Origin of the sequence: Actinacidiphila alni (assembly GCF_900112845.1) — a bacterium.
GTDB classification, from domain to species: Bacteria; Actinomycetota; Actinomycetes; order Streptomycetales; family Streptomycetaceae; genus Actinacidiphila; species Actinacidiphila alni.
Window position 1 is genome coordinate 55,615 of the sequence record NZ_FONG01000023.1, and the last position, 82,900, is coordinate 138,514.

65 protein-coding genes, 2 pseudogenes and 1 riboswitch are annotated in these 82,900 nt (G+C 72.9%); of the genes and pseudogenes, 27 read left to right on the forward strand and 40 right to left on the reverse strand.

Annotated features, from left to right (window positions below; translation table 11 throughout):
• Positions 1-15: 15 nt before the first annotated feature.
• The 8 genes from BM076_RS38070 to ku form a co-directional block, all read right to left on the reverse strand.
• The gene (locus BM076_RS38070) at positions 16-138 is read right to left on the reverse strand and encodes a putative leader peptide (protein WP_265737119.1); all 123 of its coding nucleotides are present in this window, start codon (positions 136-138) and stop codon (positions 16-18) included.
• A 46-nt stretch (positions 139-184) separates the two neighbouring features.
• Positions 185-296: riboswitch (SAM riboswitch) on the reverse strand.
• An 82-nt stretch (positions 297-378) separates the two neighbouring features.
• On the reverse strand, positions 379-1,167 hold the full coding sequence (locus tag BM076_RS29500) for a GNAT family N-acetyltransferase (protein WP_093716787.1): 789 nt from the start codon (positions 1,165-1,167) through the stop codon (positions 379-381).
• Positions 1,168-1,368: 201 nt separating this feature from the next.
• Positions 1,369-2,433 (reverse strand): transporter substrate-binding domain-containing protein, encoded by a 1,065-nt coding sequence (locus tag BM076_RS29505; protein ID WP_093716788.1) that lies wholly within the window; start codon positions 2,431-2,433, stop codon positions 1,369-1,371.
• 108 nt (positions 2,434-2,541) lie between these two features.
• On the reverse strand, positions 2,542-3,315 hold the full coding sequence (locus BM076_RS29510; protein ID WP_093716789.1) for an amino acid ABC transporter ATP-binding protein: 774 nt from the start codon (positions 3,313-3,315) through the stop codon (positions 2,542-2,544).
• Positions 3,312-4,358: an amino acid ABC transporter permease gene (locus tag BM076_RS29515; RefSeq protein WP_093716790.1), complete on the reverse strand. Its 1,047-nt coding sequence runs from the start codon at positions 4,356-4,358 to the stop codon at positions 3,312-3,314. The genes BM076_RS29510 and BM076_RS29515 overlap by 4 nt, the downstream gene beginning before the upstream one ends.
• 461 nt (positions 4,359-4,819) lie before the next feature.
• A complete protein-coding gene (locus BM076_RS29520) occupies positions 4,820-5,446 on the reverse strand; it encodes an acyl-CoA-like ligand-binding transcription factor (RefSeq protein ID WP_093716791.1) in 627 nt (208 codons plus the stop codon).
• Positions 5,443-7,116 carry a DHA2 family efflux MFS transporter permease subunit gene (locus BM076_RS29525; protein ID WP_218160128.1) on the reverse strand — a complete coding sequence of 558 codons (1,674 nt, stop codon included), beginning with the start codon at positions 7,114-7,116 and terminating at the stop codon, positions 5,443-5,445. Before BM076_RS29525 ends, BM076_RS29520 begins: the two co-directional genes overlap by 4 nt.
• A gap of 117 nt (positions 7,117-7,233) precedes the next feature.
• Entirely contained in the window at positions 7,234-8,280 is a 1,047-nt protein-coding gene (gene ku, locus BM076_RS29530; RefSeq protein ID WP_093716792.1) for a non-homologous end joining protein Ku, read from the reverse strand.
• Positions 8,281-8,318: 38 nt separating this feature from the next.
• Between ku and ligD the strand changes: the two genes are divergently transcribed.
• Positions 8,319-9,206, forward strand: a complete 888-nt coding sequence (ligD, locus tag BM076_RS29535) for a non-homologous end-joining DNA ligase (protein WP_093716793.1) — start codon at positions 8,319-8,321, stop codon at positions 9,204-9,206.
• Positions 9,207-9,360: 154 nt separating this feature from the next.
• Here the strand turns inward: ligD and BM076_RS29540 are convergent, their stop codons facing one another.
• The 4 genes from BM076_RS29540 to BM076_RS29555 all read right to left on the reverse strand — a co-directional run bounded on the left by BM076_RS29540 (position 9,361) and on the right by BM076_RS29555 (position 12,011).
• Positions 9,361-9,855: a DUF1269 domain-containing protein gene (locus BM076_RS29540; RefSeq protein ID WP_093716794.1), complete on the reverse strand. Its 495-nt coding sequence runs from the start codon at positions 9,853-9,855 to the stop codon at positions 9,361-9,363.
• 110 nt (positions 9,856-9,965) lie between these two features.
• Positions 9,966-10,619: a DinB family protein gene (locus BM076_RS29545; protein WP_093716795.1), complete on the reverse strand. Its 654-nt coding sequence runs from the start codon at positions 10,617-10,619 to the stop codon at positions 9,966-9,968.
• Positions 10,620-10,717: 98 nt separating this feature from the next.
• Positions 10,718-11,470 (reverse strand): LmeA family phospholipid-binding protein, encoded by a 753-nt coding sequence (locus BM076_RS29550; protein WP_093716796.1) that lies wholly within the window; start codon positions 11,468-11,470, stop codon positions 10,718-10,720.
• Positions 11,471-11,534: 64 nt separating this feature from the next.
• On the reverse strand, positions 11,535-12,011 hold the full coding sequence (locus BM076_RS29555; RefSeq protein ID WP_093716797.1) for an RrF2 family transcriptional regulator: 477 nt from the start codon (positions 12,009-12,011) through the stop codon (positions 11,535-11,537).
• 158 nt (positions 12,012-12,169) lie between these two features.
• Here BM076_RS29555 and BM076_RS37725 point away from each other — a divergent pair.
• Positions 12,170-12,391: pseudogene (locus tag BM076_RS37725) on the forward strand (NAD-dependent epimerase/dehydratase family protein); the annotation flags it as partial.
• A gap of 10 nt (positions 12,392-12,401) precedes the next feature.
• Here the strand turns inward: BM076_RS37725 and BM076_RS29565 are convergent.
• Positions 12,402-14,507 carry an elongation factor G gene (locus tag BM076_RS29565; RefSeq protein WP_177246675.1) on the reverse strand — a complete coding sequence of 702 codons (2,106 nt, stop codon included), beginning with the start codon at positions 14,505-14,507 and terminating at the stop codon, positions 12,402-12,404.
• A 373-nt stretch (positions 14,508-14,880) separates the two neighbouring features.
• Between BM076_RS29565 and BM076_RS29570 the strand changes: the two genes are divergently transcribed.
• On the forward strand, positions 14,881-15,117 hold the full coding sequence (locus BM076_RS29570) for a DUF397 domain-containing protein (protein ID WP_093716799.1): 237 nt from the start codon (positions 14,881-14,883) through the stop codon (positions 15,115-15,117).
• A 185-nt stretch (positions 15,118-15,302) separates the two neighbouring features.
• Entirely contained in the window at positions 15,303-16,205 is a 903-nt protein-coding gene (locus BM076_RS29575) for a helix-turn-helix domain-containing protein (protein WP_093716800.1), read from the forward strand.
• A 103-nt stretch (positions 16,206-16,308) separates the two neighbouring features.
• On the opposite strand, the gene BM076_RS29580 is transcribed toward BM076_RS29575, so the two are convergent.
• On the reverse strand, positions 16,309-17,124 hold the full coding sequence (locus BM076_RS29580; protein ID WP_093716801.1) for an SAM-dependent methyltransferase: 816 nt from the start codon (positions 17,122-17,124) through the stop codon (positions 16,309-16,311).
• Between the two features lie 49 nt (positions 17,125-17,173).
• Complete coding sequence (locus BM076_RS29585) at positions 17,174-17,686, reverse strand: winged helix-turn-helix transcriptional regulator (RefSeq protein ID WP_093716802.1); 513 nt, start codon at positions 17,684-17,686, stop codon at positions 17,174-17,176.
• Positions 17,687-17,841: 155 nt separating this feature from the next.
• Here BM076_RS29585 and BM076_RS29590 point away from each other — a divergent pair, with 155 nt between their 5' ends.
• Entirely contained in the window at positions 17,842-18,342 is a 501-nt protein-coding gene (locus tag BM076_RS29590; protein ID WP_093716803.1) for a PaaI family thioesterase, read from the forward strand.
• 105 nt (positions 18,343-18,447) lie between these two features.
• On the opposite strand, the gene BM076_RS29595 is transcribed toward BM076_RS29590, so the two are convergent.
• From BM076_RS29595 to BM076_RS29605, 3 genes are all read right to left on the reverse strand, one after another.
• On the reverse strand, positions 18,448-18,867 hold the full coding sequence (locus BM076_RS29595) for a DUF779 domain-containing protein (protein ID WP_093716804.1): 420 nt from the start codon (positions 18,865-18,867) through the stop codon (positions 18,448-18,450).
• 131 nt (positions 18,868-18,998) lie between these two features.
• Positions 18,999-20,207, reverse strand: coding sequence for a cation diffusion facilitator family transporter (locus BM076_RS29600; protein ID WP_093716847.1), 1,209 nt, complete (start codon positions 20,205-20,207; stop codon positions 18,999-19,001).
• Positions 20,208-20,326: 119 nt separating this feature from the next.
• Positions 20,327-21,577, reverse strand: coding sequence for an MFS transporter (locus BM076_RS29605; protein WP_093716805.1), 1,251 nt, complete (start codon positions 21,575-21,577; stop codon positions 20,327-20,329).
• A gap of 158 nt (positions 21,578-21,735) precedes the next feature.
• Here BM076_RS29605 and BM076_RS29610 point away from each other — a divergent pair, with 158 nt between their 5' ends.
• The 3 genes from BM076_RS29610 to BM076_RS29620 all read left to right on the forward strand — a co-directional run bounded on the left by BM076_RS29610 (position 21,736) and on the right by BM076_RS29620 (position 26,766).
• Complete coding sequence (locus BM076_RS29610) at positions 21,736-22,527, forward strand: site-specific integrase (protein WP_245796502.1); 792 nt, start codon at positions 21,736-21,738, stop codon at positions 22,525-22,527.
• Between the two features lie 206 nt (positions 22,528-22,733).
• Positions 22,734-25,145: a polysaccharide lyase 8 family protein gene (locus tag BM076_RS29615; protein ID WP_093716807.1), complete on the forward strand. Its 2,412-nt coding sequence runs from the start codon at positions 22,734-22,736 to the stop codon at positions 25,143-25,145.
• 46 nt (positions 25,146-25,191) lie between these two features.
• Positions 25,192-26,766, forward strand: coding sequence for a glycoside hydrolase family 88 protein (locus tag BM076_RS29620; RefSeq protein ID WP_093716808.1), 1,575 nt, complete (start codon positions 25,192-25,194; stop codon positions 26,764-26,766).
• Between the two features lie 43 nt (positions 26,767-26,809).
• On the opposite strand, the gene BM076_RS29625 is transcribed toward BM076_RS29620, so the two are convergent.
• The 3 genes from BM076_RS29625 to BM076_RS29635 are packed head-to-tail and all read right to left on the reverse strand — an operon-like array spanning position 26,810 to position 33,165.
• Positions 26,810-29,812 carry a helix-turn-helix transcriptional regulator gene (locus BM076_RS29625; protein ID WP_093716809.1) on the reverse strand — a complete coding sequence of 1,001 codons (3,003 nt, stop codon included), beginning with the start codon at positions 29,810-29,812 and terminating at the stop codon, positions 26,810-26,812.
• Positions 29,813-29,864: 52 nt separating this feature from the next.
• Positions 29,865-30,077, reverse strand: a complete 213-nt coding sequence (locus tag BM076_RS29630; RefSeq protein ID WP_093716810.1) for a hypothetical protein — start codon at positions 30,075-30,077, stop codon at positions 29,865-29,867.
• A gap of 37 nt (positions 30,078-30,114) precedes the next feature.
• Positions 30,115-33,165, reverse strand: coding sequence for a type 2 lanthipeptide synthetase LanM family protein (locus BM076_RS29635; RefSeq protein ID WP_093716811.1), 3,051 nt, complete (start codon positions 33,163-33,165; stop codon positions 30,115-30,117).
• 213 nt (positions 33,166-33,378) lie between these two features.
• On the opposite strand from BM076_RS29635, the gene BM076_RS29640 reads away from it, so the two are divergent.
• Together BM076_RS29640 and BM076_RS29645 are read left to right on the forward strand one after the other, a co-directional pair.
• Positions 33,379-34,671, forward strand: coding sequence for a helix-turn-helix domain-containing protein (locus BM076_RS29640; RefSeq protein WP_177246676.1), 1,293 nt, complete (start codon positions 33,379-33,381; stop codon positions 34,669-34,671).
• A 62-nt stretch (positions 34,672-34,733) separates the two neighbouring features.
• Positions 34,734-37,616, forward strand: coding sequence for a helix-turn-helix transcriptional regulator (locus BM076_RS29645; protein ID WP_143120669.1), 2,883 nt, complete (start codon positions 34,734-34,736; stop codon positions 37,614-37,616).
• 57 nt (positions 37,617-37,673) lie between these two features.
• Here the strand turns inward: BM076_RS29645 and BM076_RS29650 are convergent, their stop codons facing one another.
• The 8 genes from BM076_RS29650 to BM076_RS29670 form a co-directional block, all read right to left on the reverse strand.
• Positions 37,674-39,431, reverse strand: a complete 1,758-nt coding sequence (locus tag BM076_RS29650; RefSeq protein WP_093716814.1) for an ABC transporter ATP-binding protein — start codon at positions 39,429-39,431, stop codon at positions 37,674-37,676.
• Positions 39,409-41,325 (reverse strand): ABC transporter ATP-binding protein, encoded by a 1,917-nt coding sequence (locus BM076_RS29655; protein ID WP_093716815.1) that lies wholly within the window; start codon positions 41,323-41,325, stop codon positions 39,409-39,411. The genes BM076_RS29650 and BM076_RS29655 overlap by 23 nt, the downstream gene beginning before the upstream one ends.
• 115 nt (positions 41,326-41,440) lie before the next feature.
• Positions 41,441-41,584, reverse strand: a complete 144-nt coding sequence (locus BM076_RS36835) for an ALQxL family class IV lanthipeptide (RefSeq protein WP_177246677.1) — start codon at positions 41,582-41,584, stop codon at positions 41,441-41,443.
• Between the two features lie 70 nt (positions 41,585-41,654).
• Positions 41,655-41,774 carry an ALQxL family class IV lanthipeptide gene (locus BM076_RS37105; RefSeq protein WP_218160129.1) on the reverse strand — a complete coding sequence of 40 codons (120 nt, stop codon included), beginning with the start codon at positions 41,772-41,774 and terminating at the stop codon, positions 41,655-41,657.
• Complete coding sequence (locus tag BM076_RS36840; protein WP_177246678.1) at positions 41,774-41,932, reverse strand: hypothetical protein; 159 nt, start codon at positions 41,930-41,932, stop codon at positions 41,774-41,776. Before BM076_RS36840 ends, BM076_RS37105 begins: the two co-directional genes overlap by 1 nt.
• A gap of 51 nt (positions 41,933-41,983) precedes the next feature.
• The gene (lanL, locus tag BM076_RS29660; RefSeq protein WP_093716816.1) at positions 41,984-44,794 is read right to left on the reverse strand and encodes a class IV lanthionine synthetase LanL; all 2,811 of its coding nucleotides are present in this window, start codon (positions 44,792-44,794) and stop codon (positions 41,984-41,986) included.
• A 314-nt stretch (positions 44,795-45,108) separates the two neighbouring features.
• Positions 45,109-45,294, reverse strand: a complete 186-nt coding sequence (locus tag BM076_RS29665) for a hypothetical protein (protein ID WP_093716817.1) — start codon at positions 45,292-45,294, stop codon at positions 45,109-45,111.
• 133 nt (positions 45,295-45,427) lie between these two features.
• Positions 45,428-48,826: a type 2 lanthipeptide synthetase LanM family protein gene (locus BM076_RS29670; protein ID WP_107416997.1), complete on the reverse strand. Its 3,399-nt coding sequence runs from the start codon at positions 48,824-48,826 to the stop codon at positions 45,428-45,430.
• A gap of 287 nt (positions 48,827-49,113) precedes the next feature.
• Between BM076_RS29670 and BM076_RS35820 the strand changes: the two genes are divergently transcribed.
• From BM076_RS35820 to lanKC, 3 genes are all read left to right on the forward strand, one after another.
• The gene (locus tag BM076_RS35820; RefSeq protein ID WP_177246679.1) at positions 49,114-51,351 is read left to right on the forward strand and encodes a peptidase domain-containing ABC transporter; all 2,238 of its coding nucleotides are present in this window, start codon (positions 49,114-49,116) and stop codon (positions 51,349-51,351) included.
• Positions 51,348-53,885 (forward strand): lanthionine synthetase C family protein, encoded by a 2,538-nt coding sequence (locus BM076_RS29685; RefSeq protein WP_093716819.1) that lies wholly within the window; start codon positions 51,348-51,350, stop codon positions 53,883-53,885. Before BM076_RS35820 ends, BM076_RS29685 begins: the two co-directional genes overlap by 4 nt.
• 269 nt (positions 53,886-54,154) lie before the next feature.
• Complete coding sequence (gene lanKC, locus BM076_RS29690; protein ID WP_093716820.1) at positions 54,155-56,740, forward strand: class III lanthionine synthetase LanKC; 2,586 nt, start codon at positions 54,155-54,157, stop codon at positions 56,738-56,740.
• Here lanKC and BM076_RS29695 read toward each other — a convergent pair whose 3' ends face one another.
• Positions 56,741-58,012: an MFS transporter gene (locus tag BM076_RS29695; RefSeq protein ID WP_093716821.1), complete on the reverse strand. Its 1,272-nt coding sequence runs from the start codon at positions 58,010-58,012 to the stop codon at positions 56,741-56,743.
• A gap of 99 nt (positions 58,013-58,111) precedes the next feature.
• On the opposite strand from BM076_RS29695, the gene BM076_RS29700 reads away from it, so the two are divergent.
• Positions 58,112-59,284: a DUF5937 family protein gene (locus tag BM076_RS29700; protein ID WP_093716849.1), complete on the forward strand. Its 1,173-nt coding sequence runs from the start codon at positions 58,112-58,114 to the stop codon at positions 59,282-59,284.
• Here BM076_RS29700 and BM076_RS29705 read toward each other — a convergent pair.
• Complete coding sequence (locus tag BM076_RS29705) at positions 59,209-60,129, reverse strand: helix-turn-helix transcriptional regulator (RefSeq protein WP_245796504.1); 921 nt, start codon at positions 60,127-60,129, stop codon at positions 59,209-59,211. The genes BM076_RS29700 and BM076_RS29705 overlap by 76 nt on opposite strands.
• A 139-nt stretch (positions 60,130-60,268) precedes the next feature.
• On the opposite strand from BM076_RS29705, the gene BM076_RS29710 reads away from it, so the two are divergent.
• Positions 60,269-61,048, forward strand: a complete 780-nt coding sequence (locus BM076_RS29710) for an NAD(P)H-dependent oxidoreductase (RefSeq protein ID WP_093716822.1) — start codon at positions 60,269-60,271, stop codon at positions 61,046-61,048.
• A gap of 67 nt (positions 61,049-61,115) precedes the next feature.
• Here BM076_RS29710 and BM076_RS29715 read toward each other — a convergent pair whose 3' ends face one another.
• Positions 61,116-61,616 carry a MarR family winged helix-turn-helix transcriptional regulator gene (locus BM076_RS29715; protein ID WP_093716823.1) on the reverse strand — a complete coding sequence of 167 codons (501 nt, stop codon included), beginning with the start codon at positions 61,614-61,616 and terminating at the stop codon, positions 61,116-61,118.
• A gap of 181 nt (positions 61,617-61,797) precedes the next feature.
• Here BM076_RS29715 and BM076_RS29720 point away from each other — a divergent pair, with 181 nt between their 5' ends.
• Complete coding sequence (locus BM076_RS29720; RefSeq protein WP_093716824.1) at positions 61,798-62,742, forward strand: NADP-dependent oxidoreductase; 945 nt, start codon at positions 61,798-61,800, stop codon at positions 62,740-62,742.
• An 82-nt stretch (positions 62,743-62,824) separates the two neighbouring features.
• Here the strand turns inward: BM076_RS29720 and BM076_RS29725 are convergent, their stop codons facing one another.
• From BM076_RS29725 to BM076_RS29740, 4 genes are all read right to left on the reverse strand, one after another.
• Positions 62,825-63,862, reverse strand: coding sequence for a LacI family DNA-binding transcriptional regulator (locus BM076_RS29725; RefSeq protein WP_093716825.1), 1,038 nt, complete (start codon positions 63,860-63,862; stop codon positions 62,825-62,827).
• A gap of 69 nt (positions 63,863-63,931) precedes the next feature.
• Entirely contained in the window at positions 63,932-64,777 is an 846-nt protein-coding gene (locus tag BM076_RS29730) for an ATP-binding cassette domain-containing protein (RefSeq protein ID WP_093716826.1), read from the reverse strand.
• Positions 64,774-65,769, reverse strand: coding sequence for an ABC transporter permease (locus BM076_RS29735; RefSeq protein WP_093716827.1), 996 nt, complete (start codon positions 65,767-65,769; stop codon positions 64,774-64,776). The genes BM076_RS29730 and BM076_RS29735 overlap by 4 nt, the downstream gene beginning before the upstream one ends.
• Before the next feature lie 72 nt (positions 65,770-65,841).
• Positions 65,842-66,849: a substrate-binding domain-containing protein gene (locus tag BM076_RS29740; RefSeq protein ID WP_093716828.1), complete on the reverse strand. Its 1,008-nt coding sequence runs from the start codon at positions 66,847-66,849 to the stop codon at positions 65,842-65,844.
• A gap of 195 nt (positions 66,850-67,044) precedes the next feature.
• On the opposite strand from BM076_RS29740, the gene BM076_RS29745 reads away from it, so the two are divergent.
• The 4 genes and pseudogenes from BM076_RS29745 to BM076_RS29755 all read left to right on the forward strand — a co-directional run bounded on the left by BM076_RS29745 (position 67,045) and on the right by BM076_RS29755 (position 71,786).
• On the forward strand, positions 67,045-68,073 hold the full coding sequence (locus BM076_RS29745) for a carbohydrate kinase family protein (RefSeq protein ID WP_093716829.1): 1,029 nt from the start codon (positions 67,045-67,047) through the stop codon (positions 68,071-68,073).
• A gap of 172 nt (positions 68,074-68,245) precedes the next feature.
• Positions 68,246-70,651, forward strand: coding sequence for a glycoside hydrolase family 32 protein (locus tag BM076_RS29750; protein WP_093716830.1), 2,406 nt, complete (start codon positions 68,246-68,248; stop codon positions 70,649-70,651).
• A 355-nt stretch (positions 70,652-71,006) separates the two neighbouring features.
• Positions 71,007-71,150, forward strand: a pseudogene (locus BM076_RS37730) (transcriptional regulator); the annotation flags it as partial.
• Positions 71,151-71,297: 147 nt separating this feature from the next.
• A complete protein-coding gene (locus BM076_RS29755; RefSeq protein WP_093716850.1) occupies positions 71,298-71,786 on the forward strand; it encodes a GNAT family N-acetyltransferase in 489 nt (162 codons plus the stop codon).
• A 234-nt stretch (positions 71,787-72,020) separates the two neighbouring features.
• Here BM076_RS29755 and BM076_RS29760 read toward each other — a convergent pair whose 3' ends face one another.
• Together BM076_RS29760 and BM076_RS29765 are read right to left on the reverse strand one after the other, a co-directional pair.
• Positions 72,021-73,070, reverse strand: a complete 1,050-nt coding sequence (locus BM076_RS29760; protein ID WP_093716831.1) for an amidohydrolase family protein — start codon at positions 73,068-73,070, stop codon at positions 72,021-72,023.
• Between the two features lie 47 nt (positions 73,071-73,117).
• On the reverse strand, positions 73,118-73,750 hold the full coding sequence (locus BM076_RS29765) for a TetR/AcrR family transcriptional regulator (protein WP_093716832.1): 633 nt from the start codon (positions 73,748-73,750) through the stop codon (positions 73,118-73,120).
• Between the two features lie 138 nt (positions 73,751-73,888).
• Between BM076_RS29765 and BM076_RS29770 the strand changes: the two genes are divergently transcribed.
• The 6 genes from BM076_RS29770 to dmpG all read left to right on the forward strand — a co-directional run bounded on the left by BM076_RS29770 (position 73,889) and on the right by dmpG (position 80,360).
• A complete protein-coding gene (locus tag BM076_RS29770) occupies positions 73,889-75,487 on the forward strand; it encodes a bifunctional 3-(3-hydroxy-phenyl)propionate/3-hydroxycinnamic acid hydroxylase (protein WP_093716833.1) in 1,599 nt (532 codons plus the stop codon).
• 28 nt (positions 75,488-75,515) lie between these two features.
• Positions 75,516-76,391: an alpha/beta fold hydrolase gene (locus BM076_RS29775; protein ID WP_093716834.1), complete on the forward strand. Its 876-nt coding sequence runs from the start codon at positions 75,516-75,518 to the stop codon at positions 76,389-76,391.
• On the forward strand, positions 76,388-77,407 hold the full coding sequence (locus BM076_RS29780; protein WP_093716835.1) for a VOC family protein: 1,020 nt from the start codon (positions 76,388-76,390) through the stop codon (positions 77,405-77,407). Before BM076_RS29775 ends, BM076_RS29780 begins: the two co-directional genes overlap by 4 nt.
• A 102-nt stretch (positions 77,408-77,509) precedes the next feature.
• The gene (gene mhpD / locus BM076_RS29785) at positions 77,510-78,331 is read left to right on the forward strand and encodes a 2-keto-4-pentenoate hydratase (protein ID WP_177246680.1); all 822 of its coding nucleotides are present in this window, start codon (positions 77,510-77,512) and stop codon (positions 78,329-78,331) included.
• A complete protein-coding gene (locus tag BM076_RS29790; RefSeq protein WP_093716837.1) occupies positions 78,328-79,278 on the forward strand; it encodes an acetaldehyde dehydrogenase (acetylating) in 951 nt (316 codons plus the stop codon). The genes mhpD and BM076_RS29790 overlap by 4 nt, the downstream gene beginning before the upstream one ends.
• On the forward strand, positions 79,275-80,360 hold the full coding sequence (gene dmpG, locus BM076_RS29795; RefSeq protein ID WP_093716838.1) for a 4-hydroxy-2-oxovalerate aldolase: 1,086 nt from the start codon (positions 79,275-79,277) through the stop codon (positions 80,358-80,360). Before BM076_RS29790 ends, dmpG begins: the two co-directional genes overlap by 4 nt.
• A 220-nt stretch (positions 80,361-80,580) precedes the next feature.
• Here the strand turns inward: dmpG and BM076_RS29800 are convergent, their stop codons facing one another.
• On the reverse strand, positions 80,581-80,928 hold the full coding sequence (locus BM076_RS29800) for a VOC family protein (RefSeq protein WP_093716839.1): 348 nt from the start codon (positions 80,926-80,928) through the stop codon (positions 80,581-80,583).
• Between the two features lie 299 nt (positions 80,929-81,227).
• Positions 81,228-82,121, reverse strand: a complete 894-nt coding sequence (locus BM076_RS29805) for a helix-turn-helix transcriptional regulator (protein ID WP_093716851.1) — start codon at positions 82,119-82,121, stop codon at positions 81,228-81,230.
• 204 nt (positions 82,122-82,325) lie between these two features.
• Between BM076_RS29805 and BM076_RS29810 the strand changes: the two genes are divergently transcribed.
• The coding region (locus BM076_RS29810; RefSeq protein WP_093716852.1) for an SDR family NAD(P)-dependent oxidoreductase at positions 82,326-82,900 on the forward strand (575 nt) is incomplete at its 3' end.

Below are 82,900 nucleotides of genomic sequence, written 5' to 3' on the forward strand. Positions count from 1 at the left end.
GTCGGCGGAGTCGGATCAGGCGGTACAGAGCGCGCCGGCGACGCGCTGGAGATCGATGTGCTGCCGCCCGTACAGATGGACGACGGGCCCGCCGGGAACGAGGACACGCACGTCGGCGTGGTGGAAGTCCGCTCGCATGTCCTCACCCCCCGTCCCGGGCGGCCCGGCCGCGGGGGCCGGACCGGTATCGCGCTTGCGGGTCCGGTCGGGACCCGCCTGGTTGTCACCTGGGGCACCCCGCCGCGAGGGAGGGTTGCCGGTCAGCCTGCCAGGGCTCGTGGCTGACGCTCGTCACCTGAATTCGACGTTAACCCGCGCGCGTTGTGCCGCGCAATGGCGGTCGGGCCACTGTCCGCACGGGCTGCGTCACACGCGGGCTCACGCCTCGCCGTCCTCGCCTTCCTCGCCGCCCGGCACCCGGACCGCCTGGAAGTGCGTGGTGCGGCGCAGCACGAAGCCGATCGACTCGTACAGCCGTACCGCGTTGGTGTTGGCCGCCGCCGCGTGCAGGAACGGGACGTCGCCGCGTTCCCTGATCCCGGCCGCGGTGTGCCGGACCAGGCGGGTCGCCAGGCCCTGGCCGCGGTGCGCCTCGTCGGTGCAGACCGCGCTGATCTCCGTCCAGCCGCCCAGCCGCAGCCGTTCCCCGGCCATGGCGATCAGCTTCCCGTCCCGGCGGATGCCGTAGTACGCGCCCAGCTCGATCGTGCGCGGCTTGAACGGACCCGGCTTGGCGCGCTCCACCAGATCCAGCATCTCCGGCACATCGGCCGGGCCCAGCGGCACGGCCTCCGGATCGGTCCCGGAGCGCAGCGCGTCGGTCGCGACGAGCTGCACGCCCGCCCCCGACCACTCGGTCCGCCAGCCGTCGGGCACCGAGCCGACCCCGGCCAGCGCGAAGGTCGCCCCCGGCCCCATCAGGGCGGCCAGATCGTCCCACGCCGCCGGATCACCGGCGTCGGCCAGCGCGACGAAGGGCGAGACGTCCTCCGGGTAGCGCGCCGCGGCGCCGACCCTCTCGGCCAGCCCGCGGTGCGGTCCGGTCAGCGCGGCCCACGCCGGATTGTCCAGCGGGTGCGGCGAGGCCGGGATCCGCGGCCCGGCCGGGGTCTGCGCGCTCTGCTCGCTCTGCGCGGGCTTCTGGGTGTCGTCAAGGCTGGTCGACATGGTCGCCGTGACTCTCCGTTTCTGCTGTCGTACGGCCTGTCGCCGTCACTGCGGTGCCGCCGGGCGGTCCCACCGACTACTGATGCGAACCTCGATCCGGGCCCGGAAAATCCCGCGAGGAGGGTGAAAGGCCCCACTCGGCCGATCACGAAGCCTCGGGGTGCCGTGCCGCGGACGGGTCGATGACCGGATCAGGAGGGATCAGGAGTTGGTCAGCGGCAGACCGGGCGGATTGACCTGCGAGGAGGGCAGCGCCTCGTTGGACAGATTCCACGCGGCGAGCCACTTGGCGTACTGACCGTTCTTGATCAGGTAATTGATCGCGTCCGCCAGCGGCTTGGCGAGCCCGCTGTCCTTCTTCACCGTCGCGCAGATCAGGCCCTGCAAGGACGCCCCGGCCCCGGAGAAGGTGCCCGCGCTGCGGGTGGCGTTCGGGGTGTTCGCCGTCTGCGTCACGTGGTAGGCGACGCTCGGGTTGGGTGCGAAATAGGCGTCGATCCGGCCCGAATTGAGCGCCAGATACGTGCTGTTGGACTCCTGGAAATACTTGACCGTGAGCTTCTTGCCCTGCGCCTTGAGGTCGCTCTGCCACTTCAGCAGGATCTTCTCCTGATTGGTGCCCGCGCCGACCGCCACCGTCTTGCCCGCCAGGCTCGCGGCCGTGCCGTCGAAGGTCCAGGTGTCGTTCTTCTTCACCTCGAAGCCGAGGTTGTCCTGCCGGTAGCCGGCGAAGTCGTACTTCTCCTTGCGCTGTTCGGTGTCGGTGATGTTGGAGAAGCCGACATTCGTCCTGCCGCTGTCGATGCCGACGAAGAGATTGTCCCAAGTGGCGTTGGACAGCACGGGCTTGAGGCCGAAGACGGCCGCGATCAGCCGGCCGAGGTCGGGCTCGGAACCGGTGATGGTCTTCTGGTCGGCGCCGATGTAGCCGATCGGCGGGGAGCCGGCGGGCAGGAAGCCGAGACCGATGACGAGCTGTCTGCTGTCGACCAGTGATTTCGGGAGTTCGGCCCGGATGGCGGCGACCTCGGGGACGGTGAGGGTGGTCTCCTTGGCGGCGCCGTTGGACTGGGCGCCGATGACGACGGTGTCCTTGGCCTTGGCGGCGGCCGGCGCCGCGTCGGTCGAGGCACTGTCGCTGTCGGAGCCGCAGGCGCCGAGACCGAGGGAGAGCACCGCGGCGGCGACGCCCGCGGCGAGGCCGCGGCGGGTCAGTACGGAGCGGGCGCGTACGGAGGAGACGTGCGGGGAGCGGCTGTCGGGCATGGTGGACCTCGCTGACGGTGTGCCGACGGTGGCGGTCGACGGCCGGTGGCCGGCCGTCGGACAGGACAAGGGAGTGAAGTCGGGGAGAAGAGGGGGAGAAACGGGAGCTCAGAGGACCTTGCTGAGGAATTCGCGGGTCCTGGGATGCTCGGGCCGGTCGAGCACCCGGTCCGGCGGGCCCTGCTCGACGATCCGGCCGCCGTCGAGGAAGACGACGGTGTCGGCGATCTCGCGGGCGAAACCGATCTCGTGGGTGACCACGATCAGCGTGGTGCCGCCGGTGGCCAGGTCCTTGATGACGGAGAGCACCTCGCCGACGAGTTCCGGGTCGAGCGCCGAGGTCGGCTCGTCGAAGAGGATGACGCCGGGCTCCAGGGCCAGCGCGCGGGCGATGGCCACCCGCTGCTGCTGGCCGCCGGACAGCTGCCGCGGATAGGCGTCCACCTTGTCGGCGAGCCCGACCCGGCCGAGCAGCGTACGGGCCAACTCCGCCGCCTCCGCCCTGGATTTGCGCTTCGCCGCCGCGGGCGCGGCCGCGACATTCTCCAGGACGGTGAGGTGCGGGAAGAGGTGGAAGCCCTGGAAGACGAAGCCGATGCCGCGCCGCTGGGCGAGGATCGCCCGCTCGCTGATCTCCTTGAGCCGGCCGCGGTGGTGCCGCACCCCGATCGGCTCGCCGTTGACGGTGACGTGGCCGATGTCCAGCTTCTCCAGGTGGTTGACGGCCCGCAGCAGCGTGGACTTGCCGGAGCCCGAGGGGCCGATGATCACGGTGACCTGTCCCGGCTGCACGGTCAGCTCGATCCCGGCGAGCACCTGATGGGCGCCGTACCACTTGTGCGCGTCGTGGACGGTGACGGCGGCGGGGCGGGCGGCGCTCATGCGGCCGGTCCGATCTCGGCGCGCGCCCGCAGATCGCGTACGGCCGCCCGCAGCCGTTGCAAGGGCGTGGGCGGTACGGTCCGCAGCGCGCCGCGCGAGTAGTACCGCTCGACGTAGAACTGCACGACCGACACGACACTGGTGAGGATCACGTACCAGACCGTGGCGACCAGCAGCAGCGGTACGACGTCGCCCGGATACGTGCTCGCCATGCTCTCCACCTTGCCGAACAGGTCGAGCAGCGAGACGTAGAAGACCAGCGATGTGCTCTTGATCAGCCCGATCAACTGGTTGACGTAGGACGGCACGATCGCGCGCAGTGCCTGCGGGAGGACGATCCGGGTGAACTGGTAGCCGCGCGGCAGGCCGAGCGCCGCGGCGGCCTCGTGCTGGCCCTGGTCGACCGAGAGCACCCCGGCGCGCACCACCTCGGCGGCGTACGCGGCCTCGTTGAGGCTGAGGCCGACCACCGCGACCACCATGTCGGTGGCCAGCCGGGACTCGTCGAAGTGCACGAAGCCGGGACCGAAGGGCACGCCGAGACTCAAAGTGGCGTACAGCGCCGAGAAGTTGAACAGGAAGAGCAGCACGACGATCAGCGGCACCGAGCGGAAGAGCCAGATGTAGATCCAGCTCACCCAGCGCAGCACCGGGCTCCTGGACAGCCGGCACAGGGCGAGCACGATGCCGCCGAGCAGCCCGAACAGCGCGCTCCACGCGGCGACTTCGAGCGTGACCAGCAGCCCGTCGAGGATCACCGGCCGCAGGAACCAGTAGTGGAAACGGTCCCACTGGAAGAACGGGTTGGTGACCAGGCCGTGCGCCAACTGCGCGACGACCACGAGGGCGACGGCGGTCAGCACCCAGCGCCAGGGGTGCCGCAGCGGGATGACGCGCTGCGAGCGCGGCGCGGCGGCCTTGCGGAGACCGTCGCCGTCGGCGGCCGTGACGATGGCGGCAGCGGTTGCGGTCGCGGTGGCTGTCGTCGTGGCGGCGGTGTCGGGTGCGCCCGGGGGCGTGGCTGGGCGGGGTGGCTCGCTCATCGGGGAACTCCAGCGCGGGACGAGGTTCGGTGGTCGCCCACAGCGGGGCGTACGGGGGTGCGCGGGCCTGCCCGGGCCGGCGGGCGGCGTGCGGGAGACATCGGTGCGGAGGCGGCGCCGCCAGGACATGACGGCGCGTCGGGAAAGGGGTCCGGCCGGGACGCCGGGGCCGGCGGCGGGTCAGCGGCGACAGAGGGCGCTGCTGACGCGGAGCAGGTCAATGTGCCGGCTGCGGTACGCGGCGTCCACGAGGTGGCGGCGCCATGCGGCCGTCCTCGGAGCTGCGTGCATTCCGGTCACCCTCGTCCTCGCGCCCGTCCGGGCCTCGCGTCTGCTGTACGGGGCCGGAAGCGGCCCGGCCTGGGCGTAAGTCAGCCAGTCGGCGCGGGCCAAGTCAATGAACGCGTTGTGAATTCCGCCAGGTGGGACGTGGTGCCGTACGGCGACCGTACGGCGTCGGGTCAGATCCGCAGGCCCGCCGAGAGCAGTCCGAGCTGGCGGTCGAACCGTGCGGCGAGGTCGCCCTCGCCGCCGCGCTCGGCCCAGTGCCGTACGACGGCCGCGAAGACCGCGACGATCGCGGCGGCCGCGGCGTGCGCGTCCAGGTCGTCCGGGTCGAGCCCGGCGCGTTCGGCGATGAGCGCCGCGATGGTGTCCTGGCTGCGGAGCTGGTCGTCCATCGAACAGGCCCTGATCACCGGGTCGTTGAGACTGAGCCTGGCCCGGAGCAGCAACTCGTCCTTGTCCGCGGCCAGTTGCAGGGAGAAGGTGTCGGTGAGGGCGTGCCGGATCGAGGCGATGACCGGCTCGTCGGCGGGCCGGGCGCGCAGCGCCTCGACGAGCATCGGGTCGTACTCGTCGTCCAGCACGATCGCTTCCTTGGTGGGGAAGTAGCGGAAGAAGGTGCTGGCCGAGACCTCCGCGGCCTCCGCGATCTGGTCCACGGTGGTGGCCTCGTACCCTTGCTCGGCGAAGAGCCGGTACGCCTCGCGGCGCAGCGTCTGGCGGGTCCGCTGCTTCTTGCGCTCACGCAGGCCGCCGCCCGCCGCGGGGGCGGACGGCGCCTGCGTGCTCTGCTTGCTGCTCATGCCATTGATTGTCCGTGTTCCGGGGCCGGTGCGGCCACCTCTCCGGCCGCGTCGGTGACGGTCGCCGTCTCGCGTGCGGCCCCGGCCTTCAGTGCGGCTTTCGCCCTACCGGCCTCTTCCGTACCCAGCTCCGCCGTACCGGCCCCGGGCAGGAAGAGCACGGCCAGCACCGCCGCGACCAGCGAGATCGCGCCGCAGGCGATGAGCACCAGGCTCATGCCGTGCGTGAAGGCGTCGTGCGCCGAGGACAGCAGCCGCGGGTCGTGCAGCCGGGCGGCCACGGCGTCGGCGCCGGTCACCGAGTCGCGGGCGGCGTCGGCGGCACCGTCCGGCAGGCCGGACACCGACAGCCGGGCCAGATATCCGGCGCTGAGCAGGCTGCCGAGCCCGGCCACCCCCAGGACGCCGCCCACCTGCTGCACCGTTTCCAGCAGACTCGTGCCCTGGCCGGACCGTTCGGCGGGCAGCGATCCCATCACCAGGCTGGTCGCGGGCACCATCGCCGAGCCGAAGCCGAAACCGGTCAACGACAGCCACAGCGCGGCGAATCCGTAGCCGTCCCCGCTGCCGGAGGTGGCGCCAAGCAGCGACCCGGCGGCCAGCAGCGCGAGGCCGGCCGCGATGACCGTACGCGCGCCGAACCTCGGTACCAGCGCCTCGCTGAGCGCCGCGGCAAGCATCAGTCCGCCGATCAGCGGCAGGATCCGCAGCCCGGTGCCGAGCGCGTCACTGCCGAGGACGCCCTGCAGATACTGCGGGACGACGAAGAGGATGCCCATCACCGCGAAGTTCACGAAGACCGCGAGCAGCGTGCCCCACAGGAACCGGCGGTCGGCGAAGAGCCGCAGGTCGACCAGCGGGTGGGCGGTGCCGCGCTGGTGCCGGACGAAGACCGCGAGCAGGACGAGCCCGCCGACGATGGTGGCCGGCACGGTGGGACTGCCCCAGCCGTCCTCCGGTACCAGGATCGTGCCGTAGACCAGCGCGGTGATGCCGAGGGCGCTGAGCACGGTGCCGAGCAGGTCGAACGGCGCGGTCCGGTGCTCGCTCGTCCGGTCCAGGCCGTCCCGGGTGCGGTCCGACGGCAGCAGCCACACGCCGGCGATCAGCGCCACGACGACCACCGGAAGGTTGAACAGGAACACAGAGCCCCACCAGAAGTGGCTGAGCAGCCAGCCGCCGACCACGGGTCCCACGGGCATGCCGAGCGCGGTCGCGGCCGTCCAGGTGGCGATCGCCTTGGGCAGTTCCTCCTTGCCGAAGATCCGCGGCAGGATCGCCATCGACAACGGCATGATCATGGCGGCGGCCAGTCCGAGCACGGCGCGCACCGCGATCACTTGGGCGGTGGTCGAGGCGAGCGCCCCGGCGAGCGAGGCCGCGCCGAACAGTGTGATGCCGCCGACCAGCAGCCGCTTGTGTCCGTAACGGTCGCCGAGCAGACCGATCGGCAGCATCGCGACCGAGAGTGCGAGCAGATAGCCGCCGCTGACCCATTGCAACTGGGCGCTGTCGGCGCCCAGTTCGGTCGCGAGGGTGGGCAGCGCGACGGTGATGATCGTCCCGTCGAGGCCGATGATCAGCACGCTCAGGGTCAGTGCGGCCAGCGCCCACCAGCGCCGGGGCGAGTGGGCGAGTGCGGGCATGGCGATGGGCGGCGACGTGGACATGGCATCCTCCGGAGCGGCGTCGATAACGACAGTAACTCTCAAAAGAATGCAGTCTGTCAATCGACTTCGGACTTTCAGTTCGCCGGAGTCGTGTCCGCCGTGCTCACCCCGCTGTGCTCACCCCGCCTTGCGCCGGCTCGCGGCCGTCTTCTTGGCCGGGGCCTTGGCCGCGGTCTTCTTCGCGGTGCCTGCGGTCTTCCGCGCCCCGGCCCCGCTCTTGGACCCGCTCGCGGAGCCTGACGTCGACGTCGACCCGGCCTTCGACCCGGACGCGGACTTCTTCGCCGCCGTGCCCTTCTTCGCGGCCGCCTTCTTCCCTGCGGCCGTCTTCCTGGCCCCGGAGCCGCGCGGCGCCTTCAGCTCGGTGACGCTCGCGTGCCCGTCGTCCTCGCCGCGCTCGCCCTTGGCCTGCTCCACCGAGGCGCGCAGCGCCGCCATCAGGTCGACGACCTGGCCCGGGCCCTCCCGCTCGGTGGCCGGCAGCTCGCCGCCCTCCAGCTTCGCGGTGACCAGCGCCTCCACGGCCTGCGCGTACTCGTCGTGATAGCTGGACAGATCGGCCTCGCCGAGCGCCGAGATGAGGGTGTCGGCGAGCTTCAGCTCGGAGTCGCTGATCTTCACGCTGCCCTTGGGTGCCGCCTCGGCGGGGGAGTTCAACTCGTCGGGCCAGCGCAGCGTCTGGAGCAGCAGGACGTCGTCGTGCGCCCGGATCAGCGCCAGGTGTTCCGAATTGCGCATCGCGAATTTGCCGACCGCCGCCTTGTCCGCACGTGCCAGCGCCTCCCGCATCAGCACGTACGGCTTGTTGGCGGCGGGCGAGGCGGGGGCCAGGAAGTACGGGGTGTCGAGCTGCATGCCGTCGACCGACGCCATGTCGACGAAACCGCTCACCTCGATGGTCTTGGCGGTCGGCAGCGGCAGTGACCGGAGATCGGCGTCGGAGATCTCGACCAGCTGCTCGTCGGGCGTCTCGTAGGCCCGCCCGATGTCGGACGCGGTGAGCACTTCCTCGTCCAGCTCGCAGGTCTTCTGGTAGCGGACCCTGCCCTGATCGGCGAGGTGGACCTGCCGGAAGCTGATCTTGTGACTGGAGACGGCGGAACCGAGCTTCACGGGTATGGAGACCAGCCCGAAGGCCAGGTTCCCCGACCAGACACTGCGCATAGCGAGTCCTTTTTGTCAGGCTATGGGACCTTTATGATATGCCGATCACCGAAGTCGAGGGCCGTCGGATCAAGGTCAGTCATCTCGAACGGGTGTTCTGGCCGGAGACCGGCACCACCAAGGGCGAGCTGCTGCACTACTACGCGAGCGTCGCCGAGGCGCTGCTGCCGTACGTCAGCGGCCGGCCCGTCAGCTTCGTCCGGACCCCGGACGGCGTGGACGGTCAGCGCTTCTTCCAGAAACGGCCGCCCGCCGGTACGCCCGCCTGGGTGACGGTCGCCGAGCACGCCCGCAGCAGCGGCGAGCTGATGGAACAGGTCCAGGTCGACGACCTGCCGACGCTGATGTGGGCCGCCAATCTGGCCTGCGTCGAACTGCACACCCCGCAGTGGCGGTCGGCCGAGCCCCAAGTCGCCGACCGGCTGGTGCTCGACCTCGACCCGGGTCCCGGCCGTACCGTGGTCGACTGCTGCCGGGTCGCGCTGCTGCTGCGCGAACGGCTCGCCCGGGACGGTATAGAGGTCTGCGCCAAGACCAGCGGGTCCAAGGGCCTGCACCTGCTCGCGGCGCTGCGCGAGGCGACCTCCGCGGGGGCCGCGCGCTACGCCAAACGCGTCGCGCAGGAGCTGGAGGCGGCCCACCCGGATCTCGTGATCTCCCGGATGACCAGGGCGGACCGGGCCGGCCGGGTCTTCATCGACTGGTCGCAGAATTCGGCGAAGAAGACCACGGCCGCGCCGTACACCGTCCGGGCCCGTCCCACGCCCACCGTCTCCGCGCCGCTGTCCTGGGCGGAGATCGCCGCCGCGCACACCCCGGCGGAGCTGGTCTTCACCCTCGACAGCCTGCCGCCGCGGCTGAGCACCGAGGGCGACCTGCTGGCGCCGCTGCTCGACCCGGTCCGCGCCGCCCTGCTGCCGCGCTGAACGCGGGCCGCAGTCGCAGTCGCACCAGCCGCAGTCGCAGCCGCAGCCGTACGGACCGTGTGCCGATCCGCGCCCGCTACGGCCTCCGCGCGCGCCGCGGGCCCGCCGGAAGGTGTTCCCGGCGGGCCCGCGGCGGACGGCGCGGCGGTCGCGGTCACTTCTGCTCGGCGCCCGCGAGGTGCTCGGACAGCTCCTGCTCGTCCTCGTCGGAGAGCGAGGTCTTCAGCAGGGTGCCGCCGTAGGGCCGCATGGCGTCGGCGAACTTGTCCTCGGTGATCTTGGTGGCCATGATCACGACGGCCGTCGTGCCCGGCTTGAGCAGCGCCTGCACCTGACCGCGGAACTGGTCGTCGATCCCGGTCTTGCCCAGCTTGCCGAGGAGTCCGCCCATCGCGGCGCCCATCAGCAGGCCGAGGCCGGGGACGAGGAAGAGGATGCCGAAGACCATGCCCCACAGCGCGCCGGACGCGGCGGACACGCCGACGATCTTGCTGGGGGTGTCGACGTGGGTCTTGCCGTCCTCGTCCACCGAGACGATGGCGAGGCCGGTCAGATTGACCACGTAGTCGTTCTGCAGGGTCTGTACGGCGGAATAGGCGTTCTCGGCGACGGCGTGGTCGTCGTAACCGATCACGATGAGCTCGGACATCGGGGCCTCCTCGGGACACGGAGCATCAGAACGCACCATATGTCCGTTTCCCGGTCCGGGCAGCGGGAGCGGCGGGCGGCCCCACCCAATGGTTGTGGCGACGGCTGCGGCTACGGCCGCGGTTCGCCGTACCACCGCCAGGTCGTGACCCGCGGGTGGTCCGGCAGGTCGATCCGGCCGGTGGCCCACAGCAGCGTCGACCAGGGGTCCGCGGTCAGCGGCACGTGCGGGAAGAGCCGGGCCAGCACCCGGGCGCAGACATCGGCCGGCGGATTCCACCCGAGGCCGAGTCCGGCGGCCAGGTCATGGGTGTGGACCAGCGTCTCGACCACGCCCATCGCGGCGAAGCCCTCCGGATCCGACACCCCGAAGCCGTGATGGGCGCGGACCTCGGGCGCGGCCGTCCGCACCATCGCCACCAGCAGCGCGCCGGTCGCCTCCAGCACCTGGAGCAGTCCCTCGGGGCCGGCCTCCGGGTCGGCGTGAATGGCGTTGGCCGGGCCGCCCGGCCGGCGCGGCCCCCAGGAGAAGGGCACCTCCCGTGTCAACGGCGGCTTGCGCGGGCCCAATTGAGCCGCGTACGCGAACAGGTCGTCGGCCAGGTGCTCGACGGTCTCCCAGCAGTCCCACTCCAGCGACCCGGCCCTGCGGTCCTCCCACGCGGAAGCGGGTGCCTCCCGCAGTACGGCGACGGCGAGCTGTACGCACCGGTCGAGGTCGTCGGCCGTGACCGGCCCGGGCTGATGATCTGCGGCTTCCGGCATGGCAGGCACCGTATCGCGGGTCCCGGCGGGGCGCCCGTGCGTCAGCGGCGGGCGGAGGCGGTTGCCGGAGGAGGTGGGCGGTGGCGGGCGGCTTGGCGTCAGGTGCAGGCCGCGGTCCGGTCCGCGCCCGCCGCCCCCCGCGCGATGTCGAGCGCGAGCACCAGGCCCCGGTCGTCCGCGCGGGCACCGGACAGCCGTACGCCGCCCGGCAGTTCGGGCAGCGGGACGGTACGCGGTCCGAGCCGGCCGGCGAGATCGCCGCCGCCGGGCACGGCGGCCAGCCGGTCGACCGCGATCTCCTGGCCGAGGACGCTGACGGTCGTCGGTGTGACCGTGACGCTGTCCTGGGCGGTCGTGACCCGGGTGTGCACGGTGACGGGCAGCCGCAGCGGACCGGCGGTGCCCGTCAGCACCAGCGCGCCGTGGTCGGCGCCCAGGGTCAGCCCGTCGGGCAGCCCGGCGGTCGGGCCGCCGGCGGCGCCGTCGTCCCGCGCGGCGATCCGCTTGCGCAGCTCGGCGAAGGTGATGGTGGCGGTCGCGGTGCCGCCGCCGGTCGTTCCGTCGGTCGAGACATCCCGCAGGTCGGCCGCCACCTCCACCACGGTGCCGTCCCTGCGGACCCCGGCCGCGGAAATGTGCGCGCCGCCGAGATTCCCGGTGACCGCGCGCAGCCCCGCGAAGGCGCTGGTCAGGTCGGCCGACACCCGCCCCGACGGCTGGAGCCGGCACGCCACGGCGGCGGCGATACGGCTGCGCGCGGCGTGCTCGACGACGAGGTCCACGGTGGTGGCGGCGCCGGCCAGCAGCGCGGCGGCGGCGATGAGGACGTAACGCTTGCGGCGGAGCTTCACGTGAGGGCGGGTCCGATCCGGGGCGGGAGGTCGACGGCGGTGCGGGGGCGGCCGGGCACCCGGGTCATGCCTCCGGTGTGCTCAGCCAGGTGCTGATCCGGGACATCGCGGTCGGGCCCGAGGCGTCGGCGACATCGCGCATCAGATCGGCGATCGTCACGGCACGCAGGGCTTCGCGCCAGGCGCGGTCGGCGGCGCCCATGGCACGGGAGATCGGGCACTGCGTGGCGCACTGCTCCGGCGGGGTGCCCAGCGGTCCGCGCCGGCGGATCTCGGTGCAGACGAACGCCGGGTCGGGTCCGTCGACCGCCTCGACCACGTCGAGCACCGTGATGGAGGCGGGCTCCCGGGTGAGGACGTAGCCACCCGACTTGCCCTGCGCGGACCGCACCAGGCCGGCCCGGGACAGCGCCTGCAACTGCTTGGCCAGATAGCTGGCCGACACATCGTGCAGCTCGGCCAGCCTGGTGGCGGGGACGGGTTCCTCGACCGAGGTCAGCACCACGCAGCAGTGCAGTGCCCACTCGACTCCGCCGGACATTTTCACCCGGCCACTCTAATCGGCCTCCTTGACTCGGACAAATGTTGTCCGTGTAATGTCTCGGACAAGAGATGTCCGAGTTCGGCGGATGCCTGTCCCCGGGCCGCCCGCCCGCCGCGCACCGGACACCGGACACACGTCCCGACGAAAGGCATGTCATGAAGGTCGCAGTCATCGGCGGTACCGGGCTGATCGGTTCGCAGCTCGTCAGCAGGCTGAACGCCGCCGGGCACGAGGCGGTCCCGCACGCGCTGTCCACCGGGGTCGACGTGATCAGTGGCAAAGGCGTGCCGGAGGCGGTCGCGGGCGCCGACGTCGTCGTCAACCTCACCAATTCGCCGACCTTCGACGAGGCGTCCCCGGACTTCTTCCGCACCTCGCCGCGACCCGCTACCGCGACTGGCTCGCCGCGCGCGGCTGACCCGCGGAAGCCGCCTCCGTGCCGACCCGGCGCTGCACCTGGAGCAGATAGTCCTTGCGGCTGAGCGGATTGTGGTCGGTCCGAGGTCGTTCCGGCGCCGGGCCGACGACCGGCTCGTAGTGGTCGAAGGCGCTCTCCAGCACTCCTTCGCCATGGGTCAGGGTCGGCAGCGCCTGCTCCAGTTCGTGCACCCGCGCCGCCGGGACCGTGCCTTCCAGGACGTACGAGTCGCCCTGCGGCCGGGGCGCCCGGGGTACGGCCCGCAGGCCGGTCAGTACGGGCAGCAGCGCACCGAAGGTGTCGGCCGGGACGTCGAGCCGGAACAGGTGCATCGGTTCGTGCACCTGCGTTCCGGCCCGCCGCAGCGCGTCCATCAGCACCAGCGGCGTCAGATTGCGGAAGTCGCCCGATGTGCTGGACATGCTCTTGTCGAACACGGCGTGCGCGTGGCTCTGCCGGGCCCAGTAGCCGGAGTGCGTCATCGTCACCACGCAGTCGATCACCGCCCAGCCGCGCAGCCCTTGCCGCAGCGTCGCGCGCACGGTGTCCTCGACGGCCTTGATGAACGCGTACGGCATGGAGCCGAGTTCGACGCCGAGCCGGAAGTCGACGCCCGCGCCGGGCGGCGCGGGCTCGATCCGCAGCCCGACCGTGGCCAGGAACGGATTGGCGTCCTTCTTGATGACTTCCACGGCCTCGCCCCTGCCGGTCACCCGCTCGATATGGATGGTCGTGGTCTCGCGGAAGGTGACGTCGATCCCGAACTCGTCGGCGAGCGTGGCCTGGACGACCTCCTTCTGCACCTCGCCGTAGAGGGAGACCGAGATCTCCTGCCGCAGTTCGTCCAGCCGCAGGTGGATCAGCGGGTCCTGCTCGGCGAGTTGGCCGAGCGCCACGTGCAACGAGCCCTTGTCGCCCGGGCGGCGGGGCACCACCACCGTCTCCAGCGACGGCGGCGCGAAGTGGCGGCCGTCGGCGGCCCACAGGTCCGGATCACCGACGCGGTCGCCGACACGGATGTCGGCCAGGCCGCGCAGCAGCCCGATCCGTCCGGCCGGCACGGCGGGAGCGGGCGCGGCCGCCCCGTCCTCGAACACGCTGATCCCGGTGACCTTGCCCTCGCGGACCGCGGCGGCGTCGCCCGGCCCGTCGCCCGGGATCCCACTCCGGCCGCCACCGGTCACGCGGCCGAAGCGCAGCCGGTCCCGTACCCGGACCGTCCCGGAGAACATCCGGACATACGCGGTCCTCTCGCCGGCCTGGCCGCGCTCGATCTTGAACACGGTGCCGGAGACAGGCCCTCGGTCGTCGCCCGCCGTCGCGGGCAGCAGTTCGGTCAGCCCGGCCGTCAGGGCTTCGACACCGGCGCCGGTGATCGCGGAGCCGAAGAAGACCGGATGGGCCCGCCCGCGCGCGGTCTGCGCCGCCAACTCGGCGCGCACCCGCTCGTAGGGCACGTCCGAGGCGTGGTCGAGCCGGTCCACCCGGTCGGCGAGGAAGGCGTCGTCGTGCTCGGCGAGCAGATCGGCGAGACCGGCGACGAACTCCGGGTCCGCGGCGGTGTACGGGACGGGGCGGGCGTCGCGGGTGCCGATGCCGTCGACCGCGCCCATCGCCACGGCGGCCGGCGCCAGCCTGGCCCGGACGGCCGCGAGCACCGCGTCGGCGTCGGCGCCACGGCGGTCGATCTTGTTGACGAAGATCAGCACCGGGATGCCCAGCCGGCGCAGCGTCCGCATCAGCACCCGGGTCTGTGCCTGCACGCCCTCCACGGCGGAGACCACGAGCACCGCGCCGTCGAGCACGCTCAGCACCCGTTCCACCTCGGCGATGAAGTCCGGGTGGCCGGGGGTGTCGATGAGATTGACGGTGACGTCGCCGACCGCGAAGGAGACGACGGCCGACTTGATGGTGATACCGCGGCGCCGCTCCAGCGCCAGCGTGTCGGTCCGGGTGCTGCCGTCATCGACACTGCCGACCTCGTCGATGACACCGGCGGCGTACAGCAGCCGCTCGGTCAGGCTGGTCTTACCGGCGTCGATATGCGCCAGGATGCCCAGGTTCAGCGTACGCACGATGCTTCATGTCCTCAAGATCGGTGGGAAGTTCCGTCGAGAAGGGCACGAAAGCTCGGCGCATGATCATCTCCTGGGTCGACAGCGGCCGATGGGTCCATCGGCCGACCCCGGGAGTAGAGCAGGGACGCCCGGAGCGGGACAACCGGTTTTGTCCGCGTACGCGGCTGTCCGTGACGCGCGGATGTCGCGTCCTCGCAGATTCTTCACGGACTGATGGTGCTCAAGCGTCTGGATCGCACGGGCGTTGTCAGTATCATCAAGGAGACGACTTCGGGTGCAATTGCATCTGGAATTGCATCCGCACTTGCGATCGCGGGCATGCTGTGACCGCGAGCGACGAGTACGGCAACTCACAGAGGAGTGGTGCCAGGTGCAGCAGTTCGACAACGGAGTGCGGGCCGACGAGATTTCCGGCGTCGAGTGGGTCAAGAGCCGGCGCAGCAACCAGAGCGGCAACTGCGTCGAGACCGCCAAACTGCCTGATGGCGGCGTTGCGATCCGCAACTCCCGCGACCCGCAGGGCCCGGCGCTGGTCTACACGCGCGACGAGATCGTCGCCTTCATCGGCGGCGCCAAGGACGGCGACTTCGACTTCCTGACCGCCTGACGACCGCCCGGGATCCGTCCCGGAGCGGTGACGCGCCGGAGCGGCGCCGGAAATCGGCGCCGCCCGTGCACCGGCGACGGATGAACTCCGACGGAAAACCGGGGAATTGGCAAGTCCGGTAGGGGAGCGGCAGCGGGCTTCACAGTGCAATACTGACGTGCGTCCAGTTTCTATCGGGAGCCCGCATGTCCGCTCAGCCGCAACTCGTATCACCGCTGCAACTGCTGGAGCGCCGCCCGGACATGGGCGCCAAGGCGTTGGCGCGGGTGCTCGGCAACTATCTGCGTGCCCTGCGCGAGGCCGCCGGCATCACGCCGACGAAGGCCGGCGAGCACATCCGGGGCCACGCCTCGAAGATCAGCCGCATGGAGACGGCGCATGTCTCCCTCAAGCTGCGGGACGTCGACGATCTGCTGTCGCTGTACGGCGTCTCGGACCAGGAACGCGCGGAGATCGCCTTCCTGGTGCAGCGCTCGGCCAAGCCCGAATGGTGGCAGCCGTACGGCGAGGTGGTGCCCGACTGGCTGCAGGGCCTGATCGGTCTTGAGCGCGACGCCCATGTGATCCGTACGTACGAGAACCAGTTCGTGCCCGGACTGCTCCAGACACCTTCGTACGCGCAGGCCGTCGTGCGCAGCGGTCACCGGCTGGCCTCGCCCGAGGAGATCGAGCGCCGCGTCGAGCTGCGGCTGGAACGCCAGCGCAGGATGGCCGAGCCGGGCGCGCCCGTGCTGTGGGCGCTGATCGACGAAGGCGTGCTGCACCGCCCGGTCGGCGGACCCGCGGTGATGCGCGAGCAGCTGGAGTACCTGCTGATAGTGCTGCGCCAGCCCGGCGTCCGGCTGCAGATCGCGTCCTGGGACGCCAGCGCCGCCGCGACTCCCGGCTCCGCCGTCACCTATCTGCGGTTCGCCCAGGGCTTCCTGCCCGACGTGGTCTATCTGGAGCACATGACGAGCGCGATGTACCTGGACCGGCTGGAGGAGCTGGACAAGTACCGCGCCGCCCTCGACGAACTGAGCGCCCTGGCGGCGACACCGATCGAGAGCCGCGTGATGATCGACGAGGCGCTGAAGCGCTACACGTAGGACACGCACTCCCCGCGCCACGCGCGGCCGCGGGTCACAGGCCCGGACATCGAACGTCCCGCTCACCGCGGCCGGTGAGCGGGACGTCGCGTCGTTGTGGGCGTTACTTTATGCGGGCCACGCCGCCGAACTCGATCCATTCCTTGCTGGGCTGCTTGGGGTCGAGGTCGTTGTCCGGCTGCCAGGTGGAGACCTCCACCAGGCCCGGCTCGATGATCTCGTAGCCGTCGAGGAAGCCCGCCAGGTCGCTGGGGCGACGCACCTCGCCCCAGTTGCCGCCGGTGGACTGGTCCATGAACTCGGTGACGAAGCGGCGGGTCTCGGCGTCGTCGCTGACGAGCTGACAGACCACCAGGAAGCTTCCCGGGGGCAGCTTTTCGGCCACGCGGCGCACGACACCGGCCGGGTCGTCCTTGTCACGGATGCAGTGCAGCACCGACACGAACAGCGCGGCGACCGGTTCGTCGAGGTTGATCAGTCGCGCCACCTCGCGGTGGCCCCAGATGCTCTCGGTGTCGCGGAAGTCCGCCTGGATCACGGCGGTGTTCTCGTTCTGCTCCAGCAGCGCGCGGCCGTGGGCCAGCACGATCGGGTCGTTGTCGACGTACACCACACGGGCGTCGGGGTCGATCCGCTGCACGATCTCGTGCACATTGTCCTGCGTCGGCAGACCGGACCCGTGGTCGACGAACTGCCGGATGCCGTAGTCCTCCGCGAGCCTGCGCACCACCCGGCGCAGGAACTGACGGTTGTTCAGGGCGAGGACCTTCATGCTGGGGACCTGGAGCAGTAATTGCTCGGTGGCCTCGCGGTCGGCCGGGTAGTTGTCCTTCCCGTCCAGCAAGTAGTCGTACATACGGGCCACGGCGGGCACCGTCACATCTATCTTGTCGGAAAGCGGTGCGTCCCGGTGCTCCATCGGGCCCCTCACGGTGGTTCGTTGATCCGAAAATGCGCTGTTGACATCCCTATCCTAGGGAGGCGTGATCGTCCGGTCGAGAGTGCGGGGCGTTCCTCCGCACCGGATGCGCCGACGGTCCCGGACGGACCGTCACCTCCCGTGGCGTGAGGGGCGCGTGATCGGCCGGGCACTCGACCACCGCGCGTACCTCGGCGTCGCAGCCGGTGTGCCGGACCTCGAGCACCGGACCCTCCGGGTCGGCGGTGTACTTGTCGCCCCACTGCATCAGCGCGATCATCGCGGGCCACAGATCCCAGCCCTTGGCGGTCAGCCGGTACTCGGACCGGGTGCGCGCGCCGGGCTCGCGGTACGGCCGGGTCTCCAGTACGCCGGCGGCCACCAGTTTGCGCAGCCGGTCGGCGAGCACGGCCTCCGACAGGCCCATGTGCCGGCGGAAGGCGTCGAAGCGCCGCACGCCGTTCATCGCGTCGCGCAGCACCAGCAGTGACCAGCGGTCGCCGATCAGATCGAGCGTCCGCCGGACGGAACAGTTCTCGGTGTCGACATCGAGCCACTTCACGGAGGCAGTCTCGGGATCAGTCGCGGGATCAGTCGCGGGATCAGTCACGGAGCCAGCCTAACCAGCTGGCTTCGTTGTTGACAGCCAGCCGCACGGACCTCTAGCTTCGGCTGGAGAAGTCAGAGCATGCGGGACGGGACCGAGAGGTGCGGGACATGGGCAGGTCGCGGACGTTCACCTGGGAGGATCCGGCGGCCCTGGCCGCGGCCGGGCGGACGATGGCGGGGCTCGACTTCCTGCGCGCCTGCCTCGACGGGACGTACCCCGCCCCGCCGATCATGAAGCTGGTCGACGGCACGCTGGAAGAGGTCGGGCCCGGCCGCGCGGTCTTCGCGCTCGAACCCGGCGAGGACCACTACAACCCGATCGGCACCGTGCACGGGGGAGTGATCTCCACGCTGCTGGACTCGGCGGCGGGCTGCGCCGTGCACTCCACGCTGGAAGCGGGCACCGGATACACCTCGCTCGACCTGGCGATCAAATTCCTCCGCCCGGTGACGGTGGAGACGGGGAAGATCCGCGCGGTGGGCGCGGTCCTCAACCGCGGCCGGCGCACGGCACTGGCCGAGGCGCGGCTGTACGACGCGGAGGACCGGCTGCTGGCGCACGCGACGAGTTCCTGCCTGATCTTCCAGGCGCCAGCGGCGTCGGCCTGAGGCCATCGGGGTTGCCCGGCCGCCATGCAGCCTTCACGGAGCCGTCATGGAGAACGGGCCCGCGCCGTAAGCCCGTTGGCCTGGGCGTCCCGTTGGCCGGTCCCGTCAGCCGTCGACGGTGTTCCCGGTGGGCAGCGGCGGCTCGGCCTCCATCCGCTCCACCTCCTCGTCCGTCATCAGCCGTGAGCGCAGCAGGAAGCGGACACCCTCCGGGGCCTCCAGCGAGAAACCGCTGCCGCGGCCGGGCACCACATCGACCGTGAGATGGGTGTGGCTCCAGTACGCGTACTGGCTCGCGCTCATCCAGAACGGGGTGTCACCGGCCACCCGGCCGAGCAGCACATCGGCGCCGCCGACCCGGAATTCGCCGCGCGGATAGCACATCGGTGAGCTGCCGTCGCAGCAGCCGCCCGACTGATGGAACATCAGGGGACCGTGCCGCCGGGCCAGTTGGTCGACCATCGCCTCCGCCGCGGGGGTCAGCTCGACACGTCCGACGGGCACTTCGGTCGATGCGGTGTCCATCGCAGGCTCCCATCCCGCCGGCGGCCGGTCGCGTCGGCGCGGTTACCAGCGTCTCTCGTACGCGGGCTTTCGTCCAGGGACGGCCCGGGGCGGGGGAGTGCCGGGAGCGCCGTGGGTGCGTGGCCGGCCGGTCAGGCGGCCCGGTGGTGGGCGAGCGGCGCGTGCGGGTCGGGCGCGCCGGCCTCCGGTGCGGCATGGTCGATGTGCACGGTCGCGGCCCGCAGCCGCGGCACCGCGTGCATCAGGGCGTGTTCCGCGCGCACCGCGACGGCGTGCGCCGCGACCACGGTCAGCTCGGGCGCCACCACGACGGCGGCCTCGGCCCGCAGCGCGTGCCCGATCCAGCGCATCCGCACCGGCCCGACCCCCGCCACACCCGGCACGGCGCCCAGCGCCCGCTCCGCCGCGTCGACCAGATCGGGATCGACGGCGTCCATCAGCCGCCGGAACACCCCGCGCGCGGCGTCCCGCAGCACCACCAGGATGGCCGCCGTGATCAGCAGCCCGACGACGGGGTCCGCGTACCGCCACCCCAGGCCCGCACCGGCGGCGCCGAGCAGGACCGCGAGCGAGGCCAGACCGTCGGTACGGGCGTGCAGTCCGTCGGCGACGAGCGCCGCGGACCCGATGTCGCGGCCGACGCGGATGCGGTAACGGGCCACCCATTCGTTGCCCGCGCAGCCGGCGAGCGCCGCGCAGGCGACCGCCCACAGATGGCCGACGGGACGCGGGTCGAACAGCCGGTCCACCGCCGTCCAGGCCGCGAAGACGCTCGACGCGCTGATGGCCAGCAGCACGGCGACCCCGGCGAGGTCCTCGGCGCGGCCGTATCCGTAGGTGTAGCGGCGGTTGGCGGCCCGCCGGCCGAGGACGAAGGCGACGCCAAGCGGCACCGCCGTCAGGGCGTCCGCCGCATTGTGCACGGTGTCGCCGAGCAGGGCCACGGAACCGGACACAGCCACGATCAGCGCCTGCGCGACCGCCGTCGCGCCCAGCACCGCCAGCGACACCCACAGCGCCCGCATCCCGCGCGCCGACGACTCCAGCGCCGCGTCCACGCTGTCGGCGGCCTCGTGGGAGTGCGGCCGCAGCAGATGACCGAGACGGTGCCGCAGCCGGGACCGTACGCCGGGGTCGTGGGCGTGCGGCTCGTGGTTGTGACCGTGGCCATGGTCATGGCTGTGTCCATGACCATGGACGTGGTCGCGAGCGGCGCCGGGACGGTCGCCGTGGTGCCCGTGCCCGTGCTCATGCCCGTGGCCGGGCCGCTGTTCGTGGGTGTGCGGCGGCGTACGGTCGTGCCCGTGGCCGCCGCTGTGCGTGTGCTCGGTCCCCGCCATGCCGGACACGGTGACACATCGAGTCGATTGCGGCCACTGTCGAGATACCGGCGCTGACCAGGTGCGACATGCTCGCAACTGCCCTTGTGCCGCCGGTGATCGGGCGGACGCGTCGCCGGTCACGGAGCGGCGCGCTCGGTGACGTCGGCGGCAAGCCCGCCGGGAGCGGGCGCCCCGGCCGGCTGCCGTACGTTCCGGATGGCGGGCACGGCGAGGACCACCGCGACCGACGCCGCCTGCCAGAGCGCGCCGAACCCCAGGACCGTCCTGGTCCCGACGGCCGAGGCGAGCGGCCCCGCGGCGGCAAGACCGAGCGGCCCGAAGGCGAAGGCGCCGAGCGTGCTGTACGCCGACACCCGGGCGAGCGCCTCGGGCGGCACCGCGCGCTGCGTCGCGGTCGTCCACAGCACCATGCTCACGGTCGACCCCGCGCCCGCCACCAGGGCCGCCGCACAGATCCACGGCACGGACCGGTCGGCGGCCAGCGCCGCGGAGGGCAGGGCCCAGCCCGCGGTGGCCGCGGTCGCGACCAGCACCGGCCGGCGCGGCCTCCGCCCCAGCATGAGCAGACCGCTGACCACCGCGCCGGTCCCGTACACGGCCATCACCGCGCCCCAACTCCCCGCGCCGCCCAGCCGCTGCCGCGCGACCACGGGGCCCAGCACCAGGAACGGAGCCCAGACCAGCAGATTGAACAGGCCCATCTGCGCCGAGGTGACCCAGACCCAGGTGCGGGAACGGAATTCCGACCAGCCGTCGCGCAGATCGGCCGCGATGGTCCGCGCGGCGCCCGCCGGCGGGGCCGGCAGGCGCAGGCCGAGCAGGGCGAGGAAGCTGACGGCGTAGGTCGCGGCGTCCACCACGATGACGGTCGCGGGTCCCGTCGTCGCCACGAGCAGTCCGGCCAGTGCGGGACCGGCCACCGAGGCGGCCGAAGTAGCCACGCTCAGCAGGGAGTTGGCACCGGCGAGCGCGCCGCCCTCGGTGAGGGCCGGTACGAGCGCGTCCCGGGACGGGCTGAAGACCGCCTCGCCGACGCCCCAGGCGGCGACCAGCACCACCAGTTCCCACAGCGCGGGCCTGCCCAGCAGCACCACGGCGAGGACGCCTTGGACCACACAGCGTCCCGCGTCGCTGGCGAGCATCACCCTGCGCCCGCCCAGCCGGTCCGCGAAGACACCGCCGAGCAGCAGCATCAGCACGATCGGCACGATCCTGGCCGCCATCACCAGACCGAGCCCCGAACTCCCCGCGCCGGTGCCGAGCACGGAGAAGGCGAGTGCGAGCGGCGCCATCGAGGAACCCAGCAGTGAGGCCGCGTGCCCGACGAAGAATCGGCGGAAATCGGGTCCGCCCGGAATCTGCTTCATGACCGGCAGGGTGCCGTCTTCCGCTGCCTTTCCACAAGGGAGAGTTGAGTATTTCACGCTCAAGTTTTTGGATCTCCGAAACTACCGCAGTAAACGGCCTCTTTACTGCGGTGAAGGTGCCCTTGACGTCCTTTCCCGCACGACTGTTTACTGCGGTGGTGATTCCCGTCGAATACGCGGTCGCCGTCGACCGGTTCCTGTCGGCCGCCGATATCGGCGACAATTCGCGCCGGGTGTACCGGATCGCGCTGACGACCTGGGCGTGGCTGCTGGTGGACCGGGAACCCCCGGCGGGTCCCGCACGGCGCAGTGCCGCCCCGCCCGTCGTCCCGCTGGCCCTGCTGTGCGCTCCCGGGGCCGGGGCCGCCGTCGCGGCGGCCTTCGCCACGCGCGCCGCCGCCGTCGGCCCGCGCACCGCCAACCGTGAACTGTCCATCCTGCGCGGCGCGGTGGCCTGGTGGACCGGCGAGGGCTGGCTGGACACCGACCCCACCACGGGGCTGCGCCCGCGGCGCGTGCCGGCCTCCGCCGCCCGGCTCGGCGCGGACGAGGTCCGCGCGGTCCTCGCCCTGGACGCGCCGCTGCGGGACAAGGTCTTCTGGCACCTGGTGCACGAGAGCGGCGCGTCCGTCGAGCGGCTGCTCGCGCTCGACACCGACCGCCTCGACCTGCCCCGCCGCCGGTCCCGGTCCGCCGGCGCCGATGCGCCGTCCGTGCGGTGGCGCGGCGGCACCGCGGGGCTGCTGCCGATGCTGGTCGTCGGCCGGGCCGCGGGCCCGCTGTTCCTGACCGACCGCCGCGCACCGGCCGGCACACCGGCGGCGGACCGCTGCCCGTACACCGGCCGGGCCCGGCTCTCCTACCGCCGGGCCGCCGAGATCTTCACCGCCGCCACCCGCCCGCTGGACCCCGCGGGCCGCGGCTGGACACTTCGGCAACTCCAGGGCTGACGGGTGCCCGGACGGAGCCGACCTGCGCGCGCTGCGCCGACGCCCCCCGGCCGCACCGCCGTACGGTTTCCGCGGAAGGCGCCCTAATACGTATTATCTCTTGACTTCCGTCACACACGGAGCCACGATCCCTCACGCCGCCGGATACGCCCGACCTGGCCCAGCGCCCGGCCGCGCTCCCCCTTCCCTACCGTGAGGGCTCCTTCATGTCCGCTGACTCCGCTGCCTCCGCCGACCGCACGCCCCGTGGCATCACCCGCCGTTCGACCCTGGTGGCGGGCGCGATGCTGGCCCCGGCGTGGTTCCTCGGCTCGGCCGCCGGCTCCCCGGGCCGCGCCGCCGCGGCGACGGCATCCGACTACGCCACGGTCCGCGACCAGTGGCGCGGCACGCTGATCGGCGCGTACGACACCTCCGACCAGGTGATCGCCCGCTACGCCCAGGCGTCCGCCGACACCGCGCACGGCCTGTGGTCGACGCTGAACACCGCCAACTCCCGGACCTACCTGTGGCAGGACCTGGACAGCAGCACCGTCTCCGCCGTCCAGCGCGACGTCGTCGGACGACTGCGGCAACTCGCCCTCGCCTACGCCTCGCCCGGCTCGTCGCTGTCCGGCAGCACAGCCCTGCTGGCCGACCTCAGGTCCGCGCTCGACTGGTTCCTCGCCCACAAGTACGGGGTCGGCGCGAGCTACGACAACTGGTGGGACTTCCAGATCGGCATCCCGCTCGCGCTCAACGACATCTGCGTCGCGCTGTACGACAAGCTGACGGCCGCCGAGATCGCCACCGCCATGGCCGCGATCGCCCGCTACCTGCCCGATCCGAGCCGGGTGGGCGGCGGGACCGCCACCGGCGCCAACCTCAACTGGACCTGCGCCATCACCACCGTCCGCGGCGCGCTCAGCGAGGACGGCGCCGTGATCGACAACGCGATGACCGCGATCGCCAAGCTCTTCCCGTACAGCACCAGCGGCGACGGCTTCTACCCCGACGGCGGCTTCATCCAGCACGGCGTCTTCGCGTACAACGGGTCCTACGGCGTCTCGCTGCTGCAGTACCTGACGTATCTGCTGGTCGCCGTCCAGGGCACGCCGTGGGCCGCCACCGCCGACCAGGTGGAGCGCGTGCACACCTGGACGCAGACCAACTACCGGCCGTGGATCTACCGCGGCGCCTTCATGGACATGGTGCGCGGGCGCGCACTTTCCCGCTTCTACGAGAACGACCACCGCATCGGCCGGCTGACCACCGCGACCCTGCTCCAGCTCGCCCGGGTCTTCCCGGCGGCCCAGGCGCTGACCCTGCGCTCGCAGGCCAAGGGCTGGATCGCCGCGGACACCTACCAGGACTTCTTCACCTACGACTCGGTGCCGCTGGAACAGGTGCGGATCTCCTCCATCGCGCTCGGCCGGGCCGTCGTCGCCGACAGCGCGATCCCCACCGCCGCCGAGTCCACCGCCTCCGTCGTCGCGACCTCGATGGCGCGCGTCGTGCACCGGCGGCCGGCCTTCGCCTTCGCCATCGCCATGGACGGCACGCACATCAAGCCGTACGAGAGCGCCAACAAGGAGAATCTCCAGGGCTGGTACACCGGAGAGGGCGCCACCTACCTCTACCTGCCGACCCAGCCCGGGCACTGGGTCAACGAATACTGGCCCACCGCGAACAAATACCGGCTGCCCGGCGTCACCCTCGACACCAAGACCCTGGCGCTCGGCGCCAACCGCGGCTCCGCCAACACCTGGACCGGCGGCGCCCTGCTCGACGGCAATGTCGCCGCCGGCATGGGTCTCGCCTTCAACGTCCAGACGCTCACCGGCCGCAAGTCGTGGTTCTGCATCGAGGACGTGGTGATCTGCCTCGGCGCCGGGATCAGCAGCACCGACGGCCACACCGTCGAATCGGTCATCGAGAACCGCAACATCGGGCCGAACGGACGCGCCAACATCCACGCCGACGGCTCCGTGGTCCTGGCCACCCCGAGCAGCACCCCGACCGTCCTCCAGCCGCGCTGGGTCTTCGTGGACAACCTCGGCGGCTATGTCTTCCCGGTCGGCGGCCACGTCACGATGGTCCGCGAGGACCGCACCGGCAAATGGACCGACATGGACCACCGCGGCGTGTACGACGACACCGCCGCGTATACCCGCCGCTTCATCACCATGTGGGTGGACCACGGCGTCAGCCCCACCGCCGGCAGCTACCGCTACTACCAGCTGCCCGCCGCGACCTCCGCCCAGACCGAGGCGTTCGCCGCCGCCAACGACGTCACCGTCGCCGCGAACACCGCCCAGGTGCAGGCCGTACGCCGCGCCGACTCCGGTGTCGCCATGGCCAACGTCTGGCAGGCCGGCGCGCCCAAGGCCGCCGGGATCCAGGTGGACAGGACCGCCTCCGTCGTCACCGCGCGCAAGGACGGCAGGCTCAGTGTCGCCGTCAGCGACCCGACCCGGCAGCTCACCGGGACCGTCACCGTGACCGTGGACGGCGCCGTGTCGGCCGTGACCTCCACCGACCCCGGCGTCACCGTCCTGGCGACCTCGCCGAACGTCAAGCTCGCGGTGGCCGTCGGGGGAGCGGCGGGCAGGACCTTCGTCGCGCGGTTCACCGTATAGCCCGCACCATCCGCAGACGTCCGGTTCACCGAACACAGGAGGCTCCATGCGCACCAGAGCAGCGGCGGCGGTCCTCGCCTTACTCGCGGCGAGCTTCGCCGTGGCGGTCGGCCCCGCGGGACCGGCGCACGCGGCGGCGGCCGGCCCGTCGGCGGCGACCGTCTACGAGGCGGAGAACGCGACGATCTTCCACGGCACCGTGGACACCGACCACCTGGGCTACACCGGCACCGGCTTCGTCAACACCGCCAACGAGGCGGGCGCCTATGTCGAGTTCGCCGTCGACGCGCCGGCCGCGGGCGCCGCCACCCTCGCCCTGCGCTACTCCAACGGCACGGCCGCGACCCGCCCGTCCGGCGTCGGCGTCAACGGCACCACGGTCTCCACCCCGGCCTTCGCGCCGACCACCGACTGGAACACCTGGGCCGTCTCACGGATCCCGGTGACGCTCAAAGCGGGTGGCAATCTCGTCCGGGTCACCGCCACCACCGCGGGCGGCCTGCCCGACCTCGACTCGCTCACCGTCGCCGACACCCTGAACACCCAGTGGTCCGACGCGCTGGTCGACTCCACCATGCAGCGCTACACGCCCGCCACGGTCGGCGGCTGGAGCTACCCCGTCGCGCTCTACATGATGGGGCAGTACCAACTCGCCCAGCACACCGCCGATCCCGCCCGCCGGGCCGCCCTGATCGCGTACGTCAGGGCCTGGGCCGACCGCTTCGTGGACGCGAACGGCCACATCGCCAACAGCTTCACCAGCCTGGACAGCATGATGCCCGGCCAGGTGATGATCGCCCTCTACCGCGAGACCGGACAGACCAAGTACGGCCTGGCCGCCAAGCAGATCCACGACCGGCTGCTGCCCGGCGCCGGCTACCCGACCACCGCGGACGGCGGCTTCTGGCACGCTACCGGCGCCGACCGCGCCAATCAGCTCTGGGCCGACGGCACCTTCATGGCCGACCCCTTCATGGCGCAGTACGGCAAGTACATCGGCGACAGCGACCGGTCGTTCGACATCGCGACCAAGCAGCTCGTCGTCTACGCGAGCCACCTTCAGCAGCCCAACGGCCTGCTGAAGCACGCCTATGACGCGTCCAAGGCCGCGTCCTGGGCGGACCCAGTGACCGGACTCGCACCCGAGACCTGGTGCCGCGCCGTCGGCTGGTACGGCGTCGCCGCCACCGAGATCCTCGACCTCATCCCCGCCGACCACCCGCGCCGGGCCCAGCTGATCTCCATCGTCCGCAATCTGGTGCAGGGCATGGCCGCCTACCAGGACCCGGCCACCGGCCGCTGGTTCCAGGTCGTCGACAAGGGCGGCAACGCCGACAACTGGACCGAGACGTCGTGCTCCGCGATGTTCACCCAGACCATCGACACCGCCGTCAGGCGCGGCTGGGTCGCGCGCGACACCTACCAGCCCGTCGTGGACGCCGGAAAGCGCGGCGAGCTGGCCCGCATCTCCCTGCACACCGACGGCCTGACCTACCTCACCGGCATCTCCGTCGGCACGAACGTCGCGGACTACGCCTACTACGTCGGCCGCCCCCAGGCCACCAACGACTTCCACGGCCTCGGGGTCTTCCTCTTCTTCTACGAGGAGGTCTACCACTGACGCGTCGAGGCGGAGGCGTACCGCCGACGCCGCGGAGGGCGGATCAGTCGGCGCGGGCGATCTGTTCCGCCGCGTAGTCGCACAGCGCCGAGCGGTGCGGGCGACCGGTCTTGGCGAGGAGATTGGCCACGTGCTTCTCGACCGTGCGCGGTGAGATGTACAGCCGCTCGGCGATCTCCTGATTGCCCAGGTGCGGTGCGAGCAGCAGGAACACCTCGTACTCGCGGGCGGTGAGTCCCTGCCGGCGCAGGTCGGCGGGGACCCCCGGCGTGCCGCGGCGGCGCTGGCGGACGGTGGCGCCCGCCCGGCGCAGCAGATCACGGCAGCTGTTGGCGACGGCCGGCACGCCCGCGTCGTGGAAATACTCCTCGGCGTCGCGCAGCCAGCCCACCGGGTCGCCCCAGCCGCCCTCCAGGGCCGCGGGCGCCACGAGGCGCTGGCCGAGACGGCGCGCCATCAGGAAGGGCTCGCCCGCCTCCTGCGCCTGCGCCACCGCGGCCGCCGCCTGCTCGCCGCGCCCGGCCCTGCCCTCGTGCACCGCGAACGCGAGGCGTTCGAACTGCCGGTTCCACGGCAGGGCCGCGGCCGGCTCGGCGACGGTCGCCGCGTGCTCCTCCGCGTCGGCCTGCCCGGTCAGCGCGCGCAGCAGCGGGCGCAGCCCGTAGCGGCCGTTGAGATAGTGGACGGACGGATTGCCCTGCTCCCAGGCGAACGCCTCGTCGAGTTCGCGCAGCGCCTGGTCGTGGTCCTCCTCCAACAGGGCGCAGATCGCGCGGCTGCCGAACGCCTGCGGGGACTGGAGCGACTGCTCACCGCCCCAGCGGCGGAATTCGGCCAGCTCCCGCTCCATCTGCCGGCGCCGCCCCTGATGGGCGGCCAGCGCCACCCGGGTGAGCAGCACGAACTGATGATTGTCGGCGTCCCTGAGCCGGGCGGTGCCCTCCGCGCAGCGGTCCGCCAGCTCCCGGGCCCCGGCGTAGTCGCCGCGCAGCACCTGCTGCATGGCCATCGCCGCCTCCGCCCGGTACATCAGGGCGAGCGCGCCGTGCCCGAGGGCCGCGCGGTGCGCCCGCTCCAGCCGGGTGGACGAGCCGGTGCACATGAAGTCGTTGACGCCGAGCCACATCAGGGTGTCGAGCTGCCACGCCGTCAGCCGGTGCTCATTGGCGAGCACCAGGCACTTCTCCAGATACGAGTCGGCCTGCTCGAAGCCGTGCCTGCGGGCGAGCACGGCCAGCAACTGCCATGCCTGGCAGGCGATTTCCGGCAGCCCGGCGCGCTCCGCACCAGCCGCCGCCTGTTCGGCCAGCCGCTCCGCCTCAAGGGTGCGGTCACCGTCGTGTTCGAGCGTTCCCGACAGCACAAGATGCGCCTCGACCATCTTCACCGCGGGCCCCAGCGCGGCCCGGACCGACGGGCCGTCGCCGTCCGGCACCAGCCGCAGCAACTGCCGGACCTGGCGCACCCGCGCCGCGGCGTCCTCGTACCGTCCTGCCGTCACCGCCGCCCAGGCGATACGGGCCTGGAGGCCGGCCGCGCGGCCCGCGTCCAGGGCGCCGGGACCGGCCTCCGGCAACTCGTCGGCCAGCGCGCACGCCCGGTCCAACTGGCCGTTCTCCGCGAGGGTGAACACCAACTGCTCGACCAGCGGCGAGCGCTGCGCGGCCTGGTCCGCGCCCGGCAGCAGATCCAGCGCCCGCTCCAGCAGCGACACCGCGGAGTCGACGGCGCCGTCGTCGAGCGCGGAGCGGCCGGCGTCGGCGAAGCGCAGCGCCGCCGCCCGGCCGTCCCCGGCGGTCTCCCGCAGCGCGGCCACCAGCACGCACCACTCGCCGGGCAGGCCCGGATGCGCCCGCTCGATGGCGTCGGCGCCCCGGGCGGCGATCGCGGCCCGCTCGGCCGGCACCAGGGCGGCGACCAGGGCCTCCGCGGTCAGCGTGTGCCGGAATTCGTACCAGTCGCCCATCGGATGGCTGGGCGAGATCAAATGGGCGTCCATACCGGCCCGCAGATGGACCAGCAGGTCACGGTCGGGCAGTCCGGTCACCGCCTGAAGCACGGCCAGCGAGAACCGCCGGCCCAGCACGGCGGCGCTGTTGAGCAGCGCCCGCCCGTCCGGGCTGAGCCGGGCCGAGCGCTGCGAGACGCTGTGCACCACCGTGCGGGGGACATCGATGTCCAGGTCACCGCTGACGTGCCAGTCACCGGCGGGACCGCGGCGCAGCGCATCGGCGGTGATCATTGCGCTGAGCAGTTCCTCGACGACGAACGGATTGCCGTCCGCGTCCCTGGCCAGCCGGTCGACGACCTCCTGCGGCAGCCGTGCCGCGGCGGTGTCGTCGTGCGGCGGCGGCCCGGTGGCCGCGAGCGCCGCCTCGGCCATCACCCGGACCTCCTCGCCGGTCAGCGGGCGGGGCTCGCTGAGGACGGCCGCCCGGCGCTGGGCGACCTGCCGGGCCAGTTGCTCGGCCGGCCCGGACTCGGGGCGCAACGTGGCCAGCAGCACGATCGGCTGCCCCTGGATGTTGTCGCAGAGGTACTCGATCAGGGCGAGCGTCTCGGTGTCGGCGTCGTGCAGATCCTCCAGGACCAGCAGACAGCCCGGATGCCGGTGCTGCGTCAGATCACGTCCGATGGTGCCCAGCAGCCGCAGCATCGCCTCGGCCGTCTCCACCGGCGAGGCCGGCGCGCCCGCGTGCTCCGCGGTCCGCCACTCGGGCAGCAGACCGCCCAACGCCGAACGGTACGGGGCGAGTTCGGCATCCTCGGGCAGGCCGCCGAGCCGGACGAAGGACAGCAGCGCCTCGGCGACCGGCCGGAACGGGGTGGCGGCGCCGCCGGTGGCGCCGGATCTGCCGCGCAGCACCGCGAGGCCGCGGGTGAACGCGCGGAACGCGCACTCCGCGGCCAGCCGCGACTTGCCGATGCCGGCCTCGCCGAGCAGGAACACCGCACGGCCGTCCCCGTCACGAGCGGCGGCGAGACCCTCGTCGAGCACGGCGAGTTCGGCACCCCGCCCGATCACCGTTGGTGATGTGATGAGCACCAACGGAGGGTATCCCCGGTACCGGTGATCTGCCCAGGGGCGGGGTGACCCGTCAGTAGCCGCCCGTGTCGCCCCACGAGGTGAGGGTCAGGGAGTAGGTCGGAAAGCCGGGGTCCTCGTCGGTCGTGGCCAGCCCGGACAGCAACCGGGCGCGGCGGCCGACGACGGCGCCGCTGCCCAGGCGGATGCTCCCCGCCGGGTGGGCGGCGGTCGCGGTGCGGGCGACCGGGTTCTTCCAGGCGTTGACGAGGGCGTTGTCGCTCATCGGACGGTCTCTCCTTCGAAGGGCGGGGACAGCGAGGTTACGGGGTCGGGGTCCGCAGCAGCAGGACCGAGGGAACACGGGACCCGAAGCCGAGGCGCAGCAGTTCGAGTCCGATGCCGGAAAGGCCCGTCAGCAGCCCCGGGCTGCTGACGGAGTCGGGGGTCCCGCAGCGCGGGCCGAAGCGGTCCAGCGCGGCCAGCAGCGCCGCCGCTCTGGGCAGGGCCGCGCCGGGAGCGGCGCGGCCCGCACCGCTCGCGGTGAGCAGGAGGTCGAGCGCTCCCGCCTCACCGTGGCAGAGACTGTGATCACCCGTGGTCGGCGCGAGCGCGGACCCGACCACGCGGTCGAGCAGCCGGGCCAGTTCGGGGACGGCCGTCGCGGCGGCGCTGTCGGCGACCGCCAGCGCGGTGCCGGAGAGCTCGTCGCACCAGCCGGTTCCCGCCGGGGCAGTCGCGCCGCGGTCCGCCGCGGTGCGCAGCGCCGCCAGGCCCGCCGCCGCGTGCGCGGGTCCGCCGTCGCCGGCGGCGTACCGCAGCAGCGCCCATCCGACACCGGCAGCCCCAGCGCTGAAACCGCCGGCCGGCAGGCACTCGGGGGCGAGGGCGGCGAGCCGGTCGGCGCAGGCCCGCGCCGTACGGGCCGCCGTCGCCGAACCGGTGGCGCGCTGTACGGCGAGCATCGCCGCCAGACAGCCGGCGTCGCCGTCGAGGACACCCGGCAGCGGGTCGTCGCCGGCCGCGCCGGCGGCCAGATCCACCGCGGTGGCGGCCCAGCCGGCGATCTCCGTGTCGTCCAGCAGTGCCGCGAGCCGGCCGAGCGCGTACGCGATACCGCCCAGGCCCGCGAAACCCGCGCCGACGGCGGGCAGATCGGCCGGCCGGTCGCCCAGCGCGGCGAGCAGGCCCGGCAGCGGGGCCAGCGCGCGGCGCGCCACCGAGGTGTACCGCTCGGTGCCGGTGAGATCGGCGAGCTGCGCCAGGAAGAGCGCGGTGCCGCAGTAGCCGTGCGGCAAGCCCGCACCCTGCGGCTGGACCGCCCAGATCCGGTCCTCCAGCGGTTCGAGGCACAGCCAGTTGACGCGCCGCCCGTCGTCCTGCGCGCGGGCCAGGACGCGGTCCGCGAGGCCGCAGGCGGCGGCCAGCAGGCGGTCGGCGTCGGGCACGGTGGCCGCGGCCGGGCCTAGCGGCGCCGGCGCGGGGAGCGGTTCGCCGTCGCGCCGCCGGGTCGCGAGCGTCGCGCGGATCACCCACTCCTGGTCGAAGCGGTCGGTCTCGCCCATCGCCGCGATCCGCCGCCCGGCCCGGGCCAGGCCCGACTCGGCGATCGGGCCGCGCACCGTGACCCGGCCGACCCTCAGGTCGGTCGTCCCGGGGGAGCAGACGGCCAACGGGACGTCGCCCGCCCACAATTCGGCCAGTTCGGCGACGACCGGCGCACCCGGCGCGACGCCGTCGGCCGTCTCGCGCCACAGCACGTCGAAGAGCCGGTCCCGGTCCAGGGCGTCGCGCAGCACATCGGGGTGGGTGGACTCGTCGAGCAGCGTCGCGTACCAGCGGGTCGCGCGCGGCACCGCCCGTGTGGTGTCGTCGGCGAACCGGGCCAACAGGCCGCCGGGGCCGGTCAGTTCCGTACGGTGCGCGGCGATCGCGTCGTAGCCGGCGCGGAAGCCCGCGACGAGGGACTCCACATGGAGTACGGGGTCGGCCTCGGCCTCGCGCAGCCGCGGCCGGTTCACCGAGCCGCGGAACACCCCGGCGGTCCTGATCAGCCGCATCTCGTCCGTGCCGGGCGCCGACCACCCCGGCACGTCATCGGGCAGCGGCACGTCACGGTCACCGCCGAGCCCGGAGGCGTCCAGCACACCGTGCTCGCCGACCAGGAAGAACGGCAGCAGCGCCGTCCGGGCGACCGACGCGGTCAGCACCGCCTGCGCCGGATCGCCGGTGTCGGGCCGGTGCAGATCCGGGTGGAAGAGCGTCTCCAGGTCCACCAGGACCGGCTGGTCCGCGCAGGCGATCAGATTCTCGAAGTGCATGTCGGTGGCGCCGAGCGCGTGGATCAGCGCCAGCAGCGCGCCCATCCGCCAGTAGAAGCGGCCCACCTCGGCCGGGCCCGCGCAGGGGGCGGCCTCGGCGTACTCGACCCAGCCGTGACCCGGCCGCTCCAGCACGGCCAGGCGGCGCAGATCCAGGCCCGGCAGGCGGGAGTTGAGCCAGCCGACGGTGTCGTTGAAGTGCGCGTGCACACCGACCGGACGGGGCTTGGACACGACCCGGGCGCCGTGTTCGAAGGTCAGCACGGCGACGGTCCTGCCGCCCTGGTGGCGGTCCCCCGCGCCGGTCTCCACCTGGGTCAGCCGGCCGGGGTCGACGCCGTCGAGCAGCCGGTCCACCACGTCGGTCCGGTCGTCGGCGAGCCGCCGCAGCAACTCCGTCCACGCGTCCACCGCCTGGTCGCAGACCTGCGCCAACAGCCGGGCCAGCACCGGGTATTCGACGGCCAGCGCGGTCAGTGCGGGCCGCGCCGAGATCTGTCGGACGAAGTCGCAGAAGCGGCTCTCCGGTGTGCCGCCGCGCAGTTGGCCGCGCACCCGCAGGACGTTGAGTTCGAGGACCAGGGTCCGCCGGGCGAGCTGTACGAGCGTCCTGCTCAGCCGGTCGGTGAAACAGCCGAGAACGGCCCGGTGGTCGATCAGCTTGTCGAGGCCGTACCGGTCGACGGCCCGCTCCAGCCGCTCGGCCGCGTTCTCGGTGAACGGCGCCAGCACCGCGGCGAACCCAGCCGACCAGGTGCCCTCGGCGGGCAGCGGCGGGTCCAGCGGCGCGCGCTCCAGGGCGAGTTCGACCGTGGCGGCCCAGCCCGGCCTGCCGACCCGGGCCGCGAGGGCCGCCGGTTCCTCGGCGAGCACGGCGCACAACTCGTCCTCGTCCAGCCCCATGTCCGCCAGCCGGGCCCGCAGCAGCGCCGGGGAGGAATGCTCGGACAGCCATGTCCGCACCGGCCCGGCGGCGTCGCCGGCCGCCCGGGGCGCCGGCAGCCGCTCGGCCAGTGCCAGGCCGCCCGCCCACCATGTCTGAGGATCGATCACGCCCGCGATCCTGCCATCGGCGGTCCTTACGTCCTATGGGGGACGGCCCCCATATTCCGGTGGGGGCGACGCACACCACCGGGTGGGGCGCGGGAATGCGGGGGACGGTCCCCATAGGAAGCCGGTGCCCGGCGGTCGATGCTCGACCCATCACGATGCGGCGCCGCCCACTCAGCCGACGCGGCGGCGCCCGGAACTCCGTGGAGGCACGCCATGAGCGACGACCAGGCCGGCCGGCGGCCGGAGCCGGGCCCCGAGACCGTACAGGCACTCGCGGCCACCCGCGCCGCGTGCCGGCGACTGGCCCGGCAGCGGGCCCGCCGGACGGTGCTGACCTATCGGCGCTCCTACCGGCCCGGCGCACCGGATGCCCGGGCCGACAGGAAGGCGGCACTGCTCGCGGGCCGCCACCCGGTGCGGGAGGCCGACGCGGCGCGCCTGGAGGCCGCGGTCACCGAGGCGGGTGCCGTGGCGGCGCTGATCGAGGCGCCCCGCAGACAACTCCTGCTGGCCGTGGACGCGTTGTTCCGCGGCCGTTTCGCGGAGGCGAGCGCGCTGACGCAGACGGCGTGGCAGGACATCGGCCGGCTGCGGCTGGTGGGCCTGGGCAGTTACGCGCTCGCCGTCGAGGCGCTGATCCACGCCCACCAGGGCCGCCGCGACGCGCTGGCCGCCGCGTCGCTGCGCTTCGACGACTGGCGCGGCGACCGCGAGGACGAGGTGCCGATCGTGCAGGGGCTCGGCCACGCCGTCTGCGAACTGCTGCACGGCGCCGGGGACTCCGCGCGCGCCCGACTGCACCGGCTGCGCCTCGCGGACGACGACGGTACGGGAGGCGGCGAGCGCACCGGCACCCATCAGCTCAGCGGCCCGTACGGTCTCACCCTGCTGCTGGACTGCGTGGACGGCGTCGCCGACCGCGCCGACCACGCGGCGATCGCCGCGCATCCCGCCGGGCGGCTGCCGTGGAACGCGCACTTCGTGCACCTCGCCGACGCCGTACTGGCCGGGCAGGAAGGCGACTTCACCGCCGCCGAGGCCGCGCTCCGGCAGGCGCTCGTGGCCGCCGCGAGCTATCCGCCGGCCCGCCACCTCGGCCTCGGCCTGGTCGCCCGTACGGCCGCCCGCGACGGCTGGGGCGAACCGGTCCGCTGGCTCCAGGAGGCCGAACTCTTCTACGCCGAGCACGGCATGGACCCCGCCGTACGGCACTGTCGCAGCCAATTGCGCGACCTCGGCGAGCGGGTACGGCAGCGGCGGCACGGCAGCGCCGAGGTGCCGAACGGCCTGTGGCGGCTCGGCGTGACCGTACGTGAATTCGAGGTGCTGACCCGGCTCGGGCGGCGCCGCACCAACCGGGAGATCGCCGCCGAACTCCATCTGTCGCACCGCACCGTCGAACGGCACGTGGCGAATCTCCTCGCCAAGACCCAGGCCGCCAACCGCCGCGAGCTGGCCGCGCTGCTGGTGCCCGGATCGATGGAGCCGGCCGGCGCGTACGGGTGATCACCGGCCGCAGCACCGCCCCGGGGAACAGGCCGCACACGGAGAGGATCACCCGACCCCCGATGAGACACACGGCAACGCACGACCCGGTGAACGTCGAGGAGTTGGTCGGCGCCTGTCTCGACGGCGCCTCGCTGCTGGTCGAGATCGCCGGTGAACCGGGCAGCGGCAGGACCCGGCTGCTCGGCGAACTCGCCGCCGCCGCGCGGCGCGGCGGACTGCTCGTGACCCACGGCCTCCAGGCGGCGCCGCCCGGCCGGGGCCTGCTGCGATGTCTGGACGACCTGGACCTGGCGGGACCCGCGACGGCGGAGCCGCTGCGCCGGCTGCTGGCGGAACCGCCGACCGCGCCGACCGTGGTCACCTACTCGGTCTCGACCGGGACGATGCCGGCCTGGCTGGTCTCCGGTCTCGCCGGGGCAGGCGCGCACTTCCGGCCGCACCGGATTCCCGTCGCACCGCTGACCCCCGAGGTCTTCGCCGCCCAACTGCCGCCAGGCACAGGCCCGATGCGCGAAGCGCTGCTGTACGAACTGAGCGGCGGCGTCCCGGGCTGGCTCGACCTGCTGACCCCGCTGACGTCCCGTCAGTTGCGGGAGCTGGCCACCTCCGACCACGCACCCGGGTCCCTCCCCGTCCCCGCCAACTGCGCGCGACTGCGCGAGTTTCACGGACTCGCCCCGGAGCAGATCGAGGTGGCCCGCTGCGCGGCCGTGCTCGGCGACCCGTTCGCGCCCGCGCTGGTGGCCGACATCGCCGACCGCGCCACGGCGGCGGTGCTGACCGTGCTGGACGAGCTGGTGGCCCGCGACCTGATGCGCCCGGTCGACGGCGGTGCACCCCTCTTCCGTTTCCGCCACCCGCTGCTGCGGACCCTGGTGTACGCGACGACACCACCGGGCCGGCGGATCACCGCACACGCCAGGGCCGCGCGAGCGCTGGCCCGGGTCGGCGCCCCCGTCCCGCAGCGCGCACCGCATCTGGCGCGGTCCGCGGAACAGGGCGACCGCGGGACCGCCGACGCGCTGGCCCGCGCGGCACGGACCGTGCTCGACAGCTGGCCGGCGACCGCGGCGTCCTGGCTGCGCACCGCCCTGCACATCCTGCCCGACACGGCCGACGGCGTCCTCGAAGACTCCGGACCCGCCGCGCGCTTCCGCATCGCGGCGCTGCTCTACCACGCCGCGGAACGCACCGGGCAGTACGCCGAGTGCCGGCACCTGCTGCCCGTCCTGCTGGACGCAGCGGAGAACGGGACCGCCGCCGAAGCCGGTGCCGAAGACCTGCTGGAGCGCGCCGTGCTCGTGGACCTGCACGCCCGGCTGGAGGACGGCCTCGGCCGGCGCCGCTTCGCGCGCTCCCTGGTGGACGCCGAACTCGCGGCGGAACCGGCCGCCATCGCGCCGTCCGGCGCACGACTGCTGCGCCTGCGGCGCGCCACGATGGCGGCGGCCGAAGGGGATCTGCCGGCTGCCCGGAGCGATGTCGCCCAGGCGCTCGGCCTCGCGGGCGGACCTTCGGGTGTGCTGCGGATGGACGCCGCGGCCACGCTCGCACTCGCGAAGGCGGCGGCCGAGGGGGATCTGCCGGCCGTCCGGAGCGATGTCGCCCAGGCGCTCGGCCTCGCGGGCGGATCTTCGGGTGTGCTGCGGGTGGACGCCGCGGCCACGCTCGCACTCGCGAAGGCGGCCGCCCCGCCGTACCCCACGGACGCCGTGGCCCACCCCGACGCGACCGCGCCGCCGCGGGCCGGAACAGGCAGCGGCGCGGACGACAGCATCGAAGCCGCCCTCCGTACGGCCGAGTCGCTCACCGACGCCGAGCTGGCCGGCAGGCTGGACGCGGCCGCCCGCCTGGGTGAGGCCCTCGGCCTGGCCGACCGGTACGGCGACGCGCTCGGGCTGTTCGACCGGGCGGTGGGAATCGCCCGGCGCACCGGGCGCGTCGCCGCCCTGCCGCGGCTGCTGCTCGGCCGCGCCCGGGCCCGTACCGCGCTCGGCCGACTGTCCGCGGCCCAACGCGATGCCCACGAGGCCGAGGAGACCGCGGCCGTGCTCGGCGACGCCGTGTCCGCCGACCGGGCGCGCCTGGCGCGCGCCTGGGCCGCCTTGTGGTGCGACGGCCCGGACGACGCGGCGGCACTGGCCGACGACGTGCTGCGGCGGCACCCGGGCCCCGGGCCGCTGGGGGAGTCGGCGGCCGGCGTGCTGGGGTGGGCCCGGCTGGCCCAGGGGCGACCGGACGACTGCCTCGACCTGGTGCTGCCGGTCGCGCGCGGTACGCGCCGGCCGCCGGCGCCCGGGGAACGGGTGCTGTGGTGGTCGGCGGCGGCCACGGCGGCGTGGGAGACGGGAGCCGCCGCTGCCGCCCGGGAGTTCGCCGCCCTGGCCGCGGACGGCGCGAGCGCCTGCCGCACGGCGGGCGCACGCGCCGAGGCGCTGGTCGCACGGGCCCGGCACACCCCGGACGAGGGCGCCGTACGGCTGCTGACCGCGGCGGTGGAGGCGTCGGCCGTGGCCGGCCTCGCGGTGCTGGAGTGCCGGGCGCGGCTCGACCTGGCCCAACGGCTGCTCGCGGCGGGCCGGTTGGAGGACGCCGCCGCCGAGGCCGGCCGGGCGAAGGAGTGGGCCGAGCGGACGAACGCCCGCTGGCTGCGCGCGGTCGCCGTGAACACCCAACGCAGGATCGGCGCCTGCCGGCCGCGCCGCACTGCGGAGCCGCAGCGGCCGGGGACCGTGGCCGAGGAGACGCTGTCGGTACGGGAGGAGCAGATCCTCGGCATGGTCTGCCAGGGGATGTCCAACGGGGAGGTGGCCGGAGCCCTGTTCGTCTCGGTGAAGACCGTCGAGGCCCATCTGACGAGGATCTTCCGCAAGACCGGCGCCCGTTCACGCTCCTCCCTGGTGGCCGCCTTCGCCGCCGCCCGGCCGGTCGCCCGGGCCTGAGCGTGATCCCCGTACGGTCCCGCGTCGCGGACGGCGCGGGACCGTACGCCTGCGGACCTACGGCACCGGTGCGGGAAGCGGGGCGTCCCAGTGGCCGACGAGGGCGGCGTATCCCGGGTGCGTGGCGAGCAACTCGCCGTGGCTGCCGAAAGCGTGCCCCTCAGCGTCCAGGATGAGGACGTGCTCCGCCCGCGCGGCGCTGCTCAGCCGGTGCGCGACCACGACGAGAGTGCCCGGGCGGCGGGCGAAGGCCGACTCGACGACCGCCTCCGCCGCGGGGTCCAGATGGCAGGTCGCCTCGTCCAGGATCACCAGCCGCGCCGCCGAGGCGTACACCCGGGCCAGCGCGATCAGTTGGCGCTCCCCGCTGGACAGCGTGCCCGCCGGATCGGTGAGGTCCGCGTCGTAGCCTCCGAGCCGGTCCAGCAGCGGGCGCATGCCGACCGCCGCGACGGCCCGGTTTAGGGCGGCGTCCGTGGCGTCCGGCGCCAGGTAGGCGACGTTCTCCCGCAGCGTGCCGGGAAAGACGTACGCCTCCTGCGGCACCAGGGCGATCGAAGCGGCGCGCACGGCCTCCGGCAGCCCGGCGACCGGCCGCCCGCCCAGCTCGACCCGGCCCGCGTCCGGTCGGCCGATCCCGGCCAGCAGCCCGGCGAGTGTCGACTTGCCGACACCGCTGGGTCCGACGAGGACGAGGTGACCGGAGACGGGCACGGTGAAGGACACATCGCGCAGCACGGGGGCCGAGTGCGGCCCGTAGGCGAAGGTGAGCCCGTGCACGGCGAGTTCGGCGGCACCGAGGGGCCGCCGGCCGGCGGCGGGGCCGGACGGTCCGGGTCCGGCCGAGGTGGCCGCCAACCGGGCGGTCAGCACCCGGAGTTGGCTCCAGAATCCGGCCACAGACCCCGTCATCTGCTGGAGGGCGGGGATCAGGAAGGCGGTGACGTAACTGACCGCGCCGATCACGGCCCCGGCTGACACCTCGCCCCGGTGCACCAGGGACGGTCCGGCGAGCAGCAGCCCCAGCACCGGGAGCTGACCGCCGACCAGGATCACCGGGACGCGCAGCGCGTTCGCCCACGCCACGGTCGTCGCCGCCCGCGCCGAATCCTCCGCCGCCACCCGCACCTCGGCGAGCGCCGCGTCGCGGGCCCCGAGCGCGGCCACGTCGCGGGCCGCCGCGACCACGGAACCGGTCGCCGCGGCCACCCGTTCCTCCGCGAGCAGGAAGGCGGCCCTGCGGCGGGTGAGGGCGCGCATCGCGGGGACGAAGACCGCGATCGCCGCCAGCAGCGGGACGGCGACCACCACCGCCATCCGCAGGTCGAGCGAGGCCAGGCCGATCAGCGCGGCCAGCAGATTCACCGCGAGCGGCAAGGCCGTACGCAGCAGCGCCGCGGTCGTTCCGCGCACCGCGTCCACCTGGCTGCTCAGCCGGGTCACCCCGGCGGCGTCGGGACCGGCGCCGGGCAGCCCTTCGTGCACCGCACGCCCCAGCGCCCCGCGCACCACGCGCCGGACCAGCGCGTCCCGCATGGGCTCGACGATCGCGGCCAGCGGGTCGAACACCGCCCGCTGGGCCGCCGCGCGCACGCCGTACAGCGCGGCGATCCCGGCCAGCCACAGCAGACCGGTGGCCGGCCGGCCCGCGAGGAAACCGCGGTCGAGGGCGGTGGCCAGCATGCGGCCGGAGGCCAGCGCGGGCGCGGCCTGGACGGCCGACCAGCCCAGTGCCCTGACCAGCGGTCGCCGGGACCCGGCCGTCGCCTCGCGCAGCAGCCGCAGCCCGGGGTCACGCTTCACGATGTGCGGCATACCGCCTCCTACGTGTGCCGTCGCTCATGTTGTCCGTCACCGCGTCCCGCGCGTCGTCGAAGGCGCCGTCAGGACCGCCTCCCGTACCGCTGCTCCCACCGTCGCCGGCTTGGGCGTCGTCGCCGATGCCGGCTCCGTCACCGGCCTCGTCGGCGGCGAACACCGCCCGGTACGCGGGGTCGTGCCACAGCTCCGCGTGCGGGCCGCTGGCCCGGATCCGCCCGCCGTCCAGCCAGACGACCCGGTCGCAGCGGGCGGCCGTGGCCACCCGGTGGGCCACCACGATCCGGGTGCGTCCGATCAGCGCCCCGGTGACGGCGGCGCTGACCTCGGCCTCGGTGACGGTGTCCAGGCCGGAGGTCGCGTCGTCCAGCACATAGACCCGCGCCGGGCGTGCCAACGTACGGGCCAGGCCCAGCCGTTGGCGTTCGCCGCCCGACAGGGGGACCCGCTCCAGCGGAGTGTCGTAGCCCTCCGGCAGCTTCCGGACGAAGCCGTCCGCGGCGGCGGCCCGCGCGGCGTCGCGCACCGCGGACCGGGGCAGGCCCGGGCGGCCGTAGCCGATCGCCTCGCGCACGGTCCCGCCGAGCAGCGCGGGCCGCTCGAAGGCGTACGTGACCGCGTCCCGCAGCGGCCCCTCCGCCAACTCCCGGACGGGACGGCCGTCGAGCAGCACCTCGCCCTCGTCCGGGTCGGCGAGCCGGCCGGGCAGTCCGGCGAGCGCGCTCTTGCCCGAAGCCGTGCGGCCGACGAACGCCACGCAGGCACCCGCCGGGATGTCCAGGTCGATCCCGTCGAGCACCGCCGCCCGGGCCGTACCCTCGGCGCCTCCGGCTCCGTCCGTCGCTGCCGCCCTGACGGTGACTCCGCGGAAGGACACCGCGCCCGCCCCCGGGGCGGCGGCCGCGGTCCCGTAGCGGACGGCGGCGTGGGCGAACGTCCCGGCGAGCCGTACGGCGGCGGCGCGTGCCTGGGCCAGCGTGAAGAACACGTCGATCTGCTGCACCGCGGGGAAGGCGAGCTGGAGATAGCCGGCCACCGCGACGAACTGTCCGGGGGACAGGCGTCCGTCCACGACGCCGAGGCCCGCCACACCGAGCACCAGCGCCTCGGTGAGCGAGATCAGCAGCCCGAACTGCCAGACGGTGCCCTTCTGCAAGCGCCAGATCCGGTGGCCGGCCACCGACACCTCACGCAGTGGCGCGAGCACCCGGTCCGTCTCCCGGTCCAGCGTCCCGGAGGCCCGGATGGTGCGCGCCCCGGTGAGCGCGGCGAGCAGCCGGACGGCGATCCCGGACTGCGCGGACAGATAGTCGCCGTAGACGCGCGTCACCCGGCCCACGAAGCGGCGGGCGATCAGCACCGTCACCGGGACGCAGATCAGGAAGGCGAGCCCGCAGCGCCAGTCCAGCCACAGCAGCGCGGCCAGCGCGGCGGCGGAACCGGTCACCGTCACGCCCCAGCCGGCCACCGCGACGGGCAGCGCACCGGCCTGCTGGGCGGCCTGGGTGACCTGGCTGACCGCCTCACCGGCCGGAACCGGCGACCGGCCGCCCATGCTCAACAGGTGCCCGACCGTGCGCTGTTGCAGCCAGCGCGTCCCCTGCGCGGCGCAGACGGCGCCGAGCGGCGCCATCAGGGTGTCGCAGACCGCTCCGGCCGCCATGACCGCGCCCCAGGCCAGGGCGGGAGCGGCGCCGCTGTCGCCGTGCAGCACCGCGTTCACCGCTGCCGCCAGCAGCGCGGGCAGGGCCAGCGAGGCGGCGGTGCTCAGCACCATCAGGGCGATCAGCAGGGACAGCCGGCCGCCGGTGTGCCGGACGGCACCGATCAGCAGCCGGCCCGCGCCCGGTGGCCGGTCACCGCTCCCCGGCGCCCGTTCGTTCCTCGTCATGTGTTCGTCGCCTCTCTCGCCCGTGCCGCGGCTCACCGGACCCCGTGGGGGTCCGCGGCGTCCCCGGATATGCCGGAGGGGTGCCGGAACAGGTCCGGCACCCCTCCCGCTTCCGCTAGTTGGAGATCGTGCAGGTCGGCCCGCCGCAGGTGCTGCCCGCGCCGCAGGTGGGGCCGCCACAGGTCTCCGTGGTGTTCAGCAGGGCCGTGGTCTCCATGTCCGCGGGGAGCAACTGGAGGCTGTCCAGGTCGAGTTCCATCGCGTGGATCCTTTCTGTGAGGTGTCGTGCCGTGTCTGTGAGGTGTCGCGCCGTGCGGTCCCGCGCGTCGTCAGCCGGTGACCCAGCAGGTGTCCTGGCAGGTGCGACCGGAGCAGGTCCAGGTGCATTCCTGCAGGCTGGTCTCCTCGTCGGCGGGCAGAACCTGCAGGGCTTCGAGGTCGAGTTCCATCAGTGCCTCCGGGGCGTTCGATGAGTGTTGATGTGGTGGAGCGGGAGTACGTGCTGAAGTTCCAGGTGCGCGCCGCCATCGGCGACGGCGCGGGGCATCGCCGCCGCCGGCTCCGGTCCGGCCCGCAGGGCCCGCGGGGCGTCGACGTCGATGTCCATGGGTTCCTCCTCTCGGGGTGGGTCGTGACGTACGGGGCCGCCGCGCGCCGCTCACCGGTGCGCGGTCGGTGTTCCCTCCAGGGCCGCGGGGCGGTCCGCCATCCAGGGGCGGGGCCCGCCGTGGTCGAGCCGCAGGAGGAAGCTGATGACGCCGGCGGTACCGGTCTGGTAGCCGGCGGTGAAAGTGGTGGCGTTCTCGTCCGGGACGAGACGGAGACCGCCCACGACCGCGTGCCGGGCGTAGAGCACGGTCGCCAGGTCCTCGGCCCAGGCGCGGTAGGGGCCGTCGGGTTGGGCCGCCGCGAGGTCGAGCAGGAATTCGCCGTCGCCGGCGAGGCCGTGGCAGACGGCGGTCGGCGAGGTCCAGGCGGCGGCGCGCACCGACTGCGCCGCCTCCCGCGCGAGCGTGAGGTGGCGTTCGTCGCCGGTGGCCCGCCACAGCCGCAGCAGGAAGGTGCCGACGCCGGAGGACCCGCTGCACCAGTGGTAGATCAGCCCGGTGCCGGGCTTCTCGTCCACGTCGGACCGCCAGCGGGCGCCCACCTGGCCGCGCTCTGCCTCGGCGGCCAGCGTGTCACCGGCCGTCACCGCCAGGTCCAGGGCCGCGCTGTCGCCGGTCGCGTCGGCCGCGGCCAGCAGGAAGGCGCCGATCCCGGCGACGCCGTGCGCGAAACCGAGGTGTCGGATGCCGGCCAGCTTGGAGTCGAAGTCCGGGGGCACCTGCCAGATCACCCGGTCCGCGGTGCGGTCGGCCGCCGCGGCCAGTGAGCCGGCGCATTCCGCGACCCGGTCGAGGAATTCGGGCCGTCCCGTGGCCTGCCAGAATTTGAGGTGGGCGAGCCCGGAGCCGGCGGCCCCGTGGCAGATGTCCGGGTTGGGCCACACCACCGGGAGGGAGAGCGCCAGATCGGTGGCGTGCTCGGCGAGCGTGTCGTCACCCAGGTGCCGGGCGGCGTCGTAGAGCGCCCAAGCGGCGCCGGAGCGGCCGAAGTAGAGGCCGGGCAGCAACTGCGGAACGGCGGTACGGCGCCGGTCGATCCAGTCCGCGACGCGCCGGACGGCGTCGCGCAACTCCGGCCGGTCCAGTGCCCGGTCGGCGCGCACGAGGGTGCCCAGCACGCCGGCCGCGCCGTACTGCACGCTGACCGGGTCGGTGCCGTCCCCGAAGGCGCTGCCGGACCACAGGCGGGTGGCGGGACCCTCGGGGTCGGCCATGTCACGCAGCAGGTGGGCGAGGCCGTCGTCCACGAGGCCGGCCCTGATCTCCCGGCCGGCGACGGGCCGGTCGGCGCACCCGCCGGAGAGCCAGACCGGGTCCGGCGCGGACTCGGTCTCCGGCCCGGTGTCCTCGGTGCCAACCGCCTTACCGGTGAGGGCTGTTGACCGACCGGTCACCTTGTCCACTTCTGACACCTCGGCCGCCGCGTCCGCCAGGAACGCGGCCAGCCGGTTCAGCGTCCAGCGGTCCTCCGGGCGCTCCGCCATCAGGCCGAGGATCGCCGGAGTGAGCAGCCGGGCGGCCGGGCGTTCCTCGCCGACCAGCGAGAGCACCAGGGCGATGCGCTCGCCGGCGGGTCGGCCGGCGCAAGAGGCGACGAGCCGGGCGTTGCTCGGGGCGTACCGGCCGTCCTGGGCGAAGCCCGGCGCGATGCCGGTGGCGAGGAAGTACAGCACCCCGCCGAGCGCGTAACGGTCGACCTCGGTGCCGTACGCGGGACCGACGCGCGGCTCCGCGATCTGCTCGGGCGCGCCGAAGCCGGGGGTGTACACGCGCAGGATGGAGCTGCCGGGGGTGGTCGCCCACTCGGCGTCGATCAGCACCAGCCGGTCGTCGGGCGTGACCATGATGTTGTTCGGGGTGAAGTCCTGGTAGACGATGCCGCGTTCGTGCACCGCGCCGAGCAGCGCGCACAGCTTCTCCGCGAGCGCCAGCACCTGCGGCACGGGGACAAAGCCGGGCTCGGCCCGCCGCTCGGTGACCCAGGAGGCCAGCGTCTGCCCGGGCACCAGGCTCTGCACCAGGAAGGCGTGGCCGTCCTTCTCGAAGGAGGCCACCAGTTCCGTGCAGAGTCCGGTGAGCGGGACGAGGTTGGCGGCCTCCCGGCGCAGGCAGTCCCTGGCGTCCTCGCCGGTCACGTTCACCGCCACGTGCGCGCGGGCCTGCTTGACGATGACCTCGGCGCCGGTGTGCTGGTCCTGCGCGCGGTACACCCCGCCGCGGGCCGAGTGCCGGATCGCCTCCCGTACGACGAAGCGGTCCGCGAGCAGCACCGGCCTGGGGCTCTGCACCGTGGCCGGCCGCCCCGGGTCGCCGGGGAAGGGCAGCTCCGCCCACGGCGGCGGGCTGAACCACGCCTTGCGGTGGTCGTCGGTCAGCGTCCCGTCCGGGGCCCGCAGGCGTACGTCGAAGGAGCCGTCGTTGCCCAGCACCCGTACGCCGCTGAAGCCGCCGTAGCGGTAGTGCACCAGGCTGCCCTTGCGGTACGGGCGGTCGGAGAGGATCGCGGGCCCGGGAAGTCCCGCGGTCGCGTCGTCCAGGAGGGCGGCCAGCTCGCGGAGCCGGTCGTCGTCGCGCGGATAGGCGGTGATGATCTTGCCGCACTGCGCGCGGTCGTAGTTGCCCGAGGTCATCTCCTCGACCGTCTGGAGGTCCCGGGCGGTCTTGAAGGCGCAGCCGGCTGCGACCAGCACCTCGGCGGCCCGGTGCAGAACCTCGGGCGCGGACAGCCGGGTCGCCGAGACGTGCAGCTTCCAGCCCTGCACCCGCGCTTCGTGGTGCGGCGGAGTGACCCGGCACCAGACGCCGTCCTCCTCGACCCGCCAGTCCCGCGCGTCCAGCGTGGCGAGCACGGAGTGCACCACGTCTCCCAGCGAAAATGTGAGCAAGAGGACCCACTCCCAACGCCCTGCCGACGACGGAGCCGGAGGTCCGGCCCGTGAACGGCTCCACTGTGGCCGCGGCCCGCGCGGCCGAGCATTGGGGGAATCCCTAACCCCGACCCTGCACTCGGGTGTCGGGGCGTCGGGCCGTGCCGCCGGGGGCGGACACGCCAGAGCCCGCGGGCGCCGTGGGACGCGCCGCCTTCCGGGCGGGGCGCGTCCGCGGCATCCGCGGGCGGGGAGTCACGCCGTGCGGGCAGCACCCCGGGGGATGCGGCCCGCACGGGCGGTGGTGATCAGTTGATGGAGCAGTCCGAGCACAGCGTCGTGTCGCAGCAGCTGAACGACCACTGCCAGCTGCCGCCGATCATTCCGCCCTGCGCGACATCGGCGATGTCGATCGAGCTGACCGGGCTGGAGTCGGGCGCTCCGGCCGGGGCGTATTCCTTCCAGGAGCGCACGACGTCGTTGTCCAAGTCCATGGGACGACCCTTTCTCTCTTGTGTCTTGTGTCTCTTGTGGTGCCGGTGGGGAGAACCGCGCCGTCGCCGGGTGGCCCCGGCGCAGGCGCGTCTGCCGATCCGCGGGGCCCCGGGCCGGGGCCGTCCGCGGACCTCAGATCAGTGGGGGAGGTGCCAACAGCAGGACCGGCGCGACCAGTTCGGGGGCGGCGAGCCGGAGCAGCCCGTGCCCGACGCCGGCGAGACCCGTCATGAGGCCGGGCGTCGCGAGGCCGCCCGGGGTGCCGCACACCGGCCCGTCCCGTTCGATCCGCCGCACCGCCGCCGACGCCTCGCGGGACCGGGCGCGCCGCGCCGCCTCGCCGTCGGGGCCGCCCAATGCCTGCGCGGCGCAGAGCAGTTCGAGATTGCCGAACGCGCCGTGGCACAGGCTGTCATTGCGGTGCCGGCCGAAGCCCGCGGTGCTGGCGAGCGCGCGCCGCAGATCCTCTGCGGCATGGTCCGGCACAACGGGGGGTCCTCCGGCGGCGCGCAGGACCGCCGCGCGGGCGAGGCCGACACCGGGGGCGCCGTGGCACCAGGAGTGCTGGCTGCCCGGCTCGGCCTTTCTGCGGTCCGGCCAGTTGTCCAACCGCCCGTCGTACGCGGCGTGTTCATGGGCGAACGCCCGCAGGCCCGTGGCGCGCGCGTGGCTGTCGCCGGTCCGTGCCGCGTACGACAGCAGCGCCCAGCCGCCGCCCGCGGTGCCGTGCGAGAAGCCGAGCAGCGGCACGTCTCCGGCCCCCGGCCACGCGACACCGACACCGGCCGGCACCGCGCCGGCGACCAGCGCCCACGCGCAGCGCTCGGCCAGCTTGTGCGCCGCGGGCCCGTAGCCGGCCGACAGTGCCTCGGCGACCGCGAGGCAGCCCGCCGTACCGCTGATCACATCGTGGCCGGCGTCCGGCGACACGCGGTCCCGCGCGAGGTCGAGGAGCGGCGCGACGAGCGCGCCGGCGGAGGCGTCGCCGAGCAGCGCGGAGCACCAGGCGAGGGCGTACGCGACGCCGGCCGTGCCGGTGAACGCGCCCACGATCGCCCCGGGTTCGAGAGCGTCCCGTGCGTCCGGCCCGTCGTCGAGGACTTCCCGCGCGTAGCCCACGACCGGGCCGAGGGCGCCCCGGGCGAGCGCGGCGTGCCGCGGTTCGCCCGTCACGCCCGCGAGTTGGGCCAGGAACAGCGCGATACCCGCGTACCCGTTGTAGAGGTCCACCCCCAACGGCCGTACCGACCACCGCGATTCCTGCCACAGGTCTAGGCCGAGCCAGCCGATCCGGTCGCCCCTCGTGTACGCCGACGCTTCGAGGCGGTCCGCGACGGTCACGGCGGCGGCCAGTGCCCGCTCGGTCAACTCCGCCGGGGTGAGGTCCGGTTGGGGGTCACCGCCGGCGGCGTCCTCCGGGGCGTCGGGGCTGTCGCCGCTCGTCCGCGTGGCCAGTTGCGCGGCCACGATCCACCGCTGGTCGGCCGAGTGGCGCTCGCCCAGGCCCGCGAGGGTGCGGGCGACCAGGGCCGCGCCGGACTCCGGCAGCAGCTCCCCGACGACCGAACCGTCGCACGCGCGCACATCACGGGAGCCGACGCGGGCGGTGAACAGCGGGACGTCGCCCGACCACAGATCGGCCACCTCGTGCCGGACCAGGCGGGCCCGCGCCGGATCGGCGGCGGCCCTGGCCCACAGCACACCGAACACCTGGTCCCGGTCGAGCGCGTCGCGCAGCGCGTCGGGGTGCGTGGTCTCGGCGAGCAGCGTCGCGTACTCATGGGTGGGCCGCGGGATGATGCGGGTGAGGTCGCCCGCGAAGGCGGCCAACGCCCCTGTGGGCGCCAGCAGTTCGGCGCGGCCGTCAGCGATCGCCGCGTATCCCTCGCGGTAGCCGTCCAGCAGCGGCGCCGCGTACCGCACCGCGTCCAGGTCCGTGCCGTCCAGGCGCGGCCGGTTCGAGGCGCCGCCGTGCACGGGCCGGACCCGGACCAGCCGCATCGCGTCGGTGCCCGCGCCGGTCCAGTCCGCGACCTGGTAGGGGAGTGCCGCGTCCTGGTCGCCGCCCATGCCGCCGGCGTCGAACGCCTGCCCGTCGGCGTCGATGACGACCGAGGGCAGCAGGCCGACCCGGCCCACCGAATCGCGGTACGCCGTCGCCGCGGGATCGCCGTCCAGGGTCGGACTGCCGAAGGAGCGGGGCAGTTCGGCGCAGAACAGTGATTCGAGGTCGATCGGGACGGGCTGGTCGCCCACGGCGATCAGATTCTCGAAGTGGAAGTCCACACCGCCCAGGCCGTGCAGCAGCGCGAGCAGCACCCCCTGGCGGTGGAAGTAGCGCTTCGCGGCGGCCTCGTCGGCGCAGGGCGCCGGGTCGACGAATTCGACCCAGCCGTGGTCCGCGCGGTCGACGACGGTCAGTGTGCGCAGCCGGGAGGAACCGGGCAGCCGCCCGTTGTACCAGTCGATCACGTCGTTGAAGTGGCGGTGCATGCCCGGCGGCCGGGGCTTGTAGACCGCGCGGGCGCCCGAGGCGAAGACGGCGACGCCCACCGACCGGCCGCCGTCGTGCGTGTCGCCCTTGGCCAGTTCGACGCGGGCGAGCGGGCCGGGGTCGGCGCCGCCGAACAGCCGGTCCACCAGCACCGGCCGGTCCTGCCCGAGGCGCCGGAGGAATTCGGCGTGCGCCGTGGCCACCCGCCGGGCCGTATCGAGCATCAGACGGGCCAGCACGGCGTACTCGTCGAGCAGTTCGGCGAACGCGGCGGGGCGCCGGAAGTGCCGCACGAACGACCAGAAGCGCTCCTGCGGCGTGCCCCCTTCGAGCCGGCCCGTGACACGCAGCACATTCAGCTCCAGCACGAGCACCCGGCTCGCGAGGTGCACGAGCCGCCGCGTCACCTCGGCCCCCACCGCCTCCCTGACGACCGTCCGGTCGCGGCCACCGTACGGTCCCGGCCCGTCGTCCGGCCCCGCGCCGACAGGCGCGGCCGCGGTCTCCCCGCCGGGCACACCGGCCGCCGCCGCGTCGAACACCCGCAGCGACTCGTGGACGAACGGCTCGACGATCAGGGCGAAGCCGCGCTGCCAGCCGCCGGGGCGGGGCTTTCCGCCGGGCGGGCGACCGTCCGGGGTGCCGGCTCCGTCGTCGCCCGCCGCCGACGCGGCGACCCGTTCGACGGCGTGCGCCCACGCGGGCTTGGGCACACGACGGGCGAGGTGTTCCGGCGGTTCGGCGAGCATCTCCCCGAGCTGCTCCGGCGTACCGCCGTACTCACCCGTCTGACGGTCGAGCGCGTCCGCCGCGAGACCGGCGAAGGCGTCGCGCCAGCGGCGGAGCCGGATCCCGGCCACGGCCGCGGCGTCCCCGCCCCCGGTCCGGTCGGCGGCGCCGGGCTCCGGCCAGCCGGCGGCGGCGCGCTCGTCCAGGCGGAGCGCCCGCGCCCACCAGGCCCCGGTCAGGGCCGGCCTGCCGTGCCGTTCCCAGGGCATGGTGAGCGGCCGGGCGGTGGCCCGCTGAGTCGTCGTCACCGAAGTGGCCTCCCTCGTCGCGGTCGTGCGTCCGGCCATGAGTCGACCGCGAGGCGCCACCGCGCCGCATGCGCGTTCACCACCCACATTCGGTCCCGGCGGAACCCGGCGCGCGGCCGGACCGGAACTTGGGTGCTGATCACTCATGTCCGGGGCGCGGCCCGCTGCCATCGTCGTTACCGGTCGCGGCGGTCGGTGTGGACCGCCCGTACCGCCGCGCCACGCACACAAATGCGCACCGCACACAAAAGCGCCGCATCCGTCCATCCACCCTGGAGGAACAGCCGATGAGCCTCCCACCGTTCGCGGGCCGCCCGCGGCCTGCCCGGCGGGTCCCGCTGCGGGTCCAGCTGAGCAGGACCGAGTGCGGCGCGGCGTGCCTGGCGATGGTGCTCAGCTCGTACGGCCGGCAGACGTCGGTGCCCGAGAGCCGCGCGAGCCTGGAGCTGGGACGCGACGGGGTCTCCGTCCGCGACATCGCGCGGGCCGCGGCGACGTTCGGCCTCCGGGCGACGGTGGACACCTCCGACGAGGCGTGGGCGCGGCCGCAGAACGGCCCGGTGATCGCGTACTTGTCCCGGCACCACTTCGTCGTGGTGACGAAGGTGTCGGCCTCGCACGTCCGGTGCGCCGACCCCGGCGCCGGGCGACGCCGGCTGACCCGTACCGAATTCGCCGCGGCGTACGGCGGGGTGCTGCTGCGCTTCGCGCCGGGCCCGGACTTCACCCGCCGGCGGACGGCCCTCAGGGACCTGCCGATGGCGCGCTACCTGCGGCAGTTCGTCGCCCTGCCCGGCGGCAGGCGCCGGCTCGCGCTCGCCGCGCTGCTCGCCGCCGGCCTCCAAGGGCTGGGACTTGCGGCCCCGTTGGCGACCAAGGCCGTCGTCGACTCGGTCATCCCCGGCCACCACGTCGCCTCGCTCGGCTTCCTCTTCCTGGCCGCGGTGGTCGTCGCGGTGCTGTGCGGACTGCTCGCCGCGGCCCGCGGCCTGGCGATGCTCGCCCTGCGCGTCCGCGGTGACCAGCGGCTGAGCCGGGAATTCGTGACGCATCTGTTCGCCCTGCCGCTCGGCTTCTTCGGCGACCGGGGCCGCGGCGACCTGCTGATGCGGCTGGCCAGCGTCTCCTCGACCCGGGAAGCACTGACCCAGCAACTCCTCACCACCGTCCTCGACGGCTGCCTGCTCTCCGGATACGTCATCGGCCTGCTGGTGACCGCGCCGCTGTTCGCCGCGGCCGTGGTCCCCCTCTTCCTGCTCCAGCTCGCCGTCGTCACCGGCAGCTACCGCAGGACCCGGCTCCTCGCGCAACAGGAGCTGGCGGCCAAGACCGAGGAGCAGGGCTACCTCGTGGAGGCCCTCGAAGCGATCAGCGCGCTGAAGGCCAACGGAGTGGAGCGGCGCGCCACCGACCGCTGGGAGCGGCTGTTCACGACGTATCAGAAGGCGAGCGCGCGGCGCGGCCGGTGGAGCGCCTGGCTGACCGGCGCCCAGAAGGGCCTGAGCATGTTCGGGCCGCTGGCGCTGCTCTGGCTGGGGGCGTGGCTGGTGCTCAACCACCGCATGAGCGTCGGCACGATGCTCGCCGACAACGCGATCGCGCTGTCCGTCCTCGGCCCCGTCGAGACCTTCGCCACCTCCGGCCAGATGTACCAGGGCATCAGGGCACAGGTGGAGCGGGTCTTCGACGTCCTCGACGCGCCGCGCGAGCGGTCCGGCACGGTCCGGCTGCCGGCGGCGGCAGCCTCCGCCGTCTCCCTGACCGGTGTCACCTTCCGCTACCCGGGAGGCCGCCGCCCGACCCTGGAGGACATCACCTTCACCGTCGCGGCCGGCCGGAAGACGGCCATCGTCGGCAGGACCGGCTCGGGCAAGAGCACGCTCGGCGCGCTGCTCCTCGGCCTGCAACTGCCCGAACGCGGCGAGATCCGGCACGACGGTGTCGCGCTGGCCGACCTGGACCTGCCCGACCTGCGCTCGCACTGCGGCGCCGTGCTCCAGGACCTCACGCTGTTCGACGGTTCGATCCGGGACAATCTGGTGCTCAGCAGACCGGACGCCGGAATCGACGAGATCGTCAGGGCGGCGCGGCTCGCCGGGCTGCACGACGACGTCATGGCGCTGCCGATGAGCTACGACACGGCGGTCGGCGAGGGCGGCACCGGACTGTCGGCGGGCCAGCGCCAACGCGTCGCGCTCGCCCGGGCCCTGATCCACCGGCCGCGGCTGCTGCTGCTCGACGAGGCGACCAGCCATCTCGACCCGGAGACCGAGCGCCGGGTGGACGCGGCGCTCAGCGAACTGTCCATCACCCGCGTCGTCATCTCCCACCGCGTCAACGCCGTGCGCAACGCCGACCAGATCATCGCCCTGGACCAGGGCCGGATCGTCCAGCGCGGCGACCACCACCGGTTGATCGCCCGGCCCGGGCTCTACCGCGACCTGTTCGGCCACGACGCCGGCGTGAGCACCGGCCAGGACCTGGCGGCGTCCGCGGCCGGCCCGCGGGTGGAGGTCACCTCATGAGCGTGGACGTGTTCACCTTCGCCGATCCCGACCACTACCTGCCGCCGTCCGCCGTCGCGGACCGTACGCCGCAGCTGCGGCCGGGGTCCGTACCGCAGAACTGGACCGCCACCAGGACCGGTTGGTGGACGCAGTGGACGCCCGACGGCGGCCCGCGGTTCGGGGAGAGCGACCTGCGGGTGTACGCCTCGGCGGACCCGGACCGGCTCCCCTGGGTCCTGGACGCCTTCGCCGGTGCGTGCTTCGCACACGGTGTGCCCTTCCGGCACACCGCGAACCGCGCCGTCCACGACCACCTCAACCACCCCCGCGGATCACGGGCGCAGGCGGGCCGCTTCTGTGTCGCCGCCCCCGCCGACGAGGCCGCCTCCGACGCCCTGCTGCGGACGCTGCGCGCGGCGGCCGTCTTCACGGCCGACCCGGCGGGGGCCGGGCACCCGGGCACGTCGGCCGTTCACCGAGGCCGGGTGCCGGCCCCGTCCGCGGCCGCGATCCGCCCCGACGGGACCCGCTCCACCGAGGACGGCCTGATGGACGGCCCCGCCCCGGCCCCCGCGGCACCGGAGGGCTTCGAGGTACGGCGGCTCAAGGCCACCTCCACCACCGGATACGCCTTCACCGCGCGCCATGTGCTGGACGGGTCCGAGATCTTCGTCAAGCAGGTGTTCGCGCCCGCAGGACCGGCGGGTGACGGTCGTCGGTCGGCGGCCGGCCGGCTGCGCGAGGAGTGGCGTGTCCTGACCCGCGTGCACGCCGAGGCGCCAGGTCTGTGCCCGCGCCCGCTCGGCCTCGTGGAAGGACCGCCGTACGCGTATCTGCTCGCCGAAGCGGTCGGCGGCGTCCCGCTGACCTCCTGGGTGGTGGCCAACAGCCCGCTGGCCGACCCGACCGCGTCGGCGGCGGACTGGGCGCGCTACCACCGGCGCGCCGCGGACCTGACGGCCCGGCTGGAACGGGACCTGCGCCGGCTGTGGCTGCTGGGCTGCCCGGTGGACGGCGTCCAGGCGCGCGACGTCCTCGTCGACGGCGCGGACGGCATCCGGCTGACCGGCGGTCTCGTCCGTACGGAAGGCACGGGCGAGTTGTCGGGTGACGCCCGGCTCGATCAGGGCCCGGTCCCTGCCGGTGGTCCCGCCGCGACGGCCGCCCGGCTCGGCCTGCTCCTGCTGACGCCACTGGCGCCGCTGGCCGACCGCAGCCCCGGCGTCCTGCCGCACATCTTGCACGACCTGACCGAACGGGCCCCGGTGCCACGGGACTTGTGGCGGGCGGCGACACGGCACGTCCCCGCCTCCGCACCCGGCCCTGACACCTCCGCGCTCCCCACCCCCGAACAGATCGACGCCGACGAGCGCAAGGCGCTGACCGCACTGCGGGACCGTATCGCGGCGGGCATCGTGGAATCGGCGGCCGACCGCCCCTGGGGTGTCTTCCCCACCGTCCCGCAGGGCTACGAGACCAACACCCTCGGCGTGGCCTACGGCACGGCCGGTGTGCTGCACGCGCTGCGCGTCGCCGGAACGTCCGTCCCCGACCGGATCGTCCGGCGGCTGCGCGAGGACGCCCTGCGCCGGGCCGGCTCCCTCGCGCCCGGCCTCTATTCGGGCCTGGCCGGCATCGCCTGGGTGCTGGCCGACCTCGGCCGCCACGACGAGGCACGCGAGCTGCTCGGCGCGGCCGACCGCCACCCGCTGACCCGCGACTCCGCCACCCTCGCATGGGGCGCGGCGGGCGTCGCCCTCGCCCACCTCGCCCTCTACCGGCACAGCCGCGACGAAACCCACCTCGACCGCGCGCTGGAGCTGACCCGGCTGCCGGAGCGGCCCGGACCGCTGAGCGCCCTGCTCGGCCCGCACGACATGACCGGCCTGTACTACGGCAGGACCGGCGTCGCGTACGCGCTCCAGCAGGTCGCGGCCGTCACCGGCGAGGACCGGCCGCGACGGGACGGCGTACGGCTGCTGCACGAGGAACTCGACCGGGCGCGTGAGTCCGGGAACGGCGAACTCGTCTTCCCGGTCTCCGCCAAGGACCGCAGGGGCATGTACTACCTGCACTGCGGCACGGCCGGCTTCCTCCTGGCGGCCTCCCGCCAGTTGGCCGCCGCACCCGACGAACGGCTGACCCTGGCGTTGCCGAAGCTCATCGGGAAGGCGTCGATCACCTACGTCGCGCACGCCGGACTCTTCCAGGGGCTCGCCGGTCTCGGCCTCGCCCTGGCCGAATGCGGCCGGCTGCTGGACGACGAGCGGGCCCGGGATGCCTCCTGGAAGTCGGCGCGCGCCCTGTTCGCGCACGCGCTGCCCCACGGTGACGCCGTCCGCTTCCTCGGGGACCTGCGGCTGCGCCACAGCACCGAATTGTGGAGCGGCGCGTCCGGCGTCCTGCTCTTCCTCTCGCAGCTGCTGGACCCGCGCCCCGACCCGCTGTTCAGCGTCGACACCCTCACCGCCGAGGCACGTCCCACCGCACCGCACGGGCCCGCGCGCACCCCACAGATGTCCGCCCGTCACCCGACGGAGCGGAAGCCGTAAGGCACCCAACAGATCAGGAGAAATCCCATGAACGAGATCCTCGACCTCCAGGAGATGGACATCCCGACCTCCGACGAGCTGCAGGAGGAGCAGGGCAGCTACTTCATCTGCAGCGACGCCAGCTGGTTCCTCTGCGCCTGAGCCGCGAGGCATTGCCGGGGCGACGCGTGCGCGGCACGCGGCGCCCCGGCCGTCCGCGGGCGGACCACCCACCGACCACCACGCCCGGGAAACGCGAGGCAGCAGCAGTGATCGAACAGACTTATGCGATGGCCGACGCCGACTACTACGCGCCCGTCGAGACCCTCGCGGACCGCGGCCGGGAGTACGGCCCGTCGAAGGTCCCGGACGGCTGGCGGTCCCACGACCGCTATCTGTGGCGGTCCTGGGGGCGGGCGGGCGTGACGCTGCCCGACCAGGGCTGGAAGGTGCACCTGTCGGCCCGCGCCGACCGGATCGCCGACGTCCTCGATGTGGTCGCCGACGAGTGCTTCGCCCGCGACATCCCCTTCAAGCACGTCGCCGCGTCGCGTTTCGTCCTGCTGCTCCAGCACAAGCACGCCGCACGGACCCAGAGCGGCAAACTCGTCGTCGCCTACCCGGCCGACGAACGGGCCGCCGCCGCGCTGATGAGCGCGCTCGCCGCGCGACTGGAGTCCGAGCAGGGGCAGTTCATCCTCACCGACCGGCGCTTCGGCGACTCCCAGGTCGTCCACTACCGTTACGGCTCCTTCACCCCCCGCCGCCGGCTGCTGCCCGACGGCACCGGCACACCGGTCCTGCGCGACGGCCACGGCCGGCTGGTCGCCGACCGCCGCGAACCGCGGTTCCACCTGCCCGACGGCATCACCGACCCCTTCGCACCCGACAGCGGTCCGGCCGGCAAGGCCACGTCCTTCCACGGCTTCGCCTTCGACCACGCCGTGCGGCACAGCAACGGCGGCGGCGCGTACGCCGGACGGGAGACGGCCACCGGCCGCAAGGTCTTCGTCAAGGAGGCCCGCGACCACACCGGGCTCTCCTGGGACGGATCCACCGCCGTCGAGCGCGGCCGGCGCGAATGGGACACCCTGCGGGCGCTGCACGAGGCGCACCCCACGATCTGCCCCGAGCCGATCGCCTACTTCCGGGAGTGGGAACACGAATTCCTGGTCACCGAATTCATCGAGGGCGTGACCCTCAAGTCCTGGGTGGCCGCGAACAGTCCGGTGACGCAGGTGGAGGCGGGGCCGTCCGCGTGCGAGCGGTACACCGCCGACTGCGAGGCCATCATCACCGCGCTCGAGGAACAGCTGCGGACCCTCCACGCGCTGGGCTACGTCTTCGGCGACGTCAGCCCCGGCAATGTGCTGATCGACGCCGAAGGGCGGCCGCGGCTGGTGGACTTCGAGGCGGCGCGCGGCCTGCGCGACAAGGGCGTGTCGGTGGCCACCGACGGCTACGCGCCCCCCTCCCACCTGGTGAAGGACGACCCCGCCGTCCCCGATCACTACGGGATCTCCGCGCTGGTCCGGCTGATGCTCGGCCCGACCTTCGCCGTCGCCGACCGCAGCCCCCACTCACTGGAGCACCTGCGGGCCGACCTCGCGGAACGGATGACGGTGCCGCCCGCCCTGTGGGAACGCGCGATCCGCTACCACCGCGCCGAGGGCCCGGCCCCGCTGCCGGGACCCGAGGAGGTGGCGGCCGACCCGCGGCGCCACGTCCGCGCGCTGCGCGACGAGGTCGCGCGGGCCCTGCTCGCCATGGCCGACCCGGACCGCGAGCACACACTGTTCCCGACCGTCCCCGACGGCTACGCCACCAACACCGTGTGCGTCGCCTACGGTTCCGCGGGCGTCCTGCACGCGCTGCGGCACAGCGGCACGACCGTGGACGGGCGCCTCGTCGAACGCTTCCGCCGTGACGCGCTCGCCGCCGCGGGGAGCCTGCCGCCCGGCCTGCACGTGGGTCTCGCGGGCATCGCCTGGGTGCTGGCCGACCACGGACACCTGGACGAGGCCCGCGATCTGCTCGCGACCGCCACCACGCACGCGCTGACCGGCCGGCGGGCCGGCTTCGCCGAAGGCGTCGCCGGGGTCGCCATGACGCACCTCGCGCTCTTCGGGCACACCGGCGACCAGCGGCACGTCGAGACCGCGGAGCGGCTGCTGTCCGCGCTCCCGGACGGCGCGGAACTGTCGGGACTGCTCGGCCAGGACGACCCGACCGGCTGGCTGCACGGCAGGTGCGGCATCGCCTGGGCGCTGCTCCCGCTGGCCGCGGTCACCGGGAACACCGCGCACCTGGCGCGCGGGGTGCGGCTGCTGCACCACGAACTCGACCGGGCGATGCCCGGCGGCTCGGCGTCGCCGCACTTCCCCGCGTCGGCCACGGACCGCCGGTCCATGCCGTATCTCTTCTGCGGCACCGCCGGAATGCTGCGGGCCGTCGCCCGCTACAACGCGGCCTGCGGCGACGACCGTCTCGCCGCCGTCGAGAGCGACCTGCTGCCGCGCCTGCGCACCACGTACACCGTTATGCCGGGCCTCTACCAGGGCCTGGCCGGCCTCGGCTTCGCCCTCGCCGACCACGCCGGCGTCAGCGGCGACCGTACCTCCGCGAGCGACGCGCTCCGTACGGCCAGGGCGCTGTTCAAATACGCCGTCCCCGGTGACACCGGCGTCAGATTCCACGGCGACAAGGCCAAACGGTTCAGCGCGGACCTGTGGAGCGGCGGCGCGGGCATTCTCCTCTTCCTCGACCAGGTCCTCGACGCGGCCGGTGCTCCCGACGCGGGCCGTGCCCCCGGCGCGGGCGAGGACCGGCTGTTCAGCCTCGACCGGCTGAGCGGCCGCGCCCGGTCCGGGGCGTGATCAGTCCGCCGGGCGCCCCGGGCGGCGGCCGACCGCGTACGCCGCCGGGAGCGTCACGGCGGTCAGCGTGAGCCAGAGGGCGGCGGCGCCGTGGGCGGCGAGGGCGGTGATCACCACGGGCGAGACGGCGAGGCCGAGACCGGTGGAGAGCTGGAAGCGGGCGAGGGCCCTGCCGACCGCGGCCGGGGGCGCCAGCTCCAGCAGCAGCGGCCCGGCACTGCCGGCGTAGACGATCTCGCCGAGGGTGCAGAGCACAGACACGGCGGCGACGGCCGGGGCGCAGGCGCCGCGCCCGAGCGTGGCGGCGGCGAGGAAGCCCAGGTAGGACGCCGCGATGACGAGGCCGCCGATCGCCATCGCCCTGTGCCGGGAGAAGCGTGCCATCCGTACGGTGACCGGGACCTGGAGCGTGACCACGAGCACCGTGTTGGTGACGAAGATCCCGGCCGCCCACATCGGAGAGGCGTGCAGCATGCTCACCACGACGAGCGGCAGCGCGATCTCGGGCACATTGAGGCAGAAGGCGTAGACCACGTTCGCCGACAGCAGGGCGCGCATTCCCGGCACGGGCCCCGACCGCCGTCCGGGCCGTCCGGTGGCCGCCGCGCCCGCGCGCACCCGTACCGACGCCGCGAGCGTCCCCGCGAGCAGAAAGCCGGCACCGGTCGCCGCCGCGAGGACGCGCAGCGCGGACGGACCGCCCGCCAGGCAGGCGGTGGTGACGAGCGCGCCGAGCCCCATGCCCGCGTTGCGGACGGAGCGCGCGGCGGCCAGCGCCGCGTCCCGTCGCCGCCCGCAGGACATGGTGGCGACGAGGGCGGAGTGCGCGGCGGGCATGGCCTGATTGCCGATGCCCAGGAAGAGCGCCGCCGCCGTGAACGGCGCGATGTCGCCCGCCGGGGCGGCGAGCAGCAGGAGCGTGCCGAGCACGCGGATCAGCATCGCCGCGGCGACGACGGAGCTGCGCGCTCCCCGGTCGAGCAGCCGGCCGACGGCGGGGGTGGCGCACAGCCCGCCGACCACACCGAGCGTCATGGCCGCACCGGCCCGCGGCGCGGACAGCCGCAGCACCTCGACCCCGTAGAGCAGCAGGAACGGCCGCAGCATGCCGTTGCCGAGCGCGTCCACCGCCAGCGCGACGGTGTAGCGCCCGCCGCCCGAGGCCCGCAGCAGGTCCCGTACGCGGGGCCTGACGGCTTCCGGCGGCGCGGGCGGTGCGGAATCGGGAGCGGCGGTCCCCGGCGGGGCGGCGGTCTGCGGCGTGGTCTTCATACCCGCCACCGTGCGGCCGGGCGGGCCCGGCGCCGTACGGGTTGACGGATCCCGTCAACCGACGTGCCACAGGCCGGCGCCACCGGTGACAATCGGGACATGGCGCTGCGTATCGACATCACAGGACTGCCGACCACCCGGCTGCGCTTCGCCGCGTCGCCGCTGGCCGAACTGACCGCGATGCTGCACGCGCTGTCCGCCGCCGGCCACCACCCGCACCTGGCCGGCTGGACGGCCGACGTCCGCGGGCGGCTGCGGCCGGAGCTGGCGGAGCGGCTGCTGGAGGCGGAATTCCTGTGGCGCTCCTCGCGCGCCGACTTCCTGCTCCCCGCCCGGCCGCGCCCGACCCTGCCCGAGGAACTGGACGACGTCGACCGGATCGACGACGAGAGGTATGTGGCGGCGGCGCTGGTGACCACCTGCGGCAACGACCGGGTCCACTTCGGCGACGCCTCGCCGCTCACCGACAGCGCCGCCCGCGACCGCGCGCTGGAGCGGGCACAGGCGCGCGGCGCCGTCCAGGAAGCCTTCGCCGAGCGGCTGCTGACCGATCCGGCGGCCGTACGAAGGCGGGTGCGCGGCACGCTGGAGCAGTGCGCCGACGCGTTCTTCGACGCCGCGTGGCCCGCGCTGGCGGCGCGCCTGGCGACAGACGTACGCGTGAAGAACGATCTGCTCGCGCGCAAGGGCCTGGCCGACACCCTCGCGTCGGTGTCGGCCGCCGTGGTCCTCGTCCCCGGTCACGGACACGGCGGGGGAGAGCACGACGGTGAAGGCCGGTCAGGTGAGGCGCGGTCGGGACGGAAGCCCGGTCCCGTCGGCGGCGCGCACATCGTCGTGGACAAGCTCCAGGACGCCACGATCACCGCCCGGCGGACGGGCGTCACCTTCATCCCGACCGTCTTCGGCACACCGCATCTGGTGGCCGTGCACGCGCACACCCGGCGCCCGGTGCTCCAGTATCCGGTCGCCGACGAACGCGGCACGGCGGATCCCGTGGTCTCCCTGGGCATCGTCGAACGCCGGCTCAAAGCACTGGCTCACCCGGTACGGCTGCGGCTGGTGCGGACCCTGGCGCGCGGTCCGCACACCACCGGCGAACTGGCCGACGCGTGGGGCCTGACCGCCCCCGAAGTCTCGCGCCACCTCGCGGAATTGCGCCGGGCGGGACTGCTCGACGCGCAGCGGCACGGCCGTTACGTGCGGTATTCGCTGGACGCCACCGCGCTGACGACGCTCGGCGCTGATCTGCTGTCGGCCGTGCTGCGCTGAGGCGTCGGGGCGCCGCCGCCCGCGACCGGTCCCGCCCCCTGGCCGGCGTCCAGTCCCGCGAGCAGGCGGAGCGCGTCCTCGGTGGGGCCGCCGGGGGCCGCGGCCAGCACCAGCATTTCCATGCCGGAGGCGTCCGGCAGCGCGAAATTCTCCTGGTGGAATTCGAGCAGCCCCACCAGCGGGTGCCGGTACGCCTTGCGGCCGTGGGTGCGGGCCCGCACGTCCGCCCGCGCCCACAGCCGGCGGAAGCGCTCGCTGCCCATCGCCAACTCGCCGATGAGCGACGCCAGTCGACGGTCGTCGGGGTATTTTCCCGCGGCCAGGCGCAGATGACCGACCACGTCGAGCGTGCAGGTGTCCCAGTCGGCGTACAGACCGCGCTCGGTCTCCTCCAGGAAGATGTGCCGGGCGGTGTTCAGCCCCGGGATCGGCCGCCCGTACAGCAGCCCGGCCAGCCGGTTCCCGGCCACCACGTCCATCCGGTGGTCCATGACCAGCGCGGGCGCGTCGGTCACCAGACTGAGGACGCGCAGCAGTTCGGGCCGCACCCGGCCGCCCGGCGCCTTCGCGCGGCGGCGGCGCTGCCGGGCCAGCCGGTACAGATGTCCGCGTTCGGTCTCGTCGAGGCCGAGCACCCGGGCGAGCGCGTCCAGGACCTGCTCCGACGGCTGGGTCGCGCGGCCCTGCTCCAGACGCACGTAGTAGTCGACGCTCACCCCCGACAGATGCGCAACCTCCTCGCGGCGCAGCCCCGCCACCCGGCGCCGGCCGTCGGTGGGGATGTCGACGGCCGCCGGATCGACCCGGGCGCGCCGGGTCCGCAGAAAGCCCGCGAGATCGTCCATCCGCCCAGTATGGCTACGGCTTCCGCCGGTGAGGGTGGTCCTGCCGTTACCAGGAAGCCCGGTCCGACGGTGGCGGCGCCCCTGAATACCGGGCGCCGCGGCGCCAAGAATCGGAGGCATCCGATCCCGAGGAGTACCCGTGAAGACGCTGATCGTGCACGCCCACCCGGAGCCGAAGTCGCTCAACGGCGCGCTGAAGGACCTCGCCGTGTCCACCCTGCGCGGCGCCGGGCACGAGGTGCGGGTGAGCGACCTGTACGCCATGAAGTGGAAGGCCGTCGTGGACGCCGCGGACTACGGCCCGCACGCCTCCAGCCCGCTGAAGGTCGCCGCCGACTCCGGCCGGGCCTTCGACGCCGGCGCCCTCACCCCCGACGTCCGCGCCGAACAGGACAAGCTGCTGTGGGCCGACACGATCATTTTCCAGTTCCCGCTGTGGTGGTACGCGATGCCCGCGATCCTCAAGGGCTGGGTGGACCGGGTGTTCACCTACCGCTTCGCCTACGGCGTCGGCGAGCACAGCGACACAAAATACGGCGAGCGCTTCGGCGAGGGCACCCTCGCCGGCCGGCGGGCGCTGCTGTCGGTGACCGCGGGCGGCCCGCGCTCGCACTACGCCGCCCGCGGCATCAACGGCCCGGTCGATGACCTGCTCTTCCCGATCCAGCACGGCATCCTCTACTACCCGGGCATCGAGGTGCTGCCGCCCTTCGTGCTGTACGGCACCGACCGGATGACCGCGGCGGACCACCCGGGTGTCGCCGCGGCCTGGCGGCAGCGCCTGCTCACCCTGGAGACGACCGAACCGATCCCCTTCCGCCCACAGAATTTCGGCGACTACGAGATCCCCTCGCTGCACTTGAAGGAGGGCCTGGAGCCCGCGGGCCGCACCGGCTTCGGCCTGCACGTCCGCGGCTGACACGACGCGCGGCGGGTCCGGCACACGGGACCGATTCGGCCGGTAGCCGGTCCGGCGCGCGGCGTGCCTACGCGCCCTTGCGGCGCCGGGGCGCGGCCGAGCGCGGGGGTGTCGCGCGCATGTGGTCGCGCACCGGCGCCAGCAGTTCGGCGAGGGTCTTGACGTCGTCGCGCGAGAGCGGTGCGAAGAGCTGGCCGCTGACCACCTCGATGTGCCCCGGCAGCACCTTCGCCAGCAGCGCCCGTCCGGCATCGGTGATGGTGACCGTGACGCTCCGCTCGTCGTCCGGCGAGGGGGCGCGCACGACAAGACCCGACTTCTCCAGGAGACCCGCCTGGTACGTCAGGCCGCTGCGGCTGTAGACGACGCCGTCGGCCAGATCGGTCATGCGGTGGCTGCCCGTCGGCGAGTCCCCGAGGCGGGCCAGCAGCTGGAACTGCACATAGCTGAGATCGCCGGCCTCGCGCAGCTGCTGCTCGACCGAGTGCCGGAGCAGGCTGACCACCTCGATGAGGTCGAAGTAGGTGCCGAGCTGCAGGGGATCGAGCGACGGCCGGGAGTCGGGCATGGGCCGAGTCTACTGCTTCGAATTCGAAGATCGAGGCGCGTCGCACGCGGTGAGCCGTGCCGTACCACCCGGCCCGGCCCGGCGGTGACCGACACCACTTGCTTCAAATTCGAAGCAGGAGTAGCGTCGTCGACAGATGCTTCGGATTCGAAGCAATATCTCGATGAGAGCGAGAAGTCCGATGAAGGCAGTGCGCTTCCACGACTACGGCGACCCCGACGTCCTGCGGTACGAGGACACGGAGCAGCCGGTACCCGGCGCGGGACAGGTCCGGATCCGGGTCGCCGCGACATCGTTCAACTCCGTCGACGGCAACATCCGCGGCGGCTTCATGCGCGGCCCCATCCCGACCTCGCTGCCGCACACCCCGGGCATCGACGTCGCGGGCACGGTCGACGCGGTGGGCGAAGGTGTCGACGGGTTCGAGACCGGCGCCGCGGTCATCGGCTTCCTGCCGATGGACGGCGACGGCGCCGCCGCGCAGTACGTCCTCGCCTCGGCTGCCGTCCTGACCCCGGCGCCAACGAGCATTCCGCTGCCCGACGCCGCGGCGCTGCCGGTGGTGGGCCTCACCGCGTGGCAGGCGCTGTTCGACCACGCGAAGCTGGCGGCGGGACAGCGGGTGCTGATCAACGGCGCCGGGGGAGCGGTCGGCGGCTACGCCGTCCAGCTGGCCAAGCGAGCCGGAGCCCATGTGATCGCCACGGCGAGCCCGCGCAGCGCCGCGGCGGTCAGGGCGGCGGGCGCCGATGACATCGTCGACCGCACCGCCACCGGTGTGACCGCGGCGGTGACCGAACCGGTCGACGTGGTGCTCAATCTCGCGCCCGTCGAACCGGCCGACCTCGCCGCGCTGGTCACCCTCGTCCGCCCCGGCGGTGTCCTGGTGAACACGACCGTGTGGATGCCGGCGCCCGGCGACGAGGAACGCGGCGTGCGCGGCATCGACCTGTTCGTCCGCAGCGACGCCGGGCAGCTCGCGGAGCTGGTGGCCCTGGTCGACGCCGCCGAACTGCGGGTCGAGGTCGCCGAGCGGGTGCCGCTGGCCGAGCTGCCGGCCCTGCACGCACGGGCCGCCGCGGGCGCGGTGCACGGCAAGGCCGTCGTCGTCCCGCCCGCCGTCTGACGCCCGTCCGGCCCCCGGCGGGCGGCCACCTCCGGCCCCCGGCGGGCGGTCGCCACGACACCCGGGCCGGTGCCCGGCCCGGTCAGACGCCGGACCGGACGCCGTTGAGTGCGGGCAGTTCGCCCGAGCCGCGGGGGATCAGCCGGGTGGGGATGGTCAGCGTCTGCGCGCGTGACCGGTCGCCGTCCATCCGCCGCAGGGCGATGCGCCCCGCCGAGACGCCGAGCGTCTTCGGGTCCTGGGCAATGACCGTGAGCCCAGGCTGGAGGCTCTCGGCCATGGGCAGGTCGTCGAACGCCACGACCGCGATGTCCTTGCGGCCGGCGCGGGCCAGTTCGCTGATCACGCCGAGCGTCATGAAGTTGTTGCCCGCCAGCAGCGCGGTCGGCGGGTCCGGGAGCGCCAGCAGCCGGGCGGTCGCCTCGGCGGAGCCCTCCGGGTGGTGCGCGCTGGCCACCAGCCGCCGGTCGTACGGCAGACCGCCCTCCGCCAGCGCCTCGCGGTAGCCCGCCATGCGCTCGCGACGGGTGTACAGCCGGGTCGGCAGGTCCCCCACGAAACCGATCCTGCGGTGGCCGCCGGCGATCAGCCGGGCCACGCCCGTTCTGGCGCCCGCGCGGTTGGAACTGACCACGGTGTCCGTGGTGAGGCCGCTGCCCGGCCGGTCGATGAAGACCACCGGCATCCCCGCGGCCCGCGGCGCCTTGAGATGGGTGTGGTCCGCGCCGACCGAGGGCACCACCATCAGCACGCTGACCCGCCGGGCCAGGAACGTCTGGGTCAGGGTGTGCTCGCGCCCCGGATCGTCCTGCGAGGAACCCATCAGCAGCATCAGCCCCCGGTCGTCGACCACCTCCTCGATGCCCGAGGCCACGGCGCCGAAGAACGGGTTGCTCAGATCGGGGACGACCAGGCCCACCGTGGTGTCGGGGCCGCCGACCCGGATGCTCCTGGCCATCAGATTGGGCTGGAAGCCGAGTTCCGCGACGGCCGCGAGCACCCGCTTCCTGGTCTCGGCGGAGCTGGGCCCGTCCTCGTTGAGTACCCGGGACACCGTCTTGGCGCTGACGCCCACCGCCTTGGCAACATCGGCGAGGGTGGGGCGGCGGGCGGGCGTCATACGCCACCTTTCTGCAGGCATCGGCGGCCCGGTGCCTGGGACGCACCGGGCCGCGCGGTCGGTCGTGGTTCAGCCGCGCCGCACTCCGGCGGCGGAAGCTGCTTCGTCATCGGAGACGACCGTACCTCCGTCGGCCGTGACGCTCAGCGCACCCGTCATGATCGCCACCACCTCGGCCATGCTGTAGTCGGCCGGCTTGATCAGCGCCTCGCGGCGGCCCAGGCGGTGCACATGGATACGGTCGGCGATCTCGAAGACATGCGGCATGTTGTGGCTGATCAGGATCACCGGGATGCCCTTGTCCCGGACCCGCCGGATCAGGTCGAGCACCTGCGCGGACTCCTTGACCCCGAGCGCGGCCGTCGGCTCGTCCATCACCACGACGCTGCGCGCCCACGCGGCGGCCCGCGCCACCGCCACGGCCTGCCGCTGGCCGCCGGACAGGGTCTCGACCGCCTGGCCGAGCGAGCCGAGCCGGATCTGGAGCGCGGCCATGTAGTCGGCCGACTCACGCCGCATCGCCTTCTTGTCGAGCATCCGGAAGACCGTGCCGAGCGGCCCGGCCCGCCGGATCTCGCGGCCGAGGAACATATTGGCCGCGATGTCCATCGAGGGGGCGACGGCCAGGTCCTGGTACACCGTCTCGATGCCGTGCCGCCTGGCCTCCAGCGGCCCGCTGAATCTGATCGGCTCCCCGTGCAGCCGGATCTCGCCCGCGTCCGGGACCAGCGCGCCGGTCAGCGCCTTGATCAGGCTGGTTTTCCCGGCGCCGTTGTCGCCGATGACCGCGAGCACCTCGCCGGGCAGCAGCTCGAAGTCGGCGCCGTCGATGGCGGTGACATGACCGTAGCGCTTGACCAGGCCGCGGGCGCTGAGCACCGGCTCCGGCTTCTTCTCGGGTGCGCTGTCCTTCATCGCGTGCCCTTCCGTGAGAGCTGGTCGACGGTGACCGCGAGGATCACCAGGACGCCGGTGACCAGCGTCTGGTAGACGGAGCTGACGCCCATCAGCTGGAGCCCGTTGCGGAAGACGCCGACGATGAGCACGCCGACGAACGTGCCGAGGACCGTTCCCCGGCCACCGAACAGGCTGGTGCCGCCGAGGACGACCGCGGTGATGCTGTCCAGGTTCTCGGTCTGGCCGGCCTGCGGGTCGCCGACACCGGTACGGGACACCAGCAGCAGCGCGGCCACCCCGTAGACCAGACCGGCCACCGTGTAGATGCCGATGGTGAGCCGGGTGACGCGGATACCGCTGAGCCGGGCGCTCTCCGCGCTGTTGCCGAGCGCGTAGACGTGCCGGCCCCACGCCGTGCCGTTGAGCGCGTAGGCGAAGACGAGGAAGAGGCCGACGGTGAGCAGCGAACCGTAGGTGACGTCGGTCCTGCCCAGCGGGAAGGTCTTGCCGAGCGCGGTGAGCGGTCCCGGCAGACCGGTGACGGTCTGCTCGTCGGAGTAGATGTGGGTCAGGGCGAAGGCGATGTTCAGCATGCCCAGGGTGACGATGAACGGCGGCAGCGGCACGAGCCGTACGAGCAGGCCGTTGACCAGCCCGAAGCCGCCGCACACCGCGATGGCGAGCAGGATGGCCAGGACCGGCGGCACACCTGAGTTCACCGCCAGCTTGGCCAGCAGGATGCCGCCGAACGCCATGATCGCGCCGCAGGCGAGGTCGATGCCCGCGGTGAGGATGATCAGCGTCTGGCCGATGGCGAGCGTGCCCACCACCATGACCTGCTGGAGGATCAGCGAGAAGTTCCCGCCGGAAAGGAACTGGTCGGTGGACAGCGAGAAGAACACCGAGGCGAGGACCAGAGCCGCGAACGGACCTGCGGCCGGTGCGGTGAGCAGCCGGCGCGCCGCGGTCGGCTCCTTCACCGCGGTCGGGGTCATGGTGGAGGCAGTCATCGGCTTCCTTGTACGGGTGCGGTTCGGGGATCGGGCGGTTCCGGGATCGGGCGGAACGGGCGGCGGGGCCGGTCAGCCCCAGCAGTTCGCCAGGCCGAACGCGGAGTCCTTGGCATCGATGCCGGTCTGCGGCTTGTCCGTGATGAGGTTGACGCCGGTGTCGGTGTAACCGCTGGTCTTCGTACCGGACTTGCCGTACGCGGCCACCGCCTTGACGCCGTCGGCCGCCATCTTCAGCGGGTACTGCTGGGCGGTTGCCGCGATCGTGCCGTCCTTGACCGCCTTCACACCGGTGCACCCGCCGTCGATCGCGACGATCATCACGTCCTTCGCCCGGCCCTTGGCCTTGATCGCGGTGAACGCGCCCAGCGCCGCCGGCTCGTTGATCGCGTAGACGAGGTTGATGTCCGGCGCCTTCTGCAGGCAGTTCTCCATCGCGGTCTGGCCCTTGGCCTGGTCGCCGCCGGTGTCCTGGGAGCAGACGATCGACGGGTCGGAGTCGGTGATGCCGAAGCCCTTGACGAAGCCGTCGTGCCGCTGGACACCGACCGAGACGCCGGGCGCCAGGTCCATGGTGGCGATCTTCGCCTTCTTGCCGGCCATCGCGGCCTTGGCGTACTGCCCGATGAGTTCGCCGGCCTTCTCGTTGTCGGTGGCGAACAGCGCGTCCACCGAACTCTGCGGCTCCGGCGGGGTGTCCAGCGCGATCACCAGAACGCCCTTCGCCCGCGCCTTCGCTATCGCCGGCACGATCGCCTTGGAGTCGTTGGGCGTGATCAGCACGCCCTTCACCCCGGCGGCGACCATGTTCTCCAACGCCGTGACCTGCGAGCCGTTGTCGCCGTCGAACTTGCCCGCCGCCGTCATCAGCGAGACGCCCTCGCTCTTGGCGGCCTGTTCCGCGCCCTGCTTCATCTTCACGAAGTACGGATTGGTGTCGGTCTTGGTGATCAGGCCGACCTTGACCTTTCCGCCGCCGGACCCGGACGAGGACGAGCCCGATCCGGAGCCGCACGCGGCCAGGGTCAGTGCACAACAGGCCAGGCCGGCGGCAACGACAGGACGGGATCTGCGGAACATAGGGCGCTCCCTGAGCTACAGAAGGACGACGTCCAGGTGTCAACGATGACACCTGTCATCGTTGACACCCGCTTCGCGGTCATGATGGAGTCCCGCTCCGGACGCGTCAATGCCCAACGCCGGTCACGAGTTCGTAACGAGCGGGCAGTCCCGGCGCGCGCCGATCACGCCACAGCCGTCCGGAGGAGAGCCGTCATGTCCGTATCGCCGCAGGTCACCGTCGTCGGAGAGTGCGTCGCCGACATCTTCGCCGCACCACCGGGAGTTGACCGGTCCGGGCTCGCGCTGCGGATGCAATCGGGCGGCGGTCCGGCGAACACGGCGGTCGGGCTCGCCCGGTTGGGGACGCCGACCCGGCTGCTGGCCCGGCTCTCCGGCGATCTCTTCGGCCGTACGATCCGGGCGCACCTGCTGGGTTCGGGCGTCGATCTGTCCGGCGCGGTGGCGGCCGGGGAACCCAGCACACTGGCCGTCGCCGACATCGGCCCGGACGGGCAGGCCGCCTACACCTTCCACGCCACGGCCACGGCGGACTGGCAGTGGACCGAGGCCGAGCTGGCCGCGGCGGGAACGGGCAGGTCGGCGTGTGTGCACGCCGGTTCGCTGGCACTGGCCCTCGCGCCGGGCGCATCCGCCGTGGAGGACTTCCTGGCCCGCGCCCGGGCGCACGCGACCGTCAGCATCGACCCCAACGTCCGTACGGCGCTGGTCGATACGGACGTCTACCGGCGGCGGCTGCCGCACTGGTGCGCCCTGGCGGACATCCTGCGGCTGAGCGAGGACGACCTGCGCACGCTCCGCCCCGGAGTCCCACCGGCCGCCGCCTGCGACGACTTCCACCGTGCGGGGGCACGCCTGGTGGTGGTCACCCGCGGCGCCGGCGGCGTCACGATCTCGCTGGACGGCCGCCGCGCCGACGTGCCGGGCGTCCCGGTCGAGGTGGTGGACACCGTCGGCGCCGGGGACTCCTTCACCGCGGGCCTGCTCCACCGGCTCGGCGCGCAGGGCCTGTTGGGCGGCCGGCTGGCCGCGGCGACGCTCGACGCGGTGGCCGACGCCTGCCGGTACGCCGTCCGGGTGGCCGCGCTGACCTGCGCCGTTCCCGGTCCCAACCCGCCCTGGGCGCGGCAGGTCGACGCGATGACGGACGGCGCGGCGGGCGACATGGCGGGCGAAGCGGCGGGTGATGCCGCAGGCGACGCGGCGCCGCCGGCCGTACGGTGATCCGGCCGTGCCCGTTCATCTGCCAATCGTGCCCGAAGTGTTGACGGGCGTGCCCGGTTCCCGCACAGTCTCACCTCGACCGGGTACCTGGACCACGCATGTCATCGATGGCATGTGTCAACGTTGACATTCCGGTCGTGACGCGTTGAGAGCCGATTCGGAGAGGTGTCGTATGCGCCGAAAGAACCGTCCGGTCTGGATGCTCCTGGCCGCCCTCGCGGCAAGCCTGGCCGTCTTCCTGCCCAGCACACCGGCCGCCGCCGGAACCGTCTGGGACTACCCCGAATTCCCGTACGCGCCGACGACGTACAGCGAGCCGTACCGCGGGCAGTTCCACTTCAGTTCGCAGTCGGGATGGATGAACGACCCCAACGGGCTGGTGTACGCCAACGGGGAGTACCACTTCTTCTACCAGCACAATCCGCACGGCCTGGCCTGGGACACCATGCACTGGGGCCACGCCACCAGCCCCGATCTCGTGCACTGGACGCAGAAGCCGATCGCCATGGAGCCCGGCGTCCAGCCCGGCACCCTGTTCTCCGGCGGCGGTGTCGTCGACACCGCCAACTCCTCGGGACTGAAGACCGGTTCGCTCGACCCGATCGTCGTCTACTCCAACACCGACGGGGTCAGCGTCTACTACAGCAATGACAACGGCCGGACCTTCCAGGCGTACGACAAGGGCCGCAAGGTCGTCACCGTCCCGTCCGGCGTCAGCAGCCGCGACCCCAAGGTGACCTGGGACGCCGCCCGGCACCGGTGGGTGATGGTGTTCTGGTCCGACGAGGGCGGCAACGGGGTGAGTATCTACACCTCCACCAATCTGCTCGACTGGACCTTCGCCAGCCGCTACCGGGCCGACTGGCTCTTCGAGTGCCCCGACCTCTTCCCGCTGCCGCTGGACGGGCACACCAACCAGCAGCGATGGGTGCTGACGTCGGCCTCCAGCCAGTACGTCGTCGGTGGCTTCGACGGCACCACCTTCACCGCCGACGGGACCGGCCCGCAGAAGATGGTCAACGGCGACTTCTACGCCGCGGAGACCTTCACCAACACGCCCGACGGCAAGACCGTGCAGATGGGATGGCAGAACGGCAACCAGGGCAGCACCTGGACCGGCGACGCCTCCTTCCCCGTCGACCTCGGGCTGGTCAGCACCCCCGACGGGCCCCGTATCACCAGGACGCCGGTCGCCGGCCTGTCCTCGCTCGCCTCCCAGACCCAGCACTGGGCCGGCCGGACCCTGACCCCGAACAGCAATCCGTTCTCCGGCATCAAGGCCGACATCTACGACATCACGGCGCAGTTCGACGTCTCGCACGCCACCGCCGGCAGCTTCGGCTTCGACCTGCACGCCCGCTCCGACGGCTCCGCCGACCGGACCGTGGTCTACGACACCGCCAAGCAGACGCTGGACGGCATTCCCCTCAAGCCGCGCGGCGGAAAGGTGACGATGCGACTGCTGGTGGACCGCGGCCAGTTGGAGATCTACGCCGACGGCGGCCTGTTCTCCGTCGCGGACAACGTCAACTTCGACTCCGCCGCCGACAGTCAGGGCATCCGGCTGTTCAGCAACGGCGGGAACGTCAAGCTGGACAGCGCCGACTTCACCCGGCTCAACACCAGTTGGGGCACCGGGCAGTCCACCCTCGACAGCGACCTCGCCGGACCCTGGCACGCGGCCGGCGGTGTGTGGAGCGACGTCGCCGGCGGCAAGCAGGGCTCGGCCGGCGGCAACGGCTTCTACCTCAGCGCCTCCAGCGGCGCCGACGCCGTCTACCAGGGCGACATCACGCTCAACACCGCCCAGGCGGCGGGCTTGACCTTCCACGCGGCGGCCGACGGCACCGGCTACACCGCCACCCTCGACAGCACCGGCGTGCTGAAACTGTGGCGTCCCGGTCAGGACATCGCCACCCACGCCCTGCCCATCGCCAAGAACCGTACATATCACGTCACGGTTCGCACCGACGGCCCGCGCATCCGCGTCTACCTCGACAACGGCGCCGACCCGCTCATCGACGCCACCGACAGCACGTACGCCTCCGGCCGCTTCGGCGCCAATGTCTTCAACGGCCAGGCCACCGTGCAGAATCTGAACACCGGCGACGGCGGCCTGCACGCCTTCACCGCGGGCTCCTGGGCACCGCACGGCGGCACCTGGACGGTCACCCCCGCCGGTCTGCACGGCAGTTCGTCCGGTGACGGCTTCTACGTCAGCGACCGCTCCGGCACCGACTTCACCTATCAGGGCGACCTGTCGGTGACCAACGGCACCGCCACCGGCCTCACCTTCCGCGCCGGCACCGACGGCGCCGGCTACACCGCCACCCTCGACACCAGCGGCATCGTCAAGCTCTGGCGGCCCGGCCACGACATCGCCACCCACGCCACCCCGATCGTCGAGGGCCGCACCTACCACGTGACGGTCCGCACCGACGGCCCGCGCATCCGCGTCTACCTCGACAACGGCGCCGACCCGCTCATCGACGCCACCGACAGCACGTACGCCTCCGGCACCTTCGGCGTCAACGCCTACAACGCCGACGTCGTCGCCCAGAACCTGACGATCTCCTAGCCACCACCCCCGCCTCCCGGGGCCCCGCCACACGGCGGCGCCCCGGGACGTACGGGCCCGGAAGAACCGCCCTGGAAGAAGCCGAGCTTCTCCACGAAAGAACCCGCCGACCTCCAGCTCATCGGTTCAACGGTTCGCAGGTCGGAGGCCATCTGAGGCACGATCGGTCGTGCGCGTGAGCAGGAGTTGATGTGCTGCTGCTTCGCGTCGCCGTCGAATTGCGCTCGGTGCTCGCCCGGCTCGCCCCAGTTCTGGGCGCGGCGGTGCCATATCTCGGCGGCCGGATCGAGGCCGCTGCCCGGGATCCGGGGCGCCGGCAGCAGCCGTATGAGAGCCTCGACCCGCGGGCGGAACTCAGGGCAACGCGCGCAACGTGTCCCGCGAAGTGGGCGACGCGATTTCGCGCGTGCTCAGGCTTTCCGATGCCGAGCACGCCCACCTCGTACGCCTGGCCCACCCCGAACGAAGCCGGGACAAGCATCCCGGGCCTCCGCGCCGGCCCTGCCCGGTGACCAGGACCAGTCACTGACTGGCGGCTGGTGGAGTACCGGTGGGTCCGCGCCCGTGAACCAGGAGAGTGAGTACAGGAAACGGCTTTGCGCCCTGCGGGATCGGTATGGATGCTGGCTCGCCGGAGGTAATGAAGATGATCAACGTTGTGTTGAAGCTGTCGGCCCGTGATTTGGTGCATGCGGACCTGGCGTCGTGCGGGTGGGCAGGGTCTGACCACCACCTGGCCGGCGTCGCCGAGCAGTTGGAGCGTGTCAGGACCGGCGGGGTCGACTATCTTGCGGTCTGCCCCGCAACGGACATCCCCGTGGCGAAAGGCGGAGTCGACTACCAGGTCAAGAAGGGGGTCGGCACGTTGTGGCAGCTGGCAGTCCACCCCGCATTGCAGTCGTGCGGGATCGGCACGTTCCTTATCGAAGCCGCAGAACTGCGGATCAGGAACCGCGGTCTTCGGCAGGCCGAACTCGGTGTGGAGGAAATCAACCCGCGGGCGCGTGCGCTCTACGAAAGGCTGGGCTATGTCGCGTACGACCGTCGGTCGGACTCGTGGGACGAGCGAGCCCCTGATGGATCGTTGCGCCGCTACGAGACGATGTGCACGTTGATGCGGAAGGAACTCACTTAGGCTTCACGGGGTTTCTCAGCGGACGCGGCATCTCAGGTCGTGCACGGATCGATGGCGAGGTCGGGCAGCGCGAGGTTGAGCGCGGGGGCGGAGGGACCACGAGGATCAGGGACAGGCACATGGTGAAGAGCACGCCGTTGTGGCCGGCCCGGCCGGTCGCGACGGCGTCCTGCCGCCGGTCCCCGGCCCGGGCGTCGGACTCGCGGTAGGGCCTGGTGGGCAGGGGGAACCGGCTCATTCGGTGCTGGGCTGGATGAGCTTGAAAACCAGGCGTGCGGCGGTGCGCTGCGCCGCCCGCCGCAGGCGCACGGGGCCCGGCGGGACTGGTGGCGGCGTCGGGGAAATGGCGGCCAGTCGAGGGAAGAGTGCTTCGGCGTTGGCGCGGTTGACGGCGCCGAGGACGTCCCGGGCGAGGGTGTCGTCGAGGCCGCTCGCGAAGTACTGCCCGGCCGGGGTGGGGGCGAAGGGCCAGTCGCTGCCGAAGAGCACGTGTCCGGGGCGGGCGAAGGCGAGCAGGGTGGGCAGGGCGGCGGGGCTGGAGGACAGCGCGGTGTCGAAGTAGAAGGAGCGGAAGTCGTCCAGTACGTCGAGCGGGCTGCGTGCGGTGTCGTTGGCGATGGTGAGGGCCATGCGGTGTGAGGCGTAGGGAACGAAGCCGCCGCCGTGGCTGAGGATGAACCGGACGTTCGGACAGCGGCGCGGGACGCCGTTGCGGACCAGGAGGTAGGCGGCGCGGGTGGTGTCCAGAAGGAAGTCGGCGGCGAAGGCGGGAATGCCGTCGACCGGGGGAGCGGGCAGTTCGGCCGGGTGTACGAAGACCACCGCGCCGCGGTCGTTCAGCGTCTGCCACAGCGCGTCCTGGCCGCCCGCGCCGAGGTAGGTACCCCGGTTGTTGGCGAGCAGGGTGACGCCGTCGGCGCGCAGCTTGTCCAGTGCGCGAGCGGCCTCGGCGGCCGAGCTGTCGACGTCGGGCATCGGCAGCGTGGCGAAGAAGCCGAAGCGGCCGGCATGGTGGGTGGCCAGGGCCGCGCAGTGGTCGTTGAGGCGTCGGGCCAGATCGGCGGCATCGGTGGGTTCGGTGAGGAAACCCGTGCCGGGCGTCGACACGGAGACGATTGACGTGGTGGTGCCGAGCAGGTCCATCAGCCGCAGGGCCGACTCGGCGCTCCAGCCGGGGAGGGAGCGTCCGCCGGCGTCGGCGATGCCGGCCTTGGCGAGCTCGTCGCGGTAGAAGGCGGGCACTATGTGCTGATGCACGTCGATGCGCTGTGCGGAAGGGGACATGAAGCGGCCTTTCCTGTGGTCTGCGGAAGTGGCCCGGCATGGCCGGCTCATGCCTTCCTCCTTGCCGCCATCCGTGTCGCCGCGTCGTGGACCAGCTGGGCGTGCAGTTCGAACATCGCCACCAGATCGACGGCGTCCCCGTTGATTTCCCGCTGGACGAACAGCCCGTCGGCGCCGGCGACGGCGTAGGTCGTCAGGATCTGGACGGACTCCTGGTCGAGGTCCGGAACGAGCGACGCGGCCATCTCGGCGATCTTCGCGCCCGCGATATCGCGGACCTGCAGGAACACTGTGCGGCCGCGCGGCTCGGCCGGGCGCCGCTCCAGTGCGAGCATCAGCCCCAGGCGCAGGAAGTCGGGGGCGTCGACCAGTGACTTCGCTACGTTCCCGGCCACGGCGGTAACCCGCTCCAGCGGGGTGCCGTACTCCTCGTCCGGCAGTTCGAACGCGGCCAGCCAGGTGTCGAAGCTGCGCTCGATGACCGCGGCGATCAGGTCGTCCTTGTCCTTGAAGTGCCAGTAGATCGAGCTGGCGGGCAGTCCGCACGCGGCGCTGACGGCCGCGATCGACGTGCCTTCGTACCCCCGCTCGCCGGAGATTTCCACGGCTGCGTCGAGGATGCGCTGCCGCGACTCCACTCCGTTCGCCCGCTTCTTTCGCGGCGTCTGCGGCTTCGTCATGGCAGCTGCTCTCCTGTCGGTGCGTTCCGCGCCGGCCGCTTGACCGCTTCCGGCGACCAGCTTACCGTAGCACTCACTCCAATTGTAATGATCGATACAGGAAGGCTCAGGCGTCATGATCGACAGTGAGGCGGCCCGATGAGTGAGACCACGGCCGGAGCCGGAGACGTCTACGACGTGGCGGTGATCGGTTACGGACCCACGGGGGTGACCGCGGCGAACCTGCTGGGAGCGATGGGGTTGCGGGTCGTCGTCCTGGAGCGGGACGCCGCGGTCTTCACCCGCGCCAGGGCCATCTCCACCGACGAGGAGGTCGTCCGCATCTGGCAGCGCATCGGCCTGGCCGAGCGGCTCAAGCAGGACATGCTGACCGAACGGGATGTGGACTTCGTCGACGCCGAGGGCCGTACGTTCATCAGGGCGCGCCCCACCCCGCGCGGGCACGGCCACCCACCGCAGATGTTCATCTACCAGCCGGCACTGGAGCAGGTCCTGCGTGACGGTGTCGACCGCTACCCGAACGTAAAAATTCTTCTGCGCCACGAGTGCCTGCGCCTGCGCCAGGACGCCGACGGGGTGGAACTGACGGTCGTCGGCACTGCTGACGACTCCGTCCACCGGCTGCGCGCCTCGTACGTGATCGCGGCCGACGGCGGATCCAGCCTCACCCGTGCCCAGCTGAACATCGGCTACGAGGGCACGACGTACGAGGACCGCTGGGTGGTGATCGACACGAAGATGCTCAAACCCTGGCCGGACCACGACAAGCTGCGCTTCCACTGCGACCCGGCCCGACCCGCCGTGGACTGCCCGACCCCGCTCGGCCACCACCGGTGGGAGTTCCCGATCCTGCCCGGTGACGACGAGAAGCAGCTGACCACCGAGGAGGCCGTGTACCGGCTGGTTGCCCGGTACGGCATCTCCCGCGAGAGCATCGACGTCCTGCGCGCCACCGTCTACAGCCACCACGTACGCTTCGCCACCCGCTTCCGGACGGGCCGGGTCTTCCTTGCCGGCGACGCCGCCCACGCCATGCCGCCGTGGATCGGTCAGGGCATGGCCGCCGGTGTGCGTGACGTGGCCAACCTCTGCTGGAAACTCGAAGCCGTGCTGACCGGCCACCTGCCCGAAAGCGTCCTCGACAGCTACGAGGCCGAGCGCAAGCCGCACGTCGAGGAGGTCACCAGGCGGGCGGTGTTCGTCGGCCGGATCATCACCGAGCGCCGTCGGCCGGTCGCCCGCGTCCGCAACAGCGTTCTGCGGACCCTGGACCGCATACCGGGCTTCGGCGACTGGACACAGGACTCGCACTGGATCCCCGTCGCCCGCTACAAAGTCGGCCTCCAGGCCGGCCCCCGCACCAAGGCGACCGGCCACCAGATTCCCCAGCCCTGGGTCACCGTCCCCGACGGCACCCGTGTCCGGCTCGACGACGCGCTCGGCGGCCGATGGATCCTGCTCCACGCCAACACCGCTGTTCCGCAGCCCGCCTGGAGCCGGCCCGGTATCTCCTCCCTGACCATCACACCCCTCGGCTCCGGGCCGGCCGAGGGCACCCTCGTCGACAGCGACGGCGTCCTGCTGCCCTGGATGAGACAGCACGGCGCGGCCACCCTCGCCCTGCGCCCCGACGGTTACGTCTACGCGGCGGCCCCCGCCGGCGCCCTGCTTCTGCCGCCGCCCCAGGGCTTCGCCCCGGCCACGACTTCGCGCCTCGGCGCATCCACCGCTCCGTGAGAACACCCGCAGTGAGGACACCGGCATCATGACGACGACACCGACCGGCCTGCCGGCGATGCAGGAGACGACGTACGACATCGGCGGCAGGAAGATCTTCGCCGCGGAGACCGGAGAGGGGCCGCCGGTCCTGCTGCTGCACGGGGGAGGCCCCGGAGCCTCCGGAGTCTCCAACTACGCGCGCAACATCGCGGAACTGGCCACGGAGCACCGGGTCATCGTCCCCGACCTGCCCGGCTACGGACGTAGTACGAAGGGGGTCGACGGCACCGACCCCTTCGGGTGTCTCGCCGACGGCGTCCGAGGTCTGCTCGACGAACTGAACCTGGACAGAGCCCACTTGGTGGGCAACTCCTACGGCGGCGCCGCCGCCCTGCGCCTCGCCCTGGACACCCCGGACCGGGTCGACCGCCTGGTCCTGATGGGCCCCGGCGGCATCGGCACGACTCGCGCCTTGCCCACCCCCGGTCTCAACAGCCTGCTGGATTACTACAGCGGCGACGGGCCCTCGCGGCAGAAGCTGGAGAAGTTCATCCGCAACTACCTCGTCTTCAACGCCGCCGACGTCCCGGACGCCGCGATCGACGAGCGCTACCGGGCGAGCATCGATCCGGAAGTGATCGCCTCACCGCCCCTGCGGCGGCCGTCCGGGCTCAACTCGCTGCGGACCGTGTGGAAGATGGACTTCACCCGCGATCCGCGCCTGTCCCGGCTGCCGGTGCCGACGCTGGTGCTGTGGGGGGCGCAGGACAGGGTCAACCGGCCGTCCGGCGGCCCGATGCTGGCCGAGCGCATGCCCAACTGCGACCTGTACCTGGTCGCCAACACCGGGCACTGGGTCCAGTTCGAACGCGCGGAGCTCTTCAACCGGCTGTGCACCGACTTCCTGGCGGGCCGTCGATGAACACCGCGGCGACCGGCACCGCCACCGTCTTCGGCGCCGTCCACCTCGGCTACATCGTCATCGAGACCAACCGCTTCGCCGACTGGCGCCGCTTCGGCACCGACGCCATCGGCATGCACCACGACAGCGTCTCCCGCGACCTGATGCGTTTCCGTCTCGACGGCCAGGAATGCCGTTTCCTGCTGCGGCGCGGCCCGGCCGAAGACGTCGTCGCCACCGGCTGGCACATCGACGACCACGCCTCCTTCGAGGAGATCGAGGCGCGTATCCGGGCCCACAACGTCCCCGTCGTACGGGGTTCCGACGAGGAGGCGGCACTGCGCGGCGTGGAGCGCCTGCTGCGCTTCCCCGGTCCCAAGGGCATCACCCAGGAGATCTACACCACCCCGCTGACGTCCCCCGAACCGCTGCGCATGCTCGCGTCCGGCTTCGTCACCGGCGACTCCGGCATGGGACACATCGCACTCACCTCCACCAAGCCGACGCAGATCCGCGGCTACTTCAACACCGTCTTCGACGCCCGCCTGACCGACTGCATCGACGAGACCATCAGCGGCGTCAAACTCAAGATCCGCTTCCTGCGCGTCAACGAACGGCACCACTCCATCGCGGTGGCAGCCACCCGCGGCCTGCCGATCGACCCGATCCGCACCCGCGTCCAGCACCTCAACATCCAGGCCGCCACCCTGGACGACGTGGCCCAGAGCTACCAGCGGGTGCACGAACTCGGCTTCGACATGGCGCTGTCGGTCGGCCGGCACACCAACGACAAGGAACTGTCCTACTACGCCCTCACCCCCTCGGGCTTCGAATGGGAAGTCGGCTGGAATCCGATCGTCATCGACGAGACGACCTGGGAACCCACCACCCATCAGGGCATCAGCGTCTGGGGCCATCTCCCCGTCGGCCGGACCATCGTGGACAAACTCGCCCAGTTCCGTGCCGGCGCCCGCTCCCTTGCCCACCCCGAGAACACGGTGCCCGACCTCAGCGGCGCGGGCATCGCCGACCGCTGACCCGGCACGGCTGCCTCGCTGCCCGGCCTTCTCGCTCTCCTTCCGGAGGTAATCCCGCATGTTCGCTCCGCACCGCCGTACCGGTCCCCGCCCGGGGCGACCATGAGTGCCCGCGAGTCCGCAGACGCGGTGGCCGAGGCGGCGGCCGTCCTGGAAGACGCCACCCGCACCGGTTTCCCCTGCGCCCCGGTGCGCTCGCGTCTGCCCGAGGACGACGTCGAAGCCGCGTACGCCGTGCAGCGCCTGCTCGTGGAGCGCGGCGTCGCCGCCGGCCGCCGCCCGGTCGGACGCAAGATCGGCCTGACCTCGCCCGCCGTGCAACAGCAACTCGGCGTGAACCAGCCGGATTTCGGCGTGCTGTTCGCCGACATGGCAGTGCCCGAGGGACAAACGATCGCCCCCGGCCGACTCCTCCAGCCGAAGGTCGAGGCCGAGGTCGCCCTGGTACTCGGCACGGACCTGCCGTACCGGGACCCGACCGTCGCCGACCTGCTGCGCGCCACGGCCTTCGCGCTGCCCGCCCTGGAGATCGTCGACAGCCGCATCGCCGACTGGGACATCACCATCGTCGACACCGTCGCCGACAACGCCTCCTGCGGTCTGTACGTCCTGGGCGGCACCCCCGTCCCCCTGGACCGCGTCGACCTGCGGGCCGCGCCGATGACCCTCACCAAGAACGGCGAGACGGTCTCCGAGGGCACCGGAGCCGACTGCCTGGGCAGCCCGCTCACCGCCGCCCTCTGGCTCGCCTCCATCCTCGCCGACCTCGGCGACCCGCTGCGGGCCGGCGAGATCGTCCTGACCGGCGCGCTCGGCCCGATGGCCGCCGCCGCCGAAGGCGACGAGTTCACCGCGCACATCGACGGGCTCGGCACAGTCACGACCACGTTCGCGTCCGCCGCCACGGAGAGGGCCGCCGCATGAACACGAAGGTCGCCGTCATCGGGCCGGGCAACATCGGCACCGACCTGATGATCAAAATTCTGCGGCTCTCCGACTCCCTGGAGATCGCCGCCATGGTCGGGATCGATCCCGACTCCGACGGCCTGGCCCGCGCCCGCCGCCTGAAAGTCGCCACCACCCACGAGGGCGTCGACGGCCTGGTGAAACTGGACGAGTTCGCGGACGTCGAGATCGTCTTCGACGCCACCTCGGCCGGCGCGCACCGGCACCACGACGAGGTCCTGCGCTCGCTGGGGCGCAGGGTCGTGGACCTGACGCCCGCGGCGCTCGGCCCGTACGTCGTCCCGCCGGTCAACGGCGATGACCATCTCGGCGCACCGAACGTCAACATGGTCACCTGCGGCGGGCAGGCCACCATTCCGATCGTGGCCGCCGTCGCAGCCGTGACACCCGTCCACTACGGCGAGATCGTCGCCTCGATCTCCTCCCGTTCGGCAGGCCCCGGCACCCGTGCCAACATCGACGAGTTCACCGAGACGACCTCGTCGGCCATCGAGAAGGTGGGAGGCGCCGTCCGGGGCAAGGCGATCATCGTCCTGAACCCGGCCGACCCCCCGCTGATCATGCGCGACACCGTGTACTGCCTGGCCGGTGAGTGCGATGACGCCACCGTGACCGAATCGGTGGAGGAGATGGTCGCCCGGGTCCAGGCATATGTGCCCGGATACCGCCTCAAACAGAAGGTCCAGTTCGAGCGCGTCGCCGACGACGACCCCCTGCGCACGCTGCTGTCCGCCGGCACGCGGACCACCGGGGCCGTGAAGATCTCGGTCTTCCTGGAGGTCGAGGGCGCCGCCCACTACCTGCCCGCCTACGCCGGGAACCTCGACATCATGACCTCGGCCGCCCTGCGCACCGCCGAACGCATGGCCGCCGCGCAGCCCTTCACGAAGGTGGTCTCCCGATGACCGCGACCCGGCCCCCCGCCCTGTACGTGCAGGACGTGACCCTGCGGGACGGCATGCACGCCGTACGCCACCGCTACACCGTCGACCAGGCCCGCACCATCGCCGCCGCGCTGGACGCCGCCGGGGTCGCTGCGATCGAGATCGCCCACGGCGACGGCCTGTCCGGCTCCAGCATCACCTACGGCGTCGGCGCCCACACCGACTGGCAGTGGATCGAAGCCGTCTGCGACGTCGTCACGCGCGCCGTCCCCACCACACTCCTGCTGCCGGGCATCGGCACCCTGCACGACCTGCGGAAGGCCCACGCTCTCGGCATCCGCTCGGTCCGCGTCGCCACCCACTGCACCGAGGCCGACATCTCCGCCCAGCACATCACCGCCGCCCGCGACCTGGGCATGGACGTGGCCGGGTTCCTGATGATGTCCCACATGGCCGAACCCGCTGAACTGGCCGGCCAGGCCAAGCTGATGGAGTCCTACGGAGCCGGGTGCGTCTACGTCACCGACTCCGGAGGCCGCCTGACCATGGACGGGGTCCGCGATCGCGTCCGCGCCTACCGCGACGTCCTCGACCCGGACACCGGGATCGGCATCCACGCCCATCACAACCTCGGCCTGGGCGTCGCCAACTCCGTCGTGGCCGTCGAGAACGGCGTCACCCGCGTCGACGCCTCCCTCGCCGGCCAGGGCGCCGGAGCCGGGAACTGCCCACTGGAGGCGTTCATCGCGGTCGCCGACCTGATGGACTGGGAGCACGGCTGCGACCTGTTCCCGCTGATGGACGCCGCGGACGACGTCGTACGTCCCCTGCAGGATCGTGAGGTCCGCGTCGACCGCGAGACCCTCGCCCTCGGCTACGCGGGCGTGTACTCCAGCTTCCTGCGCCACGCCGAGACCGCCGCCCGTCGGCACGGCCTCGACACCCGCGCGATCCTCGTCGAGGTCGGCCGGCGCAAGATGGTCGGCGGCCAGGAGGACATGATCACCGACATCGCCCTCGACCTCGCGGCGGCCGACTCCGCCTGTCGATCGGGAACGGCAGGCGCCGATGCGGACGGCGTCACCGACGCTTACAACGGCTGACACGATGAGTTGACTTGTCGCAGGGTGATCAGGCAGCCGACGAGTTCGAGGAAGGCTTCGTGGATGTCGGGGCTCGGCGTTCCCAACGCACCGCATGCGCGGGCCGCAGCCGCGTTCCCCGGCTCCGTACACACGGACTCCGTACGTACGGAATCCGTGAGCGAGAAGCCGGGGCGTCGCCGGTCGCGGCCCGAGCGGCCGCCGCGGGTGTGGGAGGGCGTCAGCGGTGGCCCAGCACATTGACCACCCGTCCGCTGGGGTCGCGGACGAAGAACCGCCGCACGCCCCACTCCTCGTCCTGCAAGGGGTGAACGATCTCCGCGCCGGTGGCCCGCATGACCGCGTACGCCGCATCCACGTCGTCCACCTCGACACTCATGTCGGGGGCGACGGGCGCGGTCTTGTCGTCGGCCATCACGCTGATCTGCGCCGCCGGGCTGGACGGGGACGCGAGCGTCATGATCCAGCCGTGGTTCATGACCTCCTCGAAGCCCAGCAGGCCGTAGAACTCGCGGCTCTCCTGCGCCGCCTCCGACTGGATATTGGGTACGACACGGCGAACGGCCATCGATGACTCCAAACGAGAACGAAAGTGTCCATGCCTTCCCAGGATTACTACGACAGGCGCGAAAGCGGGGGTAGGCGAGCAGGACGGCCCGGACGCGCCGACTTCCGGGCATGACGTGGTGTCCGATGGCCCGTGCGTCGCTCCGCTGCGTGGATTCGGTAGCCGCTCGCCACGGGGGCGGATGACACAGGTCCGGAGGCTCAGCCTGGAGGCGTTCTCGCGGACCGAGCGCGATGACGGCTGGTTCCGGTGACCGCCCGGAGAATTCGCGGACAGGCCCTTCCTGACGGTGCTCGGCGTCAGTCGCTGGGGGAGTGGCGGTGGATCTGCGTGGCATCGGCGGCTGGGGCGTTCCAGCTGAGCAGCAGGTGGAGTCGGTCGGCGGCGGCCGAGCCCTTCGGGGCCGTGTAGATCGTCAAGGTCTGTCCTTCGGTGTCGGGCACCGGGAAGGTCTCGTACCGCAGATCGAGGACGCCGACGGTCTGGTGGAAGATGCGTTTCGTGCCGTGGCTGTGCTGAAAAAGGCGGTAGTCGGCCCACCGGGCGGCGAATTCGGGTGAGGCGACGGACAGTTCGCCGACGAGCCGTTCGAGTTCCGGGTCGTGGAAGAGCGGGTCGCGTGCTCCGCGCAGGGCGGCGACGGTGTTCGCGGCGACTTCGTCCCAGTCCGGATAGCGCTCACGGGCCCGGGGGTCGGTGAACAGCCAGCGCACGATGTTGCGGTCCTTTCGCGGCATCCGGTCGAAGTCGGTCAGAAGCACCTTGGCGGAAGCGTTCGCCGCGAGGACGTCCATACGGCGGCTCTGCACCATGGCCGGAAGCGGGTCGAGCGAGCGGACCAGCTCCCACAGTCCGGCACGCGCGCTGTCGCGGCTCCCGGCGTCGCTCCGGGCGGCTCGGCGCGGTCCGCCGGTGCGGGTTTCGACGAGGGCCCGCAGGTGCCGGCACTCCAGGACGTCGAGGCGCAGGGCTTGCTCGATCGCGGTGAGTACCTGGTCGGACACCCTGCCGATGCGGCCCTGCTCCAGTCGGGCGTAGTAGTCGACGCTCACCCCGGCCAGGACGGCGACCTCCTCGCGCCGCAGACCCGGCTGCCGCCGCGGCGTGGGGGAAGCGGGCAGTCCCACGTCTTCGGGCCGCAGACGCGCCCGGCGTGACATGAGGAACTGCCGCAGACTCCCGTCGTTGTCCATGACCCCATTGTCCGTCCGGTCGGTGGGAACCGGCAGGCCCAGGACGTACTGCCAGTACCAGGTACGGCAGGGCGCGCCGCGGGCCCGCATCGCACCGGGCCGCGTGGTCGCATGGGTGAGGGCGCGCGACGTCGGATCCAGCCGGAGCGGGCGCACCGCCCCGGCGGCCGGTCCGCGGGCGATCGACAGAAAGTGTGGGAGTTCATGAGCAAGGTCTGGTTCATCACCGGCGCCAATCGCGGTTTCGGATACGAGATCGCGCGGGCGGCGCTGGACAGCGGCGACCGCGTCGTGGCGACGGCGCGCCGTCCGCAGGAGGCGGAGGCCGCCTTGAAGGAGCACGGCGAACGTGTGCTGGCCCTGCCTCTGGACGTCACCGACACCGACTCCGTCGTAGCGGCGGTCGCCGCCGCCAGGGAGCGCTTCGGCCGGATCGACGTGCTGGTCAACAACGCGGGGTACGGCCAGCTCGGCTACTTCGAGGAGCAGTCGCCGCAGTCCGTCGAGAGGCAGTTCGCCACCAACGTCTTCGGCGTGTTCGACGTCACCAGGGCCGTCCTGCCGGTCATGCGCGCCCAGCGGTCGGGGCACGTCATCACCATCTCCTCGCTGTCCGGCATCATCGGCATCGCCGGCTCGCCCGTCTACGGCGCGACCAAGTTCGCCGTCACCGGCTGGTCGGAGGGGCTCGGGCGCGAGCTCGCACCGTTCGGCATCCACGCCACATGCGTACACCCGGGGATGTTCCGCACCGACTTCCTCGACCCGACCTCCGTCGG

Coding starts and splice junctions, on each gene's coding strand:
- ligD (WP_093716793.1), top strand. CDS start 8,319: ATGCCGATCACCGAAGTCGAGGGCCGTCGGATCAAGGTCAGTCATCTC.
- BM076_RS38070 (WP_265737119.1), bottom strand. CDS start 138: ATGCGAGCGGACTTCCACCACGCCGACGTGCGTGTCCTCGTTCCCGGC.
- BM076_RS29700 (WP_093716849.1), top strand. CDS start 58,112: ATGGCGCTGCGTATCGACATCACAGGACTGCCGACCACCCGGCTGCGC.
- BM076_RS29780 (WP_093716835.1), top strand. CDS start 76,388: ATGAACACCGCGGCGACCGGCACCGCCACCGTCTTCGGCGCCGTCCAC.
- BM076_RS29525 (WP_218160128.1), bottom strand. CDS start 7,116: ATGTCCACGTCGCCGCCCATCGCCATGCCCGCACTCGCCCACTCGCCC.
- BM076_RS29580 (WP_093716801.1), bottom strand. CDS start 17,124: ATGGAGCACCGGGACGCACCGCTTTCCGACAAGATAGATGTGACGGTG.
- BM076_RS29740 (WP_093716828.1), bottom strand. CDS start 66,849: ATGTTCCGCAGATCCCGTCCTGTCGTTGCCGCCGGCCTGGCCTGTTGT.
- BM076_RS29555 (WP_093716797.1), bottom strand. CDS start 12,011: ATGTCCGGCGGAGTCGAGTGGGCACTGCACTGCTGCGTGGTGCTGACC.
- BM076_RS29605 (WP_093716805.1), bottom strand. CDS start 21,577: ATGAAGCAGATTCCGGGCGGACCCGATTTCCGCCGATTCTTCGTCGGG.
- BM076_RS29575 (WP_093716800.1), top strand. CDS start 15,303: ATGTCCGCTCAGCCGCAACTCGTATCACCGCTGCAACTGCTGGAGCGC.
- BM076_RS29745 (WP_093716829.1), top strand. CDS start 67,045: ATGTCCGTATCGCCGCAGGTCACCGTCGTCGGAGAGTGCGTCGCCGAC.
- BM076_RS29730 (WP_093716826.1), bottom strand. CDS start 64,777: ATGAAGGACAGCGCACCCGAGAAGAAGCCGGAGCCGGTGCTCAGCGCC.
- BM076_RS35820 (WP_177246679.1), top strand. CDS start 49,114: ATGAGCCTCCCACCGTTCGCGGGCCGCCCGCGGCCTGCCCGGCGGGTC.
- BM076_RS29540 (WP_093716794.1), bottom strand. CDS start 9,855: ATGTCCGAGCTCATCGTGATCGGTTACGACGACCACGCCGTCGCCGAG.
- BM076_RS29760 (WP_093716831.1), bottom strand. CDS start 73,070: ATGTCCCCTTCCGCACAGCGCATCGACGTGCATCAGCACATAGTGCCC.
- BM076_RS29500 (WP_093716787.1), bottom strand. CDS start 1,167: ATGTCGACCAGCCTTGACGACACCCAGAAGCCCGCGCAGAGCGAGCAG.
- BM076_RS29805 (WP_093716851.1), bottom strand. CDS start 82,121: ATGGACAACGACGGGAGTCTGCGGCAGTTCCTCATGTCACGCCGGGCG.
- BM076_RS29705 (WP_245796504.1), bottom strand. CDS start 60,129: ATGGACGATCTCGCGGGCTTTCTGCGGACCCGGCGCGCCCGGGTCGAT.
- BM076_RS29685 (WP_093716819.1), top strand. CDS start 51,348: ATGAGCGTGGACGTGTTCACCTTCGCCGATCCCGACCACTACCTGCCG.
- BM076_RS29720 (WP_093716824.1), top strand. CDS start 61,798: ATGAAGGCAGTGCGCTTCCACGACTACGGCGACCCCGACGTCCTGCGG.
- BM076_RS29650 (WP_093716814.1), bottom strand. CDS start 39,431: ATGCCGCACATCGTGAAGCGTGACCCCGGGCTGCGGCTGCTGCGCGAG.
- BM076_RS29640 (WP_177246676.1), top strand. CDS start 33,379: ATGAGCGACGACCAGGCCGGCCGGCGGCCGGAGCCGGGCCCCGAGACC.
- BM076_RS29630 (WP_093716810.1), bottom strand. CDS start 30,077: ATGAGCGACAACGCCCTCGTCAACGCCTGGAAGAACCCGGTCGCCCGC.
- BM076_RS29615 (WP_093716807.1), top strand. CDS start 22,734: ATGTCCGCTGACTCCGCTGCCTCCGCCGACCGCACGCCCCGTGGCATC.
- BM076_RS29715 (WP_093716823.1), bottom strand. CDS start 61,616: ATGCCCGACTCCCGGCCGTCGCTCGATCCCCTGCAGCTCGGCACCTAC.
- BM076_RS29595 (WP_093716804.1), bottom strand. CDS start 18,867: ATGGACACCGCATCGACCGAAGTGCCCGTCGGACGTGTCGAGCTGACC.
- BM076_RS29665 (WP_093716817.1), bottom strand. CDS start 45,294: ATGGACTTGGACAACGACGTCGTGCGCTCCTGGAAGGAATACGCCCCG.
- BM076_RS29515 (WP_093716790.1), bottom strand. CDS start 4,358: ATGAGCGAGCCACCCCGCCCAGCCACGCCCCCGGGCGCACCCGACACC.
- BM076_RS29775 (WP_093716834.1), top strand. CDS start 75,516: ATGACGACGACACCGACCGGCCTGCCGGCGATGCAGGAGACGACGTAC.
- BM076_RS29520 (WP_093716791.1), bottom strand. CDS start 5,446: ATGAGCAGCAAGCAGAGCACGCAGGCGCCGTCCGCCCCCGCGGCGGGC.
- BM076_RS37105 (WP_218160129.1), bottom strand. CDS start 41,774: ATGGAACTCGACCTCGAAGCCCTGCAGGTTCTGCCCGCCGACGAGGAG.
- BM076_RS29725 (WP_093716825.1), bottom strand. CDS start 63,862: ATGACGCCCGCCCGCCGCCCCACCCTCGCCGATGTTGCCAAGGCGGTG.
- BM076_RS29505 (WP_093716788.1), bottom strand. CDS start 2,433: ATGCCCGACAGCCGCTCCCCGCACGTCTCCTCCGTACGCGCCCGCTCC.
- BM076_RS29655 (WP_093716815.1), bottom strand. CDS start 41,325: ATGACGAGGAACGAACGGGCGCCGGGGAGCGGTGACCGGCCACCGGGC.
- BM076_RS29800 (WP_093716839.1), bottom strand. CDS start 80,928: ATGGCCGTTCGCCGTGTCGTACCCAATATCCAGTCGGAGGCGGCGCAG.
- BM076_RS29770 (WP_093716833.1), top strand. CDS start 73,889: ATGAGTGAGACCACGGCCGGAGCCGGAGACGTCTACGACGTGGCGGTG.
- BM076_RS29695 (WP_093716821.1), bottom strand. CDS start 58,012: ATGAAGACCACGCCGCAGACCGCCGCCCCGCCGGGGACCGCCGCTCCC.
- BM076_RS29735 (WP_093716827.1), bottom strand. CDS start 65,769: ATGACTGCCTCCACCATGACCCCGACCGCGGTGAAGGAGCCGACCGCG.
- BM076_RS29545 (WP_093716795.1), bottom strand. CDS start 10,619: ATGCCGGAAGCCGCAGATCATCAGCCCGGGCCGGTCACGGCCGACGAC.
- BM076_RS29755 (WP_093716850.1), top strand. CDS start 71,298: ATGATCAACGTTGTGTTGAAGCTGTCGGCCCGTGATTTGGTGCATGCG.
- lanKC (WP_093716820.1), top strand. CDS start 54,155: ATGGCCGACGCCGACTACTACGCGCCCGTCGAGACCCTCGCGGACCGC.
- ku (WP_093716792.1), bottom strand. CDS start 8,280: ATGCGCAGTGTCTGGTCGGGGAACCTGGCCTTCGGGCTGGTCTCCATA.
- BM076_RS29765 (WP_093716832.1), bottom strand. CDS start 73,750: ATGACGAAGCCGCAGACGCCGCGAAAGAAGCGGGCGAACGGAGTGGAG.
- mhpD (WP_177246680.1), top strand. CDS start 77,510: ATGAGTGCCCGCGAGTCCGCAGACGCGGTGGCCGAGGCGGCGGCCGTC.
- BM076_RS29620 (WP_093716808.1), top strand. CDS start 25,192: ATGCGCACCAGAGCAGCGGCGGCGGTCCTCGCCTTACTCGCGGCGAGC.
- BM076_RS29600 (WP_093716847.1), bottom strand. CDS start 20,207: ATGGCGGGGACCGAGCACACGCACAGCGGCGGCCACGGGCACGACCGT.
- dmpG (WP_093716838.1), top strand. CDS start 79,275: ATGACCGCGACCCGGCCCCCCGCCCTGTACGTGCAGGACGTGACCCTG.
- BM076_RS29645 (WP_143120669.1), top strand. CDS start 34,734: ATGAGACACACGGCAACGCACGACCCGGTGAACGTCGAGGAGTTGGTC.
- BM076_RS29790 (WP_093716837.1), top strand. CDS start 78,328: ATGAACACGAAGGTCGCCGTCATCGGGCCGGGCAACATCGGCACCGAC.
- BM076_RS36840 (WP_177246678.1), bottom strand. CDS start 41,932: ATGGACATCGACGTCGACGCCCCGCGGGCCCTGCGGGCCGGACCGGAG.
- BM076_RS36835 (WP_177246677.1), bottom strand. CDS start 41,584: ATGGAACTCGACCTGGACAGCCTCCAGTTGCTCCCCGCGGACATGGAG.
- BM076_RS29750 (WP_093716830.1), top strand. CDS start 68,246: ATGCGCCGAAAGAACCGTCCGGTCTGGATGCTCCTGGCCGCCCTCGCG.
- BM076_RS29510 (WP_093716789.1), bottom strand. CDS start 3,315: ATGAGCGCCGCCCGCCCCGCCGCCGTCACCGTCCACGACGCGCACAAG.
- BM076_RS29590 (WP_093716803.1), top strand. CDS start 17,842: ATGGGCAGGTCGCGGACGTTCACCTGGGAGGATCCGGCGGCCCTGGCC.